Origin of the sequence: Campylobacter rectus (assembly GCF_004803795.1) — a bacterium.
GTDB classification, from domain to species: Bacteria; Campylobacterota; Campylobacteria; order Campylobacterales; family Campylobacteraceae; genus Campylobacter_A; species Campylobacter_A rectus.
This window is the reverse complement of sequence record NZ_CP012543.1, coordinates 170,297-284,826: the sequence shown is the minus strand read 5'-3', so window position 1 is coordinate 284,826 and position 114,530 is coordinate 170,297. Positions and strand designations below refer to the sequence as shown.

Annotated in this window: 112 protein-coding genes and 1 pseudogene; 48 read left to right on the top strand and 65 right to left on the bottom strand. The window is 47.1% G+C overall.

Annotated features, from left to right (window positions below; all coding sequences use genetic code 11):
* Positions 1–39: 39 nt before the first annotated feature.
* The 4 genes from CRECT_RS01465 to selA form a co-directional block, all read right to left on the bottom strand.
* On the bottom strand, positions 40–249 hold the full coding sequence (locus CRECT_RS01465; protein WP_039888462.1) for a twin-arginine translocation signal domain-containing protein: 210 nt from the start codon (positions 247–249) through the stop codon (positions 40–42).
* A gap of 335 nt (positions 250–584) precedes the next feature.
* Positions 585–1,292, bottom strand: coding sequence for a thioredoxin fold domain-containing protein (locus tag CRECT_RS01460; protein ID WP_039888468.1), 708 nt, complete (start codon positions 1,290–1,292; stop codon positions 585–587).
* Between the two features lie 59 nt (positions 1,293–1,351).
* The gene (selB, locus tag CRECT_RS01455) at positions 1,352–3,172 is read right to left on the bottom strand and encodes a selenocysteine-specific translation elongation factor (protein ID WP_002945313.1); all 1,821 of its coding nucleotides are present in this window, start codon (positions 3,170–3,172) and stop codon (positions 1,352–1,354) included.
* The gene (gene selA, locus CRECT_RS01450; protein ID WP_002945302.1) at positions 3,169–4,494 is read right to left on the bottom strand and encodes an L-seryl-tRNA(Sec) selenium transferase; all 1,326 of its coding nucleotides are present in this window, start codon (positions 4,492–4,494) and stop codon (positions 3,169–3,171) included. Before selA ends, selB begins: the two co-directional genes overlap by 4 nt.
* A 162-nt stretch (positions 4,495–4,656) precedes the next feature.
* Between selA and CRECT_RS01445 the strand changes: the two genes are divergently transcribed.
* From CRECT_RS01445 to CRECT_RS01430, 4 genes are all read left to right on the top strand, one after another.
* A complete protein-coding gene (locus tag CRECT_RS01445; RefSeq protein WP_002945303.1) occupies positions 4,657–6,327 on the top strand; it encodes a 4Fe-4S binding protein in 1,671 nt (556 codons plus the stop codon).
* A complete protein-coding gene (locus CRECT_RS01440) occupies positions 6,320–7,039 on the top strand; it encodes a hypothetical protein (RefSeq protein WP_002945283.1) in 720 nt (239 codons plus the stop codon). Before CRECT_RS01445 ends, CRECT_RS01440 begins: the two co-directional genes overlap by 8 nt.
* Before the next feature lie 265 nt (positions 7,040–7,304).
* The gene (locus CRECT_RS01435; protein WP_039888460.1) at positions 7,305–7,679 is read left to right on the top strand and encodes a hypothetical protein; all 375 of its coding nucleotides are present in this window, start codon (positions 7,305–7,307) and stop codon (positions 7,677–7,679) included.
* A 25-nt stretch (positions 7,680–7,704) separates the two neighbouring features.
* On the top strand, positions 7,705–8,592 hold the full coding sequence (locus CRECT_RS01430; RefSeq protein WP_157752397.1) for a hypothetical protein: 888 nt from the start codon (positions 7,705–7,707) through the stop codon (positions 8,590–8,592).
* 1 nt (position 8,593) lies between these two features.
* Here the strand turns inward: CRECT_RS01430 and CRECT_RS01425 are convergent, their stop codons facing one another.
* From CRECT_RS01425 to CRECT_RS01405, 5 genes are all read right to left on the bottom strand, one after another.
* Positions 8,594–8,758, bottom strand: a complete 165-nt coding sequence (locus tag CRECT_RS01425) for a hypothetical protein (protein ID WP_002945297.1) — start codon at positions 8,756–8,758, stop codon at positions 8,594–8,596.
* A gap of 189 nt (positions 8,759–8,947) precedes the next feature.
* The gene (locus CRECT_RS01420; RefSeq protein WP_002945299.1) at positions 8,948–9,646 is read right to left on the bottom strand and encodes an MqnA/MqnD/SBP family protein; all 699 of its coding nucleotides are present in this window, start codon (positions 9,644–9,646) and stop codon (positions 8,948–8,950) included.
* Positions 9,643–9,927 carry a hypothetical protein gene (locus tag CRECT_RS01415; RefSeq protein WP_002945318.1) on the bottom strand — a complete coding sequence of 95 codons (285 nt, stop codon included), beginning with the start codon at positions 9,925–9,927 and terminating at the stop codon, positions 9,643–9,645. The genes CRECT_RS01420 and CRECT_RS01415 overlap by 4 nt, the downstream gene beginning before the upstream one ends.
* A 413-nt stretch (positions 9,928–10,340) precedes the next feature.
* Positions 10,341–10,589, bottom strand: coding sequence for a hypothetical protein (locus CRECT_RS01410; RefSeq protein WP_002945278.1), 249 nt, complete (start codon positions 10,587–10,589; stop codon positions 10,341–10,343).
* A gap of 191 nt (positions 10,590–10,780) precedes the next feature.
* Entirely contained in the window at positions 10,781–11,329 is a 549-nt protein-coding gene (locus CRECT_RS01405) for an NAD(P)H-dependent oxidoreductase (protein ID WP_002945281.1), read from the bottom strand.
* 703 nt (positions 11,330–12,032) lie between these two features.
* Here CRECT_RS01405 and CRECT_RS01400 point away from each other — a divergent pair.
* Positions 12,033–12,200, top strand: a complete 168-nt coding sequence (locus CRECT_RS01400) for a hypothetical protein (RefSeq protein WP_002945270.1) — start codon at positions 12,033–12,035, stop codon at positions 12,198–12,200.
* Between the two features lie 548 nt (positions 12,201–12,748).
* Here CRECT_RS01400 and CRECT_RS01395 read toward each other — a convergent pair.
* The 7 genes from CRECT_RS01395 to gltX all read right to left on the bottom strand — a co-directional run bounded on the left by CRECT_RS01395 (position 12,749) and on the right by gltX (position 18,133).
* Positions 12,749–13,015 (bottom strand): barstar family protein, encoded by a 267-nt coding sequence (locus CRECT_RS01395; RefSeq protein ID WP_002945280.1) that lies wholly within the window; start codon positions 13,013–13,015, stop codon positions 12,749–12,751.
* On the bottom strand, positions 13,012–13,539 hold the full coding sequence (locus tag CRECT_RS01390) for a ribonuclease domain-containing protein (protein ID WP_039888467.1): 528 nt from the start codon (positions 13,537–13,539) through the stop codon (positions 13,012–13,014). Before CRECT_RS01390 ends, CRECT_RS01395 begins: the two co-directional genes overlap by 4 nt.
* A gap of 120 nt (positions 13,540–13,659) precedes the next feature.
* Complete coding sequence (locus CRECT_RS01385) at positions 13,660–14,001, bottom strand: hypothetical protein (protein ID WP_002945306.1); 342 nt, start codon at positions 13,999–14,001, stop codon at positions 13,660–13,662.
* Between the two features lie 3 nt (positions 14,002–14,004).
* Positions 14,005–14,373 (bottom strand): hypothetical protein, encoded by a 369-nt coding sequence (locus CRECT_RS01380; protein ID WP_002945285.1) that lies wholly within the window; start codon positions 14,371–14,373, stop codon positions 14,005–14,007.
* 335 nt (positions 14,374–14,708) lie between these two features.
* A complete protein-coding gene (upp, locus tag CRECT_RS01375) occupies positions 14,709–15,356 on the bottom strand; it encodes a uracil phosphoribosyltransferase (protein WP_002945271.1) in 648 nt (215 codons plus the stop codon).
* A 135-nt stretch (positions 15,357–15,491) separates the two neighbouring features.
* Entirely contained in the window at positions 15,492–16,745 is a 1,254-nt protein-coding gene (locus CRECT_RS01370) for a malic enzyme-like NAD(P)-binding protein (RefSeq protein WP_002945316.1), read from the bottom strand.
* Positions 16,742–18,133 (bottom strand): glutamate--tRNA ligase, encoded by a 1,392-nt coding sequence (gene gltX, locus CRECT_RS01365; protein WP_002945327.1) that lies wholly within the window; start codon positions 18,131–18,133, stop codon positions 16,742–16,744. Before gltX ends, CRECT_RS01370 begins: the two co-directional genes overlap by 4 nt.
* An 87-nt stretch (positions 18,134–18,220) precedes the next feature.
* Here gltX and CRECT_RS01360 point away from each other — a divergent pair, with 87 nt between their 5' ends.
* The 4 genes from CRECT_RS01360 (at position 18,221) to CRECT_RS01345 (ending at position 20,084) form a co-directional block, all read left to right on the top strand.
* Entirely contained in the window at positions 18,221–19,057 is an 837-nt protein-coding gene (locus tag CRECT_RS01360; protein WP_002945279.1) for a peptidylprolyl isomerase, read from the top strand.
* 207 nt (positions 19,058–19,264) lie between these two features.
* Complete coding sequence (locus tag CRECT_RS01355; RefSeq protein WP_002945305.1) at positions 19,265–19,468, top strand: hypothetical protein; 204 nt, start codon at positions 19,265–19,267, stop codon at positions 19,466–19,468.
* Positions 19,469–19,485: 17 nt separating this feature from the next.
* Positions 19,486–19,704, top strand: coding sequence for a hypothetical protein (locus tag CRECT_RS01350; RefSeq protein ID WP_171992659.1), 219 nt, complete (start codon positions 19,486–19,488; stop codon positions 19,702–19,704).
* Positions 19,705–19,787: 83 nt separating this feature from the next.
* Positions 19,788–20,084 carry a DUF3137 domain-containing protein gene (locus CRECT_RS01345; protein ID WP_171992658.1) on the top strand — a complete coding sequence of 99 codons (297 nt, stop codon included), beginning with the start codon at positions 19,788–19,790 and terminating at the stop codon, positions 20,082–20,084.
* A 282-nt stretch (positions 20,085–20,366) separates the two neighbouring features.
* Here CRECT_RS01345 and CRECT_RS01340 read toward each other — a convergent pair whose 3' ends face one another.
* The 13 genes from CRECT_RS01340 to aroQ form a co-directional block, all read right to left on the bottom strand.
* Positions 20,367–20,549 carry a hypothetical protein gene (locus CRECT_RS01340; protein ID WP_157752401.1) on the bottom strand — a complete coding sequence of 61 codons (183 nt, stop codon included), beginning with the start codon at positions 20,547–20,549 and terminating at the stop codon, positions 20,367–20,369.
* A gap of 375 nt (positions 20,550–20,924) precedes the next feature.
* The gene (gene mnmA / locus CRECT_RS01335; protein ID WP_002945962.1) at positions 20,925–21,941 is read right to left on the bottom strand and encodes a tRNA 2-thiouridine(34) synthase MnmA; all 1,017 of its coding nucleotides are present in this window, start codon (positions 21,939–21,941) and stop codon (positions 20,925–20,927) included.
* 574 nt (positions 21,942–22,515) lie between these two features.
* The gene (locus CRECT_RS01330) at positions 22,516–22,755 is read right to left on the bottom strand and encodes a hypothetical protein (RefSeq protein ID WP_124850339.1); all 240 of its coding nucleotides are present in this window, start codon (positions 22,753–22,755) and stop codon (positions 22,516–22,518) included.
* A 295-nt stretch (positions 22,756–23,050) separates the two neighbouring features.
* A complete protein-coding gene (locus CRECT_RS01325) occupies positions 23,051–23,647 on the bottom strand; it encodes an LOG family protein (RefSeq protein ID WP_039888641.1) in 597 nt (198 codons plus the stop codon).
* 453 nt (positions 23,648–24,100) lie between these two features.
* Complete coding sequence (gene fliY / locus CRECT_RS01320) at positions 24,101–24,934, bottom strand: flagellar motor switch protein FliY (protein WP_002945960.1); 834 nt, start codon at positions 24,932–24,934, stop codon at positions 24,101–24,103.
* On the bottom strand, positions 24,927–26,030 hold the full coding sequence (gene fliM / locus CRECT_RS01315; protein ID WP_002945945.1) for a flagellar motor switch protein FliM: 1,104 nt from the start codon (positions 26,028–26,030) through the stop codon (positions 24,927–24,929). Before fliM ends, fliY begins: the two co-directional genes overlap by 8 nt.
* A complete protein-coding gene (locus CRECT_RS01310) occupies positions 26,030–26,725 on the bottom strand; it encodes an RNA polymerase sigma factor FliA (RefSeq protein WP_002945958.1) in 696 nt (231 codons plus the stop codon). The genes fliM and CRECT_RS01310 overlap by 1 nt, the downstream gene beginning before the upstream one ends.
* Positions 26,709–27,062, bottom strand: a complete 354-nt coding sequence (locus CRECT_RS01305) for a hypothetical protein (RefSeq protein ID WP_002945940.1) — start codon at positions 27,060–27,062, stop codon at positions 26,709–26,711. Before CRECT_RS01305 ends, CRECT_RS01310 begins: the two co-directional genes overlap by 17 nt.
* A gap of 15 nt (positions 27,063–27,077) precedes the next feature.
* On the bottom strand, positions 27,078–27,944 hold the full coding sequence (locus tag CRECT_RS01300; protein WP_002945964.1) for a MinD/ParA family protein: 867 nt from the start codon (positions 27,942–27,944) through the stop codon (positions 27,078–27,080).
* On the bottom strand, positions 27,941–29,347 hold the full coding sequence (gene flhF / locus CRECT_RS01295; RefSeq protein ID WP_002945949.1) for a flagellar biosynthesis GTPase FlhF: 1,407 nt from the start codon (positions 29,345–29,347) through the stop codon (positions 27,941–27,943). Before flhF ends, CRECT_RS01300 begins: the two co-directional genes overlap by 4 nt.
* Positions 29,348–29,459: 112 nt before the next feature.
* Positions 29,460–29,960 (bottom strand): 2-amino-4-hydroxy-6-hydroxymethyldihydropteridine diphosphokinase, encoded by a 501-nt coding sequence (folK, locus tag CRECT_RS01290; RefSeq protein ID WP_002945928.1) that lies wholly within the window; start codon positions 29,958–29,960, stop codon positions 29,460–29,462.
* A 142-nt stretch (positions 29,961–30,102) separates the two neighbouring features.
* Positions 30,103–31,128: a M24 family metallopeptidase gene (locus tag CRECT_RS01285; protein ID WP_002945938.1), complete on the bottom strand. Its 1,026-nt coding sequence runs from the start codon at positions 31,126–31,128 to the stop codon at positions 30,103–30,105.
* 12 nt (positions 31,129–31,140) lie between these two features.
* Positions 31,141–31,623, bottom strand: coding sequence for a type II 3-dehydroquinate dehydratase (aroQ, locus tag CRECT_RS01280; protein ID WP_002945929.1), 483 nt, complete (start codon positions 31,621–31,623; stop codon positions 31,141–31,143).
* A 91-nt stretch (positions 31,624–31,714) separates the two neighbouring features.
* Between aroQ and mqnF the strand changes: the two genes are divergently transcribed.
* Together mqnF and sppA are read left to right on the top strand one after the other, a co-directional pair.
* The gene (gene mqnF, locus CRECT_RS01275; RefSeq protein WP_002945939.1) at positions 31,715–32,941 is read left to right on the top strand and encodes an aminofutalosine deaminase family hydrolase; all 1,227 of its coding nucleotides are present in this window, start codon (positions 31,715–31,717) and stop codon (positions 32,939–32,941) included.
* A gap of 165 nt (positions 32,942–33,106) precedes the next feature.
* Complete coding sequence (gene sppA, locus CRECT_RS01270) at positions 33,107–33,973, top strand: signal peptide peptidase SppA (protein ID WP_002945933.1); 867 nt, start codon at positions 33,107–33,109, stop codon at positions 33,971–33,973.
* 1,410 nt (positions 33,974–35,383) lie between these two features.
* On the opposite strand, the gene thiF is transcribed toward sppA, so the two are convergent.
* Both thiF and ribD read right to left on the bottom strand, forming a co-directional pair.
* A complete protein-coding gene (gene thiF, locus CRECT_RS01265; RefSeq protein ID WP_002945925.1) occupies positions 35,384–36,238 on the bottom strand; it encodes a sulfur carrier protein ThiS adenylyltransferase ThiF in 855 nt (284 codons plus the stop codon).
* A gap of 819 nt (positions 36,239–37,057) precedes the next feature.
* Complete coding sequence (ribD, locus tag CRECT_RS01260; RefSeq protein ID WP_002945968.1) at positions 37,058–38,146, bottom strand: bifunctional diaminohydroxyphosphoribosylaminopyrimidine deaminase/5-amino-6-(5-phosphoribosylamino)uracil reductase RibD; 1,089 nt, start codon at positions 38,144–38,146, stop codon at positions 37,058–37,060.
* 165 nt (positions 38,147–38,311) lie between these two features.
* On the opposite strand from ribD, the gene CRECT_RS01255 reads away from it, so the two are divergent.
* The 3 genes from CRECT_RS01255 (at position 38,312) to CRECT_RS01245 (ending at position 39,221) form a co-directional block, all read left to right on the top strand.
* Positions 38,312–38,515, top strand: a complete 204-nt coding sequence (locus tag CRECT_RS01255; protein ID WP_039888643.1) for a hypothetical protein — start codon at positions 38,312–38,314, stop codon at positions 38,513–38,515.
* A 17-nt stretch (positions 38,516–38,532) separates the two neighbouring features.
* A complete protein-coding gene (locus CRECT_RS01250) occupies positions 38,533–38,751 on the top strand; it encodes a hypothetical protein (RefSeq protein WP_171992657.1) in 219 nt (72 codons plus the stop codon).
* Positions 38,752–38,834: 83 nt separating this feature from the next.
* Positions 38,835–39,221 carry a DUF3137 domain-containing protein gene (locus CRECT_RS01245; protein ID WP_171992656.1) on the top strand — a complete coding sequence of 129 codons (387 nt, stop codon included), beginning with the start codon at positions 38,835–38,837 and terminating at the stop codon, positions 39,219–39,221.
* A gap of 252 nt (positions 39,222–39,473) precedes the next feature.
* On the opposite strand, the gene CRECT_RS01240 is transcribed toward CRECT_RS01245, so the two are convergent.
* The 9 genes from CRECT_RS01240 to CRECT_RS01200 form a co-directional block, all read right to left on the bottom strand.
* A complete protein-coding gene (locus CRECT_RS01240; RefSeq protein ID WP_002945533.1) occupies positions 39,474–40,805 on the bottom strand; it encodes an acetyl-CoA carboxylase biotin carboxylase subunit in 1,332 nt (443 codons plus the stop codon).
* On the bottom strand, positions 40,805–41,257 hold the full coding sequence (gene accB, locus CRECT_RS01235; RefSeq protein ID WP_002945509.1) for an acetyl-CoA carboxylase biotin carboxyl carrier protein: 453 nt from the start codon (positions 41,255–41,257) through the stop codon (positions 40,805–40,807). The genes CRECT_RS01240 and accB overlap by 1 nt, the downstream gene beginning before the upstream one ends.
* A 151-nt stretch (positions 41,258–41,408) precedes the next feature.
* On the bottom strand, positions 41,409–41,969 hold the full coding sequence (locus CRECT_RS01230; RefSeq protein ID WP_002945512.1) for a toxin-antitoxin system YwqK family antitoxin: 561 nt from the start codon (positions 41,967–41,969) through the stop codon (positions 41,409–41,411).
* Positions 41,970–41,979: 10 nt separating this feature from the next.
* Positions 41,980–42,585 carry a hypothetical protein gene (locus tag CRECT_RS01225; protein ID WP_124850356.1) on the bottom strand — a complete coding sequence of 202 codons (606 nt, stop codon included), beginning with the start codon at positions 42,583–42,585 and terminating at the stop codon, positions 41,980–41,982.
* Positions 42,586–42,666: 81 nt separating this feature from the next.
* Positions 42,667–43,335 carry a hypothetical protein gene (locus CRECT_RS01220; RefSeq protein ID WP_039888523.1) on the bottom strand — a complete coding sequence of 223 codons (669 nt, stop codon included), beginning with the start codon at positions 43,333–43,335 and terminating at the stop codon, positions 42,667–42,669.
* 115 nt (positions 43,336–43,450) lie between these two features.
* Positions 43,451–44,116, bottom strand: a complete 666-nt coding sequence (locus tag CRECT_RS01215) for a molybdate ABC transporter permease subunit (RefSeq protein ID WP_039888522.1) — start codon at positions 44,114–44,116, stop codon at positions 43,451–43,453.
* Positions 44,117–44,631: 515 nt separating this feature from the next.
* Positions 44,632–44,814: a hypothetical protein gene (locus CRECT_RS01210; protein WP_002945516.1), complete on the bottom strand. Its 183-nt coding sequence runs from the start codon at positions 44,812–44,814 to the stop codon at positions 44,632–44,634.
* 34 nt (positions 44,815–44,848) lie between these two features.
* Positions 44,849–45,550, bottom strand: coding sequence for a molybdate ABC transporter substrate-binding protein (gene modA / locus CRECT_RS01205; RefSeq protein ID WP_002945507.1), 702 nt, complete (start codon positions 45,548–45,550; stop codon positions 44,849–44,851).
* A gap of 247 nt (positions 45,551–45,797) precedes the next feature.
* The gene (locus CRECT_RS01200) at positions 45,798–49,067 is read right to left on the bottom strand and encodes a S8 family serine peptidase (RefSeq protein WP_002945545.1); all 3,270 of its coding nucleotides are present in this window, start codon (positions 49,065–49,067) and stop codon (positions 45,798–45,800) included.
* Between the two features lie 198 nt (positions 49,068–49,265).
* Between CRECT_RS01200 and dcd the strand changes: the two genes are divergently transcribed.
* The 10 genes from dcd to CRECT_RS01150 all read left to right on the top strand — a co-directional run bounded on the left by dcd (position 49,266) and on the right by CRECT_RS01150 (position 58,297).
* The gene (dcd, locus tag CRECT_RS01195) at positions 49,266–49,826 is read left to right on the top strand and encodes a dCTP deaminase (RefSeq protein WP_002945510.1); all 561 of its coding nucleotides are present in this window, start codon (positions 49,266–49,268) and stop codon (positions 49,824–49,826) included.
* Between the two features lie 333 nt (positions 49,827–50,159).
* The gene (gene pseB, locus CRECT_RS01190; RefSeq protein WP_002945541.1) at positions 50,160–51,158 is read left to right on the top strand and encodes a UDP-N-acetylglucosamine 4,6-dehydratase (inverting); all 999 of its coding nucleotides are present in this window, start codon (positions 50,160–50,162) and stop codon (positions 51,156–51,158) included.
* A 199-nt stretch (positions 51,159–51,357) separates the two neighbouring features.
* Positions 51,358–52,488: a UDP-4-amino-4,6-dideoxy-N-acetyl-beta-L-altrosamine transaminase gene (pseC, locus tag CRECT_RS01185; RefSeq protein WP_002945505.1), complete on the top strand. Its 1,131-nt coding sequence runs from the start codon at positions 51,358–51,360 to the stop codon at positions 52,486–52,488.
* Positions 52,489–52,501: 13 nt separating this feature from the next.
* Positions 52,502–53,203, top strand: a complete 702-nt coding sequence (gene pseF / locus CRECT_RS01180) for a pseudaminic acid cytidylyltransferase (protein WP_039888519.1) — start codon at positions 52,502–52,504, stop codon at positions 53,201–53,203.
* Positions 53,204–53,218: 15 nt separating this feature from the next.
* Entirely contained in the window at positions 53,219–53,437 is a 219-nt protein-coding gene (locus CRECT_RS01175; protein ID WP_124850364.1) for a hypothetical protein, read from the top strand.
* Positions 53,434–53,889: a type II toxin-antitoxin system VapC family toxin gene (locus CRECT_RS01170; RefSeq protein ID WP_002945498.1), complete on the top strand. Its 456-nt coding sequence runs from the start codon at positions 53,434–53,436 to the stop codon at positions 53,887–53,889. The genes CRECT_RS01175 and CRECT_RS01170 overlap by 4 nt, the downstream gene beginning before the upstream one ends.
* Positions 53,882–54,739, top strand: coding sequence for a UDP-2,4-diacetamido-2,4,6-trideoxy-beta-L-altropyranose hydrolase (pseG, locus tag CRECT_RS01165; protein ID WP_002945506.1), 858 nt, complete (start codon positions 53,882–53,884; stop codon positions 54,737–54,739). Before CRECT_RS01170 ends, pseG begins: the two co-directional genes overlap by 8 nt.
* The gene (gene pseH, locus CRECT_RS01160; RefSeq protein ID WP_002945544.1) at positions 54,724–55,200 is read left to right on the top strand and encodes a UDP-4-amino-4,6-dideoxy-N-acetyl-beta-L-altrosamine N-acetyltransferase; all 477 of its coding nucleotides are present in this window, start codon (positions 54,724–54,726) and stop codon (positions 55,198–55,200) included. The genes pseG and pseH overlap by 16 nt, the downstream gene beginning before the upstream one ends.
* A gap of 8 nt (positions 55,201–55,208) precedes the next feature.
* Positions 55,209–56,237: a pseudaminic acid synthase gene (gene pseI, locus CRECT_RS01155; RefSeq protein WP_002945537.1), complete on the top strand. Its 1,029-nt coding sequence runs from the start codon at positions 55,209–55,211 to the stop codon at positions 56,235–56,237.
* A complete protein-coding gene (locus tag CRECT_RS01150; protein ID WP_002945543.1) occupies positions 56,237–58,297 on the top strand; it encodes a motility associated factor glycosyltransferase family protein in 2,061 nt (686 codons plus the stop codon). The genes pseI and CRECT_RS01150 overlap by 1 nt, the downstream gene beginning before the upstream one ends.
* A 96-nt stretch (positions 58,298–58,393) precedes the next feature.
* Here CRECT_RS01150 and CRECT_RS01145 read toward each other — a convergent pair whose 3' ends face one another.
* Entirely contained in the window at positions 58,394–59,911 is a 1,518-nt protein-coding gene (locus CRECT_RS01145; RefSeq protein ID WP_002945532.1) for a flagellin B, read from the bottom strand.
* Positions 59,912–60,363: 452 nt separating this feature from the next.
* Here CRECT_RS01145 and CRECT_RS01140 point away from each other — a divergent pair, with 452 nt between their 5' ends.
* The 8 genes from CRECT_RS01140 to CRECT_RS01105 all read left to right on the top strand — a co-directional run bounded on the left by CRECT_RS01140 (position 60,364) and on the right by CRECT_RS01105 (position 69,488).
* A complete protein-coding gene (locus tag CRECT_RS01140) occupies positions 60,364–60,594 on the top strand; it encodes a hypothetical protein (protein WP_002945496.1) in 231 nt (76 codons plus the stop codon).
* Complete coding sequence (locus tag CRECT_RS01135) at positions 60,594–60,863, top strand: type II toxin-antitoxin system YafQ family toxin (RefSeq protein ID WP_002945522.1); 270 nt, start codon at positions 60,594–60,596, stop codon at positions 60,861–60,863. The genes CRECT_RS01140 and CRECT_RS01135 overlap by 1 nt, the downstream gene beginning before the upstream one ends.
* A 62-nt stretch (positions 60,864–60,925) precedes the next feature.
* Positions 60,926–63,034, top strand: coding sequence for a type I DNA topoisomerase (gene topA, locus CRECT_RS01130; RefSeq protein ID WP_002945497.1), 2,109 nt, complete (start codon positions 60,926–60,928; stop codon positions 63,032–63,034).
* A 358-nt stretch (positions 63,035–63,392) separates the two neighbouring features.
* Positions 63,393–64,232 carry a biotin synthase gene (locus tag CRECT_RS01125; protein WP_002945539.1) on the top strand — a complete coding sequence of 280 codons (840 nt, stop codon included), beginning with the start codon at positions 63,393–63,395 and terminating at the stop codon, positions 64,230–64,232.
* A gap of 729 nt (positions 64,233–64,961) precedes the next feature.
* A complete protein-coding gene (locus CRECT_RS01120; RefSeq protein ID WP_002945502.1) occupies positions 64,962–66,125 on the top strand; it encodes a cation:proton antiporter in 1,164 nt (387 codons plus the stop codon).
* Position 66,126: 1 nt separating this feature from the next.
* A complete protein-coding gene (locus CRECT_RS01115) occupies positions 66,127–67,401 on the top strand; it encodes a citrate synthase (protein ID WP_039888516.1) in 1,275 nt (424 codons plus the stop codon).
* A gap of 387 nt (positions 67,402–67,788) precedes the next feature.
* A complete protein-coding gene (locus tag CRECT_RS01110; RefSeq protein ID WP_039888241.1) occupies positions 67,789–68,661 on the top strand; it encodes a 3'(2'),5'-bisphosphate nucleotidase CysQ family protein in 873 nt (290 codons plus the stop codon).
* 281 nt (positions 68,662–68,942) lie between these two features.
* Entirely contained in the window at positions 68,943–69,488 is a 546-nt protein-coding gene (locus CRECT_RS01105; protein WP_004319713.1) for a hypothetical protein, read from the top strand.
* Between the two features lie 159 nt (positions 69,489–69,647).
* Here the strand turns inward: CRECT_RS01105 and tsaD are convergent, their stop codons facing one another.
* The 10 genes from tsaD to CRECT_RS01055 all read right to left on the bottom strand — a co-directional run bounded on the left by tsaD (position 69,648) and on the right by CRECT_RS01055 (position 85,294).
* Positions 69,648–70,646, bottom strand: coding sequence for a tRNA (adenosine(37)-N6)-threonylcarbamoyltransferase complex transferase subunit TsaD (tsaD, locus tag CRECT_RS01100; protein ID WP_039888248.1), 999 nt, complete (start codon positions 70,644–70,646; stop codon positions 69,648–69,650).
* A gap of 695 nt (positions 70,647–71,341) precedes the next feature.
* Complete coding sequence (gene creD, locus CRECT_RS01095) at positions 71,342–72,673, bottom strand: cell envelope integrity protein CreD (RefSeq protein WP_004319781.1); 1,332 nt, start codon at positions 72,671–72,673, stop codon at positions 71,342–71,344.
* Between the two features lie 1,089 nt (positions 72,674–73,762).
* A complete protein-coding gene (locus CRECT_RS01090; RefSeq protein WP_004319798.1) occupies positions 73,763–75,211 on the bottom strand; it encodes a DKNYY domain-containing protein in 1,449 nt (482 codons plus the stop codon).
* 417 nt (positions 75,212–75,628) lie between these two features.
* Positions 75,629–76,864, bottom strand: coding sequence for a uracil-xanthine permease family protein (locus CRECT_RS01085; protein ID WP_004319690.1), 1,236 nt, complete (start codon positions 76,862–76,864; stop codon positions 75,629–75,631).
* Positions 76,865–78,183: 1,319 nt separating this feature from the next.
* A complete protein-coding gene (gene dxr, locus CRECT_RS01080) occupies positions 78,184–79,296 on the bottom strand; it encodes a 1-deoxy-D-xylulose-5-phosphate reductoisomerase (RefSeq protein ID WP_039888239.1) in 1,113 nt (370 codons plus the stop codon).
* Positions 79,290–80,021 carry a phosphatidate cytidylyltransferase gene (locus CRECT_RS01075; RefSeq protein ID WP_004319748.1) on the bottom strand — a complete coding sequence of 244 codons (732 nt, stop codon included), beginning with the start codon at positions 80,019–80,021 and terminating at the stop codon, positions 79,290–79,292. Before CRECT_RS01075 ends, dxr begins: the two co-directional genes overlap by 7 nt.
* A 969-nt stretch (positions 80,022–80,990) precedes the next feature.
* A complete protein-coding gene (locus CRECT_RS01070) occupies positions 80,991–81,275 on the bottom strand; it encodes a hypothetical protein (RefSeq protein ID WP_004319752.1) in 285 nt (94 codons plus the stop codon).
* A gap of 939 nt (positions 81,276–82,214) precedes the next feature.
* Positions 82,215–82,577 carry a hypothetical protein gene (locus tag CRECT_RS01065; protein WP_004319670.1) on the bottom strand — a complete coding sequence of 121 codons (363 nt, stop codon included), beginning with the start codon at positions 82,575–82,577 and terminating at the stop codon, positions 82,215–82,217.
* A 15-nt stretch (positions 82,578–82,592) separates the two neighbouring features.
* Positions 82,593–83,912, bottom strand: coding sequence for an NFACT RNA binding domain-containing protein (locus tag CRECT_RS01060; protein WP_004319701.1), 1,320 nt, complete (start codon positions 83,910–83,912; stop codon positions 82,593–82,595).
* 464 nt (positions 83,913–84,376) lie between these two features.
* On the bottom strand, positions 84,377–85,294 hold the full coding sequence (locus tag CRECT_RS01055) for a GNAT family N-acetyltransferase (RefSeq protein ID WP_004319683.1): 918 nt from the start codon (positions 85,292–85,294) through the stop codon (positions 84,377–84,379).
* 179 nt (positions 85,295–85,473) lie between these two features.
* Between CRECT_RS01055 and leuC the strand changes: the two genes are divergently transcribed.
* A complete protein-coding gene (leuC, locus tag CRECT_RS01050) occupies positions 85,474–86,748 on the top strand; it encodes a 3-isopropylmalate dehydratase large subunit (protein WP_004319759.1) in 1,275 nt (424 codons plus the stop codon).
* Between the two features lie 1,160 nt (positions 86,749–87,908).
* Here the strand turns inward: leuC and CRECT_RS01045 are convergent.
* On the bottom strand, positions 87,909–88,166 hold the full coding sequence (locus tag CRECT_RS01045; protein WP_039888238.1) for a membrane protein: 258 nt from the start codon (positions 88,164–88,166) through the stop codon (positions 87,909–87,911).
* 114 nt (positions 88,167–88,280) lie between these two features.
* On the opposite strand from CRECT_RS01045, the pseudogene CRECT_RS01040 reads away from it, so the two are divergent.
* The 4 genes and pseudogenes from CRECT_RS01040 to CRECT_RS01025 all read left to right on the top strand — a co-directional run.
* Positions 88,281–88,512 (top strand): annotated as a pseudogene (locus tag CRECT_RS01040) (NTP transferase domain-containing protein); the annotation flags it as partial.
* Positions 88,513–88,628: 116 nt separating this feature from the next.
* On the top strand, positions 88,629–89,246 hold the full coding sequence (mobA, locus tag CRECT_RS13060) for a molybdenum cofactor guanylyltransferase (protein WP_227932330.1): 618 nt from the start codon (positions 88,629–88,631) through the stop codon (positions 89,244–89,246).
* On the top strand, positions 89,243–90,982 hold the full coding sequence (locus CRECT_RS01030; RefSeq protein WP_004319785.1) for a phospholipase A: 1,740 nt from the start codon (positions 89,243–89,245) through the stop codon (positions 90,980–90,982). The genes mobA and CRECT_RS01030 overlap by 4 nt, the downstream gene beginning before the upstream one ends.
* A 301-nt stretch (positions 90,983–91,283) precedes the next feature.
* Positions 91,284–91,511: a hypothetical protein gene (locus tag CRECT_RS01025; protein WP_004319776.1), complete on the top strand. Its 228-nt coding sequence runs from the start codon at positions 91,284–91,286 to the stop codon at positions 91,509–91,511.
* Between the two features lie 285 nt (positions 91,512–91,796).
* On the opposite strand, the gene dsbI is transcribed toward CRECT_RS01025, so the two are convergent.
* Positions 91,797–93,311, bottom strand: a complete 1,515-nt coding sequence (dsbI, locus tag CRECT_RS01020) for a disulfide bond formation protein DsbI (protein ID WP_004319693.1) — start codon at positions 93,309–93,311, stop codon at positions 91,797–91,799.
* An 11-nt stretch (positions 93,312–93,322) separates the two neighbouring features.
* On the bottom strand, positions 93,323–93,490 hold the full coding sequence (dba, locus tag CRECT_RS01015; protein WP_004319779.1) for a disulfide bond formation protein Dba: 168 nt from the start codon (positions 93,488–93,490) through the stop codon (positions 93,323–93,325).
* Between the two features lie 285 nt (positions 93,491–93,775).
* Here dba and menA point away from each other — a divergent pair, with 285 nt between their 5' ends.
* Both menA and CRECT_RS01005 read left to right on the top strand, forming a co-directional pair.
* The gene (gene menA / locus CRECT_RS12420; RefSeq protein ID WP_232501111.1) at positions 93,776–94,231 is read left to right on the top strand and encodes a 1,4-dihydroxy-2-naphthoate octaprenyltransferase; all 456 of its coding nucleotides are present in this window, start codon (positions 93,776–93,778) and stop codon (positions 94,229–94,231) included.
* Positions 94,232–95,704: 1,473 nt separating this feature from the next.
* Positions 95,705–96,274: a YceI family protein gene (locus tag CRECT_RS01005; protein WP_004319680.1), complete on the top strand. Its 570-nt coding sequence runs from the start codon at positions 95,705–95,707 to the stop codon at positions 96,272–96,274.
* A gap of 921 nt (positions 96,275–97,195) precedes the next feature.
* Here the strand turns inward: CRECT_RS01005 and CRECT_RS01000 are convergent.
* The 3 genes from CRECT_RS01000 to CRECT_RS00990 all read right to left on the bottom strand — a co-directional run bounded on the left by CRECT_RS01000 (position 97,196) and on the right by CRECT_RS00990 (position 100,690).
* Positions 97,196–97,411, bottom strand: coding sequence for a hypothetical protein (locus CRECT_RS01000; RefSeq protein WP_039888235.1), 216 nt, complete (start codon positions 97,409–97,411; stop codon positions 97,196–97,198).
* Between the two features lie 215 nt (positions 97,412–97,626).
* Positions 97,627–98,769, bottom strand: coding sequence for a glycerate kinase family protein (locus CRECT_RS00995; RefSeq protein WP_004319731.1), 1,143 nt, complete (start codon positions 98,767–98,769; stop codon positions 97,627–97,629).
* Positions 98,770–99,319: 550 nt separating this feature from the next.
* Positions 99,320–100,690, bottom strand: a complete 1,371-nt coding sequence (locus CRECT_RS00990) for a GntP family permease (RefSeq protein ID WP_004319778.1) — start codon at positions 100,688–100,690, stop codon at positions 99,320–99,322.
* A 464-nt stretch (positions 100,691–101,154) separates the two neighbouring features.
* Here CRECT_RS00990 and CRECT_RS00985 point away from each other — a divergent pair, with 464 nt between their 5' ends.
* Both CRECT_RS00985 and CRECT_RS00980 read left to right on the top strand, forming a co-directional pair.
* Entirely contained in the window at positions 101,155–101,973 is an 819-nt protein-coding gene (locus CRECT_RS00985; RefSeq protein ID WP_004319757.1) for a hypothetical protein, read from the top strand.
* A gap of 236 nt (positions 101,974–102,209) precedes the next feature.
* Positions 102,210–102,365, top strand: a complete 156-nt coding sequence (locus CRECT_RS00980; protein WP_004319687.1) for a hypothetical protein — start codon at positions 102,210–102,212, stop codon at positions 102,363–102,365.
* Between the two features lie 49 nt (positions 102,366–102,414).
* Here the strand turns inward: CRECT_RS00980 and CRECT_RS00975 are convergent, their stop codons facing one another.
* From CRECT_RS00975 to CRECT_RS00955, 5 genes are all read right to left on the bottom strand, one after another.
* Positions 102,415–103,155 (bottom strand): AMIN domain-containing protein, encoded by a 741-nt coding sequence (locus CRECT_RS00975; RefSeq protein WP_039888234.1) that lies wholly within the window; start codon positions 103,153–103,155, stop codon positions 102,415–102,417.
* Between the two features lie 35 nt (positions 103,156–103,190).
* Positions 103,191–103,457 carry an FtsB family cell division protein gene (locus CRECT_RS00970; protein WP_004319746.1) on the bottom strand — a complete coding sequence of 89 codons (267 nt, stop codon included), beginning with the start codon at positions 103,455–103,457 and terminating at the stop codon, positions 103,191–103,193.
* Complete coding sequence (gene eno / locus CRECT_RS00965; protein WP_004319704.1) at positions 103,454–104,704, bottom strand: phosphopyruvate hydratase; 1,251 nt, start codon at positions 104,702–104,704, stop codon at positions 103,454–103,456. The genes CRECT_RS00970 and eno overlap by 4 nt, the downstream gene beginning before the upstream one ends.
* 13 nt (positions 104,705–104,717) lie before the next feature.
* Positions 104,718–105,755, bottom strand: a complete 1,038-nt coding sequence (gene recA, locus CRECT_RS00960) for a recombinase RecA (RefSeq protein WP_004319686.1) — start codon at positions 105,753–105,755, stop codon at positions 104,718–104,720.
* Between the two features lie 107 nt (positions 105,756–105,862).
* On the bottom strand, positions 105,863–106,957 hold the full coding sequence (locus CRECT_RS00955) for a DNA adenine methylase (protein ID WP_124850399.1): 1,095 nt from the start codon (positions 106,955–106,957) through the stop codon (positions 105,863–105,865).
* A 114-nt stretch (positions 106,958–107,071) separates the two neighbouring features.
* Here CRECT_RS00955 and CRECT_RS00950 point away from each other — a divergent pair, with 114 nt between their 5' ends.
* The 7 genes from CRECT_RS00950 (at position 107,072) to CRECT_RS12410 (ending at position 110,410) form a co-directional block, all read left to right on the top strand.
* Positions 107,072–107,938: a menaquinone biosynthesis family protein gene (locus CRECT_RS00950; RefSeq protein WP_171992760.1), complete on the top strand. Its 867-nt coding sequence runs from the start codon at positions 107,072–107,074 to the stop codon at positions 107,936–107,938.
* Entirely contained in the window at positions 107,938–108,204 is a 267-nt protein-coding gene (fliQ, locus tag CRECT_RS00945) for a flagellar biosynthesis protein FliQ (RefSeq protein WP_002953589.1), read from the top strand. The genes CRECT_RS00950 and fliQ overlap by 1 nt, the downstream gene beginning before the upstream one ends.
* Entirely contained in the window at positions 108,201–108,986 is a 786-nt protein-coding gene (locus tag CRECT_RS00940) for a UDP-N-acetylmuramate dehydrogenase (protein WP_004319783.1), read from the top strand. Before fliQ ends, CRECT_RS00940 begins: the two co-directional genes overlap by 4 nt.
* 172 nt (positions 108,987–109,158) lie before the next feature.
* On the top strand, positions 109,159–109,560 hold the full coding sequence (locus CRECT_RS00935) for a DUF805 domain-containing protein (protein WP_039888233.1): 402 nt from the start codon (positions 109,159–109,161) through the stop codon (positions 109,558–109,560).
* 367 nt (positions 109,561–109,927) lie between these two features.
* A complete protein-coding gene (locus CRECT_RS12415; RefSeq protein ID WP_227932326.1) occupies positions 109,928–110,053 on the top strand; it encodes an alpha/beta hydrolase fold domain-containing protein in 126 nt (41 codons plus the stop codon).
* Positions 110,040–110,168, top strand: a complete 129-nt coding sequence (locus CRECT_RS12900; RefSeq protein WP_257792183.1) for a hypothetical protein — start codon at positions 110,040–110,042, stop codon at positions 110,166–110,168. Before CRECT_RS12415 ends, CRECT_RS12900 begins: the two co-directional genes overlap by 14 nt.
* A gap of 14 nt (positions 110,169–110,182) precedes the next feature.
* The gene (locus tag CRECT_RS12410) at positions 110,183–110,410 is read left to right on the top strand and encodes a hypothetical protein (RefSeq protein WP_050771497.1); all 228 of its coding nucleotides are present in this window, start codon (positions 110,183–110,185) and stop codon (positions 110,408–110,410) included.
* Between the two features lie 1,155 nt (positions 110,411–111,565).
* On the opposite strand, the gene CRECT_RS00925 is transcribed toward CRECT_RS12410, so the two are convergent.
* From CRECT_RS00925 to CRECT_RS00915, 3 genes are all read right to left on the bottom strand, one after another.
* Entirely contained in the window at positions 111,566–111,805 is a 240-nt protein-coding gene (locus CRECT_RS00925) for a hypothetical protein (RefSeq protein WP_039888231.1), read from the bottom strand.
* A gap of 160 nt (positions 111,806–111,965) precedes the next feature.
* A complete protein-coding gene (locus CRECT_RS00920; RefSeq protein ID WP_004319795.1) occupies positions 111,966–112,418 on the bottom strand; it encodes a hypothetical protein in 453 nt (150 codons plus the stop codon).
* A gap of 186 nt (positions 112,419–112,604) precedes the next feature.
* Positions 112,605–114,122, bottom strand: a complete 1,518-nt coding sequence (locus tag CRECT_RS00915) for a phosphatase PAP2/dual specificity phosphatase family protein (protein ID WP_039888226.1) — start codon at positions 114,120–114,122, stop codon at positions 112,605–112,607.
* Positions 114,123–114,530 lie beyond the last annotated feature (408 nt).

Sequence of the window (114,530 nt, the reverse complement as noted above, 5' to 3'; positions counted from 1 at the left end):
AACGTCTTCCTATGCGCGAATCACTCATAGTTTTCTCCCTTAATAAGCGATCTTATAGTAGTATTCCCACTCTTTGCTTTTTTTGTAAAGCACCTCTTTTTTGTTCGACTTGCCGACAACCACGCCGTTACCGTCGCTAGTAAGCTCGTCGCCGGTCGGTTTCGCGATAGAAGCGGCGGCCAATATAGTCCCGCCTACCGCGCCGACCTTCAGAGATTTTTTAAGGAAATCTCGTCTTGATCCTTGCATTTTTTCTCCTTTTGATCCCAAATTTGAAATTCTTTGAGACGTTTTAAAAAGATATTGTTCAAATTTTGCATATTTCCTATGTCGTAGTACGCCTTACAAGCGCGTATTTTAGGGAGTTTGCATAGTTTGAAATACCACTGTGCAAATTTAGCATATTTTGAGAATAATTAGCGTAAAAATATTGGATTAATTAAAAAACTTAATAAAAAGTTAAGGAAACCTAAAATTTAGCTTAAACTTCGATACTACATATCAAGTTATAAATATATATTTTATGCGAATTTAGGGGTGTTCGGGCCGAATTTCTTAAAATTTAGCCCGAATTTGTCTTAATATTATTTTTGAAGGTCGCTTAAATTTATTATAAAAGGTACGGATCGAACGCCTGCGGCGGAGTATTTTTGTCTTAAATTTTCCATCGCTTTAACATCCGCGTCGCTAACGGCGCCGTTTGCTACTTTGTAATCGTCTGCAAAATATTTTCGTAAAATTTTAATCTTGTCGCTATCGGTTTTCGCGCTAGCGGCGTCTTTATATATCAAAAAGCTCTTTTGCAAAGACGAAACGTCGTGAACCGGAGTTAAGATTAGCTTTACATTGCTTTCTTTTAGCGTCGCTTCGATCTTTTCAAGCTCCAGGCGGCAGTACGGGCACTCGGGATCGGAAAACATCACGATAGTGGGCTTTTTGGAGTCGTTTCCTAGAGTGATGATATTTTCTTTTTGCTCGCTTTTATAGACTTTTGAGATGTTTTTCGCCGCTATTTCCTTTTTTATCTCTTGCATGTAGGCTTTTTGCGCCTTTAGGTCGATGATATCGGGAAAAAGCAAGTCACCTTTAGTAAAAATCACCTCGTCTTGGCTGACTTGACCGTTGCTCAAATTTACCACGACCGCTTCGATGCCGTCAACTACCGGTTTGCGCTCGGCAACGCTTACTTTCACGCCCTCGCCGACCATCTGCGAGTAAAAACCGACTACTTGCTCGTTTGACGCCGCAAACATCGCGCAGGCCGCCATTAGCGACAAAACTATTTTTTTCATTTCATTCCTTTTTAAAAATTTGCGCGGATTATATTTGCTTTTTTTAAACAGATAAAAAATCACGCTTTTAAAACTCGGTCTATGCCGTTTTTTACGATATTTGGATCCAGATCAAGCTGCTCGAGGTAGGCGATTATGTATTTTCTACTCAAATTTAACGCCTCTTTCGCGTTTGTTACATTTACGAATCCTTGCGCGGCGATGATGGCTTTTAGCTTTGCAAGCGCCTCGTTTAGGGCTTTTGACGTTACGAAAAGATTATGCGCGAGCCTCACCACGCGTCCGATACCGGTTAGCTTTTTTAGCGCGTTATCGCCGCTAACTCGGTCTATCTCAAGTTCGTCGTAGATGTTGTAAGGCGCCAGGGGAGCTAAATTTCCGCTTTGCAAAATTTCGTAAATTTTCTCTTCAAGCCTGATTTTTAGCTTGCTCATATCGACGCCCGTTTTGGTATAGACACCGTCGTTTTTGATTATCGCACCCGCGCTTTCTAGCTCGTCAAGCGCCTTTTGAGCGATACTTTCGCTAGCCCATGAGAGCTTTAGGCTGATGCTCGTAGCCGAAAATACCGCAAATTCGTTCTTTTCTATCATAAATTTGACCGCACTTTTTATCCGATCGACCGCGCTTAGATCGTAGATATTTAGCGCTTTTTCATCGACGAATACGTTTGGCGTTTGTTTTGCTATCGCTACGGCCTCCTCGTGATTTAGCCCGAAGCGCTGATAGGCCGAGATGATGCCAAAGCCGTTTTTATGCGTATCTTTTAGCATCGCAAAGGCGCTTACGAAGTCCTTTTTGAGCAGCGCGTTTAAAAACGAAATTTTGCTTGATTTTTTCATCGGTTCGCTCACGGCGTTTAGCGCCCTGCCGCCGCCTATGACGCGACCGTTTGCGATGAGCACGAACGGCTCGTCGAATTTTAAAAACATATCCCTTTCAAATTTAAACGTCGCAAATATTCCGCCCTCCTTTTCGCTGAGAACCAGCGCTTTTGCGGGCGCGGCCTTTGCGCCGACGCAAAACGTCACGCTCTGCCCGTGCGTTAGCTCGCGAGCGAAAACGATCGCGTCTATCTCGCGAAATCCTCTAAAAAAGCCCTTTTTACTAAGCAGTTGGCCTTTTTTTAGATCATTTAGCTCGATTCCAGTCAAATTTAGCGCCACGCGGCTGCTAACTCCCGCGCGCTCGACGAATTTATCGTGGCTCTGCACGCTTCGCACCTGCACCTCTTTGCCCGCATCATAGTTAAACAGCTTCTCGTTTTTGCTCACGCTGCCCTCTATCACGGTGCCCGTGACTACGTTTCCGATACCTTTTAGGCTAAAAACGCGGTCGATGTAGTATCTAAAAACGCCCTCTTGCTCGCGATTAGCCGCCTTTAACGTGAAAAGATAATTTCGCAGTTCGTCGATGCTCGCGCTATCTTTAATGCTAACCGGGAAAATATCTAAAATTTGCAGATTTTTGTAGTTTTGCGCGGCGGCGCAAATTTCGCTTTTTCGCTGCTCTATTAGCTCCGCGCTAGCTAGGTCGCATTTAGTTAGCGCGACAATAAGCGAGCGAACTCCAAGGATATTTAAAACCTCCAAATGCTCCAAAGACTGCGGCATTAGCCCGTCGTTTGCCGCCACGACAAATAGGCACGCGTCAAATCCGTACGCGCCGCTGATCATCGTTTTGATCAAATTTTCATGCCCAGGCACGTCGATAAATGCGATATTTTCGCCGTTTTTGCTCAAATTTGAAAAGCTAAGATCGATCGTGATCCCGCGCTTTTGCTCCTCTTCGAGTCTGTCGCCCTCAAAGCCGTTTAGTTCCTTTATCAGCGCCGTTTTGCCGTGATCGATGTGCCCGGCTGTTCCTATTATTAGGCTCATTTTTCATCCGTTTCGTTGATTTTTTCTATCAAATTTTGCACGTCCGCGTCCAGCACGCTGCGAAGATCGAGCAAAAATTTACCCTCCTCTATGCGCCCGATCACGAGATTTTTCCTAAATTTAGCCTCGTTTTCGTTCGCGTTTCCTTTGACGGCCAGCGCGAGGCTAGGTATGCGTTTGTTTGGCATAGTGCCGCCGCCTACAAATGTCGTAGTGCGCACGATTTCAAGCGGAGTTTTTAGTCGCGAGTTTATGAAATTTGCCGTGTTTTCTAGCTCATCTACGCTTTTATATAGCTGTTTTACCGTCGTAATAAGCCGAAATTCGCGGTTTGCGTAGGCTTTGATACTCTCGGCCAGTAGCGAGATGATCACCTTATCCACGCGCAGCATTCTTAGTAGCTGATTTTTCTTTAGCTTTGCGATGAGCCCCTTTTTGCCTAGGATTATGCCGCACTGCACGGAGCCAAAGAGCTTATCGCCGCTAAAGCTAACGAGCGAGGCCTCTTTTAGATTTTTTAGGTTCGGCTCGTTTCGCTCGAGGCCGTAAGGCAACTCGCCGTAAAATCCGCTGCCAAGATCAAAATAATCAATGAGATTTTGCTCTTTTGCCAGCGCGCTAAGATCCGGCATCGCCGTATCCTCGCTAAAGCCCACGATATCGAAATTTGAGCGATGCACCTTTAAAATCAGTTTCGAGTTTTCGTTTATCGCCTCCTCGTAGTCGTGCAGATTTGTTTTATTGGTCGTGCCCACTTCGCGCAGGATAGCGCCCGAGTTTGCCATAACTTCGGGCACGCGAAAGCTCCCGCCGATCTCGACTAGCTCGCCTCTACTGATGATAGCTTCGCCGCCTTTTGAAAAGGTATTTAGCACCAAAAATACCGCACTTGCGTTGTTGTTTACGACGATGGCGTCCTCAAAGCCAAAAAGCTCCGCGAGCAGCCCGCCCACGTAGTCGTAGCGGTTTGAGCGGCCGCCCTTTTCGACGCTGTACTCTAAATTTGAATACCCCGTAATCACGGGCTGGGCTCGGCGTAAAATTTCGGGATCGATCGCGCTACGGCCGAGGTTTGTGTGGATGATGACGCCGGTTGCGTTTATCAGGCTGCGCAGGCTCAAATTTGACGCCTTTTCGTAGCGAGCGAGCGTATTTTGGACGATCTCGCCTGGCCCGGGGCAGTTTTGCCCGCCTAAAATTTGAGCGCGAAGACTCTCTAGTTCGCACCTAGCGACCTTGGTCAGCAAGCTAATATCAAGCCCGAAAAATCGCTCGTTTTTTATAAATTTATCTATCTGCGGAAGTTTTCGTAGTTCGTTCAAATTCGCTCCTAGTAAATTTGTGTTACCGAGCGCGATTTTAACATAAATTTTGTATAAATCTAATCTTATTAAAAAAAATAAATATAAAAATTCAGAGCCTATTAATGCCTTTAGTATTAAAATGCACTTAATTTTGATAATGCCGAGTGCGGGGAGAAAATCATGAAAGAATTCGGTTTTTATAACGATTTTGACGAGAATTTGATGCTAAACGAGCAGATCGAGATAAACGGCGAAGGCGAGTATCTCGTCTCAAATTCGTCCAAACTAAAATCGAGCATCGTAGCGCCTGAGATAAATTTTTATCTAAAAAACACCGCGGACTCGGTGCTGGATAAGGCCAAAAACACGCTTTTGCTTTATGATGCTAGAGCTAGCGCCTTTGACCTAGCGCGCGACATCGACTACGAAAAGCCCGTCGGCAAAAACATCGTGATCGTTAGCAACGGCGGACGCGAAAATTTGGCGAATTTGCTTAAGGTTAAAGGCTTTAAAACCATCGAGCTGACGCATTTTGAGATCAAATTTATCTACGGCGCCGCAGGCGAGCTAAGCGTGCTAGTACTGCGCCCGGACGGCGAGTTTGAGGTGGACTGCGACTTTTTCCTCGTCGAAAACGCGCGCGAATACATGCTAAAGCAAAGCGGCTGCTACGAGATCGCGGGCAAAAGCGACGACGAGATCGCCGCGCAGCTAGACGCGCAAAGCCCGAAATTTAAATTTAAAAGCCACGTCCACTACGACTCCACGATCTGCCAGTACCATGAGCGCAGACACGAGATCTGCGGCAGGTGCGTCGAGGCGTGTCCTACGGTAGCGATCCTAAAAGAGGACGAGACCAAGCACCTAGTTTTTTCGCACATCGACTGCATAAACTGCGGCGGCTGCGTGAGCGTATGCCCTAGCGGCGCGCTTGACTACTCCGATATGCCGCGAAACTCGTTTGCCCAGATAGCCAAACTCTACCGCGGCAAGATTGCTCTAGTCGTGCCTGCAAAGGCGAATTTAGAAAATCTAAGCGTAAATTTACCAGCAAACGTGCTGCCTTTTGCCATTAGCGGCGAGAGATTTTTGAGCGAGACGCATCTGCTCACGCTACTTCAAGAAAGCGGCGCGCAGGTCGTGATCTACGAGCAAAATATCGGCAAAGGCACCAAAGATGCGGTGGATATTTTAAATCAAATTTACGAGCTTAAATTTAACGAAAAAGCCGTCCTAGTCGCAGAAAACGAAGCCAAACTAAAAAGCGCCCTATCTCAGGCTAAATTTATCGAGGGCTCGCAGCACTCCGTCACCGAGTACGCCCTGCCTAAGCGCGAAATTTTCGCCAGACGCCTAGAGTGGCTTGTGGGCGATCAAAATTTAGGCTCCGTTAGCACCACCGAGCTCATCAGATACGGCCGCGTCGAGATAAATCAAGACACCTGCACGCTATGCCTAAGCTGCGTGGGAGCCTGTAACGTCGCCGCCCTGGTCGCCGATAAAAAGACAAATTCCATCGTCTTTAACCCTAGCGTCTGCACCGCGTGCGGATACTGCGAGCTTAGCTGTGCGGAAAAAGACACGATATTTTTACGCCCGGGCAAGATCGATCTGGAGCCCGGATTTTTCGCATTTAGCGAGCTAGCTAGAGACGAGCTTTTCGCCTGTATCGAGTGCGGCAAGGAGTTTGCGACTAAAAAGGCCGTCGAGAAGATCGCCTCAATCATGGCGCCTAAATTTAACGGCGACAAAGCCAAGCTAAAGACGCTTTATTGCTGCTCGGACTGCAAAGCAAAAGTAATGATAAAAGCGCAAATGGATCAAATGAAAGAAGAGGTTTTAAATGGATAATAACTTAACCAAGGCGCGCGCATATTTTTACGAATTTTTGGCCTATCCGCTGTTTTTTCACGAGCACGGCGGCAAATTTGACCGCTGGCGCGAGCAGCTAGCCTACCTAGCGACTAGTCCCGTTACGCCCCAAAGCGAGGCTGCGTTTGCGAATTTGGCTAAATTTGACTTTGAGAAATTCGCTAGAGAGCAAAACGACGTGCTTTTTGACTTTTCTTACTCCAACATCCCGCTAAACGCCTCCTTTTACGAGGACGGGCGCGACGACGGCGCGGCTAGGCTGCGCGTGATCGAGTGTCTAAAGCTAAGCCCGTACCGCAGAGACAAAGAGGTCTGCAAGGACAGCGAGGACTACGTCGGATTTATATTTTTAGCCACGGCGACCTTTTTGCGCGACGAAGTAGCGGGCGCAGCGAATATCAGCAGCAAGCTATTTACTGACGTTACGAATAAATTTATCGACGAATTTATCAAATTTTTGTCCGCTCACAAAAATGCCGACTTTTTCGCCTCTTATGCAGTTATCTTGCGCGATTTTATCGAGCTTGAGCGCGCGGTGCTAGGCGTGGAAGCTCCTGCGGCGCCGATCGGCGACAGCGCGGCGGTAGCCTCGATGAAAAAAGAGCCGTTTCAAAGCAAGATGCCTACGGCCAAAACAAAACTTCGCTGGGAGGAGTTCTCGCCCGTTATCTCGCAAGAGTTCGACGACTGAGGACTACGCGCTTAAATTTGCTTGCTAGACTCGTGCGGGCAGGCAAATTTAACTTGCCCGAGTCGCCCGAGCGGCCGTTTTCACGTCAAATTTGCGCTTTAAATTTAGCCAGATAAACCCGTCCGTTTTCGGCGCGATTTTTTAGCCTCTTTAACCCGCCCAAATTTACTCCCGCATTTTTCAAATTTCCCTTCCAATTTCACTCAAATTTAACCGCCCTTTGGCTACTATTTCGTAAATTTAGTCATGAGCAAAAGGATCAAATTTGCAAAGCTTTTTTAAATTTATATTCACACTCGCAGCCTTTGCTGCTATCCTCTTTTATCTTTCTTTTTTAGGAGTTAAATTTGGTAAATTTGGATCAGGCTCTATGCCCACGGGTTTTACCGTCACTCCCGATACTAAGATAGATCCAAACTCCGAGCTAGCCAAATACGTAACGCAAGAGGAGATAGACGACTTTGGTTTTAGGTGCGCAGATATCGTTTGCGATAAAGAGAAAAACGCTACGCTAGTACCTTTAAGAGCAGCTCTTGATAGAAAGGATACTGACTTCGTAGTTAAATTTATAAAAGATAACAACCTAACCGCCGACGTTAGCATGAGAGATAAAAGAACCCCGCTGATGAAGCTGCTTTAGAAACGACGTAAATACCTTTAATGCCTTGCTAAATTTAGGAGCCGATATAAGGGTTAAAGATAGATTTGGTCTATCTCCTATGGCTTACGCCATTATGCTAAACTCTGTTGATACAGCTAAGATACTACTAGAAAAAGGGGTTAAATTTGAAGAGGTGGAGTATGTATCGCCGCATACCCATACAAACAGATACTATGATTCTTCCAGATTTGAATCCATAATCATAAACGGCGAGAATAACATAACAATACGCTACAAATACGATCAGGGGCGTCCAGAGACGGATCTAAATAATCCGCAATGCGTAGAGTCGAGCACCAGGTATAAATCAGATCCGTTTAAATACTTAGTAGATAGAAATCTACCCCAAATGGCAGAACTAATGCTAAGCAAGGGGTATAAACCTAAAAAATTTGAAATGGGTATCAGGCTAAAAGGCATAAAAGAAGAAGAGAAAAACAGGCCGTTAGAACAAAGCGGCTGGGCATATCTAGGTAACTACGAAAACTACGAACCTATGCTTGAGGTATTTATAAAATACGACCTACCGAATGCCCCGACTAAGGAGCAACTAAAGGATACATATGAGGAGTGCTACGATAAATACGTGCTTAGCATCATATTAGCTTATAGTATAGACAAAAACGGAACTTATAGCTTAAAATATGAAAATTTAACAAAAAACGTGTTGCAAAAATACTGCTCCGAGAAAAATTCTACCTTTAGCGATGTAAGAACTTTTATCGCTTGGGCAAACGAGTATAAAAAAACGGATGCAATGCAAGACATCTTGTTTTCCGACAAAAAAGATAAGGTAGTATTTGAAAACAACGCAACCGAATATGTAATAAAGCCATACAAGAAACTAACTTCTGATGAAATAAAAAATATAGTTGAAAGCAAATATAGGTGATTTACGTAGATAGTAACCGAAGTAAATCTAGTTCAAGCTCAAATTTGAAGTAAAATAATCTCGTCGTAAAGACGAAGCCAAAATATAAATTCGGCCGAATGAAATTTGAGCTCTCGGCGGGCGTAAAATTAAATTTAAGCGGGCGAAATTTGACGAGATTAGCCATAAATTTGCCCGTAAAATTTCAAATTTGACAGGGTCTTGCTAGCTTCTAAAAAACGCGATCGCCGCTTAGCGAGGTTAAATTTGGCGCTATGCGGCAGATCAAGCTCCAAACTACGGCATTTGAAGCGACCGCAAAAACCGCCCGAGATAAAAGGCAAATTTAAAACGGCGCGTTAGAGTAAATTTGCGCTTACCGCTCGCCTCGCGCCAAAATCTTCGCCGTCCGCCCGTTTTTTCGCACTTCTTTGAAAAATATCCGCAGCGCCTTTTGCTCCTTTGCGCCGATTTCGTAGCTGATAAATTTGAGATACCATTTGATATCGTCCGCGCTGATGCCCCTGGTTTGGGCGTATTTGGCGAGGATGTAGTTTGGGATTTTGACATTTGCTCGCAAAAACTCGCGCGCCAGCCGCTCATACGCGCCGCGCCCCTTCACGCAGGAAAATCGCCCAAAAACAAACGGCAAGCCCGTCCGCTCGCGCCACGCCCGCCCCAGGTCGTAAAACGCCTCCTCGCCCTCCCGCAGATACGCCTTTAGCGCGCGGTCGCCGATGAGTACCTCACCCTCAAGTCCTAGCACTCCTGCTAGCGCGTTTGAGCTCGCAGACGCGGGATCCGGGCACGCGGCGGTGCCCTTTCGCACGAGCACGCTTTTGACGTCGCCCTTAGCTACGATGCCCAGGCTCACCTTTTTGTAGCGTTTTTTGCGGCTTTCGATGCTTGAGATCACGGCGGCGTCGATCCTGCGGCAGCACAGATCGCGGTTTAGTTTGCTAGGCACCCCTTTTTTAAATTCAATAATTTTTTTATCCTGTGAGCTTAGGCGCGAGCGCTTTAAAAATACGTGAAAAGGAAGCAAATTTAGATAATCAATCTTGCCAAAAATCATAAAAACTCCGAATTTATAAGGATTTGCGCCATTTTAAAACGCGACGAAACGAGTAAAATTTGCGCGGCAGAACCCGCATCAAATTTAAAATTTGAACTAAATTTAATAAACCGAATTTGCTCGTTTTTGCGGCGCATTTTTAAGAAAAGCTCGTAAAAAAGCGTTAAATTTTGCGCCCTATTTTTAAATTCGCTTAAATTTAAGCCGACAAATTTAAGCGAATACCCGCTATAAAATTTAAATTTGAGATCAAAATCCGTGCGTAAAATACAAAATCTCATAAATTTAAGCTTTCAAAACATTATAAATATAAACTTGCGGCAAAATCGGACGAGTTTTTGCGAGCTCCGTCCTCGCAAGACAAATTTGTCGAGCGCGAAATTTCCGAACCCGGCCGGCAAATATCGCAAATTTTATCCGCAACGACGCCAAAATTTCAAATCCTCGCAAAACCTTCAAAAAGCAACAACGCGAGGCACCCAAAAGGCGCCGGTCTTGGCCGTCTAAAAGGCGCAAGACTCGCTCTTTTGACAAAAGCGAAAATGCAAAAAATCGGCAAATCACCGAAAGATAGCCGCTCGGCAATCGCTCAAATTCGCGCAAAAATCCGGAAAATAGCATCCCAAATCAGCGCGACTATCCTCGGCGCATTCGCGTTTATAGCGTCTTTTAGGCCGTTTTGCTGCGAGTAAGCTTAAATTTCGCCCGAGGCGAGCTCTCGCGTCGCACACGTCCGTAGGTTCACGCCGCTGCCAGGCTCGTCGTCACAAATGACGGTCGTGATCATTTCGTCTTTCAAAATCGAAATTTTATGCGGTTCGCAAGCCTCGCCGTCAAACGCTCTAAACTCGCGTCGGCTCAAATTTAGCTCGTCTCGCTCTATGCTTCGTTGCCGCGCAAGGCATACGTCAAAGTCAAGCTCGCCAAAGTCCAAGCGGCACATACCAACCGCATCCCGCCGATAAACGGCAGTATGAAACAGTCCTCAAACCATCCAGCGTTTCTCGCCCCAAATCCAAACGATCTTTTTGTCCAGCTGCCGATCGACCGCACAAAAAGCGGCAGCTTCGCAGCGGTCAAATCCTCTCGCTCTCGTAAAATTTAGGCTCGAGGTTACGCCGGCATCTACTCTGCTCAAATTTGGTATTCGTGCTCTTCAAGCTCGTCGTTTAAGAGCCTCGTAAATCTCGCAGCATGCGCCTCTATCGCGCTATCGGGCACTCCGGGCTCCACGCCGCAGCTAGCAAAAATCCGCCCGTAAACGAGCTCGCAAAAGTCCGCGCAGCACTGAAGCGGTAGCAAAATCTCGTTTAGGCTAAATTTGATCGCGCCGTGCTTGGAGTATTCGCCTAGCCCGCCGCCCGCGCTCACGGCGATTTGCAGCTGTTTGCCCGCAATCTTCGCGCCCTGCCCGTAGGCAAAGCCGCGGCTGAGCACGTAGTCGATGTAGGCCTTTAGCATGGAGGGCACGTTAAAGCCCATCATCGGGAACAAAAACACGATGCGATCGGCGCGCAAAAACGCCTCCTGCTCCGCCGCGACGTCGATTTTAAGGGCGTCGGTGCCGTAAAGCCCCTCTAAGTGGCGAACCTCGGCGCCCGCGTTTTTGGCGGCGTTTGCCAGCGCCTTGTTTAGGCGAGAGGCGGCGAAATTTGGATGGGATAAAACTACTAACGTTTTCATTTTGGCTCCTTTTTTGATAAATTTTAGAGCGTTTGCGTTTTCGAGACTTTAAATTTTGGCTTACGAAGTGCAAATTTAGCTCGTAAAAGCGGATTTTCGTCCTTTTAAGTCAAATTCGCACGCTAAAATCAGGCATCGAATTTTACCGAAATCTTAAAATTTCCATTTCAAAACGCAAAAGCCTTATTTTTGAGAAATTATATCATCAAAAGCCTAAAAACGGGTTAAGATAGACGGCAATAGCGCACAAAAAGCAAGCGAGAGTAAGCCGTGCGAAATTCGGCCTTAACTTGCCGGCACAACCGCATAAGAGCGTAAGCCGAATTTTAATTTGAGCAAACTCGTTCGTCCGCGCCGAGCATTAAAATTTTACCCAGGAGGCTCATCCGCGCGCACTCGATGCATTCGTCGCAGCTCTTTGCGGGGACGCAAACGGCTTGATGAAAATACCGATTTTCCTAGCCGTCAAACCGTGCAGCGCTCATAGCGCCCATCTCAAAGAGCGTCGCAACCTTGCCTTGCGCCGCGTCGTATCTCCCCGCGCAGTCCCGCAAAAAACGCGATAAGGTAGCGCTCATCGCTCTCGCGCCGCAGCAGACGGCAACTCCCGTCTTTTAGCCTTTTGCTCGCCCCTCTGCGTAGTTAAGGGCCGCGACGCTACCGCCCGAGCGATTTAGCAAAACAAGCGAAGCGCTAAGAAGCGATGTTTCTTAAAATAAGCGTATCTCGCTCGTTTGACGCGACTAAGCCCGAAAATTTAGACACGCCTTTTTCATATTTCTATGATCTGCGACAAATCCTTGCGCAGGCGGTAAATTTACTATCGGTCACGGCGAAAATGCGCCGTTTGTTCACGACAAAATGCATGTAGCGCACGGCATTTCGCAGCAGTGCGCTCCGACCGCTCCGTAGCGAAGTCGAGTCGGCGCGGGCACGCCCACGTAGGAGCCGGCCGTCTGTGACGCGAAATGCACCCGCATCAAACGGATCCGGCGCGGGAGCTATGCCGCCAAATATGCCGTCTTGAAGTCGCGTTCGCTATAAAATTTCGGTTTGAAGTCGTTTTTATTTAAGGCTTTTTTGAGTATTTGATCTGCGCTTTGCCGTGTTTGGCGCGTAAAATCAAATTTTACCGAGTTTTAAATTAAATCTTTTTGGATTTGCGGGCGAGTTTTGGGCGGTTGAATTTTACTTTACCAAGCCTTGAATTTTTGCGGCGACTCCGACTCAAACGACGAAAAGCGCAAGCAAAACCGGGTCTAAAATCAAATTTCATCAACTCGTCTCGCGCCAAATGCAAGCAAAATTTTACTCGCAGCTCCTGTCTTTTTCGGCTAAATTTTGAAAATTTTAGTTAAATTTGACCGCCTATCGACGGTTAAATTTTAAACTTCGGCGCTTCTAAAACCGTGGTAAATTTTAAGATAAAATCTCAAATTTGACCCGCTCGTTTTCCTCCGCAAGGTCGGTAAAAACGGCGATCAGATCGTCCGCATAACCCCCTAGCGCAGCAAGAGAGGAATGATTTTTTAGTTTGATTTGCGTGGGTTCGTTTATCTCGCCAAGCGCGTCGTAAAGCGCATCGAGATTTTTTATCTCGGGACCTAGGCCGAATTTACACGACAGATACTCAAAAGCCGCCGTTTTCTCGCGCATTTTCTCGCCGTTTAGAGTTATGATTTTCACTGCCGCCTCCGATCAAAAAGTAGATAAAAGTTCTCATAATGATCGGGCGTATAGTAGATCAGCCCGTCGCTAGAAAACACGATACGCTGGGCTCCGCGGCGCCCTCCGCGGTATCCGATATCGCACTCAAACCACTTGCGCCCGTCTGCGCCGGGCAGCTTCTTTTCTCTGTTTGAAAAACGGTCGCCGCCGATGCTCTTTTTATCCGTGACCCGCCACAGATTGCCGCTTTTAGCGTCCCATCCGAGCGCGAGCGCCTCTTTTTTGGTGATAAAATTTCGCGGCAGCTCGCCGAATCTATAAATATACGCCGCAACCTCGTCTTTTGAGGTATAAATGCCGTCTTTTACGACGCTCGCGGTCGGCGCGGCAGCTACATTTTTCTCCGCGCCGCCTCTAAATTCGCTTTGCGGCTGATTTTGACCGGGTGCAGTCAAGCTATCCGGGACGATAAATTTAAACAGCGCCGCTAGTAGCAAAACGGCCAGCGGCAAGATGACGTTTCTAATGAGTTGTTTGTTCAAAAAAGACCTTTTAGTGAAATTTAAAGCGCGCCCCGCTCGGTGAATTTGCCAAGCGGCGACTAACGGCGCCAAAATTCGTGCTTACTTTTGCGCCTGCTTTTTAGCTTACGCTACGCAAATTTAGCCGAGATTTATGCATTCCATATTTATGATATACACAGTGTCGAATTTTACATTATTAAAGGTTTTGCCGCAAAGCATCTCTTTGACGTGACCTTCGTGCATATCGCCCTTTAGATAAAAAGAAAACGTGGTTTTGCGCCCCTCGCTACTTTTACCCGTAACGGTTACGTCCCAAATTTGACTACCGACTTCGTTTTCGCTTTTTAAGATGGGCTTGTAAATTTCGTATTGCCCTTCCAAAAATCTATCGGCAAAAATTTTTGACACGTTTTCATCCGCCGGCAACGCGAAATTAAACGACCTAATACCTAAAGTATTTTTAATTATACTTTTTGCCATTTTTTAGCCTTTATACTCACCGCTAAATTTCAAAAGAATTTTGTCGCATTTTACGTGCATATCGTCTTCGTATCCGCAATCAAACGCTCCGACTACAACCTGTTCTACGTCGCCAAGACCAGCGTTTTGCTTCATATGCGGGACGTTAAACATAGTAGAGACGACGCTGCCGTCCTCGTTTCTTTTGCTTATAACGTAGCTCTTTTTGTTAAAGCCGCTTAAGTTATGCGTAAGCGGCTCGCCGCCGCTATCTATAAGTTCATAGACTACGATTTTGCCTGCTAAAAGCTTTGCAAATTCGACTAAATCCTCATTAGAACCGACGATATTAATGCTTCTTGGTCTAAGGCCTTCAACTTGCTGCTGTATCATTTTAGTCCTTTGCAAATAAAATTTTTACTTATAATTTTAGCGTATTTTATAAAGCCGAAGGTAGATAAATTTAAATGTTCTACTTAAATATAAACCAAAAATTTAACTCAAAATTCGGTAGATCGTAAATTTGAGGCAAAAAATAAGTGGAAATACACGAAATGCTGGGGAAAAGTCGGCTTTTGCCAAAAAATTACACAAGAAAAACGAGCGTCGATATTTTGAGGCGGGTTTGAATGTTGCGACGAAAATTTCATCCCGAGACTAGACATATAGTCTGTCGCAGGGTGAAATTTTCTAGCTCATTCAAAGGCGTTCAAAAGATAACGCTCTATTTACAAGGTATTAAACACGCGGTCTCCCGCATCCCCCAGCCCCGGCACGATGTAGTTTTTCTCGTTTAGTCGCTCGTCGATCGCGGCCGTATATACCTCGACGTCCGGGTAAGCTTCGCTAAATCGCTTTAACCCCTCGGGAGCGGCGATGATGGAGATAAATTTGATCTGTTTTATGCCGTTTTCGCGCAAGAATTTAACCGCGTCGATAGCTGTGCCGCCGGTAGCGAACATCGGATCGATGATGATGGCTAGGCGGTTTTTGGCGTCGCGAGGCAGCTTAGCGTAGAAAAACTCCTCCTGCGCGGTCTTTTCGTTTCGCTGAAAGCCTAAAAAGCCGACGCTCGCATCCGGGATAATCGTAAATACGCTATCTAGCATACCAAGAGCCGCGCGCAAAATCGGGCAAATCATCACCTTGGTCGCAAGCTTTTTAGCCTTAGCCTGGGCGACCGGAGTCTGCACGCTCACGTCGCGTAGCGCCAGATCCCTAGTCGCCTCAAATATCATCAGGTGGCTGATCTCGTCCACGAGCATCCTAAACTGAAACGGCTCGGTGTCTTTATCTCTTAAAATCGCTAGTTTGTGCTCGATGAGCGGGTGAGAGATGAGGCGGATATTGTCCGGAAACCTGCTTGTTTGCGTCATTTTCGCTTCCTTATTTCGTGCGTAAAATTTAACGGGGCGGCTTAGAGTCGCTAAAGCCGCTACCGTTTTAGAGTTTATAAATAATTAAAACATTTCTAGATAGACCCTGCGAAATTTACAAGGCAAACGTAAAATTTAAAATCCTTTTGCGAGCTTTTCGGTATAGGCTTTTACGTCAAAATCCTTCACTCTAGCTACGCCGTCATCGACCGCAGCCTGCGCGACCGCCGGAGCGACCGCCGTTAGGACGCGTTTGTCAAACGGTTTTGGTATGATGTAGTCTTTGCCGAATTTTAGCTCTTTTACGCCAAACGCAGCGCAAACCTCAGCAGGCACTGGTTCTTTGGCCAAATTTGCAAGCGCGCGCGCCGCAGCCATTTTCATATTTTCGGTGATTTTTTTGGCTCTGACGTCAAGCGCTCCGCGGAATATAAACGGAAAGCCAAGGACGTTATTTACTTGGTTCGGATAGTCGCTGCGGCCGGTACCCATCATCACGTCGTTTCGCACGCTAGCGACGTCTTCGGGGAAGATTTCCGGAGTCGGGTTAGCAAGAGCAAAGATGATCGGCTCGTCGTTCATCGACGCGACCATTTCCTTCGTTACGATGCCGGGTTTTGATAGGCCCAGGAACATATCCGCGCCCTTCATCGCGTCCGCTAGCGTTCTATCTGCGGTTTCAAGGGCGAATTCGAGCTTCTCCGGAGTTAGATCGGTGCGGCCTTTGTGGATCACGCCTTTGCTATCGATCATCACGATATTTTTCGCGCCCAGAGCCTTGTACATCTTCGCGCATGCGATGCCGGCCGCGCCCGCGCCGCTAACTACGATTTTGATTTTAGAGATGTCTTTGCCTGAAATCTCCATCGCGTTTATCATACCCGCGCTTGTTATCATCGCCGTGCCGTGCTGATCGTCGTGCATGACCGGAATATCGACTGCTTCTTGTAGCTTGCGCTCGATCTCAAAGCACTTCGGCGCGCGGATATCTTCTAAATTTATACCGCCAAAAGTTGGAGCTAGGGCTTTGCAGATCTCTACGATCTTATCGGGATCATGCTCGTCTAGCTCGATGTCAAAGGCGTCTACGTTTGCAAATTTTTTAAACAAAACCGCCTTACCCTCCATCACGGGCTTACCCGCTACCGCTCCGATATCGCCTAGACCGAGCACGGCTGTACCGTCGGTGATGACGGCTACTAAATTTGCCTTGTTGGTGTATTTGTAGGCTAGCTCGTTATCTGCGTGTATCTCGCGGCATGGTTCGGCGACGCCGGGCGTATACGCCATAGATAGGTCCTTCGCGCTCTCGCAAGGGGTTTTTACGTTTATCTCTATTTTGCCGCCTATGTGGTAGGCGAGCGCCTCTTCTTTAGTTACATGAGTCATTTATTCTCCTTTAAAATATTTCTTATTCGTTTTTTCGTCTCGTCCGCGCCCAAAACCTCAAGCACCTCAAATATCCCCGGGCTTACGCTATTTCCCGTTAGCGCGACGCGAAGCGCCTGAGCTAGGTCTTTTAGCTTTAAGCCGTTTGCTTCTAAAAATTTATCCGTCATCTCCTCGTAGCCTTTGGCGTCTAAATTTTCGCCTAAAATTTCGGCAAATTTAGCCAAATTTTCCTTGCTTTCGGGCGTGATAAATTTAGCATACGCTTTCTCGTCGTATGCGCTTGGAGCGTTTATTATCGTTCTTGCGCTCTGGCTCATCTCGACAAGCGTTTTTGAGCGTTCGCGCAATGAATTTAGCAGCACCTCGCCCTTTGGCATCGCTTTAAAATCTATATCAAATTCAAGCATCTCACGTGCTAGTCTCTCGTAGGGCAGAGTCTTGATATAGTGGGCGTTTAGCCACTCTAGCTTGCTTGCGTTATAGGTGCTTGAGCTCTTGTTTATATCGTGCGGATCGAAGTACTTTAGCATATCATCCATACCGAAAATTTCGTCGTTTCCGTGGCTCCAGCCTAGGCGCACGAGGAAATTTAAAAGAGCTTCCGGCAGATAACCCATGCGCTTATACTCCATCACGTCGGTCGCGCCGTGGCGTTTGCTTAGTTTGCTGCCGTCCTCGCCGTTTATCATCGCGACGTGGTAAAATTTCGGCGCTTTAAAGCCCAGCGCATCGTATAGCACGATTTGTTTTGGGGTATTTGAGAGATGATCGTCGCCGCGGATGACGTCTGTTACGCCCATCAGCGCGTCGTCGATCACGACCGTGAAGTTATACGTCGGCGTGCCGTCGCTGCGCGCGATGATAAAATCATCCAGGATATCCTCGACTCTAAATTTGACCTCGCCTTTGATACCGTCGTCGATCACGATCTCGCCGCTTAGAGGCGCTTTGATACGGATGACGGGCTCGACTCCCGCGGGCGGAGTGCCTGTAAATTCACGGTAGCGATTGTCGTATTTGGGCCTCTCTTTTCTCGCTTCTTGCTCGGCGCGCAGAGCGTCTAGCTCGTCTTTACTCATGTAGCATTTGTAGGCTTTGCCCTCGGCTAGCAGCTTTTGTACATACTCTTTATAAACGTCGAATCTACGCGACTGATACGTCACCTCGCCGTCGTGATCCAGCCCACACCAGGCAAAGGCCTCTTTTATCGCTTGCGTTGCTTCTTCGGAGTTGCGTTTTAGGTCGGTATCTTCGATGCGTAGTAGAAATTTTCCGCCGTTTGCTCTAGCGTATAAGTAGTTATAAAGCGCCGTCCTAAGCCCGCCGATGTGTAGATATCCGGTCGGAGAGGGGGCAAATCTAGTTACTATTTGTGAATTTTGCATTAAATTTTACCTTTATAGCTTGCGCTTAAATTTAAAATGTTATAATGCTCAAATTATATTTACTTTAGACTTAAACAAAGGTTTTATATGTTAAAAAAGATCTCATTCGCCGCGTTTTTTCTCAGTTTTTGTATGGCTAACGCGAGCCAGATCTCAAACGGCATAGCCGTCATCATCGAAAACGAACCCATCACCGTAAACGAAGTGCGAAAAGCCGCCGCGCAGCTGCAAACGAACGAAGCAAACGCGCTAAATTTACTGATCCGCGATAGACTCGAAACCGCGCAGATCAAAAATCTAAAAATCGAAGCCAGCGACTACGAGTTAAATCAAAGGCTGCAAAAGATCGCAAGCGAGAGCGGTATGAGCGCCTCCGATCTACGCTCGGCCGTGCTATCAAAGGGCGGAGATTACGCGCAGTTTAAAGACGACGTCGCAAAAACTATAAAACAAGAAAAACTATATCAAAGCATATTTGCCGACGCTAAAATCAACATTTCAGAAAACGCCGCGAGAGCGTATTTCGAGCAAAATCGCGACCTTTTCGCGCACTTTACCGACGCGAGCGTGACTAGATACGTGGCGTCTTCGGCGCAGCTTTTAGAGGTCGCCAGACACAGCTCCCCGATGAACACCAACCATAACGTGCATATGGACGTGCTGGATCTAAAAAGCGAACAGATCCCGCCTCAGCTACGAACGATATTTCAGCAGACCCCCGACGGCACTTTTACGCAGATTTTCCAGACTCCGGAGGGCTTTGAGATGTTTTACGTAGCGTCTAAAAAGGGTCAAACGATGCCTGAATTTGACGAAGTCAGAGACGAGGCGATGAACGCGCTTTATAAACTCGAGCAAGACCGCGTCATCGGCGAATACTTCAACAAACTCCGCGCCAAAGCTAACGTCAAATATCTACGCTAAACTCAAATTTAAGCGCAAATTTTAAGCCGATTTGATTCGGCTTAACTTCTTTTATTTTCGGTCAAATTTGACCGATTTTTCTTTAAATTTAGCTGCTTGCTCGCCCAAACCCGCACCTTTACGGCGTAAATTTCGCTAAAATTCGCTTGACCGCGAGCGAAAAAGAAATGCAAGCCGTCCGCTGCGTAAATTTAGATAAAGGCAAATTTGAACACAAACAAAGCCATAGTTGCCACCGCAAAAAAGCAAAAAGAGTGTGGATGCGCATTTGCAAAGTATCTGTTTTTAGGGGTTTTGTTTATAGTTATCCTGCCCGTAGGCGGCGGATTTGCCGCAAAGTATCTCTTGGATAGCGACCTTGCTTCGCTATTTTTCATCATTATCTACATCCCGTTTTTCTTGTCACGCTAATGGCTAACAGGGGCCGAGTGATCTATGAGCTGGGGGATTACAAAGCGTTTTACAAAGACGTTTTCGTCCGTGCAGCTATCTGCGAAGTGGGTCCAAATTTTAGCTACGAACCGAATGCCGGCATCAGCCGTAAAGAATTTCGCAGGATCGGCATTTATTCGCCGGATGAATTCACGCCGAAGATCAAATCAGCGGAACGCATAACGGCGTCAAATTTAATCTTAGCGAAGCTATAAGCATACCCAGGGACGCCAAACTAAAACTAGGCGACTCGGCGACGCTAAATTTGCTATCCGCGGTAGTTTTTGTATGGAAGATGATGAAAGATATACAGGCCTTTAGCGGCTCGGTTTTAGTCTGCGAGTTTTACAAGAAATTTAGCGGACAAACTATAGTCGCGAGCCGCACGCTAAATACTAAATTTTTAGGCGAAAAAGAGCGGATGGATGATACTCTTTTTAACGATGAATTTAGAGTTTTTACGGATGATAAAGTAGAGGCAAGATATCTTTTGACGCCCGCTAGCCTTTACGACGGAAAGCAGATCAAAAAGGAAATTTCAGAGCTTTTATCTATCATAGACGAGTTAAATTTGAGCCTTGACATTTTTAAGTAAGAGGTAAATTTGACGGCTTAGCAGGCTTGCGATTACTGAAAATAAAATTAGCATTTTTGCGGGAGGGGGGTGCCGATAAATTTAGGCGTAAATTTACGGTTCAAAGCCTCGCGCGCATAAAACGAATTTCACTTTTTCCCGCTAAATTTATTGTAAATTTGACCGAGCTTCGAGCGTTTTTTACGCGTTTGTAGCTCTTTTAGGAAGTTTTTGTTGCCCCTTTGCGCGGCGGCGACGAACTGAAACGAAGTAATCTTGTACTCGCCCGAAACCCTAAATATCTCAAAAATTTGACGGCCGAATATCTCCCACGGCCGGGCGCCGGGCGCCGTATAAAATATGCGCGTGGTACTCGGCGCTGATGCTTTCCTGCGCGGGCAATAGTTCAAAGTTGCTAAGCGAAGCGTAGGTCTGCGCGTCCTCGAGCAGCTGCTGCCACGACGTCACGAACTCGTCCGCGCTCACTAGCGCGCCGCGCATGCCGTTTAGGCTCGAGTGATCAACGAATACGACGTCGGCGAAGCACTCCGCGCACGCGCTGGGTTTGCTTGCGATCAGCGGCGTTGATCATTTTTATGATGAGTTCCTCGGCGATCTCTTTTGGATTCATCTTGCGTCCTTTGATTATTTTTGTATATTTTAGCGATTTTAGGCTAAATTTGAAGCATGAAAGCAGACCGTAAAATAAAGAAAATTTGAGGATTTTGCGCGGCGGGCGGTAAATTTGACTAGATCTTAAATTTGATCAAACGCAGGCAAATTTGGCCAGCCTCTGCCCGCAAACGCCGATCCAAATTTGACAAATTCGACCGCCCGAAGCGATCAAATTTAAGATAAAATTTACAGTATAAATCCGCTGCCGATAACCAGCTCGCCTCTATAAAATACCGCCAGCTGCCCGCTAGCCACGCCAAATGCGCTCTGTTTTAGCTCGACCTCGGCAGTGCCGCCCTCAAGCACTTTTACGTGCGCGTTTAGTCCGATGCTGCGGTAGCGCACCTTGACGTCGCAGTCAAACTCGCTCTCGTCTATGAACAAATTTAGGCTATTTACCGCGATCTTGCCGCGCTCAAGCTCCTCTTTGGGACCTACGACGATGCGGTTATTTGCCGCGTCGATAGCGAGCACGAAATGCGGCTCGTGCGCCCCAAACACCTCAAATCCGCGCCTCTTGCCGATCGTGTAGTGCATATAGCCGTTGTGCCGCCCGATCACACGCCCCGCGCTATCGACCACGTCGCCCGGCAAGTCGGTCTCGTAGTGTTTGTTTAGCACCTCGATATAGGTATCCTCGACGAAGCAAATCTCGCTGCTCTCGGCCTGCTCGCCGTACTCGCGAAAACTCGGCAGAGATTTTGCCAGCTCTTTTATATCCTTTTTAAATTTGTCCCCGAGCGGGAAAATCATATCGGCGATTATCTCTTTTGGCACCTGCGCGACGAAATAGCTCTGGTCTTTGCTAGGATCGGCGGCGACTCTGATCAGACCGTCTTGAACGCGGATGTAGTGGCCGGTGGCGAGTTTTTCGCAGCCGATACTTTTGGCGAATTTTAACAGCTCGCCGAATTTTATAAAGCGGTTGCAAAGCGCACAGGGATTTGGCGTGCGGCCCTCTTTGTAGGCGCCGACGAAGGGCGTATAGACGTATCTGTCAAACTCGTCTTGCAGATCGATCACGTGATAGTTTATGCCCAGGTACTCGCACGCGCGGGCCACTTTGCCGATGTTTTGCTCGTGATAGCCAGGCTTTTTGTGTAGTTTCATATAGCAGCCCACGACCTCGTAACCCGCCTCCAGCAGCATTTTTGCGCCCATGGTGGAGTCGACGCCGCCGCTCATAGCCATTAAGATTTTCATTTTTCTTTCCTATTGCGAGAGCTTGTCTTTTTAGCACTTTTTACGGGGTTTGAAATTTGCGGTCTGCGGCAGGCTACGCGCCCAGCTCTGACGCAAAAATTTCCGCGCAACGCTTAAATTCGTCTCGCGATTCATCGCTTTGATCTTTTGTAAAAATATTTGCAAATTTACAAATCTCACCTTAGTCCCGCAATAAGACAAATTCGTATAATTGGGTGCGATTATATAAAAAATAGCTTAATGCGCTATAAAATTTGCGCTATAACCGCGAGCCGGGCGGCTATTTAGCTTGTGTATCATAGTTTTTTGACGATTGCTCGGCTCTGTGATTTACGGTAAAACGACGGCGACAAATTTAAAGCCGCAAATTAATGCGGTCAAATTTGATAAATTTGACACGAAAGCGAACAAAACGGGCAAGGGTAAAATTTTATAAATTTTAAAAGTTCGTTCGCGAAAGACAAAGCTCGCGCAAACAGGCTAAAATTTGTAAAATTCGGCTACAAAATACACCAAAAACGCGGGCAAATTTATTTATACGCGCGACGAGTCCGCTTGCGTAAGGCGCCAAAAATTAGCTTGAAGGCGGCGAATTTACCCTATCCAGGCAGCCGTAAAAGCAAGCCGCAAGAGCAAAGCCCGCGACCGTCGCATCAAGCAAGCCTCCGCAAAAAGCGCAAGACGCGGCCAAGACACAAACTAGAAGGCTGCCTTTTTTAGACGCCGTTATTTTGCCGAGTTTTAAATTTTTATATGCGAGGAGCACCATCATCGTGGCCGAACCGCACAGCGCTTCAAAATCGGAAGGCAGCATACCGCAACCAAAAAGCACGTTAAAAAGTCGCAGACAAACAAAGCGGGTGCGGCAAAAACGGGAATTATAAATTTTAAAAGACAGTTTAAGATGATGCGCTTTTAAAAACGCGAAAACACAAATATAAAGACGATTTGCAATAATTAACTTTTTAAAAAGCGCAAAATATAAAATATCAAACGCAACGAGGCCGACGCAAAATTTGATAAATTTAGCGCCGCTTTGGCTTAAAATCAATCTCGAAGCGATCGCGGGCAAAGCCGGCAAAGCCCACCATTCCGTTTTTTGCTCCCGATTAGTTTAAAATCCCCAAAATCTCGTCCCGCACTGCGTTCAGATCGTCGCTGATCGTATAAAGCGACAGATCCTCCTCGCTGACGGCTTTTTCGTGTATCAACGTGGTTTTGATGAAATCATCGAGCTTACCCCAAAACTCGCTTCCGATGAGGAAAATTTTAGCTTTTTTAGCGCCGATTTGCGCGAGCACCAGGATCTCAAACAGCTCGTCAAGCGTCCCAAAGCCGCCCGGAAATACCAAAAACGCTCTCGAGCGCTCGATGAGGGCAAATTTGCGAGCGGATAAATTTGAAAAAACGAAGTTGCTCGTGGCGTATCTGTTTGTCACTTGCTCAAACGGAAGCACGATATTTAGGCCTATCGACGGACTTTTGCCGCTCTCGTACGCTCCTTTATTGGCCGCTTCCATCACGCCCGGCCCTCCGCCGCTAACGACCGCGAAACCGCCGTCTGCAAGCTCCTTTGCAAGGCTAAAAGCCATTTTACAGTATTTGCTGCTCTCATCAAATCTAGCCGAACCGAAAAACGTAACGCTTGGATTTTTATAAGTAGCAAAATCCCTAAATTTGGCCAGATCGTTTAAAATTTCATCCATTATTTCTCTTTTGTTTAGTTTAAACCTGCGCAAGCCGCAAAAAGCGTCAAAATTTAGCTCGTAAGCGCAAAGGCAATAATAGCTAAAATGGATTTAAAAACAAATGACACGCGGATGGCGGCCAAATTTGACGAAACCATTCAAGCAAGGTTTAAATTCGCGAGTTTAATAGGGCGGCTTTAAATTTGCCCGTAAATTTGGCTTGCGCTTTGGGAGGATGGCGATTTTGAGCGAGCGATTTAAATTTGAAAGCCCGACTCGCCTCAAATTTACGCTAAATCGCCGCTTTTGTCGCCTACCGCGTAAAATTTAAGTGCCGGATTTTAAAAATACGGCAGGGCGAGCGGTGCCTGGCAAATTTATGTCGTAAATTCAGCATTCAAATTTAGCTAAAACGCCGTCAAATTTGAGCACGAGCTAAAACGAAGCCGGATTTAATTTCTAAATTTAACCTTATCTAAGCTGCTCGAGACGCTCTTTTTTCGTGCCGATCTGAGTGATCTGGATGCCGAAGTTGCCGTCCACGATGACGACCTCGCCTAGGGCCACGACCTTGTCGCTGATCAAAATTTCAAGCGGGTCGTTTGCGAGCTGATTTAGCTCAATGACCGAGCCTATGTCCATCGTGAGCACGTCTTTTAGCAGCATCCTTTTGGAGCCGATGCGCACGTGAAGCGGCAGGCGCACGTCCATAATGAGCCCGATATTTCGCATCTCCTCGGCGATTAGATCGCTTTTTGCGGTAGCTGCTTGTTGGGCGGACTCTTTTTGATCTTTGTTTAAAAATTTAACTAAGGCAAAATCAAGCACGACGGCGATATGCTCGCTGACGTCTCCGATTTTAACCGAGTAAATGTAAATTTTTTCAAATGCGCTTACGTCTAAATTCGCGCTCTCGTCGAGAAAATTTACCTTCGCGACCTCGAAATTTAGCTTTGGCATACCCTTTTGTGCGCCAAGGCTCGTGGAAAATGCGCCGAGGATATTTGAAAATACCTCTTTTGCGGCGTCCAGCTCGTCCTCGCTTAAATTTTCGTTGCGCGAGATCTCTTCTTCTCCGAGCATCCACTCGCCGATCGCGCTCATTAGCACCGGCGTGGCCACCAGCATCATCTTTGCGGTCACGTCGCCGCCGACGGTCACGTTTGCCACGACTAGAGGCGGCTTGATGCCTTCTTGCTTGGGCGCGTCGTATTCGTTCCTCTCGCCTATTTCAGGCGTTTTGCCCGTTAGTCCCTCGATCGTAGCCTTTACTTCATTTACGAAAATTTTCAAAAAATCATTCATCGTCTTCACCCCCGCCTAATATATTATCCTCATCTTCTTCGTCTTCTTGCTCGTAGCTCATTAGCTTTGCTTTGCGCTCTTCTTCGTACTGCTCTAGGATGTTTTTGATCTCGTCTTTGTCGCTCCTGATGAGCTCTTCTATGCGGATAGATTTTCTAAATCTATGTAGCCCGACCTCGGCCAAAAACACCTCTTTTTTATCGATCGTGACGATAGCTTTGTCGTTTGCCGAGCGGTCAAGGCGCAGTATGTCGCCCTCTTTTAAATTTAAAAACTCATTTACGCTAACGACGCTTTTGCCCAGTATCGCCTCATACAGCACCTCAGCGCGCCCGATCAGCGTTTTTAGCTCTTTGTTTCGGCTCTTTTTCGCGCTCGTTTCGCCAAGCATTATGTCTCGGTTAGCCAGGCGGCTTAGTATCGGCTCGAGGTAGATAACCGGATAGCAGATATTTATCATACCGCTGGAATTTCCTACGATGATCTCCATGACGACCATTATCACGATCTCGTTTTGGCTGACGATTTGCACGACGTTCGGGCTGCTCTCTTTAGCCTCGACGTTTGGATACATATCGGTGATCATCGACCAGCTCTCTTTTAGGCGCTGCATCATCATCCTTAGGATCGCGTCAAGCAAATTTACTTCGATATCGGTTAGCTCTCTGCTAGCCTCAAAGCCCTCGCCGTTGCCGCCCAGCAGGCGATCTATCATCGGAAATGCGATGCTCGGGTTTATCTCCAAAACGCAGTTGCCGTCAAGCGGCTTGATCGAAAAGACGTTAAAGCTAGTCGGACTCGGCAAACTCATCAAAAACTCGCCGTAGGTCATCTGATCCACGCTGTGCAGGCGGATCTCCACGATACTTCTCATAACGCTTGAAATTTGAGAAGCCAAATTTCTCGCGAGCTTGTCGTGTATGCCCTTTATCGCGCGCAGCTGCTCTTTGCTGACGCGGTTTGGGCGTTTAAAATCATAGATTATTACCTGGCGCTGCTCTTCTTTGCCGCCCTCGCCGATCGACTCGCTCGCCTCTTCGTCATCCACGACCTCAAGCAGCGCGTCTATCTCTTCTTGACTTAAAATGTCCGCCATTATTTGCCCTCAAGCTTTTTTCTTATTTTATCCATCAAGCGCTTATGGATCTGCGAGATCCTGCTCTCGGTGATACCCAAAATTTCGCTAATCTCCTTTAGACTGAGCTCCTCGTAATAATAAAGCTGCACGATGAGCTGATCGCGCTCCTCAAATTCGTTTAAAATTTGAGCTATCTTTTCTATCAAGTCCTCTTTTTCGACCTGCTCGAGCGTATTTTCCTCGCTCATTAGCTCCATTTGATCATCGATATTTAAGACGGCGACGACCGCGCTCACGTTTCTTGCTTCGCTTACTTTTTCTACATCGATGCCCAGCTTGCCTGCGATATACGCATCGTCGGGCTCGTGCTCAAATTTATTAAAATACTCATCTACGAGAGTCTCGATAGACTTTACCAAAGTGCGGTCCGAGCGGCTAACCACGTCAAGCCTGCGTAAAAAATCAAGCATCGCACCGTAAACTCGCTTTTGCGCGTAGCCCCAAAACGAGTCGTTTTGCTCTTTGTCGTATTTTCTGGAGAGCTTCACCATCTCCTCAAGCCCTGCTCCGATCAGGTCGCTAACGTCGATATGAGAGGGCAAGCGCTCCTTTAGCCTAAAAGCCATCGCGCGAAGAGCGGGCATATAGGCTAGCACGATGTCGTCTTGCTCCTTTTTTATCGTCTGGGCGTATGGATTAGGCGGCTTTTGCATTACTTTCGTTGCTCTTATTTAACGTTTGTTTTATCAGTATATTTTCGCTGGCGAGCTTGCTTAAGAGATTATCTATTCGCTTTTCCCTAAGGCCTAGTTCGCCGATTAGATAATCGGCCCTTTGCTCGTATAGTTCCTTGTCAAACCGCCTTTTTAACGATGCTTTGACGTCTAAATAATTTATAATAACCACGTGCACCAAAAGATAGAAAAAAAACGTGACTAAAAACGTATAAATCAGCATATCGATCGGGTCGCTCAGCTTTAACGTCGAAAAAGTCACGCCGATGAAAAATCCGCAAACCGTAAAAAACGCTATAAAATTTTCCGCTCTCAAAGTAAAATCCTAAATTTAAAATTGCTCTATTAACCGCCTAAAAAAGCCGCTAAAGCTATTGGTTACGTTTGGATTAAGCACTTTTTGTTCCAATCTATAAAGTAGCTTTGACGCCACCTGCTCAAGCTCCATACTAGCAGCGTCAAATTTACTGTCATCGGTAAAAAGTGTGCGCTGTTTTATGCTGCGAGATACGTTTTTATCCTCGCTGATAGCGCCTAAAAACTCCAAATTTAGCGGATTTTCGATATTTGCCTTGGCCACCTTGCGGATATGTTCAAATATCCTAACCGCCTCCTTTTCGCTCTTTACCATATTAAAAAGCATCGAGATGTTGTCTTTGTTTTTTGAAGTCACTTTTATGACCGCATAAGCGTCGGTGATCGCGGCTGGATCGGGCACGGTGACGACGATAACCTCGTCTGCGGCCTCTAAAAACAAGCGCGTATTTCCGCCGATGCCCGCACCCGTGTCGATGATGATAAAATCAAGCTCGTCAAGGCTCGAGGACTCCTCGAAAAAGCGCTCGTATAAAAATTGGTTGTTAAATTTAAGTATCTCGTCTCCGCTCTCGCCAGGAATCAACGTCAAATTCGGCTTTACCTCGATCAAGATATCTTTTAGCGAGCACTCGCCTTTTAGCACGTGGAGCAAATTTTTACTCATACGCACGTTTAAGATGACGTCTAAATTCGCTAGCCCTATATCCGCGTCAAAAAGCGCGACTTTGTAGCCGTTTCTAGCGAGGATATTTGCCAAATTTGCGCTTATGGTGCTCTTGCCAACGCCGCCTTTGCCGCTGGTTACGGCGATGAAGCGCGTGTTTTTTGCATTTGATTTAGACGCTACTATATCTTTTAATTTCTCGGCTTGAGTGTTCATTTTTTATCCTTATTAAACCCTTGCAAGAGGCAATCGACCAAAAACTCGCTTTTTGCTACCATGATATCATCAGGTACCTCCTGCCCTAAGCAAAAGAAGCTAACGGGTTTATTTATCTCGTAAACTAGCGAAAATACGTTACCGAAAATTTTGGTTTCGTCAAATTTGGTGATGATCAGGGTGTCGATGTCAAGGAAGCTAAAACCGTTGTAAATTTCGAGCATATCATCGATCTTTGAGCCCGCCGAAAGCACCAAATTTACATCTATTTGCGCGTCGCTATGTTTTAAAAACATTTCAAGCCTAGCTAGCTTTTCTTTATCGTACTGCGAGCTGCCCGTGGTGTCTATGAGGATCACTTCGCAGTGATTTAGCTGCTTTAGCGCGTTTTTAAAGTCCTCTACCTCGATAACGTCAAGGATTGGCAGCTTCATCATCTTTGCGTATTGAAACAGCTGCTCGACCGCGCCGATACGGTAGGTATCAAGCGTGATGATACCAGTTTTCGCGCGTCTGCCCTCGCCGTAGGCAAATCTTGCCGCGAGCTTGGCCAGAGTCGTAGTTTTACCAACTCCGGTAGGCCCAACCAGCATCATGATCTTTTGTTTTCTGTTGTCCTCTTCGCTCCTGCACGGAAGCATCTTTCTAAGCAGCGAGCTGAAATATCTCCTCACCGCGGTCGGATTAGCCTTCATCTGAGGCGACATATTTTCCGCGGTTATTTTCATTATCTGCTCTAGGTGTTCTTCTTTCATGCCGCTATTTTTGGCGTCTTTGTAGATGCCGGCAAACTCGGGCGGTATGATTAGGTTGTTTCTGGCGCTCGCTCGTTCTTCCCAGAACATATCGGCTATCATATTTACTTTTTCGCTAAGCATACTTACCTGCCTTGCGACGTCATCGATCTTTTTGTCGTAAATTTGATCCTGACGGCCCGGCGCGGTTTCGATATTTGCTATCTGACTTATTTCTTTTGCGGCTTTTGAGATGTTTAGGAGTATGTCCTCGCCGCTGTTTTGAGCGGTTTTGTAGTTTTGATTCCCCGGCGCGGTTCTTGCGGAATTTTGGGTCAAATTTACCGCCGCTTTGGCGTTTTGCTGCTCGGCTCTAAAAAGCTCGCGCTCGTCTAAAATGATCTTTTGCGGTCTTTCTTCCTTTGGCGTTTGAGCGCGCAAAAACTCCTCGTAGCCCTTTAAATTTTGCTTTTGGGGCTGATTTTTTTTCTGCTCGCTCGCGTCCTCTTCGACGCTGACTAAAATTTCATAAAGCGGCTTTTTGTTTATCGTCTTTGGCTGGATTTGCTTCGTCGTTACCAAGATCGCCCTCTCGCCGCACTGAGCCTGCGCCTTTTTTAGCGCCTCCATACTGCTCTCGCCGGTAAACGTATAAAACTTCGTCGCCAAATCTTCTCCTTCGTTTCTCGCTAAATTTAGCCGCCTCTAGCCCAAATCGTCGCGGCAAAGGCTATGCATTTTTCGTTCCCGCTTCAAATTTAGGCTTTGCAGCCGCTAAATTTTAAAATTTAACTCCGCTTTTACAAACGCGCTTCATCGTCCCAAGCAGCAAAATCACGCTGATTCTGCTTTTTGCGCCCGGATGCGGTAGCGCCAGCCGCGCGTCGTTTCTATTTTGTCCGCTAAAATACAAAATATCTATATCAAGCGTTCTAGGCGCGTTTTTAAAGCTTCGCACGCGTCCGAAACGCCTCTCCAAATTTGCCGTTATTTTTAAAATTTGCCTCGCGGCAAGGCTCGTTTGTACGAGCGTTACGGCGTTCGTAAAATCCGCCTGCTCCTTAAACCCAAACGCCTCGTTTATGAGGAGAGCCGAGTTTTCTACGACGTGAAACCTGCCGTCTCGGCTTAGTTTAAAATGCAGCCGACAAAAGCGCTTTTTCACGTCGCCGATATTGCCGCCGAGCCCCAAAATAACGCTATTTTTAAAGCCCGGTTTAAAATCAAAAACCTTCGGGAAAAAGAGGCATTTGCTAAAGCGCCTCGCCCCCGTTATCTTCATTTCACGGCGTCTTTCATAAATTTGCGCGCGCTAAAATTACGCCCCGATTTCATAGATCCGCGCGTTAAATTTCGGCTAAATTTTTGCGCCGAAATTCTGCTTTCGCCCAAAATTTCGCCATGCGAGTTTAGCTTGCCGGCTTTCATAAAATTTCAGCCCCGTTTTCGCGCACGACCACGACGTCCTCTATGCGCACGCCAAACTCGCCGGGCAGATAGACCCCCGGTTCCACGCTAAAGACCATCCCCTCTTTTAGCACGGTCTCTGCGCGCTTTGAGATAAACGGAAGCTCGTGGATATCGACTCCGACGCCGTGTCCCGTGCTGTGGAAAAACGCTTCGCCAAAGCCCTGAGCAGCGATAAAATCCCTAGCCGCCGCATCTATCTCACGCGCTTTTTTGCCAGGCATAACCGCCGCGATCGCTAGTGCTTGCGCCTCTTTTACGATCTCGTAAATTTCTTGGCGTTTGGCGTTTTTAAAATTTTGCTCCTTGCCGAAGTTAAAATTTTCATCAAAGTACGCCGTGCGCGTCCTATCCGAGCAGTAGCGATTAAATTTAACCCCCGCGTCAAGCAGGAGCAAATCGCCATGCCGTAGCCGCTTTTTGCTCGGCAGAGCGTGCGCCTTCGCGGCATTTTCGTTGATCGCAACGATAGGCGAAAAGCTAAGCGCAAGCTCGCCCTTTTTCTTAAAGATGAGCTCGGCGTTAAAAAACAGCTCCTCTTCGCTCATTCCTTCGCCCTCGGCGCGCACGAACGCGGCAAATTCGTCAAATCTCTGGGCGCCTAGTTGCGCCGCTTGTTTTAAAATTTTTATCTCGTCTTCGGTTTTTACTATGCGCGAAATTTGCGAAAAATTCGCCCGCGCCTTAAATCTTATCCTAAGCCCCTTGCTCAGAGCTTCCCACTCGCCCGCGCTAAAATCGTAGGGGTTGTAGCTAAGCTCCTTTACGCCGGCCTTTCGCAAAAACAGCCGCGCGTCTTTTATCAAATTTCGCTCAACCTCGATCACTTCAGTACCGCAGCAAAGCTCGCGCGCCTCGATGCTATAACGCGCATCGGTGAGGAAAATTTTGCGCCCGCCGAGGCTCAAAAATATCGCGTTGTCGCAGCTATATCCGCACTCGTGAAATACGGCGTTTTCGTCCTTTAGGATAAAATTTTTCAACTTCGCCCTATCTTACTCCGCGTTTTCTCTCGCGGCTTTTAGCGCTTTTATCTGCTCGAAAATTTGCAGCATCGCGATCATAGCCAGGTGATAGCCCACAGGCCCAAAGCCCACGATCTGTCCTGCAGTTACCGGCGCTATGAGGCTTTTTTGGCGGAATTCTTCGCGGCGGTGGATGTTGCTGATATGCACCTCGATGACCGGAAGCCCGACGGCTGCGATAGCGTCGCGGATCGCGATAGAGGTGTGCGTGTAGGCGGCAGGGTTTATGATGATGCCGTCAAATTCGCCGAAGCACTCTTGGATCTTATCCACTAACTCGCCCTCGAAATTGCTCTGAAAAAACTCGATCTCGATGCCGTTTTGTTCGGCAAAAAGCTTCATCTGCGCGTGGATATCCTCCATCTTCATCGAGCCGTAGATATCGGTCTCGCGCGTGCCTAGCATGTTGATATTCGGGCCTTGGATGACCATTAGTTTAGATTTTGTTTCCATTTTTAGCCTTTTAAAAGATTTAAATTTAGCCTTGATTATACATTTTTTAAACTAAATTTTCGCTACAATCACGAAAAATAGGAGCTTAAAAATGATCATCGTTAAACCGAAATTTACAATGCTGTGCGACGAAAATTTCACCGTTTTAGAGGATGCGGCGGTCGCCTTTGATGGGCGTATCCATGCCGTGGGCGAGGCCGAGGAGCTGCGCAAAAGATACGAGGACGCGCAGTTTTTCGAGCACCCGGACGCCGTTTTGGCGCCGGCTTTCATCAACCCGCACGTGCACCTAGAGTTTAGCGCGAACAAGACCAGCCTCGTTTACGGCGATTTTTTAGAGTGGCTAAGCTCGGTTATCGCCTCACGCGGCGCGCTCTCGCAGGCGGCAAACGAGGACGTCATCGCCTCCGCGATAAAAACCATGCAAAGAAGCGGCGTGGCGAGCTTTGGGGCGGTATCGAGCTTTGGCGGGGATTTGGACGCGTGCGCGAACTGCGGCGGGCGAGTCGTGTTTTTTAACGAAATTTTGGGCACTAACGAAGCCGCGCTAGAGCAAAATTTGGCAAATTTTAGCGCCCGATTTGAAGCGTCTCTAGAGCGCAAAAGCCCGCTTTTTACGCCCGCGGTTTCGGTGCATTCGCCCTACTCCACGCATCCTGATTTAGCCGTTGCGGCGATAAATTTAGCCCGCGAGCGGGAGCTGGTCGTCTCGACGCATTTTATGGAGAGCGAGCATGAAAAAAACTGGCTAGAGCAAGGTGCTGGAGGCTTTAAAGAGTGGCTGGGCAAATTTAACCCCGCCGCGCGCCCGCTTTATACGCCAAGCTCGTTTGTAGCGATGTTTGCGGGCGTTCGCACGCTCTTTACGCACTGCGTTTGGGCCGATGATTTTTCGGGCTTTGACCTGGAGCTTCACAGCCTCACGCACTGCGCGGTTTCAAACAGGCTGCTTAGCAAACGCACGCTAAATTTACGCGCCGCGCTGGATGTTGGAGTGAACATAAACATCGGCACGGACGGGCTTAGCTCAAATATGAGCCTAAATTTCCTTGACGAGCTAAGGGCAAATTTGCTTATTCACGCCGATTTTGATCCGCTTGAGCTTGCTAAAATTTTGCTCCTAGCATCGACAAAAAACGCGGCAAAGGCGCTAAATTTGGACGCAGGCGAGATAAAAGAGGGCAAGCTAGCCGACCTCGCGCTATACGGCGGTTTTGCACAGGCAGACGCGGCGCAGCTGCCTCTCATGCTGATCTTGCACGCCAAGGGCTGCGAGCGGCTATTTGTGGGCGGCGCAGAGATAAATTTAAACGATTGAGACAAATTTGCGGTTTTAGACCTTGGCACGGAAAAATAAAAATGCCAAATTTAAGCTCAAATTTGGCGCCCAACCCCTCAAAACCCGCATGCTAGCTAAATTTATAAATTTAAATGGTAAAATGTCGCCTAAATTTTACGAAAACGATAAATTTAAAGGAAAAAAATGGGATTTTTAAGGTTTATTTTCGCGCCGATCGTGGCGGTTTTTAAGTTTATAAACACGTATTTTAAGACGATGATCTTCTTGCTGCTCGTGTTTTTGATCTTTTTTAGCGACAAGGAAGGCGGCGTAAATCCGCCAAATCTCGCCCAGATCAACCTCACGGGCGCGATCATAGACGCGCACAAGGCGCTAGAGGAGATAGATAGCGCGAGCAAGGACGAGGCCATCAAGGGCGTATTGCTTTATATCGACAGTCCCGGCGGCGCTTTAGCGCCTAGCGTAGAGCTCTACACGGCGGTCAAAAATCTGCGCGCTAAAAAGCCCGTGATCGCATACGCGGGCGGATCGATGGCGAGCGGAAGCTACTACGCGGGCGTGAGCGCGGATAAGATACTGGCAAACCCGGGCGCTTTCATCGGCTCGATCGGCGTGATAATGCAAGGCGCCGATCTTAGCGAACTGGCGGCCAAAATAGGCGTCTCGCAGCAAATCGTCAAAGCGGGCGAGTATAAAGAGGCGGGGACGTTTCTGCGCCCGTGGAGCGAGGTCGAGAAGCGCCAGCTGCAGAGCCTCGTAAATGCCAGCTACGCGATGTTCGTCTCAGACGTAGCGACGGCCAGGAAGCTTGATGTAACTAAGCGCGACGAGTGGGCGAACGCGCGGGTGTTTCTCGCTCGCGATGCGGCCAAGCTCGGGCTCATCGACGAAGTGAGCGATTATTTTTCGGCTAAACGCGAACTAGAGCGTATGAGCGGCGTGGCAAACCCGGTCTGGAAACAAAAGCCCGCGTTTGAGAAGTTTCTCGACAAGGTCGCGGGCGAGAGCGCCAAAAGTCTCGTAAATCTTTTTATGCCGACGGTTCGGTGATCGGCAAAATTCGGGCTTTTGCGCCGACGCCGAGCTTATGCGAATTTGCGGTTTTTGGATTTAGTCGGCGAGTCGAGACCGCGTGAATTTTATTTGCGGTTTATGAGAGGTCGAATTTGGGCTTTGAGGAGCGTTTGGGCGCATTATTTCTTTACGGTTTTAGGGTTTTTCATAACTCAAACGACTTTTGAGCAAAGAGTTAAATCAAGGCTTTGATCGCGCAACTCGCTGCTAGCCGAGTCGTCCGCCGGATTTTGAGCGACAAAAAGGCTAAATTTCGACCCGTTATAAATTTGCGGCGCGATTTGCATCTAAACGCAGATTTTTGCGGCTTTAGTTTGCGAGATCGGAACGGGATTTTGTCAAATTTTGCGGCGAAATTCGGACGAAATTTTTGTCGCTGTGTCCGTCAAATTTAGAGTTTTAATTTTGCAAATCCCGCGCCCGATACTTAAAAGCCGATTTGCAGGCCAAATTTAACCCTCTTTCGCCTTTTGTAAATTTAACTAAACGACAACCGTCAAATTTTACCGCCGCCAAAGATACAAACCCGCATACGACCGGACTAAACCGAATTTGAATAAATTCAAGCTGCAAACGCCTTAAAATCGGGTGTATAATCATAAAATGCCGCTTACATCAAAGCCTATGTTTAAGAAATTTTTCGGCAAAAATCCTGAAAAAATGCTAAAAATTTTATAAATTTTCCTCTGCCGACGGTTTGCCAAGACGGCGAGACCGTGCTTAAAGCGTTGCTGCCAAACCCGCGCATTTTTTGGATCGATGAGAAACGAGGCAGGTTTGATAAATGTCCGAATTTAAGCTTTGGCTAAAGCGCCTGCCGGTTTGCGAGCAACAAAGAGAAAGCCAAATTCGGCGGTAAATTTACGGCGGGTTTTGCAAAATACGGACGCAGATTTCGGATTTTAGCTAGCGGCGTAAATTTAAGATAAATAAACTTATGCTTCGGCTCGCGACAATAAAATAAAATTCGTCAAATTTTACCGCCGCAAAGAGCGCAAATCCATAAAAATGCAGCATGGCTAAAGTCAAAATTTAACGCCAAAAACGCAAATGACAAATCCGACTGCGGCAAAATTTACGAACTTACGGCGAGCGCCAAAGCCGAATTTGAGCAAATTTTAAACCTCAAACGCGCTAAATTTGAGTGCGTAATCTTGCAAATTTACCTCCGTCGCGCTAGGCAAAAACAGCAGAATATAAAAATTTATGGCGGGCAAGGGTGCGCGATTCCCTGTCCGCATCCATTAAATCACGCTTTAAAGATTTCCCTGCAAAGCCGCAAGCGCGGGAGAGCCAAAGCCTCGCCGGCTTCTCTTGTGCGCAGTTAGGCAGGCGGCGTTTGGCCCAGCGTCAAAACTCCGAGCCGCGCACCCGCCGAATCAAAATCTAAACCTCCTCAAGTCCCATCAAAAGCCTGATAGCGAGGTTTGCCTGATGATTGGCGCAGATCGCCACGCGCGCGGCCATAAGCCCCTGTCCTACGCCTGCGGCATTTTGCAGATCGCCGCACAGATAGACGTTTCGCGCAAATTTGACCGTTTTTATGAGATTTGAGCTAAAGTGCCCCGCCATGCCCGACGCGCCGACGATCTTTTTGTCCCGCAGGCTCGCGCCCGCCTCATTTACCATCATCGCCTTGCCCGCGACGTTATCAAACGCCTCGCAGATGACGCTACACGGCGCGAAAATCTCGGCGACGTTGGCAGCAGTTAGCGTAATGTCGTGCGTCTCAACCTCGACGAAGGGATTTACCTCGGCGATGAGCTCTTTTAGCGCGTCCGTCTTTTTCATACCGATGTGGCGGACGAAGTACTGCTGGCGGTTTAGGTTGCTAGGCTCCACGACGTCAAAGTCGGCCAGCACGAGCTTGGCGACTCCCGTGCGTGCTAGACTTAGCGCGATATTTGAGCCAAGACCGCCAAGTCCCGCCACGCCCACGCAGCCGCTAGCTAGAGCCGCGTTTAGCTCGGGGCTGTTTCTGGAGGCGATCATAGCTTTTAGCACTTCTCGCCCCGGCATCGCGCCGCGCCTGATAAACACGACGTTTGAGCTATCTTTTATCTCTAAATTTTCCTTCGTCGCAAAGCCGTCTAGGATAAAGATATCGGGCTCACTCGCGTTAAATTTAGCTAGAAATTTATAAATCTCGCCGTTTTCGTCGCCCAGAGCCTCGTTTTTTAGCTCCTCCATCGTGTTTGCCGCGACCCGAAATTTCGCTCCGTTTAGCGTTATCTCCTTCATTTTTCTCCTTTAAATTTACAAAATCATAGCGAATTTTATAAAATGTTTCGTTAAAGAGTAGCGTAGCCGCATTTTTAACCATTTGCGTTAAATTTGCCGCATCGCAAAAACGCAAACACTAAATTTATCTTAAATTTTAGCTTTTGTCGTTTGCTTTTTATAAAAGACAAACGTAACTATCGACGAAAGAAAGAACAAACACCGCAATAAAACTCAAGCCGACTCGCGTGATTTGACGCAAGCGCTATCGCGCAGGCAAAAGCCAGAAATCCGCTAAGCCGCAATGCCGAAAATAGTTTTTAAGCGGCGACATAACGGCCTTGTCGCATTATTTTTTGATATCCTCGTAACTCTTTCGGCGATTTTCGGCTATAGTTTGAGATGGTTTCATCGGGTTTGTTTGGGTATATGCCCCGCCTAATATATCGTCAATTTCAAACGCCAAATCAGTCAGCCGTTCGCGCCTTTTAGCAGATAGCGCCCCCGAAAAATTTATCTTTTGAATGCCGATGCCTATTTTTTTGCATATCTATAAGCCTATCAAACAATGCACTATTTTCGCTTCTTTTGAAAAAATCGGGACCATTTAACTCAAAATCGCTACTTGCGACGTATCCGCATCTTTGTAAAAATCGCCTAAGTAAAATCAAGGCTTGAGCTATGCTTTTTAAAACTGCTCCTTTTTAGCTGCAGCCACCTGCGCCTGCGTCATCTTTTTTCGCTCCAAGGCTTTGGCTTAAATAAATCCCAAATCCGCCGCCAAGGCTTTTACTAAAACTCAATCGCATATAAAATAGTAGGTCTTTTTAGAGAGCAAATTTATAAACTTCGCTCAATCCTATACCACCCGTAAACGTCGCCGTCAAGTTCGCCGTGAAATAGCGGTTTGAGTTTTAAATTTAGCCTTACCGTGGGTGCGTCCAAAAGCTCGCTCGAGCGGTAGAGCAGCAGCCATTTTACGCGTTCGTCTAGGGCTTTTAGCGCGTTTTCGCCGCCCTCAAACATCGTTAAACGCGGCACGAAAGCTTCATTTATATCGCTTGTTACGCGCACGCTCCTGCCCTCCACGCCAAAAAGCGGTATAGACGCGTCAAACTCCCGCTCGCGCGAGTAGATTATTACGTTTGGATTTTTGCCGTCCTCTATCAGCCTGGTATCGAGCCTCGGGCGGTCGGCGCGGACGGTGGCGCCGCCGATAACTAGCAGCTCGGCCGCGCTACGCAGGCGGTGAGAGTGGGTGCGGCTGGCTAGATTTGAGATGATTTTGCTCTGCGCGGTGCCGACTGCGACGCCGTTTGCGCTAAGGGCAAGCTTGAAAAAGCTAAAATTCCCCCTCTGCCACGCTAGAAATGGCTCTATTAGCTCGTCCGCCCCCTGCCTTAGCACGTCAAATTTGACCGCTACGCCGCCGCTTTGCAGGATATGCGCGCCGCCGCTTGCTACGGCGTTTTCGTCACCTCTAGCGATGACGACTTCGGCAAATTTTAGCAGTCTTAAAAGCTCGGCGCATGGCGGAGTTTTGCCGCGGTGAGCGCAGGGCTCGAGCGTCACGTAGGCCTTGGCGCCTTTTAGCAGATCGCCGTGATTTTGCAGGATGTATTCATACGTGAAATTTGGCTCCAAGTCCGCATTTGTAAGCTCTGCGACGCTTTCAAATTTGATGCCCAAAGCCGCGTTATACTCGCGCAAAAAATCGTGCAAAAACGCCTCGCTTTTTTTACAGAGCGCCAAAAGAACTGCGCTTGGCTCGGCGTGTAAAAAGCCCGCTCTTTTATGCGCGGCAACTGAAAGCAACCTGCCGCCAGCATCTAAAACCACGCAACCGACGGCGGGATTTGGATAAGTTAAAATTTGAAACTCCCAAGCCTTTTTGATCGCCAAAGACATGTAAAATTCGTCGTTTATCATCGCTTTTGCCTAGTTAAATTTAAGGTATTATACTAAAATTTGCGCGGCTAGGTTTTTTAAAATTTGACGCCACGATTTTGCCAGCTAGCCCGCCCAAACCCTCACCTTTACGACGTAAATTTCGCTAAAATTTGATCCAAACATAAAACTCTAAAAAAGGCAAATTTGAACATAAACGAAGCGATAGAGGCAACCGCAAAAAAGCAAAAAGAGTGTGGATGCGCATTTGCAAAGTATCTGTTTTTAGGGGTTTTGTTTATAGCTGTCCTGCCCGTAGGCGGCGGATTTGCCGTATGGTATCTTTTTGAAAATCGCCTTGCCTCACTATTTTTCATCATTATCTATATTCCGTTTTTTTCATTGTGCTAATGACTAACAGGGGCCGAGTGATCTATGGGCTGAGAGATTACAAAGAGTTTTATAAAGACATTTTCGTCCGTGCAGCTATCTGCGAAGTGGGTCCAAATTTTAGCTACGAACCGAATGCCGGCATCAGCCGTAAAGAATTTCGCAGGATCGGCATTTATTCGCCGGATGAATTCACGCCGAAGATCAAATCAGCGGAACGCATAACGGCGTCAAATTTAATCTTAGCGAAGCTATAAGCATACCCAGGGACGCCAAACTAAAACTAGGCGACTCGGCGACGCTAAATTTGCTATCCGCGGTAGTTTTTGTATGGAAGATGATGAAAGATATACAGGCCTTTAGCGGCTCGGTTTTAGTCTGCGAGTTTTACAAGAAATTTAGCGGACAAACTATAGTCGCGAGCCGCACGCTAAATACTAAATTTTTAGGCGAAAAAGAGCGGATGGATGATACTCTTTTTAACGATGAATTTAGAGTTTTTACGGATGATAAAGTAGAGGCAAGATATCTTTTGACGCCTGCGTTTATGGCGCATTTGAGAGAGTTAAAGATAAAATTTGCAGGAGATATGGGAGTAAGCGCTGCGTTTATGGATGATAAATTTTATCTATTTTTAATCGGAGCGGAAAATAGATTTGAGACGACGCTCTTTTCAATACCGCCGAACTTAGAAGACGCAAAACAGATCAAAAAGGAAATTTCATAGCTTTTACCCATAATAGACGAGTTAAATTTAATCCTTGATATTTTTAAATAAAGGCAAATTTAACGGTTTAGAGGACTTGCGATTACTGAAAATAAAATTAGTGTTTTTGCGGGGGGGGGTGCCGATAAATTTAGATTTAAATTTTATCTGCGAGCGGGTTTTAAATAATAAAAATTTGAAGTTAAAATTTATATACGCCAAAGCAAATTTAAACTCGCTTCGGCGCGCAATAGCCTCGCCCTAGCCGCAAATTTAGCGACGAGAGAGGTAGTTGGTATCATAGTTGTTGTTGATAAAGTCTTTGTTCTCCATCATCGCGATGTGAAAGTCGCGCGTGGTCTTGATGCCGCCGATGATGAGCTGCTCGAGCGTCACCTTCATCTTGTGGATGGCTCTGTTTCTATCGGTGTCCCAGACGATGAGCTTGCCGATCATACTGTCGTAGTACGGTGGGATCGAGTAGTCCTGATAGATGTGGCTATCCATACGCACGTTTCGGCCGCCGGGGCAGACGTATTTTGTTATCTTGCCTGGACTTGGCGTAAACGTATTTGGATCCTCGGCCGTGATGCGGCACTCGATGGCGTGGCCTTTTAGCGTGATGCTTTCTTGCGGCGGTAGCGCCTCGCCCTGGGCTACTTTTATCATTAGCTCGATTATATCCAGGCCGCTTACCATTTCGCTCACGCAGTGCTCGACTTGTAGGCGCGTATTCATCTCGATGAAGTAGAAATTTAGATCCTTATCGACCAAAAACTCAAACGTTCCCGCTCCCTCGTAGTCGATAGCTTTTGCCGCACGGATCGCCGTTTCGTGCAGTCTGGCGCGAGTGTCGTCGTCTAGCAGGATCGCAGGACTCTCCTCGATCAGCTTTTGGTGGCGGCGCTGCATAGAGCAGTCGCGCTCGCCGATATGCAGGACGTTACCGTGGCTGTCGCCGATGATCTGAACCTCGATGTGGCGCGGATTTAGGATGTATTTTTCCATATACATAGTTCCGTCGCCAAACGCGCTCATCGCTTCGCTCTCCGCCGACCAAAACGCCTTTTCTATATCCTCTTCGCACTCGACCACGCGCATACCTCGTCCGCCTCCGCCGGCTGCGGCTTTTAGGATGACAGGATAGCCGATCTGCTTAGCTAGCTCTTTTGCGGCCTTAGTGTCGGCTACGGCGCCGTCAGAGCCCGGGATCACGGGCACGCCCGCTCGCTGCATCATCTGCTTTGCTTTACTTTTGTCGCTCATCAGCGCCATCGCAGCTACGCTAGGTCCTATAAATTTTAGCTTGTGATGCGAGCAAATTTCTACGAAATTTTGATTTTCGCTGAGAAATCCATAGCCCGGAAATATCGCGTCGGCTTCGCTGATTTCAGCCGCGCTGATTATGGCCGGGATATTTAGGTAGCTGTCGCTTGAGCGCTCCTTACCGATGCAGATCGCCACGTCGGCATATCTGACGTAAAGCGCGTCTTTGTCGGCGGTCGAATAGACGACGACGGCTTCTTTGCCCATTTCTTTTATCGTTCGCAGAGCTCGCAGCGCGATTTCGCCGCGATTTGCGATTAAAATTCTTTTTATTTCCATCAATTTTTCTCCACGCCAAATAGCGGCAAACCAAACTCCACGGGCTGACCGTCGGAAACGAGCAGCTCGCTGATCTGACAGTCAAATTCGGCCTCGATCTCGTTCATTATCTTCATCGCTTCGATGATGCCTACCACATCGCCCTTTCTCACGCGCTGACCGACTTTAACAAACGGTGCGGCGCCCGGGCTGGGAGCGGCGTAAAAAGTGCCCACCATAGGCGATTTTATGCTGTCTTTAGGGGAATTAGCAGGAGCTTTGACTTCTGAGTTTACCACAACGTTTACCGGAGTCGGAGTCGGGGCGGGAGCTTGGACGACGGGCTTTGGCAGCTCGCAGCAGTCGGCGAATTTTTCTAGCTCGACCTCAAAATCCCCGCTTTTTACTTTTATGCGGTTCATATCCATCTCGTTAAAAAACTCGATCAGCTCTTTTATGTCTTCTTTTTTCATAGAAATTTCTCCTAAATAGTAAAAGTTCAAAACTTCTTATTGTAGCAAAAAATTGATAAATTTGGGCATTTTTCGGGTTTTTAGTTAGTTTGAAAATATGGTTTAATCGTAAAGCCAAGTCGAGCTCCACGATTAAATTTAACCAAAATTGCTAGAATAGAAAATTTTGCTCGCAAAGTCTTGCTATTCGAAATACATCAGGGTGCATTTCCCACGCAGCAGCTGGCACAGCCACATTATTGTTGGCACATTTGCCACCCAATGGCCTGCCATCTTTAAAATCAAGCTTTAAGATTAGTTTACCATTTTCTTTATACACTTTTGTTTCTCCGTCAAAAAAGCCATCAATAGTATTTATTTCAGACCTTATCTTGCCATTGGCATAAAAAGTTTTACTTATCCCATCTATTAGTTTGCCATTTTTGTAAAAAATAGAGTAGAGCAGCTGTCCATTTTCATAAAATTCTTTTTGCTCACCGTTAGATATATCATCCTCGACAGTATCCATAAATTTAAGCTTTCCCGTGCTTGGATAGTACTCTTTTACGATACCGTTTATTTTGTTATTTTTATACGGAGTTTCTTTTACCAGGACTTTACCCTGATACTCTTTTATGACACAGCCCTGCATTTTATCCAGCTTGGTTTCGCAAATTTTATCATTTGAACTCGCAACCATCAGCGCAACAGCCAAAAGTATTATTCTTTTCATTTTTTACCCCCTACTTGTTTGTCTCATATTTAAAATCACCGCCATCAGTGCTTATGACGATCTCTAGCACATCGTTAAATGAACAACCAAGCTCTATATCAAATCTCTCTCCAAAATTTTTCACTACGGGAAGTTTATTCTCATATATTTCTCGAGCTTCGTCCGTTAAGCTATCTAGGTATGCTTCCGTTTTTTTATCGTTTTTACGAACACCAGGCTTTGCCATCACGCTATTGCCATCTTTTGTATATAAATACAACACAAATTTATGATCATCCAAAAAGACGGGATATTTATCAGAAAAAAACGAACGATTTTGTTCTTCTTTTGTAGCTATCTTTGCGTTTTCAGGATATTTATCGGCATAAGCCTTCGCTTTTTCATAATCTACCCCACCATACTTCTCAATAGGACAGTTGCCCCTATTTACTATGATATCATTGATTTTGGTATCATTGTCAGTAGAGACAATAGAAAGTACATTTACCATCATATCCATCATATTTTTCGATTGTTTAAGGCTTATCTTTGGCGCTTCGACGGCATAAAGCCCGCCTGTTCCTAAAAGCAAACCTCCTACTATTGCAGCCTTACATAAAATTTTAGTATTTTTCATTTTTTCATCCTTATTTTTATTTTTTGCTTGCATTTCTTATCGGTAAAAATAAATTTATGATTTTTTATTCACTCCTTGCCTTTAAGATTTTAGTATCTTGCTTATCATGTCTATTGCGAGAGAGGCTAGATTGCTATGCTTATTTGCAAATTCTAAAAATTTACCCAGCTTTTGCTTTGGCGTTAGAGATTTTAGCATGAGCCTATCTTGCAACGATTTGTCTTTTATCTCATTTTGAACAATATGCTTTATAATCTCCTCATCCTCGAAAAGCAGTGCAAATACCGCAGTTAGCTTTATCTTTAAAAGCTCATCGTTAAAGCTGAAATCAGCACTCTGCCCCATCTCTTTTAATCTTCGTAAAATTTCTCTTTTTTCTACAGGGTTTTCAACAGATATTGTTATAGTTGCGGTTTTGCTATCAGATTCAATGTTTTGTAAATTTTCTTTTATCTTTTTTAAAACATTGCTTAGAATATTTGGATTGTTTGTATCTCCGTATCTTAGATGAGCGTTTAATCTTAAGGTTTTTACGCGATTTTCGCTTATTTTTAGTAAATTTGAGATTTCGTAGTTGCTTTTCTCACCCAAATACCTAGACAACAAATGAAAAACCAATATGTCTATTTCACTTTTACTCATTGCTCCAAAGCTAAGCGCGAGGTAGCTTTGGAGAAATCTTTCTGCAAAGTCGCAATTTGGATCATCTTTGATATTTTTAAGCAAACTATTTATTGAAATTTCGTTCATATTTTTTCCTAAATTCATCTAGAATATAGGAATTATATATATATATATATATCAATTTGCTTAAATTTTATTTTAAAGGTTAAATTTGTATTTCATTCTGTTTAAAGTAGAAAATTTAACAGCTCTTTTTAGCTCGCTCGAGAAAATTTATAAACCCGAAAAGCACCAAGCTAAGCACGACCAAAATCAAGCTTAAAATGAGCGCGCGCTCATTCTCTCCGTCATAAACGGCGTTGTAGATCGCTAGCGAAACGGTATCGGTTTTGCCCACGATGTTGCCGCCTAGCATCAGCGTGATGCCGACCTCGCCAAGCCCGCGAGCCAGAGCCAAAACGAGCGCCGAAACGACGCTTTTAAAGACGTTTGGTATAAGGATAAAAAGCGCGATTTCCAGGCGATTTTTGCCTAGACTTTGGCCTGCTTCGATTAGGCTTTTAGGCAGGCTTTCAAGCGCGCTTTGAACGGGCTTTACAAACAGCGGCAAACCCGCTAAAAACGAAGCGATAACGAGGGCTGAAAAGCTAAAGACGATCTGCAAATTTAGCGCCTTACCGAGAGCGCCGTTTCGTCCCAAAATATAAAGCAGCAAAAATCCCGTGGCAATGGGCGGAAAAATGAGCGGAAACATCACGGCCGCTTCCAAAAGAGCCTTAAATCTGCCGCGATAAAACGCCAAGAAATAAGCCGCGCCAAGCCCTAAAAATAGTAGCAATACAAAGGTAATGGCAAGCGTTTTGGCACTTAAAAGCAAGGGGTGAACAAGCCACGAGAGTTCTTGCAAATTTTTTCCTTTTTACGTTAAATTTTACTTTTTGTTTGGGTTTGGAGAAATTCCGTAAGCAAAATTTTGATATTTAGCTAAATTCGGCGCCCGATTTATAGCGAAATTTTGATAAATTTATGGACGCGAACAGCCGGCGGGATTTTAAAATTCGGCTTAAATTTTAAACTCGCTCAAATCATCTACGCCTAGAGCCGAAATTTGTTAAAAACCGATTTTTAAACTCATAAAACCGGAGCCGATAAATTTATTGTCGGTGCCAAATTTGACCTAAATTTTCGCCTGTAAATTTAAGACTAAATTTTACGCTCCCTCCGCTGTAATTTTCTTAAAATTTACCGAGCCGAGCGGGCAAATTTAGCCGCTTGGCAAATCGCCGATTTTACCGATCAGAGCGTAAAATTTGATAGGTTTCGTCCGCAAAATCCGAATTTGCACTTCTTTAAATTTTGACTGCTTTGCGCGGTAAATTTAAACGGTTTTACCGTGTCGGTTTTTAAATTTACCGCCTAATCTCAGATCTTAAATTTAGCGGATAAAACGCAAATTTTACGCTCCGCTTGCCGTGCGAACCCAAAAATAGCCGCACCTAACGGCAAACCGAGCTTTGCGGCTACTTCAAGTTTTTCGCCCGCCAGCGCAAATTTACCGCCAAATTCGGCAGCGAATTTGGACGCGTCGCCGACCGCCAAATCCAAATTTGACCATACTAACGCGCCCGCCGAATTTAAATCACTTCAGTCCGAATTTAGTGAAAATTTCTTTTGAGCGAGGAGTTTTTAACTCGTCTAAAAATTTAGCGCAAGCCTCGTTGCCCTCGCACGCCGGAAGTTTCGCCGCCGAGATGAAAACAGGGCTGTAAAGCGCCTCATCGATATAAATCATACTACCGAACTCACCCGCTCTGGCCACGGCTTCGGTCGAGTTGATAAATCCCGCATCCACCTCGCCGTTTATGACGTAGGCTACGACTTGCGGCACGCCTGCGACGGGTAGAATTTTAGACCCGAGATCCGCCTCAAGCCCCGAGTTTTTCAAAAACTCCGTCGTCCTCACGCCGTAAATCGCTTTTTTGGCGTCCGGCATCGCGATTTTGGCGAGATTTTTTAGCTCGCCGGCATCTTTTATCTGCTTGCCCTTTGGCGTGACCAGCACGAGAGCGCCCTTGCCGATGCGCTCGTAAGCTTTGATCTCAAGATCCGTTTTTTTCAAAAACGCCTCGTCGCCCACGATCACCGCCATCTTGCCCTCTTTGGCTTGGATGGTTATTTGTCCTAAATTTGCAAAGGCGCCCTCGATCTGCACGCCCTCTTTTTTGAGATTTTCTATCACTTCGCTGACCGGCTTTTTGTATCCGCCGCCCGCACCCACGAGCAAATTTTCACCACAAAAGGCGATCGCGGCCGCGAGAGAAACGAGTAATAATTTTTTCATAAAATTCTCCTTGAAAATAAAATTTAGTAATTTTATGAAATATATTCTTATATATGTATAAAATACCCGAGCGAAATATAACATTAAAAGAAGTAAAATAATAATTTATAAGCCGCATTTCAAAGACAAAATTTGCTCCTTTCAAAAATGCGGCAAATTTGTAAAAACAAGTCAAATTTAACCTGTCGCGAGCCAAATAAATTTAGCTCGCTATTGATTAAATTTGCGCCGTTAATCCGCAAAATCGTTAAAACGCCCAACTAAACTTAGCATTTACGCCGTTTGATTTTACGTTGCTGCCGTATGCTCCTACGTAGCCAAGACCTATTCTAAAGTTTTTAGTAAATGCAGCCTCTATACCGAGCTCGGTAGTGGCTATATCTTTTAGCTTTTCGCCCTTTAGTTTAGTTGCGCCAAGGCCGGTTACGTTCATATGAGCGCTCGGGGTTTTATCGCCGAAGAAGCGGTTGTAGGCCACATCGGCTTTTGCGACTAGACTTATGCCGTCCATACTAAATGCGATGCTAGGTTTTACGCCCAAACTCGCGATTTGCAGGTCTCTATCCTCATTTTTAATCTGCACTAAAGAATTTGCCACATCGTCATTTTTGGCGCGGATATAGGTTAGCCCCGCATAAGGCTCTAAGCTAAAGCCGTTTTCATAGCTTAGTCCCGCGTAGGCGATCTGCGCATATGCGCTGATAACGGACGCGTCGGCGTCTTTATACTCGTAAGCCAAAGGAGCGTATGAGCTAACGACTCTTTTTTCTTGATCAAATTTCGAGTAGATAGCGCCTAGGCTGATTTTGATAGGATCAAGCCCTATATCGCCGTAGATACCAGCATGCGCGTCTTTGCTTTTGACCGCTTTGCTATCGCCTAGCTTGTGATTAGTTCTGCCAAGCCCTACGAATACTCCCGCTTTCGAGCTATCGCCCGCTAGAAAATCAACGCCTACTAAATTCGTAAATGCGTTCGTGCCCAGTCTGCCGCCGGCGTTGCTACCCGAAGTCACTCTGCTAGCGCCGCTAAGTAGCCAAAGCTCGACTCCGGCGCCGATATCGGCTCTTTTAGCTCCGTTTTTGTTTTTAACCGAATTTGCTAGCATAAACGAGTCTATAGCGGAGTTGTTTTGCGCTTTGAAGTCCAAATCATTTGAAAAGGCGCTAAAGTAGGCCGCCGCTACGCTATGAGTAGCTCCTAGCATAGATGAATATATAGCGCTACCCGGATTTGCCTCGACTAATCTCGCAAACGACTTCTCGGCGCTAGTAGAAGCTACCTCCTCCATACTTTTGCCTTTTTGTAAAGAAAGAGCTAAATTTGAGTTAGTCGTAGCTTCTTTAGTTGTTTTAAAAAACGCGTAGCTATCCTCGACGTTGGCTAAATTTGCCCCCGTGAAGCTTCCGCTCGCGCTTACGGTTTTCTTTAGATTCGGATTTGCCGCCAAATTTGCAAGCTCGGCGCTTGATAACATCGCAGCCTTCAATAAAGAGCCCTCTTTAAAGGTTAAATTTAGATTATGAGCGCCGTCGTTAATTACAAATGAGCCGCCTTTGTTTATAGTAGCATTAACTTGCGTAGCATCGCTTGTCTTGGTCGTACTCACGAAACCGCCGGCGCTTGGGGTTTTGTAAGTAATAGCGTTTAAAACCTCAAATTCGCCGCCCTTATGGACGTTTACGCTTCTTGAAGATGAGATTGATTGATTTAGGGCCGAGATTTTACCGCCGTATATATTGACCGCTCCGGTAAAGCTATTATCTCCGGCGAGAGTCAAAGCGCCGTCTCCTCTTTTAGTTAGCGAGCCTTCATAGCCCTCCGCCGCTCTTGCGGCTCTAGCCTGCTGCCTTGCGGTTTCAAAGGTCATCTCGGCCTTTTCTTCCGCGCTCAAATTCGGCTTAGCGTTAAGAACCGCTTTCCTAGCCGCCCAAGCCGCAGCGTCGCTATCATCCTCGGTTTTTCTAAATTTAATGGCGACGTCTGAAATGTTATTTGTCCAGATATCGTTTTGATTCATCGTAACGTCGAAGTTTCCTAAAAACTGCCCCGGACCGAACATCGCCTTGCCTAGGTCAAGTATACCCCAACCCCAAACCTTACTAGGCACGCCCTCTCCGTCGCTACCCCAACGCTCGAGCATACCGCCGGAGCCATGACCTGCTCTTAGCGTCCTTTGTCGAGCCGTAGTAAGCATCGTGTCACGAACCTGCGCCGCACTCATATACGGATAGCGCTGAAATATGACTCCGAGTGCGCCGCTTACGTGCGGAGCGGCCATAGACGTGCCGCCCCAGCTGGCATATGAAGCTTGTTTGGTTTTCAGATCGACGGTTGAGGAATAAACTTCCGCAGCCGGTGCAGCGATCGTCCACCATTTGGAATTTCCTGCGAGATTAAACCGCTGCGCATCGCTTACTTGGCCGGATCTGTTACTACCGTTAGGATAGCCCGCAGTGCCGTTTTGTCCCGTAACGTTTATCCAATATTTCTCCGCATCGGGCCTGAAATACGGCAATGCCGCACGCGTAAAAGATTCAGCCATAAAGCTTCTGTTGCCGGCTGTAAATACTTGAATGACCCGTCTTTTAACGGCTACCTCATAAGCGGCGTCTATAAAGCTTTTTTCACCGCTCGTAACAAACTGATAGTAGGCTTTTTTGGCTGCATTTATATCTTTTAGATACATATGATCTTTTGCGTTATTGGTCTCGGTAACGCCGTTAGTATCCCTAATGTCGGTATTATATTCGTCTATATGTCTTAAACCATAAGACGGTTTATATCCGGTCGCGCCTTTAAAAGCCGAATTTACTTTTCTGTTTGAGCCCCAGCTATTGTTTATCACTTTCGCGCCGGCATCCGCTAACGCCTCGTAACCTTTAAGAAAAAAATTATAATCTTGATTAGGGCCGTAAGTCATACCGTCGTTGCCGCCGGTATTTGCGGAGTATAGCTGTGCTTTAAACGCTACGCCGTGCATACCGCTGCCGTCTCTGCTAGCGGCCATAGTGCCGCCCACGTGAGTGCCGTGACTATCGTTTACGCCGGCTACCCACCGCCCGTCTATATCAAATTTATCGCCCTTTTTAAATTCGCCCTTATTTGTTTCGTCGTATTCGCTACTAGAGCCTGCTTTAAAGGGCGAATTTCCATACGCGGTATCAGGATACATCATACCGTTTTTACTATATGTTCCGCTACTTTTTACGACGTGGATCCTGCCGTCTTGAAACTCCGGATGGCTCAAAAGCACGCCCGAATCCATAACGCCTATCTTCACGCCGCTGCCGTTAAAGCCTAGCGCGTAAGCCGTGGAGGCGTTCATAGAGACTAGACCCCAGTCTTTTTTATACTCCGCACTCTCCCAACTGGATGTGTTTCCGGATACGCCGACCTCGGTGTAAGCGTAAGCTCCGCTCGTCGCCAGTAGCAGGCAAGTTAGCGCCGAGAGAGGCAAATTTGAGCCCTTGTTACTGCGTAAATTTACAAATTTACGCGGCATAATTAAATACATTGTTTTTCCTTTCATTTAAAAGAATTAAAAAAATGCATTATTATACTTAGCTTTAATTTAAAGATTAATTATAAAAAATAAGAAAATCTGCTAACCGAGCGTTCGAATTTGACCAAAATTTTAATATAAAATAGCGCTCAAATTTTACGTAAATTTAAAATATGTTATAATCGCGTAAATTTAAAATAAAGGTAAAAAATGGGGCTGAAATCTGACAGCTGGATACGCAAAATGTCGCACGAAAAGGCGATGATAGTGCCGTTTGCCGAGGAGCAAGTCGGACGCGGCGTGGTGAGCTACGGAGTGTCCAGCTACGGCTACGATATCCGCGTGGGCGACGAGTTTAAAATCTTTACGAATATCGGCGGCACCGTGGTCGATCCAAAAAATTTCGACGAAAAAAACGTGGTGGACTTTAAAGGCGACGTGTGTATCGTTCCGCCCAATTCATTCGCTCTAGCGCGCACGATCGAGTATTTTAATATGCCGGGTAACGTGCTAGCCATCTGTCTAGGCAAAAGCACCTACGCTCGCTGCGGTATCATCGTAAACGTCACGCCTTTTGAGCCCGGATTTAAAGGGCACATCACGATCGAAATCTCAAATACGACGCCGCTGCCGGCTAAAATCTACGCGAACGAAGGCATCGCGCAGGTGCTGTTTATCGAGGGCGACGAGCCGTGTGAAGTGACGTATGCGGACAAGGGAGGAAAGTATCAGGCGCAGGAGGGGATAACCCTGCCTAGGATTTTGAAATAAAAGCTTGTCTTTTGAGTGCTTTTTGCGGAGCTGGCTAAAATTTAGCTCGGCGGACTACTTGTCCAGCCTACGCTAAATTTTATCTGCGCAACCCCAAAAATCATCTCAAAATACTACGCTCCAATTAAATTTAACGAGCTAAAATTTGAATAAAATTTAAGGCACGGTTTTTGCTCCGACTGCATAAAATTTAAATAAACGGCGAACTGTTTTTATTTTTTACTTAGCTTTACTGCGTTCGCTACCGTCGCTTAGCTTGCGACCGCAACTGAAGCCAAAGAAGCGAGCAACAAAGTATAAAATCAAAAGACAAGCCGCGAAAGGCAAAAATAAATGTTTAACGGAAAATCCATTCTCATCACCGGCGGCACCGGGTCATTCGGCAAAAAATACACCGAAATTTTACTCTCCAAATTTAAACCAAAAAGGCTAGTTATCTACTCTCGCGACGAGCTCAAACAGTACGAGATGGCGCAGGTTTTTAAAGACCCGGCGATGCGATTTTTCATCGGCGACGTGCGCGACGAAAAGCGCCTCATGACCGCGATGAACGGCATCGACTACGTGATACACGCAGCGGCCATGAAGCACGTGCCAATCGCGGAATACAACCCGATGGAGTGCATCAAAACCAACATCAACGGCGCACAAAACGTCATCGACGCGGCGCTAGAGTGCGGCGTGAGCAAGGTCATCGCGCTCTCGACCGACAAGGCGTGCAACCCGGTAAATTTATACGGCGCGACCAAGCTTGCCAGCGATAAGTTATTTGTCGCGGCAAACAACATCGCGGGTAGCAAAAAAACGCGATTTAGCGTCGTTCGCTACGGCAACGTCGTGGGTTCGCGCGGCTCGGTCGTACCGCTGTTTAAGAAGCTAATCGCGGAAGGCGCGAAGGAGCTGCCGATCACGCACGCGGATATGACGCGGTTTTGGATCACGCTTGAGCAAGGCGTAAATTTCGTACTTAAAAATTTCGAGCGCATGAAAGGCGGCGAAATTTTCATCCCAAAAATCCCGTCGATGACGATGATCGAGCTTGCTCGCTCCATGGCGCCGCAACTTGGCGTAAAAATAATCGGCATCCGCCCTGGCGAAAAGATGCACGAGGTCATGGTCGGCAAGGACGACGCGCACCTAACGTACGAGTTTGACGACCACTACGTGATCAGCCCGTCGATCAAATTTACGAGCAAAGACGACGACTTTAGCACAAACGCGCTGGGCGAAAAAGGGCATCTCGTGGAAGAAAATTTCGAGTATAGCTCAGATAAAAATAAAATTTGGCTAGATAAAGACGGGCTTTTGGAGATGATCGAGGCTAGTAAATAGTTTGGCCGAAATTTATAAAATTTGAGCCGAAATCTGAAATTTTAGAAAAGCAAGGCAAAGTATTTTTTGCTTAGACGAGGTAAATTTAAAATTTGCGAGGGAGCGTATATAAAATACGTGACCGAGAAAATTTTAAATTTAACGACGTATAGCAGAAAAAGACAAGCCTCAATAAAGACAAGCCGAAAAAAGGACAAAAATGATACCCTACAGCAGACAACAAATCACCGACTCCGACATAGCTGCCGTCGTGAGCGCCCTAAAAGACGATATCCTAACAGGAGGCGACAAGGTCGGCGAATTTGAGCAAGCGATCGCAAAATACGTCGGCGTAAAGCACGTCGTTGCGATGAACTCGGCGACGAGCGCACTTCACGTCGCATATCTTGCGCTAGGCGTGCGAGAGGGCGACGAGGTCGTAACGACTCCCATTACGTTTGCGGCGACGGCAAATGCGGCGCTAATGGCGGGAGCGGAGGTTAAATTCGCGCCCGTTAAATTTGATGGAAATATCGACGAAAACGCGCTAGCAAGCCTCATCACGCCTAAAACCAAAGTCATAACGGCGGTTGATTTTGGCGGCAATCCCGTAAATTTAGACGCCATCCTAAAACTAGCCCGCGAGCGCGGCATAAAGGTGCTTGACGACGCTTCGCATGCGCTGGGTAGCGGGCTAAGCGGCGTCAAAGTCGGCGCAAAAGCGGACGTTAGCATTTTTAGCTTTCACCCCGTTAAGCCGCTAACGACGTTTGAGGGCGGCGCCCTAGCTACTAACGACGACGAGATCGCACGCCTAGCACGCCTCTACCGCTCGCACGGCATAGCCAAAAAACGCCTCTGGGACAGCGACCAGACGGTGCTTGGCTACAACTACCGCTTGCCCGACGTCGCCTGCGCGCTAGGACTAAATCAGCTAAAAAGGCTAGACGAAACCATCGCGGTGCGCGAGAAAATCGCTAAATTTTACGACGAAAAATTTGAGAAAAACCCGTATTTTAGTACCATCAAGTTACCTGACGGCGTCGTTAGTTCGCGCCACCTCTACCCTATCTTGCTATTTCGCCAGTTCTGGTGCGCCAAAGAGGACATCTTTGCCGCCCTTCACGCGCGCGGCATCGGCGTGCAGGTACACTACAAGCCGACTTATAAATTTAGCTTTTACCGCGAGCGCTACGGTGATATCTGGGTTCCTAGCGCCGAGGATTTTTACGCCGCCGAGCTTAGCATCCCGTGCCATCAGTGTATGAGTCTAGAGGACGCAAATTTCGTCGCGGACGCGCTTTTTGAGGTTTTAAAGAGCTTTGACACGCCGCAAGGCTGCAGGGTTTAGGGCGGTAAATTTGATGAGAGATAACCAAAACCGCGCCCTTTGCGTCATCCCGGCTCGCGGCGGCAGCAAGCGCATACCGCGCAAAAACGTTAAAGATTTTTTAGGCAAGCCGCTGATAGCTTACAGCATCGAGGCGGCGCTAAATTCTGGCGTTTTTGAGTGCGTGATAGTGAGCACCGACGACACTGAGATAGCGAATGTCGCAGTAAAATTCGGCGCTCAAGTCCCGTTTATGAGAGACGCCTCGCTAAGCGACGACTACGCCACGAGCAGCGACGCAGTAGCGGACGCGGCGACGAGGCTGGGCGAAAAATACCCCCACGTTTGCTGCCTATACGCGACCGCGCCGCTTATCACGGGAGAAATTTTACGCGAGGCATACGGCAAATTTGAGGAAGCGGAGTGCGAGTTTTTATTTTCCGCGACCGAGTTTAGCTTTCCTATCCAGCGCGCGATCAGGCTTGGCGAGGACGGCGCCGTAAATATGTTTTACCCGCAGTTTGCGCTAACTCGCTCGCAGGATTTAGAGCGAGCTTATCACGATGCGGGCGCGTTTTATTTCGGCAGGCGCGAGGCGTGGCTAGAGAAAAAACCGATCTTTGCGCCGCACTCAAGAGCGTTTTTACTACCGCGAAATTTAGTCTGCGACATCGACACACCGGAGGATTTTGAGTTTGCGCAGAAGCTTTACCGGATAAATTATGATAAAATCTAGCCCAAGGAGGCAAAAATGCGGGCTCTGAATAAATTTTATTTTGAAATCTATGATCAAGATGCTCTTTTGGCGATTAATGACTTTATGAAAAAATTTAATGTAAAAAATCAAGCGCTCAAGCATAAAAACATACAAAAAAAACAAAGTATTTTGGATTATGCCGGTATTTTTAACGGAGAATTATCAGGAGTCGATGCAAAAAAAATCAGAAAAGACGCGGCCGATAAAATATGAAAAAAGTTTATATAGACGCTAATATTTTTATTGATTTTTTGGACGAACAACGAGCAATGAATGATATAAATTTGCATGAAAAAGCTGTAAGTCTTTTCAAAAATCTAATCTCTAAAAATATAAAAATAATAACTAGCGAAGACATAATCACTACCGCCATATACGCCCTAAGACAAAATAAAAAAGCTTTAAAAATTCTAGCCGACTTTTTGTCAGAAATAAAAAATTTATCCGACTTCGCGGTCGTGCCATTTGGATACGAAACAATAACTAACGCGGCTGAATTTTACATAATGAACGGCGGCGATTTTGAGGATATTTTACAATACTTTTGCGCTATGCAAAATGATTGCCGAGTGATTTACTCAAACGATAAAAATTTTCCCGAGATCGATATCCCGATCAAAAGAACAAACCCAAATTTAAACGACTTTAGCCCAAAAAATGCTTGATAAAATTTTATACTTTAAAACCCTCATCCGCGCAGATAGCGGCTCTAAAATCGGGCACGGACACGTTAGGCGAGATCTCATTTTGGCGAAAAATTTTAAAGACGTCAGCTTTGCTTGCATCGACCTACCGGGCAGCCTAACAGGCGAGATACCCTGCCCCGTTTTTACGCTAAAAAGCGCGGATATAAATGAACTGGTAAATTTGATAAAAGAGCATAAATTTGAGCTTCTTATAATCGATCATTACGGCATTAGCGCGGCGGACGAAAAGCTAATCAAAGAACAAACGAACGTTAAAATTTTATGCTTTGACGACAACTACAAAGAGCATTTTTGCGACTACTTACTAAACGTAAATATCTACGCCCAGCCCCAAAAATACGTAAATCTAGTACCCGCAAACTGCGAGCTGGTTTTTTCGCCGCTAGTTAGGAGCGAGTTTTACGACGAAGCAAAAATCAAACGCGAAAAAAAATTCGACTGCTTCATCGCGCTAGGCGGCACGGACGCGCTAAATTTGACCGCCAAAATCGCCTCAAATTTGCTCGCTAAAAACAAAAAAGTAGCCGCTATCACGACGAGTGCGAACGCAAATTTGGCAAATTTGCAAAATTTGGCGGATAGCGAGTCAAATTTTAGCCTTTTTATAAACTCAAACGAGGTCGCGCGATTGATGAACGAGAGCGAAATTTTAGTGATTTCGGCTAGCTCGCTCGTAAACGAAGCGCTGGTTTTGGGCGCGAAATTTAAAGCCGTGCGCGTCGCGGATAATCAAAACGAGATGGCGCAGTGGCTAGCGGCAAACGGGCGCGAGATCTACGAGGCGGACGAGATATGCTTGAACTTATAAATTTCACCGATCTAACTGACGAGCAAATTTTGATGATTTTGCGTTGGCGAAACGACGAGCGAGTCGCGAAATACATGAAAAACAAAAGCGTGAGCGAGCAAGAGCATAGAAACTTTATCTCAAATTTAAAAAACGACGAAACGAAAAGATATTTTTTAGTAAAAGAGGATAGCGACTATATCGGCGTGATCGATTTCGTGGATATCGCGGCGGACTCGTGCGAATTCGGCATTTACGCAAATCCGGGGCTAAAAGGCAAAGGCAAAATCCTAATGCAAACAATCGCAGAATACGCCGCCAAAACGCTTAAAGTCGGCGAGCTAAAATCGTGCGCCTACAACGAAAACGAAAAAGCGATCGCGCTATACCGCAAATTCGGCTTTGAAATTTACGGGCGCGACGAGCAAATGAGCTATATGTCGCTATCTTTACGCAAACTTGATATAATGGCTAAAAGTTAGGAAAATTTATGAAAATAGCAAATTTCGACACAAGCGAAAAGGTCTTTATCATCGCCGAGCTCTCGGCAAATCACTCGGGCAGTTTGCAAACGGCGCTTGATACGATAAAAGCGGCTAAGCGCGCGGGAGCCGACGCCATAAAGCTACAAACATACACGCCAGATAGCCTCACGTTAGATTCGCGCAGCGAGGATTTTATGATAAAAGGCGGACTGTGGGAGGGAGCGAATTTATATGAGCTCTACAAGCAAGCTCTGACGCCGCGAGAGTGGCACGAGCAGCTTTTTGCTGCGGCAAAGGACGAAGGGCTCATCTGCTTTTCAAGCCCGTTTTGCAGAGACGATGCTGATTTTTTAGAGAAATTTAACCCGCCCGCTTACAAGATAGCAAGCTTTGAGGTAACGGACTATGATTTCGTGCGGTACGTCGCGCTCAAAGGCAAACCAATCATAATCTCCACAGGCATCGCGACCGAGCAAGAAATCACCGACGTCGTGCAAATTTGCAAAGATGCTGGAAACGAGCGGATCGCGCTTTTAAAATGCACGTCAAGCTACCCTGCTCCGCTTGACGGGATGAATCTACGCACGATCGCCGGTATGAAACGAAAATTCGGCGTAGAGGTCGGCTTTTCAGACCATACGCTAGGTATCGTGGCGCCCGTAGTGGCCGTGAGTCTGGGCGCTCGTATCGTAGAAAAGCACTTTATCCTAGATAAAAGCGTTCGCAGCGTCGATGAGGCTTTTAGCTTGGACGAGCGGGAATTTAGCGAAATGGTAAAAGCCGTGCGAGACGCCGAAGCGCTGCTTGGAAAAGTAACCTACGAGCTAGACGAAAAAGCCGTACAAAATCGCCGCTTTTCCCGCTCGCTTTATGCCTGCGCGGATATCAAAGAGGGCGAAATCTTTAGCGAAAAAAACGTAAGAAGCGTACGCCCGGGATACGGCTTGCACCCTAAATTTTTACCGGGGCTACTAGGCAAAAAAGCAAAAAGAGAGATAAAATTTAGCGAAAAAATCGCAAAGGAGGATATATAATGACGAAGAAAAAAGAGGATAAATGTCTAAAGCCGCACGGTCTGCAAAAAAAAGGCGGCAAAGAAGATCAAGCGCTCAAAAACGAGCTTGGCGAAAGCGTCGCAAGTATCGCAAATCCTATTTTCAAAAAAAATCTCCAAGCGCTTTTTCAGCAAGATGAAATTTTAGCCGCGCGCCTTTGGGGAATGGAAGGGATGAAAGGCTACGATGTCTTTATCGGCAAAGACCCCATCGATATAAATATCATAAACAACAAAACGCTAAAATACGTCTATGAAAATCCCGTAAAGGACGTGAAAGAAGCGCTAGAAAATATCGAAAAGGAGTATAAGCGATATCCGATTATGTATTTTTACGGTCTTGGCAACGGCATTTTTTATAAAGCTTTGCTAAAAAACGAAACGCATCAAAAAATCGTCGTCGTGGAACCGGAAGTCGAAATAATCTATGCGGTGTTAAATTTAGTCGATTTATCGCAAGAACTACTGAGCGAAAGGCTTATTATATTTTTTTCGGAATTCACCACATATTCGCAGTTTTACTATATAGTATCAAAACCAGAATTTACGCCTTACGCAAAAACTTACAATCTACACGTTCACACCCGTTTTTATGACGATTTTAACGATGATCTTATTAAGATAAATAAAAATTTTGCAAAAGCCGTATCGCAAACCGTTATAGTTCACGGCAATAGTATAGACGATATGCTAATAGGCATCAAACACCATATAGAGCATATACCGGAGATGGTGAGCAACTATTGCTACACAAAACTTATAAAAAAACGCCATAAATTAATAGACACGGCGATAGTCGTCTCGACGGGGCCCAGCCTTGATAAGCAGCTTGATACGCTTAAAAAATTTGCCCCTTACGTTACGGTTATCAGCCTTGATGCATCTTACCCCATACTGTTAAAACACGGAATAAAGCCTGATTATGTGACTTCGATCGAGCGAGTAGAGGCGACTGCTAGCTTTTTTAAACATAAAAATAAAAAATTTGATGAAAATATTTATTTTATCGTAGCCTCATTAACGCACGGACAAACGGTTAAAAATATTTTACCGCGCAGACTGGTTCTTACTATGCGTCCGCATCAAGGAGAAATGGCGTTTAATATGCCTAAATACGGTTATCTGGGGGCGGGTCACTCTACGGCAAACCAAGCATATCAGCTCGCTTACGTATTAGGACATAAAAATATCGTTCTTATAGGGCAAGATTTGGCCTTTGCTCCGGACGGCAAATCTCATGCGACCGGACACGCGTTCGCTCAAGCCGACGAATATCTCTATACGGTAGCTTACGGCGGCGAAGGCGAAGTGCGGACGACATACGTTTGGGATAAATTTAAAAATCAATTCGAATCCGATATCGAACACTCAAATAAAAAAGACGTAATAACTTATAATTGCACCGAAGGAGGGGCAAGGATACTGGGCTGTATAGAAAAACCGTTTTTAGAAACGATGCAAGAGCTTTGTAAGGACAAAAAGACAAAAAGCTTGCCAAATATAGAAAAAAATGATAAAAAGATTTCAAACAAAGATCTGATGGTTGCTTATAAATATATAGTAAAAAAAATAGGTATGCAAACGATGGCTAAGGAAAAAATAGAAAAAGTATTCTTAGAAATCGTACCGAAGATAGATGACATTATGAGACTTAGAGATAGCGATAAAATCACTGAAAATTTACTAAACGACCTTTTAAAAATTACTGACAAAATAGATAAAACAAAAAACTTTTTAGTCCAAAAGAGATTTAAAAGCTCGGTAGAAAATATCTTGCAGATGGCCGTTTATTATCAAGAGCTTGAGCTTGCTAAAATTTCAGTAGCTCCAAGCGATACAGTGATGCAAAAAGTAAATAAATTAGTCGAGTGGATAGAAATGCATAAATATTGGCTATTTTCTGCTGCCGGCGGATTAAATGCGGAAATAGAAGTAACCAGAAAAGCTTCTAAAAATTTAGTCAAAGAGCTTAAAAAACGCGGCTTGATAACTAAAGATGAGATAGGTAAAGCAAAAGAGGATTTTACCCTAAGTATATAAAAAATTTGGATAAATTTAAAAACCCCAAACCGACCGAAAGCCGATTTGGGGTTTAGTTTTACGTATCTATAAACGCACTAAGATTTAAATTTTCAACTACTGTAATAATCTTAGGACATTCTGCTGAACAGAGTTGGCTTGGCTCATAGCGTAACTTCCCGATTGTGCTAAGATGTTAAATTTAGAGAAGTTTGCGCTCTCCGCCGCAAAATCAACGTCTCTGATTTGAGATTCGGCTGATTTTACGTTTACTTGAGTAACCGTGATGTTATTTACGGTCGCTACTAGCTGATTTTGCACGGAACCTAGGTCGGAGCGGATCTGATCAAGGGTCTTTTGCGCAGATTCTGCGATATCCATTACGGCCATCGCGCCTCTTAGCGTCATAACGCCCGCCGATTGAGCTACAGACAAAACTTTAGACATTCTTTGAAAGCCCATAGCCGTAGCCAACTCTTTATCTATCTGCCCGCGTATCTCTCTCATAGATACTGATTTTTGCGCACCGCCATCAGTACTAAAATTACCACCTTTTGAAAATTTACCAGAGACAAATTTGCTTCCGCTCATTTTTATGTCTCTACCGTCAAGGCGGACTAAATTAAGTCTTCCTACAAGTCCGAATGAAAGTTTGCTTTTTGTATTAGAAAAGATTCCGCTCTTTCCAGTTACTTGTATGGCTCTACCATCTCGGCTTGTAAGAACCATTCTGCCCTCGGTATTTACGGAGGCTTCTACACCAGTTTGATCTTTTACTTTGTTGATAGCATTTACCAAAGCACCGTTACTATCTCCTTCCTTGATCTCAAGATCCCCTATTTTAACTCCATTTATAGTTAAGCTACTAGCATTCCCCGCAGCTATGGCCTTGCTCGCTATCCACGTAACGTCGTAAGTAGCCCTAACGCCGGTTTTATCTGAGACCTTGTTGATATTTTTAACCAGATCGCCTAGACCCTGTCCAAGTCCCGTTCCTATTTTAGACTTAGCGATAGTGACATCGTTTACGCCGTCGACGTTTAGAAATTTAAAATCAAGACTAATCGTAGTTTTTGATCCTGCAGCAGATAATGTCATCAGAGCCGAGCTCTCAAACCTAGTTAGACCGATCTTATCCGACGTTGTAGCGCCGATAGAAGCTTTAACGGTCTGATTTGAGTAAGCGCCGATTTGGAACTCTTTGTTAGAAAATGTTCCGTTTAGTAGCTGCTGACCGTTGAAAGAAGTCGTGTTACCGATATTATCCAGCTCTTCCATTAAGCGAACGATATCTGCTTGTAGTGCTTGACGAGAATCTGTTGTTTGACCGTCTTGGGCGCTTTGAGTAGCTTTCATCTTGATGGTATCGAGGATTTTTAGCTGCTCGTCCATAGCCTTGTCCGCTACTTGGATGATGCCGATAGCGTCGTTACCATTTGCGATAGCTTGACCAAGGGCGCTAGCTTGAGAGCGAAGGCTATCGGCGATCGATAGACCCGAAGCATCGTCTGCTGCTGTTTGGATCCTCAAACCCGAGCTAAGTTTGCCCAAAGAAAGAGAAAGGTTGCGGTTGTTGCTAACTGCGTTAGCGTGAGTGTTGAGTGCGTTTATGTTCGTGTTAATACGAAAACTCATTGTAAATCCTTTTAAATTTTAGTTACGACTTCTTGTCGCACGAAAACTATATCGGACGAAACCAAAAAAACTTTAGAGGTAAAATGGAAAAATTTTCGATTTTTTAAAATGTATCCAGTAGGCGCGAATTTTAGGGAATTGGAGATGAAATAAATTTACTTAGGTGTAAAATTTAGCGTGTTTTGAATGCCGAAGGGGTAAAATCTTAGTCCGCCGCAATCGCTTACGGCGGGTCTTGGCTAATGAGCCTTGACTACGATTATACAAAGTAGTATAATTACGACTAAGATTTTGAGTGGCATTAAAATCACCTCCAATCCGAGGCAAATTTAAGCCCGAGGCTATCACCCTCCGGCTTAACCTCGGATGTAATTATACTAAAAAATATCCCCTTTTTCTTTTTCCGCCGAAATTTTTGCTACAATTACTTCAAAACAACAAAAGGTAAGATAATGATGATAGTTATACCAAATGCCGACAAAAAGCTCATAAATATCCTAAAAGCGCTAAACTCTATGAGAACAAAGCCGTATGAAATAATCAAACAAGACAAAATATATACGCAAGATTTTATAGAAAGTATCAAAAAAAGCGAGCAGGAATTCGGTACTCACGTAAAAAATGGAACTTTAAAGACTTTTAAAACGGCAAACGAGGCATTTAAGGATGCAGGCCTGGCGTAATGTATGAGATTTTTCTCTCAAGCGAATTTAAAAAAGACGCTAAAAAACTAAGCAAAAACGATTTAAATCTCGTGGGCGAAATTTTAGACAGACTTGCAAGCGGTGAGAAACTGGAGCCAAAGCACAAAGATCATCCTCTGGTAGGAAATTTCAAGGGATGCAGAGAGTGTCACATAAAACCTGATTTGCTTTTAGTGTATAAAAAAGTCGATGAAATTTTAGTTATAAATGCTTTGCGAATAAGCAATCATAGCAAAATTTTCAAATAATTTTTTAACTTTAAAATATTTTTTTGCTACAATTACCCCAAATTTTAAAAAAGGCTGTATTAATGAAAAGCTTAATCATCGTGGAATCGCCCGCAAAAGCCAAAACGATAAAAAATTTCCTCGGAACCGACTACGACGTCATCGCATCAAAAGGCCACATCCGCGACCTGCCGAAAAGCACATTTGGCATCAAGATCGAGGGCGAAAATTTTACGCCCGAATACAAAATAAGCGCCGATCACTCCGCAATCGTAAAAGAGATAAAAGAGCTAGCCAAAAACGCCGACCAAATCTACCTCGCAACCGATGAGGACCGCGAAGGAGAGGCTATCGCATACCACATCGCCGAAGCCATCGGCAAAAAGCCAGAGAGCCTGCCTCGCATCGTGTTTCACGAGATCACCAAAAGCGCCATAGAGGCTGCGCTAAAAAACCCGCGCACTATAAATATGGATAGCGTAAACGCGCAGCAAGCCCGCCGCCTGCTAGACCGTATCGTGGGCTACAAGCTCTCGCCGCTGTTAAATTTAAAAATCCAAAAGGGGCTAAGTGCGGGACGCGTGCAAAGCGCCGCTCTAAAAATCATCGTAGACCGCGAGCGCGAGATTCGCGACTTTAAACCGATCGAATATCACAGCATCGACGCGGTTTTCAAAAAAGACCTTGACGCCGAGCTGGTTAAATTTGAAGCGCAAAAGATAGAAAAACTAACGATAACAAACGGCGATAGAGCTAAATTTATCGTGGAAAATCTAAAAAGCGATAAATTTAGCGTCCGCGAGATCGAAGCCAAAGAGCGCAAAACCGAGCCCGCTCCGCCGTTTATGACCTCGACGCTACAGCAAAGCGCGAGCAACCGCCTAGGCTTTAGCCCGAAAAAAACGATGATGATCGCGCAAAATTTATACGAGGGCGTGCAGACGCATCAAGGCTTTATGGGCGCGATAACGTATATGAGAACGGACAGCCTAAATCTCGCAAAAGAAGCCGTCGCAGCCGCACGCGAGACGATCGAGAAAGAGTACGGCGAGCCCTACCTGCCCGCCAAGGCTAAAATTTACGCAACCAAAAGCAAAGGCGCGCAAGAAGCCCACGAGGCGATCCGCCCGACAAACCTCAGCTTCACTCCCGCTATCGCCGCGCAATATCTAGAAAAAGACGCATTGCGCCTCTACACACTCATCTACAACCGCTTTTTGGCCTGCCAGATGAGCGCTAGCATTAGCCAGACGCAAAACGTATTCGTCGCGGGAGCAAAAGGCGAGTTTAAAATAAGCGGCCGCAAGGTGCTATTTGACGGATTTTACCGCGTTTACGGCGATATGGATAAGGATAAAATTTTGCCCGATTTAAAAATCGGCGACGAAATGAGCCTACAAAGCATCAAAAGCTCGCAGCACTTCACCGAGCCGCCGTCTCGCTACTCGGAGGCAGGGCTCGTTAAAAAGCTAGAAAGCCTAGGCATCGGGCGCCCTAGCACCTACGCGCCGACCATCTCGCTGCTAACCTCTCGCGACTACGTCAAAGTCGAGAAAAAGCAGCTCGTGCCAAACGAGATCGCCTTTACGATGATGGGCGTTTTGGAGGAGCATTTTAGCGATATAGTAGATAGCGAATTTACCTCAAATATGGAAGAAAAGCTCGACCACGTCGCCGAAGACAAAGCCGACTGGCAAAAGCTTTTGAGCGATTTTTATTATCCGTTTATGGATAAAATCTCAGCCGGCAAAACAGGCATAAAAAGCCAAAAAGTCGCCACTCCGATCGGAGAAAAATGCCCGGAGTGCGGCGGCGAACTGCTACTGCGAAAAGGACGCTATGGCGAGTTTATCGCGTGCGGAAATTTCCCTAAGTGCAAATACTCGCGCAATATCGCCAAGGCTGATCAAGGCGCGCAGGAAGGCGAAGCTGCGGCAAAGCCGAAAAAAGAGCTCAAAAAGATCGACGTACCGTGTCCAAAATGCGGCGGCGACATCGTCGAGCGCATCAGCCGCAGGGGTAAATTTTACGGCTGCGCAAACTACCCTAAATGCGACTTCGTCTCAAACTACGAGCCGGTCGCCGAAAAATGCGACGAATGCGGCGGCGATATGATCAAAAAAGAGCTCAAAAAAGGGACGTTTCACGAGTGCGTGAAGTGTAAGAAAAAGGTACAAATCGGAGATTTGTAAATTTTGTTTGTTTGAATAATTTTTAAAATTTTACTCGTTTTAAATACGATTTTTTAAAACCCAAAAGCTAAATTTTTAAAATTTTACTCGCTCAAAGCAGTTACCTACCAAATTTCGGCTTCGCTATCGCTTAGCACGAAATTTGGAGGCGAAAGCTTTTCGGTCGTAAATTTTAAAAATTCTTGAGAATTAAATTTGCAAAATTTGAATGCAAAACAACAAGGCGAAGTATTTTTGTTCTAGACGAGGCGGATTTAAATTTTACGACGGGAGCTACCTCGTCGGTAGTGACCGAGTAAAATTTAAATCCAACGAAGTATAAAGGGAAAAGACAAGCCGCTAAAAAAGGAATAATCTAATGAAAACCATCATGTTGTGTGCTATTTGCTCGGTGAGCTCCGGTAACTGCTCCGAGGACTGCGGCTACTGCACGCAAAGCGCCGGCACAAATGCCGGTATCGAAAAATACAAAATGAAAACCGCCGAGCAAGTAGTCGCCGAGGCTAAGATCGCGGCGGCGAACCACGCGCTTGGCTTTTGTCTAGTTACCAGCGGCGCAAGACTCACGGACAAAAAGACCGAGGAGATCGCCCGCCTCGCGCGCGCCGTAAACAAAGAAGTCCCAAGCCTCATGCTAATCGCTTGCAACGGTATGGCGACGCTACCGCAGCTAAAAGAGCTAAAAAGCGCGGGCGTGTTTAGCTACAACCACAACCTCGAGACATCGCGCGAGTTTTTTCCGCAAATTTGCTCGACGCATAGCTGGGATGAGCGCTGGCAGACTAACATCGACGCCAAAGAAGCGGGGCTAATGCTCTGCACGGGCGGCATTTACGGCCTTGGCGAGAGCGAGGCCGACCGCGCGAGCCTGCAAGCTAGCCTAAAAGAGCTTGATCCATTTTCTAGCCCGATAAATTTCTTTATCCCAAACGACGCGCTACGCGTCAAACGGCCGCCTATGACAGCGGACGAGGCGCTAAAAATCATCGACAACACCGTCCGCGCGCTACCTAACGCTCGCGTGATGATAGCAGGCGGTCGCGAGAAAATTTTAGGCGAACGCCAATACGAAATCTTCGATCACGGCGTCTCCGCCGTCGTCATCGGCGACTACCTCACGACCAAGGGCGAGGTCGCCAGCCGCGATATCGCCGAGTTTAAGGCGCGCGGATTTAGCTTCGCTACGCTTTGCCACTGACGTAAATTTGGCGAGCAAACGCCAAATTTAGCCCGATTTTTAAACGTATTTTGTCATTTTGGGTTTTTGCCATTTAAACACCGCGATTTGCTGAAATTCTAAATTTTACCCGCCGAGACCCACCTCTCGAAAACGCTAAATTTGTATTGGTTAAATTTGGTGTTCAAGCCAAGCTTCTTTGCGCAAAAAACAACCGTTTGAAGTTGTTTTTCCCCTTGTTGTAAAGGGGGTGGGGGCTTGAATTACACCCTGCTCTACTTCACGCTTTGCGTTCGCAGCGTTTTAAGAAGCGATTGTAAGGTAAAGCCGAATCAAAAGAGCCCCTTTTTCCCTTTCTTTGGGAGAGGAAGGGGATTCTACTTACGAAGCGTGACCCCTTCCTCTCCCAAACCCTCTCTAACCCCACTGCACGTTAGAGGTGGCGCCATAGCTTTGCTAACGCAAAGCGTCGCAAATTTAAATCAAATTTGACATTTTCAAGGTACGGGTCTCGGCGACCCAAATTTACAAATTTGACTTCAAATTTGAACATAAAACGATAAGGCGAAGTATTTTGAGATGAATTTGAATGTTGTGCAGAAATTTTAAGTCAAGGCTAGACAAGTAGTCTGCCGCAGACTTAAAATTTCAAACTCATTCAAAGACGCTCAAAAGACGAGCCGAAGCAAGTCAAATTTATCAAAGAATAAAAAACCTTAGGCTATAATCCCCCATTTACAAAGGACTTTCTTGCAGGCAAACGGGCTAAATATCCTCATCGCGCTAGCTTTTATCATCTTTACGTCGCCGTATTTTTCTAAAATTTTACGCATTCCTATCGCGCCCGTGGAGATTATTTTGGGCTCGCTGGCGGGGTATTTCGGCTTTATCGGGCACAACGAAATGTTTAAAATCGTTAGCGAAGTCGGGTTTTTCTACCTCATGTTTTTAGCGGGCACGGAGGTCGATCTCAAGTTATTTTTCACGATAGATAAAAAGATCCTAAAAACGGGCGTCATCTATCTGGCGCTACTCTACTTGCTCTCGACGCTGCTGACGTTTTCGTTTGATCTAAACCGCCTTTTTATCCTCATCGTGCCGCTGATGGCCGTAGGTATGATATTTACGCTATTTAAGGAGTACGGCAAAAACGAGGAGTGGCTAAACATCGGCATGCTTATCGCCTCGATCGGCGAGGTCGTGAGCATCACGCTGCTAACCTTCGTCGGCGCGTATATGAAATTTGGCGCCGGTAGCGAGCTGGCGTTTTCGATCATATATCTTAGCGGATTTTTAGCCGCGGCGGTGATCGGATATAAGGCGCTAAACGTGCTGTTTTGGTGGTATCCGCAGCTACGCGTCATCCTGATGCCCCACTACGACAACTCCGAAAAAGACATCCGCCTATGTATGGCGCTGTTTTTCGGCATCATCGCGCTTATGCTTTATCTAAATTTAGAAATAGCGTTCGGCGCGTTTGTGGCGGGGACCTTTATCGCGACGTTTTTCGATCACAAAAAAGACCTCCCGCATAAGCTTGCTAGCTTCGGTTTCGGCTTTTTAGTACCGACCTTTTTTGTGCATATCGGCTCTACGTTTAAGCTTAGCGCCTTTATGATAGACGGAGTCGTGCGCGACGCGGCGCTGATAACGGGCGTTATGATAGGCTTTAGACTAGCAGCCGGCACAGTGTTTTTAAACATCCTAGGGCTAAAAAACACCGTCCTTTTCGCGCTCTCGCACTCGATGCCGCTAACGCTTCTCATCGCCGTTGCTACCATAGCCTACAAATCAGGCGGCATAAATGAAAATTTTTACTTCTCTTTCATACTAGCGAGCCTAACTCAGGCTATAATAGTCACGATAAGTATTAAAATTTTAATGAGCGTAAAATCAAATTTACAAAGGAGCTAAGATGAGCGATACGGTTACGCTAACCGACAACAGAAACGGCAAAAGCTACGACTTCCCGATACTTCGCGGCACGATGGGGCCCGACGTCATCGATATCTCGACCTTTTTTAGCGATACGGGGATGTTTACGTTTGACCGCGGCTACACCTCGACGGCGATGTGCAAGAGCACGATAACCTACATAGACGGACTAAAAGGCGAGCTGATGTACCGCGGCTACGACATCGCCTACCTCGCAGAAAACAAGACATTTATCGACGTGGCGTATCTGCTGCTAAACAGAGAGCTACCAAACGAACAGCAATACGATGCCTTTAAACTCGAGCTTAAAAAGCGCAGCTTCATCCACGAGGGTATGATGAAGCTCTTTGACGCATTTCCGGACAAGGCGCACCCGATGGCGATCCTGCAGGCGGCGGTCTCGGCACTCTCGGCATTTTACTCCGATCACCTAAATATGGACAAGCCCGAGGAGTATCACGAAATGGCGATGCGAATAATCGCCAAGATCCCGACCATAGCGGCGTTTTCTTATAGATTTTCGCGCGGACTGCCGATCATTTATCCAAATTTGGACCGCGGCTTTACGGAAAATTTCCTCTATATGATGAGGAGCTACCCGTATGAGCACGTAAATTTGCGCCCGATCGAGGTCAAGGCGCTTGATACGGTCTTTATGCTGCACGCCGACCACGAGCAAAACGCCTCTACGACGACCGTGCGCACGGTAGGCTCGACGCACGCGCACCCGTATGCGTGTATCGCCGCGGGTATCGGAGCGCTTTGGGGCTGGGCTCACGGCGGTGCCAACGAAGGCGTCATCCGCCAGCTAGAGCAGATCGGCTCAGTCGAAAACGTCGATAAATACATCGCCCGCGCCAAAGATAAAAACGATCCGTTTAGACTGCTGGGATTTGGCCACCGCGTGTATAAAAACTTCGACCCGCGCGCTAAAGTGCTAAAAAAGATGCGCGACCGCCTGATGAACGAGATCGGCATCAACTCCAAGCTCATCGAGATCGCCAACCGTATCGAGGAGATCGCGCTAAACGACGAGTATTTCGTCTCACGCAACCTCTACCCGAACGTCGATTTTCACTCCGGGCTCATCCTGAAGGCGCTAGGAATTCCAAACGATATGTTCGCGGTTATTTTCGTCATCGGCAGGATACCGGGCTGGATCAGCCAGTGGATAGAGCTAAAAGAGCAGGAGAGTATAAAGATCGTGAGGCCGAGGCAGCTATACGTCGGAGAGACGAACAGAACGCCGAAATAATTTTAAATTTGGCGGCTTGTCTCGCGAGCGTCTTTAACGGAGCTAGCAAAAATTTAGCTCGATAGACTACTTGTCTTATCTTCGCTAAATTTTTACGTCGCTTCTGCTCGCAGTTGCGACCGCAAAGGAAGCAAAGCCCTTAAATCCATCTCGCGATACTTCGCCTTGTCGTTTTTGTGTTAAAATTTGAAGTCAAATTTATAAATTTTAACTCTATCAAAATTTACGAAACTTGCGACGCTTTGCGCGAGCAAAGCAATGTCGCCACTTCTCACGTCGTAGGGGTTGGGGGATTGTTAAGGGGGAAGGGAGCGACTTCGTAATTCAAGCCCCTTCCCCCTTAACAAGAAAATCAAAATATTAAAAATGCAGCAAAAAGAAACAAAAATGCAAAATTTAAACGAATTATTGTGTCTAGCCAAGCTTGCGGCCGTAAAAGCAGGCGACGAGATAATGAAATTTTACGCCCACAAGGGCTTTGACGACGAGATTTTAGCAGCTCGTTCGACTTTACCAGAAAGTGCACGCAGCCAAAACTGCCGGGATTTCGAGGTAAATTTAAAAACCGATCATTCGCCAGTAACCTCGGCCGATCTCGCGGCAAACGCTGCGATATTTGAAACGCTAAAAAGCTCACAGATCCAAATTTGCTCGGAGGAAAAGATTTTGGGCGAGTCCGCGCGGATGTTTTGGCTCATCGATCCGCTAGACGGCACGAAGGATTTTATCGAGGGTAGCGGCGAGTTTTGCGTCTGCATCGCGCTCATAGAGGACGGACGCCCGGTTCTTGGCGTTATTTACGTGCCCGTTACCGGCGAAATTTATAGCGCGGCAAAAGGCGAACGAACGCAAAAAGAGCTTTATAAAAACGGCGCGTTTATCCCGCAAATTTTAGCCGCAAGAGAGTATGCGCCGCAAACGATAATCAGCGGCAAACGCGGCAAAAACGTAACGGCCGGCAAGCTCGCGACCGCCCTAAACTTTGACATCGCGCGGCTAAGCTCGGCGATCAAATACTGCCGCATCGCCGAAAATCTCGCGGGCGCCTATATGCGCTACTCGCCAAGCTCTATCTGGGACAATGCCGCTGGCGAGATGATCGCTGCGGGCACGGGCGCAAAGATGATCGATCTAGCGACGCTTAAAGCCCCGATCTACGACGAAGCCTCGCTAAAAAATAACAAATTTATCGTCATCGCAAAGGATTTTCTAGCCCGCGAGGTTGAAATTTTACGAGCGATAAGAGAGCTAAATTTATAAATAAAAAAGAGCAAATCGTCACCCGAAAATACTCTTATTTTAGGCGTCGTCTTGCAAATTTGGACGGCTCGTTCAAATAAAATTTGACGATAAAAATATCAGCAAATTTAAAATGAACTGCAAGATAAATTCAATATTTCTACGCTCAGCACGCAAAGATCAAGAGTAACGCTAAATTTATGGCCCCCCATTAGATGAGAGTCGATAAATTCACTCAAAATTTAGATAAAATAACAGTCAAATTTTCAAGCCTTAAATCGCCAAACGTTTAAAGGAAATCATTGTTAAAGATCATAAAATCAGCCCTTAGCATCATTTTTCAGGCCAGAATTTTATTTGTCCTTTTTTACTTTTGCGCTTTTGTTACATGTGCGCCTATAGCGTTGATTTTGGGCGTGGACGAGAGCCGGATAACGCTATCTGCCATATTTCATCCGCTTACGATATTATCGTGCGCGATGCTAGCTATCTACATTGGCTTTAAGGTCTCTTTATATAAAAATCACGGAACGGACGGCAAAACGGATGCCGTATTTTTTGTCGCTTTGAGTTGGGTGTTTTTTATGCTGTTTTGCTTGGCGGCGCTTCTTGCGGCGGTTTTCTTTATAGATGATGCCAGAGGTATACCGCCGCGAACTTTTTTTATGATGCTTTTAGCTCTAGCGATTTTTGCGGCGTGGCGCACGCTTAAGAGCTCGGAATACAAATTAAGCGTATTTTACGAGCGAAAAGCGGGCACAAAAATAAACATAGACAAAATCTCAATTTATTCGGTTTTGGCGTTTGCGGCGGTTGTCGCGATACTGTTTTTAGTGAAACAATTTTAAGATTCTATAAATTTAGCGCTTTTAGCTCATAGCGCCAAATTTAGATTTACCGTGTCTTATACCCCATCGCTCGCTCGCAACAGGACCACAAAAAGCTAAATTTGACGATACAAGTCGCCGCATTTGAGCCAAAAAACAAATTTCAGCCAAATACCGAATCTAAATCCTCGTTAGCTCGCTTCTAGGACTTGCCTGCAGATCAAGCCCCGCAAACTCGCTGCGCAGGTATTTTTCGCGTCCCGCGCGAGCGATCATCACGGCATTATCGGAGCAAAACTCCAGCGGCGCACAGATGAGCTCGCAGCCGTGCTTCTCGCACAGAGCCTGCAAGCGGGAGCGCAGATTTAGATTCGCGCTTGCTCCGCCCACGACGCCGAAACGCTCAAATTTACGCTGGGCAAATATCTTTTCTAGCTTGTTTAAGATATGCTTACAGGCGGTATTTTCAAAGGCGAAGCAGATATCCGCGATCTCCTGAGCGCCGAGATTTGCGCTTGCGGCGAGCTTTTCGGTTTCGACGCGGACCTGATTTTTTAGCCCCGAAAAGCTATACGCCGTGCGTGCGTCGCCAAGTAGCGGCACGGTAAATTTAAACTTCTCGCGCCCACTCTGTGCCGCCTTTTCGACCGCTACGCCGCCCGGATACCCAAGCCCCAGCATCTTTGCGACCTTATCAAAGCTCTCGCCGAAGCTATCGTCCATCGTGGCAGCCAGCACGCCGACAGCCCCGTCCGCGCCGATATCTAGCACCATCGTGTGCCCGCCGCTAACCAGCAGCACGCCCGCAGGCAGCCGCGCCTCCTGCGACAAAAATAGCGAATACACGTGCCCCGCGAGATGATTTACGGCAATTAGCGGCACGCGCAGCGACGAGGCGAGCGCCTTTGCCATCGCGACGCCGCCCACTAGGCTCACGGAGAGCCCGGGCTCATTCGTGACGGCGACGGCTTTTACGCGGGGCAGTTCTGCTTTGATCTGCTCTAAAATTTTAGGCAGCGCGGCGGTGTGAAGCCTGGCGGCAAGCTCCGGTACCACCCCGCCAAATGCGCAGTGCTCGGCATCTTGCGAGATTTTTTTGTGAAATTTTAGCTCAAGCGTTTCTATATCGAGCAGCGCTACCGAGCTGTCGTCGCAGCTGCTTTCTATGCCCAAAATCAGCCCGCCAGCGCCGCTATTTTGTAAATTTTCGCTCATTTTGTAAATTTTCCTTTTTTAGCGCATTTTACCGCTTTTTGCTTTCGCGGTTATAAATTCGGCCGGCTTCCTAGCAAAGGCGGCAAAATACGCGCGCAAATCGCTTGCCGTAAATTTGCAACGGACCTGATTTTGAATAAATTTGAATCCAAATTTGACGCACCGAGACCCGTATCTTGACGGTGCCAAATTTGGTTTGGTTAAATTTAGCGTTATAAATTAGGATTTTTGCACGAATCAATCTTTCTTGTTAAGGGGGAAGGGGCTTAAATTACGCTCTGCTAGCAGTTGCGAAGCGTAGCTGAAGCAAAAGAGCTGCCTTTTTCTTTTCTTTGGGAGAGGAAGGGGTTTCTACTTACGAAGCGTCGCCCCTTCCTCTCCCAAGCCCTCTCTAACCCCACTGCACGTTCAAGGGGTGCGAATGCGCTGTCGCGTCGCACGTTTTTTAGTTTAACATTTTTGCGGTGCGGGTCTCGGTGACTCAAATTTGAAAATTTAATCAAATTTGACTTCGAATTTGAGCGTAAAACGATAAGGCGAAGTATCGTGAGATGATTTTTGGGGTTTTGAAGTTAAAATTTGACGAAGATAAGGCATATAGCCTATCGAGTCAAATTTTAACGAAATCCGCAAAAAGCGCTCGCGAGACAAGCCGCAAATTATTTAAAATTTAGCCCGTTTTCGTACCAATCTATCTTCCTGGTTAGATACATCACCAGAGCTATCACCGCAAATATCATCACGCTGCCCATCAAAAGCGCGTAGTCCTCGGACTGCAAGATACCGTAGAGCAAGCAGTAGCTAACCGCGTGTACGAGCGCGATAAATACGCCCCATTTGTGCGCCCGAAAGATTGCCGAGCCGTAGAAAAGTATCGTCGCGCACACGGCTGCGGCCGCGATGAGGTAGCTGGCTAGGAAGCTGATATGTTCGGAAAACGAGAGTACGAGCAGGTAAAACAGCACGTCGGCGGCCCCGATGAGTAGATACTGGATCGGGTGGATGCGGACGCGGCTGTAAATTTCGCACAAAAATATCGCCAAAAACGGCACCGCTAGAAACAAGATCGCGTATGTCACGCAGCGCGCGATGAGCGAGTAGTTGTTTATGGGGCTGATGAAGCTAGCCTCGACGCCCTCGAACCTCATCTCGCGTCCGCTGTCTATGATCCACGCCTGCGGGACGCTGGTGCTAAGGCCCGAGATCTCCCACTGCGCGTTAAAGCCGCTGCTCGTAACTTCGCGCGATTTAGGCAGCCAGCCGCCGCTAAAAGACGGCGAGCTCCACGAGGATTTTACGTCAAATTTATTATCCTGCCCCACAGGAACGAAGCTCGCGCTCTGCCCGCCTTGCATAGATAGCGCGCCCGCTAGCTCAAAGCCGCCGTTTGCTAAATTTGCGGGTAGCTTGTAGTGGACGCTTTGGGCAAAGGGCGAGTATTTAGGCGGCGCAAAAGACTGCGCGAGATCCTGTCCGTTCGCTTTTAGCGCGGGAAATGCGGTAAAGGTCTTTTTGCTGCCTACGCCCAAAATCAGCGTCGCCTCGCCTAGCAAAACGTCGCTTTCCTCGATATTTAGCTGCTCGAAATTTAGCGGCGCAAATTTCGCCCTCAGCGCGACTTCGCCGTTAAAAACGGGCACGCTAAATATACCGCGCTTTAGATACTGCGGATCTAGCCGGGTCGATAGCTCATAAGACTGCGGCGCTATCATGATCTGCTCGGTTGTCTGCGATACCGCCGCTACGCCGTTTTCGTTGTAGATCGCCGCTTGCTTTTTATACGGAACCGAGATCAAAACGCCCTCGATCCTAAGCGTACCGCCGACGGGTTGCATGATGGACTCCTCGGCGGTGCGCTTGACGTAGGCGCGATCAGAGACCATCGAGCTGATGAAACCTAGCGGGATAAGCAGCAGCAAAAGCAGGACGAAAATAATGACGGGCTTCGTCCAAAATCCGCCCCTCACGCTGTTTATGATTTTGTTTTCCATCGGATTTCCTTTTGATTTTTTTCACTGCAATTTTAACTAGAAATCGTAATAAATCGGTAAAAAAGGCCGTAAATTTAGAATAATTTTAAAAATTTGCGCGGCGAGGCGGGCAAATTTGGCGGATGGGGCGATTGCCCTTGATTACGAATTTAAACGGCGAGAAGTTTTAGCGCTAAATTTAGGCAAGAGCGGTAAAACCGAAACAAATTTTACCGCAATACGAGTCGAATTCGCTCCACTGTTACTAAAATTTACGATGCCCGCAAAAATGTCAAATTTAAATAAAATTTGCGCGTTTTAGCGTATAAATGCGGTAAATCCTAAACCGCGCCGCTCCCAAACAAACAATCAAAACAAAAGGCATAATTACGACATTTGAAATCAAGATAGCCGATAGTATGAATTTTGCAGGATTTTCTCGGCACCCGTGCGAAAATAATAAAAAAGCGCAGGAAAGACGAGCGAGGCGATACTTAGCGGCACTCTGCGCCTCCTAAAGCGCTTACCTTCGTATCGCTCGCGAGCCGTGTCGCAGGGGGAAATTTGATCAAAACAAATATAGCCGCCGCAAAAAGCAAATGCAGTAAAAATATCTCATACCTCTTAGCGCGTTAAACCTAAGTCCGATATAGCAAAATACAAGCAAAAACGGATGAGCGTAAATATCGGTCGCAACATACGCGCAAACCCCGATATATACGCAAGCCAGAGGCAAAATATATCTGAGCTTTTAAATTTCGTTATTTTTCTTTATATGCTTTCGCGAAAAATCACGTATCGCACGAGCCGCATAATGCGCAAAAAACTACAACTACGAAGCCGATCGTTTCAAACGGCGCAAATTAATTTACTCGCGCCGATTTGCATTTTCAAAGCTAAGCGCCTAAATCTCGCGCTCGAATTTGCAATCGCAGCGCCCATAAATTTGCCGCATTGCCATGCTAACAACCGCAACACTATCTTAAATTTACTGCTCCGCCGTGCCGTCTCTCTCTTAAAATTTACCTTCTGTAGCCAAGGGTGCGCTGGATAACGTGATATCGGTATTTTTGTCTCGCTCTAAATTTACCTTCCGTAGCGCCGCTAAATTTAACCGCGTCGCAAGCTACGCTTTTTAAGATAGCTATAAACCCAAGCTCCGAGCAACAAAACCGCCGCGAGGCAATACATATAAAAGGCCGCGCCGTTTTCATACTCCACGTCCTGCGCGGTAAAGATGGGCTGCGACATCTCTGGGTTTCGCGCCGCCTCGTCCGCGATCTGCGCCATCACCTCATCATCATGCACGTCAAGCGTGATCTTTCGCAGCTCGATGACATTCGTCCGCTTATCCAGATGCCTGCCGCTGCGACCCGTGACGTAAACGCTATGCGAGTAAAAATTTAGATAATAAAATCCCGCATCGTCCTTAAAAAGCCTTTCCGAGATCTGCCGCACGGCGCCTTTAAACGGATTATCGCCCGCCCTTTTTAGCGCGCTTAGCCGGCTGCCGTCTGCGCCAAATTTATAATACACGTACCAAAACGCGTCTTTGAGCCAGCCCTCGGCGCCGCTACCGCGCGGTCGATTTAAAATTTTATCCTTGCTTAGATAAAATATGCCGTTTTTGCTCGCAAACAGCATGTATTCTTGATGTCCGCTCTGAAAATTTAGCGGCGTATATGGCTCGTTTGCGTGATCAAATCTCTCGCCGTTCATCAGCACCGCGCCCGCCTTCGGATCGTAAAGAAACTCTATGCCGGCGTTTGACTCCACGAGATACATCCGCTCGCTAGGCGTGAAATTTAGCCTCTCGCCGTCCGCATAAACGCTGCGTCCGTCGCTTAGCCACCGATCGACCGGGCGAAAGTGCGCGGGCGAATCAGAGCCGTCTTCGTATACCGTTTTTAGCCTTATCTGCTTTAAATTTTTTACGTCGGCACCCGCTAAAATTTTACCCTCGTAAAATACCCGCTCGCCGTCCGTGGCGACGTAAGGGCTCTCCGTCAGCGGCGAGATAGGCGCGCTAGTATCAAGTCTCGCGTAGGGGTAGTTGTACTCCTGCGGCCATTTGGAGAGCCCAAACGCATGGAAAAATACTTTGTAAATGTAGCTTATCGCGCCGCCCGTGCGCTGCGTGACGTCCGAGCAGAAGTAGCTAACGCGTCCGTCGCTGTAGTAGCGAGAGCCGATCTTTTGCGTGCGCGCTGGATCCAGCCCCAACATCTTGCGAGCGCCGCAAAATACGCTACTAGTGTCCATGCCGACGTTTGTGTAGGAGTATCTGCCGGTATCAAGCGCGCGAAAGCTCGCCGCGTCCGCGCCGCCCTCTAGCTCGTAAGGAGCGAGGTTCCAAGAGCGTAGATAAATTTTGCCGCCGATGTTGTAGTAATCACTGCGGCCGATCCTTTGCGCGTCCGCAGGCAGCTCGCGCGAGCGGTCATATACCGATAGCTCATAGATAAAAACGAGTGAGACGAAGAGCGGCACGAAAAGTACCGCAAAGAGCAGCTTTAGCGCCTTTTTATCAAACCTGCTTAAATTATCTGCCTTTTTCATAAGGCAATTATATATCTTGCTAGTTTAAAACGTTAGAAATTTGGAAGCGTTTGCGGGGGAAATTTTAAAATTTAGGCTGAGTTTTGACAAGGCTATACGAACGTTAAATTTAGATATTTCGCGGTCAAATTTACACCAAAATACGGAGCAAATTTAACCAAAAATCACACATATCCGCGCAGGAAAATTTAAGCAAGGCGAGCGAAAAACTCGCCCGAATTCGACGCCGAAAAGCCGCAGGTAAATTTGCCAAACTTCATCAAATTGACGGCAAAGTCTAGGCTCAATTTACCCGCACCTGCGCGAAACGACGCAAGCTCCGCGCAAATTTAACCTCGCTTTCACTCAAATTAAATCAAAACAAAATTCCCCGAAAATGCCCAGCCTTAGCTCGCCCTGTTTCTGCGCGAATTTAACTTAGTACCCCTCAAAATGCTTGGTCTTCGGTAGCACCAAATTTAGCGTGATGCCGATGAGCGCGCCAAGTCCCACGCCGCTAAAGCTCATCGCGCCAAAATCCAGCACCATGCCGCCAATCGCACACACAAAGATAAGCGCGACGATGATCATATTGCGCGGCTCGGCCAGATCCACGCCGTTTTTGATCAGGGTCTCCATACCCACGCTAGCGATGATACCGAAAAGCAGCAGCATAATGCCGCCGATGACGGGAGCGGGGATCGTGGAGAGCGCGGCACCGAGCTTGCCCACGAAAGCTAGCAGTATCGCCGCAAGCGCAGCAAAGGTCATAATGGCGGGATTATAAGCCTTCGTGATGCTAACCGCACCCGTGACCTCGGAGTAAGTGGTGTTCGGCGGTCCGCCGAAACAGCCCGCCAGCGATGTCGCAAGCCCATCGCCTAGCAGAGTGTTTTTAAGCCCCGGATTTTTTAGGAAATTTTCCTTCGTGACGTTGCTGATCGCAAGCATATCGCCGATATGCTCGATCGCGGGCGCGATGGCGATAGGCACCATGTAGATCACCGCTTCAAGCTTAAAAACCGGCGCGGTAAAGCTTGGCAGCGCAAACCACGGCGCGGACAAAATCGGCGTAAAATCCACGATCCCGACAAACAGCGACACGCAGTATCCGGCCGCGATGCCGCAAAGTATCGGCACGAGGCGCAGCATGCCTCGCCCGAACATCATAACGACGATGACCGTCGCAAGCGATACGAGCGCGATAGAAAGCGATTGCGCCTGCGTATAGGGCACCCCCTTGCCCATGACCATATTTACGGCCGCGGGCGAGAGGATGAGGCCGATCGTCATAATGACGGGTCCGACGACTACGGGCGGTAAAATTTTATGCAAAAACCCCTCGCCCCTAAGCCTAACGAGCAAGCTCAGAGCCACGTAAAACAGCCCTGCCGCGATCACTCCGCCCATTGTCGCGGCGATGCCCCACTCTTTGACGCCAAAGCTTAGCGGCGCGATGAACGCGAAGCTACTAGCCAGAAAAATCGGCGGGATATTTTTGCGCGTGACGAGCTGAAACATCAGCGTGCCGACACCTGCCGTAAATAGCGCCACGGACGTGTCAAGCCCCGTCAAAATCGGCACTAGCACGAGCGCGCCAAACGCCACGAATAAAAACTGTACGCCGACGAGAGCGTCGCGTAGCCTGAGATTGTAGCCTTCGTATTTTTCCATATTCTCCTCTTTTTATCTTTGCAGCTTATTTTTTGACTCTTGAAATTTACGGCATTTGTCTTGTTTTGCAGCCAAATTTAAACACAAAGCGATTTTAAAATTCGTGAAATTATAACATATCGGCGACGATTACGGCGACGAAAAAGTGTCGTTTTAAGCAAATTTTTCGAGCAAATTTTAAATTTACTCGCCGAGACCTGCACCCTGAAAATGCTAAATTTGGGTTGGTTAAATTTAGCGTTTTAAATTAGAGTTTTTGCGCAATTTAATCTTTCTGTTAAGGGGGAAGGGGCTTGAATTACGCTCTGCTTTGCAGCTCTCAAAGAGAGTGTGTCTTAACAGTAGCAAACGAAGTGCAGCTAAGCACAAGGCGAGCATAGCGGTCTCTTCTTGCTTGCAAGCTGCTTTGGCAGAGCGCAGCGACGGTAGCCAACGCAGTGAAGCGAAGCAAAAGTGCTCCCTTTTATATCTACCTTTCTCTTTTCTTCGGGAGAGGAAGGGGTTCTACTTACGAAGCGTCGCCCCTTCCTCTCCCAAACCCTCTCCAATCCCACTGCACGTGAGAAGTGGCGACATAGCTTTGCTAACGCAAAGCGTCGCGAGTTTTTAGTTAAAATTTGAGTGTAACAAATTTACATTTTCAGGGTGCAGGTCTCGGTGAGTAAAATTTGAAGTCAAAATTTGCAAATTTGATTAAATTTGACTTCAAATTTAAGCGTAAAATGATAAGGCGAAGTATTTTTTCTTTAGACGAGGCGGAAACGACGGAGGCAAGGGAGCGGACTAGTCGTCCGTGACCGAAGCCGACCGAGTTGCTTTCTGCTTGCAGCTGCGAGACAAATCCGGCCTCTTCTTGCTTGCAAGCTGCTTTAACAGAGTGAAGCTAAAGTAGAGCGCCCTTTTCCTTTGCGTCGTGCTATGCACTCACCTTGTGCTTAGCTGCACTTCGTTTGCTACTGTTAAGACACACTCTCTTTGAGAGCTGCTGCAAGCAGACCCTCTCCCGTCTGCTTGCAGCTGCTAGCGCAGCGACGCAGAAACCCCCACCTACCCCACTGCACGTGAGAGGTGGCGACATAGCTTTGCTGACGCAAAGCGTCGCGGGTTTAAATTTGGCATTTTCAGGGTGCGGGTCTCGGCGGGTAAAATTTGAAGCCGGAAGCTATAAATTTAACTTCAAATTTGAACATAAAACGATAAGGCGAAGTATCGCGAGATGATTTTCCGAGTTTTGAAGCAAAATTAAGCGTGCGCTAGGCATCTAGCCTGCGGAGCGAAAATTTTGCGAAATCTCGGAAAAGCACTCGCGAAACAAGCCGCTATTTAAGCGACTTTTCCGCCCACTTCCTTACTTCTAAATCCACTTCAAAGATCCCACTCTCGCTCTCTATCTTCTCGTTTTCAAACCTCTTTGCCGCAGCCAAAACCGTTCGCGAAATGTCCAAAAATCCGCACTCGCCGCGCAAAAATTTATACACCGCGACTTCGTTTGCGGCATTTATCGCAACGCCAAGATCCGGGTTTTGCAAAGCTTGGTCTTTTAGCGAAAAGATAGGATATTTTTTCAAATTTATCTCGCCAAATTTTATATTTTTCAATGTTTTTAGGTCCAAATTCGGCACGATTTGCCTGTTTTTCGCATCGGCCGCGCTCAAATTTAACACCCCGTCCTTACCCAAAACCGCATGCGCGATGGCTAAAATCATATCGGTTTTAGATAGATGCGCCGTAGTCGAGCCGTCAGCAAACTCCACCAGCGCGTGCACCGTGGACGTGCGCTCGATGAGTGCCTCGATATCCCGCACGCCGTAGAGCCAAAAGGCCTCCAGCACCTCAAAAAGCTTGTTCGCCATCGTCGCGCTGTCGATCGTGATTTTTGCGCCCATGCTCCAGTTGGGATGCTTTAGCGCATCTGCGGCGCGGGCGTCTTTTAGGGATTTTAGCGGTGTTTTATAAAAAGCGCCGCCCGAGGCCGTGATGACTAGCCTAGCGACCGGGGTTTTGTTGGCGAGCAAGAATTTTAGCCCGAAATGCTCGCTATCTATCGGATTTATCGAGCCCCTATCTAAAAATTTGCCGCCCACGACGAGGCTTTCTTTGTTGGCAAGCGCTAGCTTTTTGCCCAGCTTTTGCGCCGTCAGGCTCGGAGCCAGTCCCACAAAGCCCACTAGAGAGTTTACGACGCGCTCGCTCTCGCACTCTTTTAGCATATCGCAGATGCCCTGCGCGCCTGCAAAAACGCGCTTGTGTTTTACGAATTTAGCAAATTTGGGCTCGGCGATGCAGACGCATTTAGGCTTAAATTCGGCGATTTGCTCGTTTAAAAGCTCGTAGTTTGACGCGCAGCTCAGCGCTTCGACGCTAAGGCCGAATTTACGGGCTAGATTTAGGGTATTCGTCCCGATCGAGCCCGTCGAGCCCAGCACTACCACGATAGCGTCCAGAGCATCGCGGCAACGCCGAAAAGATAGCCGTCGACGCGGTCAAGCATACCGCCGTGGCCGGGCAGCAGCGTGCCGCTATCTTTGACGCCGGCTCGGCGCTTTAAGTAGCTCTCGAAAAGATCGCCCCAAACGCCGAAAACCGCAACCAAAAACGCCGTGATGAGGCTATGCCAAAAGCTATCGGTCAGCACCCAGCCAAAGCCCGCGCCAAAGACTGTAGCCACGGCGATACCGCCTGCGACGCCTTCCCAGGTTTTGTTCGGCGAAGTCTCGCTAAAGGCGCGTTTGCCGCAAAATTTACCGACGAAAAACGCACCGCTATCGCACGCCACGACCGTTAAAATCAGCCACGCCAAGTAGCCCACGCCATACTGCGAATAAAGCATCCAGATGAGAAAAATCGGCGTCATCGGATACAAAAACGGCAGAGCGGGCGTTAGATTTTCGCTCTTAAAGTGCGCGAGAAAACTAACCACGAGCAAAACCGCTAAAATAGCGATAAACACGGGGTTTGAAAAGGGCGTAAGCAGGTAAAAAATAACCGCTACGAGAGCAAGGGAGCTTTCTTGTAGGCCGTAGAGCTTCCCGGCTTCGCCAAAGGCCGTGTAAAGCACGAAGCCTAAAATGGCGAAATTTAACATATAACTATCGACGAAAAAGATGACCAAAACCGCCGCAAATAGCGCGACGCCGGTGATTATACGCGTTTTCATGATTTTTCCTTTTTTGAGTAAAGATTGTATAAAATTTTCGCTTAAAAGCGCTAAATTCGGCGCAAATTTTAGCCTATTTGCTTGAATCGGACCGGTAAATTTGACCGACCCGTATTAAATTTAGCTTCGATGAACCAAAAGGCAAATTTGACGAGCTTAAAGCGTATTTTTTAAAAGGATGTAAATTTGACGAGCTTGCGCCGTGTTTCGCTCCCGGTAGGCAGGCGATTTAGCAAGCCATTAAAATACGAAAAATCGGCAGCAAATTTGACGACTCGGAGCCGGCTTTGCTTTCGCCGAGCACAAATTTAGCAAACTCGCCAAATCTCGCTCCGATAAAGCAAATTTGATGCATTCGCGCCAAATCTTTTTATGCGGCAGCAAATTTTACGGCTTTGCGCCGAATTTCGCTTTTGACCGAAACGAGCGGTAAATTTGGGATTATTGCGCTAAGTTTTGCTAAACATGGCAGCAAAATCGTGCACGGATTTGATAGACTTGACTAAATTTAACCTTGATGAACCGAGCGAAATTTGACGATTTTGCGCTAAATTTTGCCGAACGCGACGGTAAATTTAGAGCAAATTTAACGGCTTCGCGCCGAATTTTACTTTCGCTCAAAAAAACGGACTAATTTTATAGCGGGTCAAAATTTGCCTCGCGCCCTCGGTCGTAAGCATTACCGACTAGCGCTCGGCGCGTGCGGGTATGCGATCCGCGCATGTCTCTCTTTTTCATTGCGACGACCGCCCTCCGGGTGCTAAATTTCGCTCGGCAAACGGCGTCCTTTTTTGCTTCGCCTTGCATTTTGCGCTCGCAGCCCGGCAAAAGCAGCCGTAACGGCGCCTGAAATTTTCGCGCTTTTTGCCTAAATTTATGCGCTAGCACGGGCTTTGTCGCGAGATATCGGACGCGCTCATCTCGCTTAAATTTATCCGCCTCTTCGCACCCGGATTTACTCGCCTCACCCTACGCAAATTCGCCCGAGCCGCCACGCGCAAAGCCGTCTGCCTCGCTATGCGCAAAATCAAGGACCCTCGACTCGCCCGGCCCTTTTGTGAAATACCCGCGCCAACTGTCCGATCCGCCTGCCGCAAGCTCGAATTTATCCAAATCAAAGCCCGACTTTAAGCGGAATTTGACATTAAAATTTGCATCCGCAAAACCGGCTCGTTCGCGCCCTCTTCGCTTTTTTGCCCGCTTTACCCGCGCGGATGCGGTATCGGCTTCTCGCTGCACCTGCTCATAGGGCAAGCTTTAGCGATGATTTTAAGCTCGCAACCGCTCAAATTTAAGCTGTAAATTTGACCCGAGCGCGCAAAAAAAGAAATTTAACTCATCCTGCTTAAAAATCGCCGCGTAGCCCTTTAAGCGCTTTTGCGCACCCGTCCACGCCTCAAACCCTAAAAAGCGCGTCGCCGTGACTGCATTTTATCGCCGTTCGTGCCGCCTAACGCAGTAAAGTCGCCGTATTTTAGCACGCCTTTTTATGCTTCAAAATGAGCGCAATATCCGCGGCGTTAAATTTATAAATCTCCTGTAAATCCCAAAACTACGAGCGTGAGGCCGCCGTCCTCAAAGACTGCGGCGCGGGTAAAATCACAAAAAGCGCGTCGGCTAGCTGCTCGCCGCTTGCTAGCAAGGATTTTAAGCTTGCTTTTGCGAGTCGTTACCGCCTGCGTAAATACGCCCTCGCTGCCCTTAATTAGGATGTTTTGCTAAATCACGCAGCCTGTTTTGCAACAAAATTCGCCATAAAATTTTCCCTGATTTCGCCAAAACGGCGGGCGGATAAATTTGCTACGAAAGGTAAGTCAAATTTGCGTCGCCGTTTGTAAAAATGCGTAAAATTTAACAGGCAAAAGCTCAAATTTGCCCTGCCGGTCAGTATTTGCATCCTATCTCAAAAACTCGGCTAAAATTTGCATCCCAGGAACGATAAATTTTGATTGAGAGACTTTAGCGGCACAGAAAACGTTAGCGTGTTTTAGGGGGGGGGTTCCTCTACTTGCAGCCGGGAGCGCGGCGAATCAAAAAGGCTTTATATCTTGGTCGCAAAAACTAGCTTTTGCTTCGTGCGTCGCACCGGCAACTACGAGTAGTTAGTTTGCAAAGCGCCAAAAAGCAAGCCCAATTAACGTCAAATTTAACCGCCTCGCGGCGAGCCGGTCAGCCAAATTTAAGTCCGCAAGCTTAAATTTTAAGATCAAGATGCTGAAAAAGCGGCGACGCCTGCGGGAAGTCGTTAGCCGCGACGTGCTCCTCGGAACTTTCTCCGTCCTCATTCTCGGAGTCTGCGTTTTCGCCCTTTTGCTCCGAGGCGAGCTCGCCTTGCTCCTGCCTGCCCTTTTGCTTTTCGTGCTCGTTTTCGGGATCGATTTTGTAGGTTTCCTCGGTCGGTCGCACCTCGGAGACCTCTTGTTTTTCGTCGCTTGCCAGCGATGCGGCGGCGAGATTTTGCAGGTCAAATCTATTTTGGACGTCGGCGACCTTGCTTGAGACCATATTTACGTTTTGATTGATAAAAATCGTGTTGCCAAGGGGTGTTACAGCCATTTTCGCCTCCTGTTTTTAGTCATGCTTCGTTAGTAATATCGTCTTAAAATTAATATAATTTACATTTGCGCCGCTCGTAATTTTGACGTTGTTACGTTTGGTAAAATCAACCTCGTACGTCCCGCCGCCTTTGACGCTAAAATTTACGCAAATTTTCGCCGCAAACCTCAAAATTTCCTCGCTGGGAGCGCTTTTTGCGGTTTTGATGATGACGTGCGCGGACGGCAGGTCTTTTAGGTGCATCCAGACGTCGTCTTTTTTCGAGTTTTTTAGCAGCCAGACGTTGCCTTTTTCGTTGCGTCCGATGCTGATTTTATAACCCTCGACATAAAAATCCTCGACGTTTTGATTTTGCTCTTTTTGCTTTGCGGCGCGGGCTTTTTTAGGCGCTAGGATCTCTAGCTCTTCGGCGCTTCCCGCTTCATTTACGAGCGTTTGTAAATTTGATAAAAACTCCAGCTTTTCGGTCAAATTTTGCCGCTCGATGATTAGACCCGCCGCCTTTTGCTTTAGCCTTTTTGCTTTGGCAAACATCGCATTTGCGGCGATTTTAGGACTATCATCCAGCACGAGACGCACCTCGCCTCGCTCGAAATCATTTAGCGTTACCTCGCGCTCGTAGTCCTTTAACGCGTGTAAATTTGATAGAATTAACCCCGCGTTTTTGCTTAAAATTTCGCTCTGCGCATTTAGATCCGCTTCGTTTTCAAGGCCCGATAAAATTTCGCTTAAATTTTGCATTTTGCGCTCTATCGCGGCCGATTTTACGGCGCGCAGATTTTCTAGCTTTGCGTTATTTACGCGCTTAAATTCCTCGCTAAAATACCGCTCAAAGTCCGTTATCGGCGGTGTCTCTCGCTCTTTTATCATAGCCGGCGGCAGCTCAAGCAGCTCGCGCCCCGGTTTTATCACGCGAAAATTATTGTCTATATGGCGCAAAGCCTCGACTATGACGCCTTTTTCGTCCGTGATGATCGCATTGGTAAAACGCCCCGTAAACTCCAAAAACAGGCTCGAAGCCAGGCTCTTATACGAGCCTTGGAATTCGCACTCCAGCTTTAAAATTCTATTTCCCTCGGGCACGCTTAAATTTAAAATTTTAGCTCCCCAGAACCTCTTTTTAAGCGCGACGTCAAAGGGCGCTTTGTACTCTTTGACGTTTAGAAAACCCTGATTTGCGTAGATCGCGGAGTCAGATTTGCTAAGGTCGAAAAATAGCTCAAGCTCGCCGTCAAACTGGATAAATATCGCCATATCGCCCGCGCGCCTGATTGCGGTTATTTTTTTAAATTTGCCTAGAAAAGATTGTATTTGTTTTAAATTTGCGTATTTCATCGGCTAATTATAAAATTTTAAAATTTTAGCTAGCTTAAAAATACGACTAAAAAATAGAAAATGGCCATAATCTATAAATGCGTTTTAGTAGCCCTGTCATCAAAAATAACTATTTCTCAAAGTGCTAAATTTAAGCTCTTTTTGCAAGCGTCTTTTCCAGTTCATTGCTCAAATTTTGCCTTTGCTAGCCTCCGTTTTTTGACGCTAAGCATATTTTTTATGCTAAATGCGAGCTTAAAACAAGGTTATTTGAAGTAAAATTCGTAAATTAAATCTTACCGCGTTAAAGCAGTCCTCAAAGCCTTCTTTTATATATTTTTGACTTAGCCTCGCAGCGATATACCGGGCTTGAGTGATGAGCTTGGTATGCGTAAATCACCGGCTTTAAGGAGAAAATTTGAACCGAAATTTAAACCCCTTAAAGCATTTGTAAAGACTGCTAGAGATGTTTTGCATCACCGGCTTTATTTACGTTTTCGCCAGCACACGGTGAAATTTTCCGTATTTTGGTTAAAACCGAATTTTTCTAAAAACGGCACTCCGTCTTTGTTTTTGCCGATCGGCGTGATAGCCCAAGTCGTGGTGTGGGCGAATTTTTTATTAAACGCATCCATCAAAGCCGTGCCGATGCCCTTTCGCTGATACTCTTTATGCACCATAATGCCGTAAAGCCGGGACGTAAAGGCGTTGTCTCTATCGCTAAATGCGTCTAAAACGCCGACGGTTTTTTCGCCGATTTTGGCGGTAGCGACGTAGTCGAAATTTCGAAACATATCATAATGGCTCCAAAGCGGCGCGGCATCAATGTATTTTTGCTCCGTCCAGCCGATACTTAGTTGGATTTCGTCGATGTCTCGCGGGTTAAAATTCGCGCTGTTTTCTAGGATAACGAGACCTTGCGGCAGCTCTTTTTTAGGCTTTTTGGTTATCTCATAGGACAAAGGATCGATCCTTCGCTTTCTCCAGCAAGTGGTAAAATTCGGCGTTTCGTTAAAGCCAAATTTTTCCAGAAAAGCCACCCCGTCTCTACTTTGAGTAATCGGCGTGATAGCCCAGGTTGTGGTGTGGGCGAATTTTTTATTAAAAGCGTTCATAAGCGCTCTGCCGACGCCCTTTTTTTGATAATCTTTATGCACCATAATGATGGAAAGATAGGATGTCGCGAAGTTATCCCTATCGGCAAATGCTTCCAGTACGCCGACGGTTTTTTCGCCGATTTTGGCGGTAGCGAAGTAGTCGCAGTTTCTAAACATATCATAGTGACTCCAAAGCGGTGCGGCATCGATGTATTTTTGCTCAGTCCAGCCGATACTTAGTTGGATTTCGTCGATATCTCGCGGGTTAAAATTCGCGCTGTTTTCCAAGATAACTAAATTTTCCATCTGCTCTCCTTTAAAAATGTCTGCGAATTTTAGTCCAAAAACGCTTGAAAATATCTTACGTCTTGATAAGCATTGTCAATACGCGTCGCGCTCGCTCCAGCATAATGAGAAATTTTATGATTTTTCGCTAAAATCGCTAAATTTTAAAAACGCGCGGCATCCGCAAAAAAGGAAAATTTATGCAAAACTCAAAGCAAACCATCACCGAAAAGATTTTCAGCGAGCACGTAGGACGCGAGGTTTTCGCGGGCGAGATCATCGAAAGCGACATCGACATGGTCATCGGCAACGACATCACGACTCCGATCTCCATCAAGCAGTTTGAGCGAAGCGGCGCGACGAAGCTCGCCAACCCGGACGGCTTTAGCGTCGTGATGGACCACTACATCCCCGCCAAAGACATCCTAAGCGCCAACCAAGCCAAAATCAGCCGCGATTTTGCGTATAAGCACGATTTGAAAAATTATTTCGACGAGAAGGATATGGGCATCGAGCACGCGCTACTTCCTGAAAAAGGCCTCGTGGTACCTGGCGACGTCATCATCGGCGCCGATAGCCACACCTGTACGCACGGCGCTCTGGGAGCCTTTGCCACGGGCATGGGCAGCACCGACCTAGCCTACGCGATGATAACGGGCAAAAACTGGTTTAAAGTGCCTCCGACTATCAAAGTGATCTTTCGCGGCAAACTTGACCGCCACGTCTACGGCAAGGACCTCATCCTAGAGATCATCCGCCACATCGGCGTGGACGGCGCGCTGTATAAGGCGCTGGAATTTACGGGCGAGACAATAGAGAACCTTGACATGGACGGGCGTTTTTCGATGTGTAACATGGCGATCGAGGCCGGCGGCAAAAGCGGCATCATCGCGGTCGATGAAACTACGAAAGAGTTTTTAAAAGGTAAAAATTTACGCGCCGAGCCGAAGCTGCACTACTCCGACGAGGGCGCAAACTACGAGCAAATTTTGCAGATCGACGTTAGCAAGCTCGATCCCGTGATCGCCTATCCTTTTTTGCCAAGCAACGGCAAGAGCGTGCGCGAGGCGGTGAAAGACGACATCGCTATCGATCAGGCCTTTATCGGCAGCTGCACGAACGGCAGACTCTCGGATCTGCGCATCGCGGCTGAAATCCTAAAAGGCCGCAAAGTAGCGCGCAAAACCCGCCTCATCATCACGCCGGCGACACAAAAAATCGCCCTGCAAGCGCAAAAAGAGGGGCTGATGGATATATTTGCCGAGGCTGGCGCAGTCGTGAGCAACCCAACCTGCGGCGCATGCCTGGGCGGATATATGGGGATTTTGGGCGTTGGGGAGCGCTGCGTAAGCACGACAAATAGAAACTTCGTCGGCCGTATGGGCGATCGCACGAGCGAGGTGTATCTGGCAAACTCGGCCGTAGCAGCGGCGAGTGCCGTCGTAGGTAAAATTGCCGATCCGCGCGATCTTTAAAATTTGACGGCTTGTCTTTTTTCTTTATACATCGTTAGAAACTCGGTCGGCTTCGGTCACGGACGACTAGTCCGCTCCCTCGCCTCCGTCGTTTCCGCCTCGTCTAAAGAAAAAATACTTCGCCTTATCGTTTTACGCTCAAATTTGAAGTAAAATTTGCAAATTTGAGTCTCCGAGATCCGCATCGCGAAAACGTAAATTTGAATACGCAGCTCGTTAGCGCCAAATTTAACCTGCACGCAGTGCAGCAACTTCTCACGTGCAGTGGGGTTGGAGAGGGCTTGGGAGAGGAAGGGGCGACGCTTCGTAAGTAGGTCTGCTCGCAGTTACGAGCCGCAGGCGAAGTAAAGCCCTTTCCTCTCCCAAAAGAAAAGAAAAGAAAAGCCAATTGATCCACTAAAGAACTTTTTACTCTGTTAGTACTTGTAGCTATAAAACAGTGCAGAAAATTTGCATTCAAATTTGAGTCGCCGAGACCCTCACCTTGAAAATGTAAATTCGTTACACTCAAATTTAACTAAAAATCCGCGACGCTTTGCGTCAGCAAAGCTATGTCGCCACCTCTCACGTGCAGTGGGGTAGGTGGGGGTTTCTGCGTCGCTGCGCTAGCAGCTGCAAGCAGACGGGGGCGGGTCTGCTTTGCAGTTGCGAGGCAAAGCCGAAGCAAAGAAAGGCGACGCTCTACTTTAGCTTCACTACGTTCGCTACCGTCGCCCTACGGGCTTGAGACCGCTTCGCTCGTAGCTGTAAACAGAGCGTAAGTAGGTCTGCTTGCAGTTACGAGCCGCAGGCGAAGTAAAGCCCCTTCCGCCTCCCAAGAAAAAAAGAAAAGTAGATACAAAAGGGAGCTCTTTTGCTTAGCTTCACTGCATTCGCTACCGTTGCTACACTCGCAACTGCTTCCCCAAAAGCTGCGAATGCAAAGCATGAAGCAGAGCAGAGCACAATTCAAGTCCCTCTCTTAACAAAAAAATCAAGATATTAAAATACAGCAAAAAGAAGCCAAAAATTCAAATTTATGACTCTTTGCGTCGGCAAAACGATTCAGAAAATTTTACATTCAAATTTGAAGTTAAATTTGTAAATTTGAGCCACTGAAACTAGCATCAAAAAATAAAATTTAACTTCGCCGTATCGGCAAATTTAGCGGTCTTTATCCTTTAAAACGCCGTTATCGTCGCCAAAAGTCCGAAAATTATTTCCGGTAAATTCGCAGCCGCTAGCGGGTAGTCCCTTTTGACTTTTAGCAGGTCGTAGCTAGTCCAGATCGTGTAGTTTATCGCTGCGGCCAGAGGCTGGATAAAAGGCGTCTTGTTGCCCTCAAGGTTGCCCATTATCTGCGGGATGTAGGAAATATACATAATGACCGATAGGCGCGTGCCTATCCAACCTAAAATTTGCAAATTTTTCTCGCTCATTTTCTCTCCTTTAAAATCCGCATTATACTATTTTTGGGGCGCGGCGGGTGCATTTTGGTAAATCAAAGCCGTTTTTAGCTAAAGTTAGCCTTATAATTTTGCTTAAGGAAAAAAATGAAAACCTGCGTCATCTTAGCCGGAGGCAAAAGCTCGCGAATGGGCCGCGACAAAACATTGCTGCCTTTTGGCGGATTTGCGACGCTCACGCACTACGGAGCGCATAAATTCGGGCGGATTTTCGAGCGCGTATTCGTTAGCTCCAAATTTGAAAAGTTTGACCCGCCCCTACCGCTCATCAAAGACGCCGACGCAAAGGAAATTTCGCAGTTAAATTTAGCTCGCGCATACGAAAAAAAAGTAAATTTGCAAGATTGCGGCGCGGATATTTTTTCAAAGCAAAAGCCGAATTTAACCAAGAGCGAAGCGGATAAAAGCGCGCTCAAAAACAGCGATGCGGAGCCGATGCGCGCTCAAATTTCAAAAAAGCCGTCGCCTGACGATAATGCGGGCAAAACGCCGAATTTTTCACATTGCGACAATGATACGGCGCAATCGCAAGCTCGAATTTTATCGCAAAATATTTCAAATTTGATTTCAAAAAACGACAGCGCGCTCGTTTCGGATTTGGAGCAAAGCGGACAAGAAAATAAAATTTTATCGCCGCAAAATTTACCTGCCTCGCAAATCGCAAACGAGCGAGCAAATTTGAGCGTAGAGCCCTTTTCTCCGATGCTGGCTCTTTACAGTATCCTTAGAAATTTTAAAAACGAAAGCGTCTTTATCGTCCCGGCCGATATGCCGTTTGTTAGCGAAGAGTGCGTGCGCGAGCTATATAAATTTGCCGGCGAATACGATATGGTTATCGCCGCAGACGATTCGCACGCGCACTCGCTTTGCGGGTTTTTCAGCGCAAATTTAGCGGACGCGGCGGGCGAGCTTTTTGCCGCGGGCGAGCACAAGATCGGGCTTTTGCGCAGCCGTTGCCGCTGCAAGATCGTAAAATTCGTGCACGCAGACGAATTTTTCAACATCAACTATCCAAGCGACTATGAACGAGCTTTAAAAGAAGGGAAAATATGAGAATTTTTATCATTTTAATAGCGATTTTGATAAATTTGGTCGTGGCAAGCGAGGCGAGCGCCGCAGAGCAAATAGCGCGGAATTTAACAAGCGCCAAAGAAAGTGAGCTTGACCGAATTTCGCAAATTTTAGCAACCAAGCCGAGCGAGCAAAGCGCGTTTTTGGCGCAAGAAAATAAGCCAAATGGCACGCAAAATCAAACGGATGCGAACCTTGCCCGGCAGACTCAAGGCCACGGCGCTATGCAAAACGAAACGCAAATTTTGACCGCCGCCTCGACCGCGTATAAAAATTTTAAAGACGCTACAAACGAGAAATTACCGCCAAATTCGACGCTGCAAAATGTCGCTTTAAACAAGCGACTCGCGCAGATGCCGCAAGATGAAAACGCCGCGCAAACCGCTCGAATTTTAGCGGCCAATTCAAACGCAAAAGCCGAATTTGAGCTGCAAGACGGCAAGCAAACCTCGGTGCAAAATGCTACAAAAAACGATCAAAAAACTTCGAATTTAACGAGCTACAAAAGTGCTGCGATTAGCCGGATCGCACAAAATTCAGCAGCAAAAATCGACGAGCGACATAAGCAAATTTTAGCGGCAAATCCGAGCAAACAAGCTGAGAAAAATTTAGCGCGTTATGACGAAAAAGCCGAGCGAAATTTAGCAAGCGAGCAAAACTCCCAAGTCACGCCAAGCGCGGCAACGACAACCGAATACTTAGCCCGAGCGCCTGCAAATTCGGCGATAAATTCGGTCGCCGAAACGACCGTCAAAGACGAAGCCAAACGCCTCTACGAAGCCGCCGTAAAGCTCGAGCACGAAGGCGATAAAACAAGAGCCTTGCAGCTTTATAAACTGGCGGCTAAAAAAGCGATATTTACGGACGAGGACGGCGAAACGGCCGCGATGGAGCGCTACGTGATCGCGCCCTCAGATAGCGTAGCGGACGCGCCCGTAGAGGAGCGAAAGATCGCCGTCAAAGAGCGCGCGGGAGCAAAATTTGAAAGCGGCGAGGCATACGACGTGGACGAAATTTTAGGCCTAAAAATGCACCACCTAAACTACCTCCTGCCCGCGACCTACACGCTTAATCGCTTCGAAGATAGGCGCCGATTCGAGACCGCTTTTCAGATCAGCTTGCAAAAGCCGCTGTTTTACGACGTGTTTGATATGAACGAAACGATCTCGGCCGGCTACTCGCAAAGCTCGTGGTGGCAGACGGCTAAGGCCTCGACGCCGTTTCGCGAGACCAACTACCGTCCCGAGATATTCGTGACCTTTCCGACGAGATTTGAGGCGATATCTAGCCTTGACTACCTGCGTGCGGGACTTTTGCACGAGAGTAACGGCCAGGGCGGCGAGAAGTCGCGCTCATGGAACCGCGTCTATCTCGAGGCCAAATTTTACGCCGGCAGCCTCGTCGTGATCCCGCGAGCATGGGCGCGCATCCCCGAAAAAAGCGCGGACGACGACAACCCGGATATCGAAAAATACCTCGGCAACATAGACGTAAATTTCGCCCTGCCCTACCGCGGTCATATCTTTACGGCGATGGTGCGAAACAACCTGCATTTTGATAAAACCAACCGCGGCGCGGGCGAGCTTGGGTGGCTGTTTCCGTTTGGCAAGAGCGGCGTCTACGGCTACGTGAAGTACTTCACAGGATACGGCGAGAGCCTCATCGACTACAACCGCCACACCGATAAAATCGGCATCGGCTTTGCGATTTTGAAGTGATTTGCGAAGCTTGGTTAAATTTGCGCACCCGACGGCCGGGCGTTTTTGTCGGCTTAAATTTTATTTTTGACAAGCCGAGCCTTAAATTTAGGCGCAAATTCGGATTGACCGAGTTTGATTTACGGTTTAAACTTCAAGCTCGGCGCACTTTTATACTCGCTAAATTTACGCCGGGCATAACCCTGACCGCGATGATACCGAGCGCAGACGAGCTTGATACGCGGGCGGCAGATTTAAATTTACGCCCGTTTCGCGCTAACGGCGCCAAACGAACGGCAGGGGACCGGCTCTGCAAATTTAAATGACTTTTTTAAGGATTTTAACCCGCGCATTTTCTATGAGCTTTTGTATGATAAATAACTGCACGGTAGAGATCATACCGGCTAGCGCAGACGCTACGGCGCTGCTTTCGCCTTGCAGCCTCGCGCTAAGCGTTTTGGCGCTGGACGGCGCGTCGATATACGCAGCGATCGCCGGATTAGCTTCGGCTAAATACCGCTTATTTCATCTGCTTTTAGCTATTTTTTAGCGGAGTATGCGCGGCTTTTTATAGGCGGTTGGCGGATTTGGCCGAGTCGCCGATTTTTCATAGACCTATTTTCGCTAACGGCTATGATGTTTATTTCGGTGCCTATTTTCGGAGCGACTATTTGCACGCGAGATTTGCCGTTCAGGCTACTGGGATATTTTTGGCCAGGCGGTTTGCGTCATAATAATAGCCCGCAAGTTAGGGAGTTTGAGTTAAATTTATAACGGCGACGGAGCGACCCGTCGTATAAAAATCGCTCCGAAATGCTTAAATTTACAACCAAATTTAGTTTAGCCGATAAAGCGTATTTTTGCCGTCCTGATAGGATAAAATATTCATCGCTCCGTCTTTAAAGAATATGCTTCTAGCGTTTGTTATCTCGCTCGGATAAGCAAGCGTCTTTACGATCTCCTCGGTTTTTGGATTGATGATCGCGATAACGTTGTGATTTTTGCTAAGCGCGTAGAGAAAGCCGTCTTTATAAGTCATCGACGTGACGTAAAGATCGCCTAGGCTCTTGCCCTCTTTGAGCGCGGCTTTTGGCGTAAATTCGCCCGAAAGCGTGCGGTCGCTCAATAAAATTTTAGAGATGACGAACTTTTGCGCGTCTTTGTTGTTAGGCACGGTGGCTAGGTAGCAGTACGTCCCGTCGGTAGCGATGCTTGCTACGTGGTGAAATTTAGCTCTGACGGTGTCGATCCTGCTGCGCCCGAGCCCTTTGCCCTGCCCTTCAAATTTATCGTTACCGCGCACGAAATCGGCGTATTGAAGCGCTTCGTCCGCGTTAGGGTTTTTGGCAAATCTCAAAAGCGTCTTGTTTGAGCCCATGAGCATGTATTTATCGCCCATAAACGGGATCACGCCGATGATCGGATCGACCGTCGCCGAAAAGTACGGATCGATCTCAAAATCGCTCGTAACTTTAAAATTTTCATCCATGAAAAACACTTCCCACTTCGAGCTAGCGACGAATTCGCCGTTTATGAAATCAAGAGAATTTATAGGCTTAGCAAAGCTTATATCGTTCTTTGAGGCGATGCTTAGATTTTCATCGACCGCCAAAGGAGCGTTGGTCGGGTCGTTGTCAAATTTCACACCTAGCTTCTCTCCAGCCGGAGCAAAGGCGTAATCAGGCGCGGCGACGTCTCTTTTGCCCAAAAACGACACCCTTTTCCAGTGATTTTTATAGCCGCTATCGTCCCAGATGATGTATTTCGGATCAAGCGTAAAGCGCACCGGATCGCCCTGTCCGTAATAAGGCGGGATGCCCGTGCTAACGAAAGCTTGAAATACGTTTGAGGCGATTATAAATGCGCAAACGATAAAGGCCGCGCGAGTAAAAGAGCCGAATTTTCTAATCGTATCGCCGCCCATCTCCTCTTCAAGCGCGCTAAATTTGGGCGCAAAGAAAAATATAGCCCCAAGCAGCACTACCACCGCCCAAAACACCACCTCTGCCCAAAAATAAGTATGGATACCGAAAACCGCGAGCCCAAAGCCCTGATCGAGATCTCTGTGCGCGTGGATACCGAAGTGCGCAAAGGACTGCCATAGTCCAAATCCAGTCATCACTAGCAGCATAGCTAAGTATTTAGCCTTTAGCCCGTATCTAACGATAAAAAGAGCCATCACGCCGATAAAAATCATAGCCTCGCGCTGCCCCCAGCACAACGTGCACGGGCTATCTTTTAGCACGTAGCCGAAAATCAGGTTTGCTATACCTACCGGCAAAAGGATGATCAAAAATCCCGCCAAGCACATAAGTGCATAGAAAAATTTTGCTTTTTTGATTTCGTTCATACCGCGGCTCCTTATAGGTTTATCGCCGTGAGCAGATTGCCCGACTTGTGCCCTACATACAGATACGCCATAAACAGCCATGCAACCACGACCAAACCGAATGCGATCTTTTCTTTTTGCGGTTTGGCTATGATGATTATCACGGCCACCAAAACTAATAAAAGCTGTAAGAATTCCATCTTTTCTCCTTATCGGTAATATTTACGAGGTTAATTTTATCCCAAAAAAACTTAAAATAATTATTAATTTTATAATTTAAATCATCTTAGCAAAGCCGCAAATGACAAATACTCCAAGCCCCAAACTAGCGTCAAATTTATATTATTTTTTGCATTCAGGCGCTAAATTTGAGCTCAAATTTGCCGTAAAATTCGGCGCCAAAAATCAAAAAAGGCAAAATAATAACCGCAAAAGCTCTTTATGCATCCGCTCGCTTTAGATCGCTACTGCTTAGCATTTCTGGCGTGATACTCGGTAGCGGCGCAGTTTGGGACACAGGCGCGTTTAGAGCGGATATTTTCGCGCTGGCGCTGCTTACGACGCTGCCGTTTCAGGTACTAAGCGACTACGCCAACGACTACGGCGACGCGGTAAAGGGCACCGACGACGATGGCAGACTAGGGCCGCGTCGCGCTATCCAAACGGGACAGATGAGTGCCGCCGAGATGAAGCGCGTCATCGTCGCTACGGCGCTGCTTTCGCCTTGCAGCCTCGCGCTAAGCGTTTTGGCGCTGGACGGCGCATCGATATACGCAGCGATCCGCTACGCCGTGGGCGCCGACGCATACGGATACCTGGGGCTTGGCGACATTTTCGTGTTTTTGTTTTTCGGACTTTTGAGCATGCCGGGCTCGTATTTTTATACGCGTGCTCGCTCGATGCGGCACTGCTGCTGCCGGCATGCGCGTGCAGGATGCTAAGCACCGCGGTGCTAAATCTCAACAACATGCGCGATATCCAAAACGACGCGCTCAAGGGTAAGCGCACGATCCTCGTGCGTATCGGACTGCGCCGGCTAAGCGCTATCACTTCGCACTGATCGCGGGCGGAGCGGGGCTAATGCTCTGCTACTCGTTTTTGCGCGGCGAGCCGGGCAAAAAATTACTTTACATAGCGAGCTTTGCGCCGCTTACTTGGCACCTATTTTCCGTCTTACGAGTGCGAGAGTGTCGCGATTTCGACGGGCGGCTAAAGGTCGTGGCGCTCAGCACGTTTGCGATGTCGGCGCTGTTTTTCGTCGGGGAAATTTTAGGCTAAATTCGGCTTGACGGCGATTTTACCGTTTTGTATGTGCGGATTTGGGCGAGCAAGCGTTGTTTGATCTGCGAGGCGTTTGCGTGCGCAAATCGTCCCAAGCCAAAGTCGCTCGTAAATTTTAAAAATTTGAGCTTTAAATTTACAAATTTTACGGCCGCGTCACGGACTTTAGGAAAAGCCTTTACGAAAACAGCCCTGACTCGCGCGGAAAATTAGCAAGCGAAATTCCGCTTTAATTTAGCGAATTTTAACATACGACTTGCATACGAACGCTAAATTTAAGAAACTTATATTTGAAATTTAACCGCGTCCTCAAGCGGTGTTGCAAATTTATCGCCGATTTTTAAACGCTATTTTTGCAAAAAGCGAAGCATAAAAAATACCGTCGAATTTATTGTATCAAATTTTAAATTTTGCTTAAAAGATAAAACAGTCTAAGCAAATTTTGTCATCGACATGCCGAAAATCAAAACTCGAGATTATGCAAATTTACCTCCTTTTTATGCATATCGTTGGCGGATAGCAACCCAAACGCTTGCGGATTTTAAGGCGCGCAAAAGTAAAAGTTGGCAAAAAATACCCGAATTTAAAATCCAAAGTAGCGTTTTGAAGCGAAAATTTGAGCAAATTTTGCCGAAAATTCCGCATTTTTGTGATTTTGTCAAATTTACGCATGCCGGTAGAGCCGACTTTCCCGAACGCAAAAACTCATCTTGTCATTTTCGCAAGCAAAAACGAGCTAGGCAGCGGACTCCGCGATAACGGACGCGCTTTACCGACCTTGCAAACCAGACGTTTTCATTTAGGAGCAAAATTGATAAACAAGCTAAATTTTGTCCGTTTAAATTTAAAATCTAGCTTATCTGGCTAAATTTGATGCGTTTTAAACGGTGCAGTCTGGTTTCACCGATCCTTCGTGCAAACAGCTTGGCTTGCGACATATCCGCAGAAACCAACCCCGCACCCCGCCCTCGCTTCTGCACCGCCCGCATAAGCAAAGCCATACCGCACGCCATAAATACGGCTCAAAATCGGCCAAATCCTCGCTCCAAACTCAAATTTCGTTTAAAATATTACAAAAAAGCTATATATTTACTTTTTTTAAATAAACTTGCGAAAAATCACAAGGAGAAAAAATGAAAAATTTAATCAAATTTTCGCTAGCCGCAGCGCTCGCAGCGAGTTTTGCAAATGCTACGGTTTATGAGGCGGACGCCGTTCATAGCAACGTCGGCTTTAAAATCAAGCACCTAAGCATATCAAAAGTCAGCGGAAATTTCGGCAAATTTGACGCCGTGATCGACTACAACAAGGACGCCAAAGAACTCAAAGCGCTCGAGGCCACCATCCAGACCGCCTCGATAAATACGCAAAACGAAAAACGCGACGCACACCTGCAAGGCGCCAATTTCTTCGATGCGGCGAAATTTGACAAAATCACCTACAAAATGGTCAAATTTGAAAAAGAAAGCGATACCGAGGGCAAGGTCGTGGGCACGCTCACGATGCACGGCATCACTAAACCCGTGGTGCTAAAATTCGAGCTTGGCGGCTTCACGACGGATCAAAGCGGCAAGGAAAAAATCGGCTTTAGTCTAGAGGGCGAAACTAGGCGCAAGCTCTTTGAGATCGGGATGGATACCTCCGAGGCCGCGCTATCTGACAAGGTCGAGCTAGAGATCGAAGTCGAAGCTAAAGAAAAATAAGCCCGAAATAAGCCCGTTCCTCGGGCTTTGGCTTGCATTTTTGTTAAATTTGACCGATTTTGGCTAACGGCTCTTGAGTTTTATTAAATTTAATAAACCAAACAGCATACGTCATAGGCGCAAAACCCGCCCGCCGAAAACTCGAACGCAAAATTTGATTTTATTTTGGATTTTTCCGCCGCAAATTTTACCGAGCTTGCTACCTAGGTCAAATTTGACGGGCATTGTTTATTTAAATTCTCTTTGCTTAAATTTAAGCTAAATTTGATACCTATGCTTGTTAAAATACAGCGAAAATATTTCAAACTATGACGTTTTGGCGAAATAAATTTGCAAGCTCGTAGCAACAAGCGCGCCAAAGCGCCTCGCCGAATTTAAATAAAATCCGTAAAATGCAAAAAATCGCACCGCAAAGGTGCGGGTTTGGCAACCGAATAAAGTAAAATCCGGCACTCAAAACACGGATAAGACCGTCTCGCTTCGTCAAATTTTACCCGCAAATTCTAAATCCGAAAAGACAAATTTTAAAGCCTCGGCTTTATGCCGCACAAATTTTAAGCGCAAATAAAGCAATATCGCGGACGCGGCGGACGCGCGAGTAAAAATTTCAAAATACTTCGCAAAACTTCGGGGCTAAGCGAATTTGCAATAGCGCCGAATCGGCCGACAAGCCTCGAAAAAGCTAAATTGATCAAAAAACTAGAGAAATTTAGCCGTCAAAAACGAGCTCGGACTCGAAAGCATACATATAAATCCGCCTAAAGCGCCGCAATTCCCCACAAACGACCGGCAAATTTAAACCGCTCTAACCGCAAAAGACGCCAAACCGTCTAGGCCTGGACCGAGCACGTCTAGCGCTGACTCGCTAAAAGTCTGAAGCGACCGGCAAATGTCGATACCGGCATCAAACGACCGGCAAATTTAAACCGCTCTAACCGCAAAAGACGCCAAACCGTCTAGGCCTGGACCGAGCACGTCTAGCGCTGACTCGCTAAAAGTCTGAAGCGACCGGCAAATGTCGATACCGGCGTCAAGCGGCCGAGTAAATTTAAGCCGCCTTAGCCGCCCGAAAACGACGCCGAGAATCTTGTCAAATTTAACCGTCCAAGCATCAAAGCCCACAAATGCCTGCCGCATTCACATAGCCGGCGTAATTTTACGATTTACTCATCCGTCCTACCAAATCGCCGTATCCGCCGAATCGGTAGGGAAATCGCGGCAAGACAAAAACGAGCAAACCCCGCGAGGCATCCTCTCTAGCTCGCAAAAACGCGCCGAGCGGCTAAGCAAAACGAAGTCAAGCGGGCAAGTCGGCAAATTCGCCCGCCGAACCGTCATAACAAAGCGTAAATTTACCCCTTGCGTCCCAGCAAATATAGCCTCAAGGCCTGCTGGGCGGTCATTTTTAGGTTGCGCGTCGCGGTTTGCTTCTCCATCGCCTCCTCCAGGCTCACGGGCTCGTTTAATACGCTAAAAAACGCATCGATACCGTTTTCGTTACAGCTGCCGGCGCACGGCGTCACGCTACCTGCTAGCGCGATGACGGGCTTGCCGTATTTTTTGGCGATCTTCGCTACTCCGGTCGGGGTCTTGCCCATCGAGCTTTGAAAGTCCAGTCGCCCCTCGCCGGTGATGATTAGATCGGCGTTTTTTATATCCTCTTCGATGCCGATCTCCTCCATGATGATGTCGATGCCGGGCTTTAGTTTGGCGTTTAGGTAGCTAACGAACCCGTACCCCAGCCCGCCTGCCGCGCCCGCGCCCTTAAAGTTCCAAAATTCGCTTGAAAAGTGCTCGCTCGTCGCACTCGCAAAGCTAATGAGCCCGGCGTCCAGATCCTTTACCATCTGCTCGTCCGCGCCCTTTTGCGGGCCGTAGACGTAGGCCGCGCCGTTTTTGCCAAAGAGCGGGTTATCCACGTCGCAAGCGATGAGAAACTCGCACTCTTTGAGCTCTGGCGCTACGTTTTTGGTTGAAATTTTGGTGATTTTGATGAGATTTTCGCCTTTGCCTTCAAGCAACTCGCCGTTTTCGTCAAAAAACTCGTATCCCAGCGCGCTTAGCATACCCGTGCCCGCGTCATTCGTCGCGCTGCCACCGATGCCCACGATAAATTTACGCGCGCCCTTGCCGATCGCATGTAAAATCATCTGCCCAAAGCCGTAAGTGCTCGTTTTCATCGGGTTTCGGCGCTCTTTTTCTACTAGCATGAGCCCGCTGGAAGACGCCATCTCCAGGATACCCAGCTCGCCTGCTAGCGCGTATCTGGCAGGGATCTTTTCGCCGAGAGGATTTTGCACGATGACGTCGATAAATTCGCCCTCTAGCGCATCCGCTAGCGCCTCCACGCTACCCTCGCCGCCGTCTGCGATAGGCTTAACCGTTACCTCGCTGGTCTCGCCGGCCAAAGCTTCGATACCCTCTTTTACGGCGTTGCCGGCTTCGAGGGAGCTGAGAGAGCCCTTAAATGAGTCGATTGCTATTAGTATTTTCATCTGTTTTTCCTTTTTTGTTAGCGGTTCGTCTTTTTCCTTTATACTTCGTTAGAAATTTCGCCGAAGCTCGGTTACATACTACTTGTATGCGCCCTCGCTCGGCTCATTTCCACCTCGTCTCCTCGTAGCAAAGTTTAGCTTCACTGCGTTCGCTACTGCAAGCAGAGCGTTACGAGCGCTTGCGCGAAGTAAAAAGAAAAAATACTTCACCTTAAATTTTACGGTCTGATTTTATCAAATTTAGTTTAAAATCGCGAGCCGAATTTGGCTTCATTACAAATTTAAAAACGTGCTGCGCGATAGCGCTATCGCACCCCTTGAACGTGCAGTGGGGATGGTGGGGGTTTCTGCGTCGCTGCGCTAGCAGCTGCAAGCAGACGGGGGCGGGTCTGCATCTAGCAGTTGCGAGTGCGTAGCACGACGCAAAGGAAGGCGACGCTTCGTAAGTAGAATCCCCTTCCGCCACCCAAGAAAAAAGAAAAGCTTAAAGCTAAAATTTACCATTCTATCGCACTACAAGAGCAAAATTGACCCAAATCTGCCGTCAAATTTACAATAAAATCAGCGACGCCACCCAAACCGTAGCCATGCCTACGATGCCCATTATAAAGGTAAGCATCGTCTGGGTCTTGTAGCCCTGATCGGGCGACATCTTGCTAAAGTTCGTAACGACCCAGAAATAGCTGTCGTTAGCGTGCGAAACCGTCATCGCGCCCGCAGCTATCGCCATTACCGTTAGTGCCGCGCCCATCTCGCTCGCGAGCCCGAGCGCGCTCATCATCGAGCTGCTATCGGTGAAAAGCCCCATGATAGATGCCGTCGTCGTAAGCGCCACAGTCGAGCTGCCCTGAGCGGTCTTGATGATAGCAGAGATAACAAACGGGAAAAATATGCCCACGGTGCCGATGAGGTGGGCATTTGCTTTCATAAACTCGACGAATCCCGCTTTGGCAATGACGTTGCCAAGCACCCCGCCCGCAGCCGTGATGAAAAGGATCGGTCCCACGATCTTTAGCGTTTCGTTGGTCATAAGGTTAAATTCGCCCAGCTTGCCCGTTTGAGCCAGCAAAATAACGGCAAATAGTACGCCCACGCCGAGCGCGATGATCGGGTTGCCCATAAATAAAAAGAAATTCGCAAACATACCTTTTAGCTTTAGTATCGAGACGACCGAACCTAGAGCCATCAGCAAAATCGGCATAAAAATAGGCGCCAAGCTCAAAAACGCGCAAGGCAGCTTGCCGTGCTCTTTGATGATCTCGTCGTAGCTCTTGCCGACCTCCGTTAGATCCTCTTTTAGGCTCACTTTTGCGCCGATAGTTTTGGCAAAAAGATAGCCCGCGATGAGAACCGGTATCGAAACTACCGCGCCCACGGCGATGACTAGCAGCAAGTTGTGCCCCACGCCCACGAGTCCGGCGGCCGCTATCGGACCCGGAGTCGGCGGTATAAATACGTGCGAGGTGTATAGGCCACAAGAGAGCGCGACAGCCATAGCTACGGGGTTGGCGCCGATCTTTTCCTTTATCGCGCGGCGGATCGGATCTAGCACCACAAAGCCGCTATCGCAAAAGACCGGGATACCCACGATCCAACCCATGATGAGCATGGCTAGCTCGGGGCGCTTGTCGCCTACGCATCGCACGACCATATCGGCCAGCTTTAGCGCCGCGCCCGTCTTTTCCAGCGCCATACCGATGAGCGCGCCCAGGATGATGACGATGCCTATGCTTTTAAATATCCCGCTAAATCCCTCTCCGATGATCGCGGGAACCTTGACCAGGTCGATGCCCGCGACGATGGCTAGAGCGAGCGAGACGAGCATAATCGCTATAAAGGGGTGAACCCCGAACTTAGAAATCAGCACGATCATAATAGCGACCGCGACGACGAAGCAGACGATGAGAGCAATACCGCTCATAACAGCTCCTTTCGGATAAAATTTTTGCTTAGAGCAATATTACCGAAATTTGTTTTTAAAATATCTAAACTAGATTTGAAATTTTAGTTTCATTTTATATAGCAAAGGCCGAATTTGACGACTGATTACTTTTGCGGTAAATGTGCGGACAGCTTTGCCGCGGTTAAATTTTGTTTTGAATTTAGGTTCAAATTTGGAGCAAATTTATCACAAAAAATAACTTGCGAGGTTAAATTTACGATATTCAAAATCGTGAGACAAGCGTCATATTTAACGGCTAGCACTTCCCGAAGTTCAAATTTAACTCCGCCTTAAGCCTTACGACATTATTATTTTATCAATGATTTGCAAAAGATGCGAAGCGGTCAAATTTAAAGCAGTTGCGGGTTTTATTGACCCGCATATTTTAGGCGCGAGGCAAAACGTACCGTCTCTGTTTTGCCGACAACTAAAAAGGATACGCTATGGGCATGATAATCTTACTTTTTTACGTTATTCCTTATATGGCGGTTAGCGCCATAGTGATGGTCATCACCGTAAAATACACTAATAAAATTTGGATCAGAGGCATAGTAGCGGCCGCGCTATTTTTGATCCCGACCTACGACATCATCATTACAAATATTCTTGGAGTGTATTACTGCGCTACCGTTCCAAAAGCTTTTATAAAGGAGACGGTAGAATATCCTGAAAGTATTTATTTTGAGGATAATGTTTTTAACGGCTTTAACGAGCAAGATATAGAAAATATGATGAATAATTATCTTGACGGCATTCATCTAAAAACTTTGGCTTTAAATTTACCCGACGGAAACGTAGCCATATATCATTACGAGAAAAATCAAGATGAATACGACAAAATAGTAAAAGAGGTCAAGCAAGAGCTGGGAGATAAGACGTCGCACTATGATGATATCAGAGCTAGAATCATAAAAATAATCGACTCAAATAAAATCATAACTACGAAAGACAAGATGCCTAAGATGAACTATGCCGTCCTATATGACAAGGTAAATTTAAATCGGTTCGCTTCTAAATACTTTCACTCGGACACAATGAGAATCATAGACAATAAAACAAATGAAACTATTGCTTTTCAACAGAGATACTTTATGTTTAAGAGGTTAACCGATTATAGTGCTGGCGGCTATAGCGGAAAGTATATATGTGATGATAAAAGAATTTCTTTAGTTATGAACACTTTTCCAAAAATGGATTTAAATATAGGATACGTGTTACTAAATTTTGATGCGAGATTTAAAAATTACTTTAAAGGAGAGTAAAATGAGAGTAGAAGAGCAAAATATTACGCTCGCTACAAAAGACTCAAGAAACGCCACAAGCAGACGATTAAATTTAACATCCAACTCTCGACTCGAAATTTATTTGGCAAAGCCGAGTCGATAAATTTAATTGACAAATTTAGCAAACAAGCCGTACTTATCCGCCAAAAGATAAAGTCCTAAAAACAAAGCGGCGTATAAAACTGTTTTAAATATTTTTAGCAAGGCGTGCAAATTTGATCCTTTTTGCTTCGTTAAATTTGAGTGAATTTGGGAACGTGGGATTTGAAAATGCGGGGAAATTTAAATCAAGGCAAATTCGGCTAAATTTAAAAGCCGAATTTAAAAAACAAGAGCGGCAAAGGCTCAAATTTAACCCTCGCCGCAAGTAAATATCAGGCTAAATTTGCACGCCGAAAAATAGGCGCGCAAAAAGCAAATTTACCTCGATAGCTTTAGCAAATACCCGTCCTGCGTCTTTTCGATCGCGTGTTTGTAGCTGCCGTCAAGATCGAAAACTACGCGGTAAAATTTACCGTGCGAACCAAAAAGCGCCGTTTTGAACGCGCCGCAGTCAAGCTCGTCTTTTCTCGTATTGGCGTCCGTTTGCGAGGCAAAGTCGATCACGACTTTGGTGCCTTTGCTTATCGAGTAGTCCTTTAGCTTTTCGTCGGTCGTGAAGATTTTTATTTGCATCGGATATATCTCGAATTTCGTCTGCTTATAGGTGATTTGCTTTTGAGGCCCCGTCTTTTCAAGCGGCTTTATGACGATATCTTTTAGCGGCTCTTGCGCGGTCATATTGAGCTCGGTAGGCTTTGGCGCGGCGCTCTCTACGGCTTTTGGCTCCTCTTTAGTGACCGAGACGTCGGACTTTGGTGCGACTACGGGGACGGCGATCTTGTCTATCGAAAACTCGTCCTGCCACGAGATGCTTTTGTTTATATCAACGGTCTTTTCCTTGATGCTGCCGTCGATGCTTTTGTATTTTAGCGTGACGGAGATGAAGTTTCTAGAGTCGGCGGGAAATTTGAAATTTTGCTTCTCAAAAGGCGGCAAATTTTCCACGACGTTGCTACTAGCCATACTTGCGTTTATGTCGCTTGACGGCGCGAAAGGATTTTCTCTGCCCAAAGCCAGCCCGCAAACCAGCGCCAAAAGCCAAATTTTACCTATTTTCATAACTCCCCCGTTTTTTAAAATTTATCCGATTTAACTTATTCATCGCCGGGCTCAAGCTCTTTTAGCTCGAAATACGCCTTTTGCAGCTGGGCGTTTTGTTTTTTGAGCGTTTCGACGTCGCACTTTAACTGGACTTTTTGCTCTTGCAGGCTTAGCATCACGTCTAACGAGCGCTTGCCGAAGATTATATTGCCCACGTAAATGCCAAAACACACCACGCAAAGCGTGATAAGTGCAAATCTAAAAAAAAGCCTAAGATCAAACGGCTTTTTCTCAACGCGTTCGTCTAAGGCTTCGCTCAAATTTGATTTCCCAAAAACTCGTCCGTCTCGCGCTCGATCTCAAGCAGGCGGTTGTATTTGGCGTTGCGTTCACTTCTTGAGGTCGCGCCCGTTTTGATTTGGCCCGTATTCATCGCGACGGCGAAGTCCGCGATAAAGCTATCCTCGCTCTCGCCGCTTCTGTGGCTCATCACGCAGCGGTAGCCTTTGCGCTGAGCTAGACGGATCGTCTGCATAGTTTGGCTAACCGTGCCGATTTGATTTGGTTTTATTAGGATCGCGTTGCCTACGCCTTTGGCGATGCCTTCGCGTAAAATTTTCTCGTTCGTTACAAATAGATCGTCGCCCACGAGTTGCACTTTGGAGCCAAGCCTGCTCGTTAGCTTCGCCCAGCCCGCCCAGTCGTCCTCGCTTAGGCCGTCTTCGATCGAAAATATCGGGTACTTCTCGCAAAGCTGCGCGTATCGCTCTATCAGCTCTTCGCTGCTAAATTCCTTGCCCTCTAGCTTGTATTTGCCGTTTTCGTACAGCTCGCTAGCTGCGACATCTAGGGCTAGTTTGATCTGCTCGCCTGCCTTGTAGCCCGCTTTTTCGATAGCTTGCATGATGAGTTTGATCGGCTCTTCGTTATCGTTTAAATTCGGCGCAAATCCGCCCTCGTCGCCCACGGCCGTGCTGTGACCGGCCGCGTTTAGAAGGCCTTTTAGCGTGTGGTAAATTTCAGTCGCCACTCGCAAAGCATCGCTAAATTTATCAAATCCAAACGGCATAATCATAAATTCTTGAAAATCCACGCTATTGTTCGCGTGCGCGCCGCCGTTAATGATATTAAACATCGGCACGGGCAGTACGCTAGCGTTTGCGCCGCCAAGGTAGCGATACAAAGGCACGTCAAGGCTTTTAGCCGCCGCGCGCGCTACCGCCATAGATACGCCAAGCACCGCATTTGCGCCCAAATTTGAGTAGTTATCGGTGCCGTCAAGCTCTCTCATTTCGTCATCAAGCGCCTTTTGATCAAACGCATCCAGTCCGATCACGGCTTCGGCGATCTGCGAATTTACGTTTTCTACCGCCTTTAGCACGCCCTTGCCGCAGTATCTTTCGTCTTTATCGCGAAGCTCCAGCGCCTCGCGTTTGCCCGTGCTTGCGCCGCTTGGGACTATCGCGCTTGCTACGGTGCCGTCGCTTAGAGCCACGGTTGCTTTCACCGTCGGGTTGCCGCGGCTATCTAGCACCTCTATCGCGGTTACGTCTTCTATAAATACCATTTCTTATCCTTCATTAGTCGTTATCTTCTTCGGTATCTTTGCCTGCATTATTGATAATATGTTCAATACCCATCGAGCTCTTTATCGCTGAAACTATTTCAGATACTATTTCGGGATGTTCTTTTAAAAACGCTTTAGAATTTTCCTTGCCCTGCCCTAGTTTCGTCTCTTTGTAGCTAAACCATGCACCGCTTTTATCCACGATATCAAGGCTTACGCCATAGTCGATGATCTCGCCTTCGTGGCTCACTCCCTCGCCGAACATTATATCAAATTCCGCTACTTTAAATGGGGGCGCGACCTTGTTTTTCACGACTTTGACCTTCGTGCGGTTGCCGATAGGCTCGTCGTTTTGCTTTAGCGTAGCGATTTTTCGCACGTCTAGGCGCACTGAAGCGTAAAATTTAAGCGCGTTGCCGCCGGTCGTCGTTTCAGGAGTGCCGTAACCCATCGCGCCGATTTTCATACGAATTTGGTTGATAAAGATCACGGTCGTGTTCATCTTGTGCACGACGCCCGCGAGCTTACGCAGCGCTTGGCTCATCAGGCGCGCTTGCAGGCCTACGTGCTGATCGCCCATATCGCCCTCGATTTCGCTTTTTGGCGTGAGCGCCGCGACGCTATCTACGACGATAAGATCGATCGCGCCGCTTCTGGCTAAATTCTCCACGATCTCAAGCGCCTGCTCGCCGAAGTCCGGCTGGCTGACATAGAGATTGTCCGTATCTACGCCCAAATTTGACGCGTATTTGACGTCTAGCGCATGCTCGGCATCCACGAATGCGCACGTTCCGCCCGCTTTTTGACACTCGGCGATGATATGAAGCGTGAGCGTCGTCTTTCCCGAGCTCTCCGGGCCATAGATTTCAATTATCCTGCCTTTTGGTATGCCGCCGACGCCAAGAGCCAAGTCAAGTCCGAGTGAGCCCGTAGATACCGCATCTATGGGCTCTATCTCCACATCGCCAAGACGCACGATAGAGCCTTTGCCAAATACCTTATCGATCTGTTTTAGCGCGAGATCAAGCGCTTTTTTCTTATCCGCTTCCATAATTCACCTTAAAATAAATTCGTCTGATTTTATCAAATTTGAGATGAATTTTTGATTATTCGCGCAAATTTGAGACGGGTTTGAGCGCGGCCAAATTTGCTCCAAATTTACGCCTTTTTTAAAACGTAAAGCAGCTCGCTCACGTGCGTCGGACGACTGGCTAGATTTCTGCTACCGCGAAAGGCGTTGTATTTTTTCTCCAAAATTTGCACTTCGCCCAGCCTTGCTAAATTTTCGCTAAATTCCTCGCGCGCGATGAAGCCCTCGGAGTTAAACGAGATGAGCACGAATTTAGCTTTTAGCTTTGAGATTAGCTCGAAAAATGCCGGCGCGGCGGCTGATTTTTGATTAAAAACCGAGCGGTTCCAGCCCCTAGCGATACCAGAAACCCGCGAGATTTCGCTCGGACGCTCGTAGCTAGCGATCAAATTTAACATAAAGTAGTTCGAGCCGTAGGGGTGCTGGTTATAAGGCGGATCAAGATAGACCAGATCAAGCGGCGGAAGCTCGGCGGCAAGCTCATTTGCGTCTCGCCTTTGCACATCAAATTTGACGTTAAAATTTGAAAAAACGGGCTTAAGCAGGCTGATATCTGCCGTGATGCGAGATAGCGCGTGTTTGCCGCGTCCGCCAAACTGCCCCAGGCCGTCCTTGTTTTTGTGAAAGCCCTTAAAAATGCCGCTGGTATTGGCGTGCACGCTAGCCGAATACAGCAACGGAGCGACGAAAAAAACGCGCAGATCCCGCGGCACTAGCGCCTCGATCATCTGGCGCGCGGTGTCTATATAGGCGGCGTTTTTTTTCGTGTAAAAGACGCGGTCTTGGGCTGAGATATTTGCTTCGTCTTTTGGCGCGTAAAGCTCGCAGATAAAGCCTTCCTGCAAATTTGAGCCGATTTGGCGAGTTAATTTTTCATGCCAAAAATCAAGCTCTTTTTTAAACTCCGCGTCCGCATTTGCGAGGTAGCATTCATTTGTTACGCGGCTATAAAGCTCCAGGTCGTTTGCGACGATGAAATTTGCGTGGGATTTTAAAAACCGCGACACGATGCCGCTACCGCTAAAAAGGTCGCAGCAGCTTAGTTTTTCTTTGCCAAGCGCGTGTTTTGCGATATTTACGCCTTGTTCGATGAAGCCTAAAAGCGAGCGTTTGTTGCCTAGATAAGTTAAAATTTGCTCTTTTAAATACGCCTGATTTTCCATATTTTTCTTTATAAATTCCGCATTTTTATGGCGATTGTAGCAAAAATTTACTATAATTTCGCAATTTAGCCGCGCGCGAAATTTAAAGCGGAGCAAAAAGGATAAAATTTGAAGATTTTTAAGCATATAAACGTCGCCCACTCGCCGGATGCGGACGATATTTTTATGTATAAGGCGATTGATTTCGGTTGGGTGAGCTCCAAAAATCTAAAATTTAGCGCCGCCGCGCTTGATATCCAGACGCTAAACGACGAGGCGCTAAAGGGCACGTATGAGGCCACGGCGATTAGCTTCGCGCTATATCCGCTCATCTGCGACGAATACGCGCTTTTGCGCACGGCGGTGAGCTTCGGCGAGGGCTACGGCCCAAAGCTAGTTAAGAAAAAGGGCGCGGTTTTAAAGCGAAATTTCAAGGTCGCGCTCAGCGGCAAACACACGACAAACGCCCTGCTTTTTCGCATTGCATACCCGCAGGCACGCATAGTTTATAAAAACTTCCTCGAAATCGAGAGCGCGGTCTTGAGCGGCGAAGTGGACGCGGGCGTTCTGATACATGAGAGTATTTTGGACTTTTCGGACGAGCTTTGCGTGGAGCGCGAGATCTGGGATATCTGGAGCGAGCTAGCGGGCGAAAATCTGCCGCTGCCGCTGGGCGGTATGGCGGTTCGCCGCAGCCTACCGATAACGGATGCCATAGAGTGCGAGCGCGTGCTAACGGAGGGTGTGCGTATCGCCACCGCGCATAAGCCCTTTTTGTCGCACATGCTAATAGAGAGAAATCTCATCCGCGTCGATAAAGAAAAGCTAAAAACCTACCTAAATCTCTACGCAAACGACAGCTCCGTCTCGATGAACGAAACGCAGCTAAAGGCGGTAAATAGGCTCTTTGCGCTCGGTTATGAGCGCGGATTTTATCCGCTGCCTATCGATGCCAAAAACTACCTCGTACCTGCCGAGTACAACGATATAAGGTTTAGCTAATGCAATCAACGCTCATAGAACTCGGTATCGAAACCTTTAAGATCGCGCTTTATCTAAGCTTCCCGATGCTGCTGGCGGGCCTGTCGGCGGGCCTTATCATCAGTATATTCCAGGCTACGACGCAGATAAACGAGATGACGCTAAGCTTCGTGCCAAAGATCATCCTCGTCGTCGTCGTGATTATATTTTTGATGCCGTGGATGGTCTCGATGATGGTCGATTTCACGACGCGTATGATAGAGTTTATCCCGAATTTCGTGCAATGACGCAGCTTATAGACTTTTCTAAATTTAGCTCGGTGCGAGTGGGCGGTGTGCACGAGGTGGCGGTACTAGAGAGCATAGAGGACGTGCTAAAGCCGGGATTTGCCGGGCGCATGATGATAGGCGGCGCGAACAACCTACTAGTCTCGCCAAATCCGCCCGCGATGATGATGCTAGGCGGAGCGTTTGATTATATAAATTTAAGCGGCGACGTGCTTGGTATCGGCGCTGCGACGAAGTCGGGCAAAATTTATAACTTCACCAAAAAGCACAATATCGGCGGATTTGAGTTTTTGCAAAATATCCCCGGCACGCTAGGCGGGCTAATAAAAATGAACGCAGGGCTTTGCGGCGTTAGTATCAGCGATGATCTGCTCGCCGTGCGGCTGGGACGCGGCCGGGTAGAGCGTGAGAGGATAAATTTTAGCTACCGCAAAAGCGGGATCGAGGGGCCGATTTTCGGCGCCGAGTTTAAAATCTCGCGCGAATTCGACGCAGCGCTCGCCGCCGATTTTGCCGCTAAACGCGCAAATCAACCAAAGGGCGCTAGCTTTGGCAGCTGTTTCGTAAATCCGCCAGGCGACTACGCGGGCAGACTGATCGAAGCAGTGGGACTTAAAGGCTACGCGATAGGCGGGGCTAAATTTAGCCAGCAGCACGCAAATTTCATCGTAAATTTTAACGCCGCGACCTTTGCGGACGTGACCGGGCTCATAAATTTGGCCCGCGAGCGCGTTTTGGAGCAGTTTGGCACCGAGCTAAAAACCGAGGTCGTGATACTCTAGACCTAGACTTACTAGAATATTACAAAAACATCATTTAACTAAAAACGGTTTTTGATTAAATTAAGCACACCTAAATTTCTGCTTCGTTTAACCCGTAAAATGTTTATTCTTAAGCAAATATTTCTATTTATTTTTATACAATAGAGGTTTTTTTAAAATAAAGGATAAAACAATGACTTTCACCGAATCGGTAAAAAGTTGCCTTAGCGGCTACGCAAAGTTTGAAGGCAGAGCATCTAGATCGGAGTACTGGTGGTTTGGAGTCTTTAATTTTCTGATAGATATAGTTGCGATTTGCATAGACATAAGTGCATCAACCATATACGAAAAATCAGAGCTTGTTTCTACGCTTGTAGCTTTAGCCTTTTTATTACCCAACCTTGCAGTCTGCGTTAGAAGACTGCACGACCTAAATAAAAGCGGTTGGTGGGTGCTGCTCTTTTTTATTCCAATCATTGGTCCAATTGTTTTAATTATATGGTTTGTTATGCGCGGTACGGTAGGAACGAATAATTTCGGCGAAGACCCTATTCCCGAAAGTAATTTAAATAATCATCAAACAACAGGAGAATAACGAGGTATCCGTTCGCGAGCGCGTTTTGGAAAAATTCAGCATAGAGCTAAAAACCGAGGTCGTGATACTCTAAAAAAGAGAAAACATAAAAATCGGCAGTCCTGGCGCTAGCTACGGTAGCATGTCGTCTCTGGGTGCGCAAGGCCTAAAAGATCGCAAAACGCGCAGGTTATCGACGTCGCCGTCCTGCGAGCCGAGCTCATCTCAAACCTCGTCTACGCCCGCCTATCTACGGCTACAAAAACAAAGCGCTAGAAATGGACGCGATAAAGCCCGTGGTCAAAGAGCCGTTGCCTGCGGTGCTTTTCGCGCCGGGCGGAGGTTTCATCTCGTCAAATAAAACAAATTTCTCCAACCTCGCGCAGATATAGCTCAGGCGGGCTACATAGTCGCAGCCATAAAGTACCGCACGGCTCCGGAGGTTAAATTCCCGGATCCGCTCATCGACGTAAAATCTGCGGTAAGATTTTTGCGAACAAATGCGGATAGATAGGCATCGACCCCCTCCCGCAAAGATCGCCGTCATAGGCGATTTCGCAGGCGGATACCCGGCTGCGATGACGGGCGCGACAAACGGCGTCAAGGAATTTGACCAAAGCAAAATCTAGGCCAGAGTAGCGACGTGCTCGCGGTTATCGATATCTACGGCCTCTCCGATCTCGCTAAAATCGGGCACGGCTACGCCAAAGAGCTCGAAGAAGAACACTACTCTGCATCCGCTCCCGAGGTGCTATGGCTAAACGGCATAGCGACGAACTCGCGCACGAGCGGTGACGCGCTAAAATACCCCGAACGAACCGCCAAAGCCAACCCGATCAACTACGTCTTGGCCGCCGCTCCGCCGTTTTGATCATGGTCGGCGACCAGGCAAACGCGTCTTGCCCAACCAATCAGAGCTTATGCGCAAAGTTTTATCGCAAAAGAGCGCAGACTCGAAACTCATCGTCGTAAAGGGCGCCGATCGCGGCGAACCGCAGTAGGCGCAGAAGCAAGTCTCGGATATTTTGTCCGATTTTTAGATAAAAATTTGAAAGGGAAAGGGTAAAATTTCGCTCTAAATTTAAGTAAATTTCAGCAAATTTAGCAGACCTGCGAGCCTTGCGGGCAAAATTTACGTTTTCAAATTTTACTTTGCATACTTGTTAGTTTTCTCGGGCATACGGCCAGGACCGGTAAATTTACGTTTTATAAGCTCGTCAAATTTGCTTTTACGGCGCCGACGCGATACAAATTTAGCTTGCGATTAAAGCGCAAATTTACCGTTTCGCAAAACAAATTTAGCCGTCTTTATACCGCCTAGCTCCGGCTCTTTTTATAAATTCATAGCGCAAACGCCGCGACCTTGCTTTTTGATTTACATCTTGCGATAGCCGCGACGAAAATCGCCGTAGGTCAAATTTAACGGACGTTCCCGCCCGAATAAGCCATAATCCCAAAAAGAACGAAATTAGCGAAACGGGACTTGGCGGCAATTTGCGTTTTTTGTATCGCGCCTAGATACTTTGTTTTCAGCACTACGGCGAAATTTTACGCTTTTATAAAATTTGCCGCCCGTCTTTATCTCTAAAATCCTAATTTTAATCTTACTCCCGCCGCACTTGCCTGCATTTATTCTTTTACATCGCGTTTTGCTCGCTTTGCTTTAGATCCGATTGCAGTTGCGCCGCCAAAAACCTCGACTTCGTCGCCAAGCTGTCGGTTTTATCGGCAAAATCTCGTTTTTGATTCCGTTTGGAGCGCCTCAGCGGAGCTTTTAGTACCGTTTGACGCTAGAGCGCTCTTATATGCGCGCTTTTTGCATTTTTGCCGATCGCAAACCAAAAAGACGAATTTTTACGTTTTATTTTTCGTCTAGCGATTCTGAAGTTACTTTGCGGGCCTGTTACGGCGCTGGCGGCGAGAGGTTTTTTAGCCTTTACTCGACCTGCGCCGAGATTTTGCTCGTATTTTGCATTTGTTTTGATTTTTTGTGCCTATGCTTAGCAAAATCAAACGCAAAAACAATTTAAGCAAGGCCGAAAAACGCGTCGAAAACGTCTTTAGGCGGCTCGCAAATTCGCCCGACAAAGAAGAAGCGCGCCACAAGCAAACCCTGTCCGCATAGATTTAGAGCGTAGCCGCGAAGTCTGCTAGCAAATTTGTCTCGCGTGCTATTTTTGCGGTATTTGCTTGCAAATTTCGAGCTTTTTGGCACATCAAATTTGACTGCTAAATTTGCCCGTAAATACCTAAAAATGCTCGCCAAAGTCGTGCAAAGGCTTCATATCGTCAAAAACAAGCGCACAAATTTCTACTTCAGTCGCCAAAACTCCGCTAAAAAATTGCCGACAACGAAAAACGGTTAAATTTGCCAAAACGGCTGCACGACTCTTGATATTTCGTAGCCGCTTAAACCATCCGCAAATTTAACTCGGATAACAACCCGCCAAAGCCGCAGCGGCGACAACGATAGTAAGCGCGGCCGTTAGTTTATATAGCCGCAAAGCTCCCGCGCAGCGACTTTTCATATCGCGGATTTTAGGCGGCTTGCTAGCCAAATTTAGCTCCGTAAGCGCCGCGTCAAATTTACCGCACCCCAGCCTCCCCTCCGCAAAATCTCTAAAAATCAGCGTATCAAAATGCAGCCTAACGTGCAGATAAAATAGCCCCGCAAAAGCCGCTAAAAAGCCCGAAATCACGGCAAAATTCGTAAAAATCGTAAGGCAGACGGCTAGCTGGAGCAAATTTAACAAGAAAAATAGCCTATGCGTCGCTAAAAGTCTAGCCGCAACCAGCGCCAAGGCTCTATCATCCGTCCTTTGGCGGCATTCTCGCTCCCCACCTTGCGCCGCTATTTTGCTTTGCTCCGCATTCGTCATTTTCCCTCCTTATTTTGGGCGTTTGCCTTTGGTTAAATTCCCGTTTGTTTTCGCCGAGAATTTTGCCATGCCGCTTGTTTCCAGCCTGCAGATTTTTTAAATTTGATCCCTCAAACCGGACTTGATCAAATTTAGCCTGCGTCTATTTCGCGCTTAAATTTGCCGGTCTTTACTCCGCTTTCAAATTTAGCTGGTGCGGACGGCCATCTGCTCTATCAGCTCACGCAGCGAGCTAGAGACTGCGATCTTTTCGCGGCGAGATTTTAGCAAATTTAGCGCCTCGTCAAAGCCCAGTCCCTCGTAAATCACTAGCCAAGCAAGCAGCACCGACGCGCTCCTGCCGTAGCCCAGCGCGCAGCAGACCAGCACCTTTTTATCGTTTGCTTCGGCAACTCGTTCGTTTGAGTTTGCAAGAGTTTGCTCCATCTCGGCGATCTTGCTTTTGTTTGCCGCGCCGCACGTTTGCAAATTTACCCGCGAGCCCGCTTGCCTGTGAAATTTCAAATTTTGCTCGTTCGCGTAGCCGTTTGCTTCGGCGCTAAAATTTGATCCTAACTTTGCCACACTTTGTAATAAATTTTCGCCGCTGCTAAAAGCCATTTTCACAAGTCGCTCAAGCTCGTCCGCGCCGCGTTTTAGCTCGTCTACGCTCGGCGTTATCATATCTAGCATAGGTAGGCTCGCGTAAATTTGCGCGCCGCCAGGCCGCTCAAACTCGGCCGCACAGTCTAGCACCGCGTCAAATTTACCCGCCTGCTTAACCGAGCCCAGATACAGCCCTGGCAAAATCTCGTCTGAAAGCCAGCGTCCGCGCAGCCAAAAAAGCGCATTTAGCCGCGCTACGCAAAGATAGGGAAGAAGCAAAGCTTTAGCCGCGGCGGCGTGACGGCCTTGCCCGTTTTTAGCAAAAACTCCCGCACCAAAAAACGCGTAACCGCAAGCAACCAGCGCGAAACTAAGGCTCGCCCACGATAGCCACAGTATCCACGCGCCCCAAATTTTAGCTCCCACGATCGCCGCAAAAAGCGTCAAAAACGCGAGTCCCAGATATAGCGCCGCCCATTTGTAGCGCGCGGCCTCCCTAGCTATGGCAAAACTAAGCGGCGCGCCCTCTAGCGGGCGAATCAGGAGCACAAGGCAGCCCGCAGCCAGCCCCGTCGGAATGTCGATAAAATGGTGCTGATACGTGGTCAGCACGCTAAGGCCGATGAGCGCAAACCACGCCGCAAGCGCCGCTTTAAGCCAAACCGCGCGCGCCTTGCGAAGGTAAAATGCGCCCACGACGACGCAAAGTATGATGTGCAGCGATGGGGCTTGATTAAACGGGAGGTCAAAGGCGGCAAGGCTCGAGAACAAAAAGCCGCTAAAGCCCGAAACTGCGGGCTTGTCCCACGACATTTGCAGAGGAAAAGCGATAAAAAACAGCGTCGCGATCATCTGAGCGACTAGCAGCTGTATAACGTAGCGCGCGAGCTCCCCGGCGTCACGGCAGAGGAAAAATCCAAGCGCGTAGAGCAAATTTAGCGACCAATACGGCACGATGCTCCACGCCCAAAACGGTAGCGCGCGCTCCCACGCGAAATAAATCTCGAGCACGTTTGCGCGGGCGGCGGAGAGGGCGTTCGTGGCGCCGTAGCTAGCGTAAAATATCGCGGCAACTACGACTAGCGCGATAAGCTGCGATAAAAACGGTTTTGTTTTCATTTTTGCCTTTTTTGCTAATTCTATCAAATTTTAGCGGATTTGCGCTTTTACGGCTTAATCGGTTCCGAGATCGCTCGCTTGACGTAAATTTGTAAATTTTACTTGCCGATACCCGCACCTTTAAGGTGCTAAATTTGAATTAGTCAAATTTAGTTAGATTCTTTTCGTAAAAACAACCGTTTAAGGTTGTTTTTTACTTTGTTGTAAAGGGGGTGGGGGCTTAAATTACGCTCTGCCAGCAGTTGCGAAGCGTAGCTGAAGCAAAAGAGCTCCCTTTTGTATCCGCCTTTCTCTTTTCTTCGGGAGAGGAAGGGGGTACTACTTACGAAGCGTCGCCTTCCTTTGCGTCGTGCTACGCACTCGCAACTGCCGAAGGCAGACCCTCTCCCTTCCTGCTTGCAGCTGCTA

What these genes read in the sequence shown, in the direction of transcription:
- topA (WP_002945497.1), top strand. Translation starts at nt 60,926, where the DNA reads ATGAAAAGCTTAATCATCGTGGAATCGCCCGCAAAAGCCAAAACGATA.
- CRECT_RS01370 (WP_002945316.1), bottom strand. Translation starts at nt 16,745, where the DNA reads ATGACTCATGTAACTAAAGAAGAGGCGCTCGCCTACCACATAGGCGGC.
- CRECT_RS01420 (WP_002945299.1), bottom strand. Translation starts at nt 9,646, where the DNA reads ATGATTTTTGGCAAGATTGATTATCTAAATTTGCTTCCTTTTCACGTA.
- thiF (WP_002945925.1), bottom strand. Translation starts at nt 36,238, where the DNA reads ATGAAGGAGATAACGCTAAACGGAGCGAAATTTCGGGTCGCGGCAAAC.
- CRECT_RS01230 (WP_002945512.1), bottom strand. Translation starts at nt 41,969, where the DNA reads ATGAAAAGAATAATACTTTTGGCTGTTGCGCTGATGGTTGCGAGTTCA.
- CRECT_RS01045 (WP_039888238.1), bottom strand. Translation starts at nt 88,166, where the DNA reads ATGAGCGAGAAAAATTTGCAAATTTTAGGTTGGATAGGCACGCGCCTA.
- CRECT_RS01085 (WP_004319690.1), bottom strand. Translation starts at nt 76,864, where the DNA reads ATGGAAAAATACGAAGGCTACAATCTCAGGCTACGCGACGCTCTCGTC.
- CRECT_RS01200 (WP_002945545.1), bottom strand. Translation starts at nt 49,067, where the DNA reads ATGTATTTAATTATGCCGCGTAAATTTGTAAATTTACGCAGTAACAAG.
- CRECT_RS01465 (WP_039888462.1), bottom strand. Translation starts at nt 249, where the DNA reads ATGCAAGGATCAAGACGAGATTTCCTTAAAAAATCTCTGAAGGTCGGC.
- CRECT_RS00975 (WP_039888234.1), bottom strand. Translation starts at nt 103,155, where the DNA reads ATGAAAATAGGTAAAATTTGGCTTTTGGCGCTGGTTTGCGGGCTGGCT.
- CRECT_RS01410 (WP_002945278.1), bottom strand. Translation starts at nt 10,589, where the DNA reads ATGTGCCGCTTGGACTTTGGCGAGCTTGACTTTGACGTATGCCTTGCG.
- CRECT_RS01225 (WP_124850356.1), bottom strand. Translation starts at nt 42,585, where the DNA reads ATGAAAAATACTAAAATTTTATGTAAGGCTGCAATAGTAGGAGGTTTG.
- CRECT_RS01000 (WP_039888235.1), bottom strand. Translation starts at nt 97,411, where the DNA reads ATGCGGCAGGCATTTGTGGGCTTTGATGCTTGGACGGTTAAATTTGAC.
- CRECT_RS01060 (WP_004319701.1), bottom strand. Translation starts at nt 83,912, where the DNA reads ATGAAATACGCAAATTTAAAACAAATACAATCTTTTCTAGGCAAATTT.
- CRECT_RS00955 (WP_124850399.1), bottom strand. Translation starts at nt 106,957, where the DNA reads ATGGAAAATCAGGCGTATTTAAAAGAGCAAATTTTAACTTATCTAGGC.
- CRECT_RS01115 (WP_039888516.1), top strand. Translation starts at nt 66,127, where the DNA reads ATGAGCGATACGGTTACGCTAACCGACAACAGAAACGGCAAAAGCTAC.
- CRECT_RS01245 (WP_171992656.1), top strand. Translation starts at nt 38,835, where the DNA reads ATGAAAGATATACAGGCCTTTAGCGGCTCGGTTTTAGTCTGCGAGTTT.
- CRECT_RS01400 (WP_002945270.1), top strand. Translation starts at nt 12,033, where the DNA reads ATGTTTCTTAAAATAAGCGTATCTCGCTCGTTTGACGCGACTAAGCCC.
- CRECT_RS01330 (WP_124850339.1), bottom strand. Translation starts at nt 22,755, where the DNA reads ATGCTGCCTTCCGATTTTGAAGCGCTGTGCGGTTCGGCCACGATGATG.
- CRECT_RS12900 (WP_257792183.1), top strand. Translation starts at nt 110,040, where the DNA reads ATGCGGATAGATAGGCATCGACCCCCTCCCGCAAAGATCGCCGTCATA.
- gltX (WP_002945327.1), bottom strand. Translation starts at nt 18,133, where the DNA reads ATGCAAAATTCACAAATAGTAACTAGATTTGCCCCCTCTCCGACCGGA.
- CRECT_RS01325 (WP_039888641.1), bottom strand. Translation starts at nt 23,647, where the DNA reads ATGGATGAAATTTTAAACGATCTGGCCAAATTTAGGGATTTTGCTACT.
- pseG (WP_002945506.1), top strand. Translation starts at nt 53,882, where the DNA reads ATGCTTGATAAAATTTTATACTTTAAAACCCTCATCCGCGCAGATAGC.
- CRECT_RS01220 (WP_039888523.1), bottom strand. Translation starts at nt 43,335, where the DNA reads ATGAACGAAATTTCAATAAATAGTTTGCTTAAAAATATCAAAGATGAT.
- CRECT_RS01065 (WP_004319670.1), bottom strand. Translation starts at nt 82,577, where the DNA reads ATGGCTGTAACACCCCTTGGCAACACGATTTTTATCAATCAAAACGTA.
- dcd (WP_002945510.1), top strand. Translation starts at nt 49,266, where the DNA reads ATGGGGCTGAAATCTGACAGCTGGATACGCAAAATGTCGCACGAAAAG.
- CRECT_RS01055 (WP_004319683.1), bottom strand. Translation starts at nt 85,294, where the DNA reads ATGGAAAATTTAGTTATCTTGGAAAACAGCGCGAATTTTAACCCGCGA.
- CRECT_RS00935 (WP_039888233.1), top strand. Translation starts at nt 109,159, where the DNA reads ATGACTTTCACCGAATCGGTAAAAAGTTGCCTTAGCGGCTACGCAAAG.
- CRECT_RS01090 (WP_004319798.1), bottom strand. Translation starts at nt 75,211, where the DNA reads ATGAAAAAGGCAGATAATTTAAGCAGGTTTGATAAAAAGGCGCTAAAG.
- mqnF (WP_002945939.1), top strand. Translation starts at nt 31,715, where the DNA reads ATGATCATCGTTAAACCGAAATTTACAATGCTGTGCGACGAAAATTTC.
- selB (WP_002945313.1), bottom strand. Translation starts at nt 3,172, where the DNA reads ATGAGCCTAATAATAGGAACAGCCGGGCACATCGATCACGGCAAAACG.
- CRECT_RS00995 (WP_004319731.1), bottom strand. Translation starts at nt 98,769, where the DNA reads ATGAAAATACTAATAGCAATCGACTCATTTAAGGGCTCTCTCAGCTCC.
- CRECT_RS01445 (WP_002945303.1), top strand. Translation starts at nt 4,657, where the DNA reads ATGAAAGAATTCGGTTTTTATAACGATTTTGACGAGAATTTGATGCTA.
- CRECT_RS01360 (WP_002945279.1), top strand. Translation starts at nt 18,221, where the DNA reads ATGTTAAAAAAGATCTCATTCGCCGCGTTTTTTCTCAGTTTTTGTATG.
- CRECT_RS01125 (WP_002945539.1), top strand. Translation starts at nt 63,393, where the DNA reads ATGAAAACCATCATGTTGTGTGCTATTTGCTCGGTGAGCTCCGGTAAC.
- CRECT_RS00940 (WP_004319783.1), top strand. Translation starts at nt 108,201, where the DNA reads ATGACGCAGCTTATAGACTTTTCTAAATTTAGCTCGGTGCGAGTGGGC.
- CRECT_RS01030 (WP_004319785.1), top strand. Translation starts at nt 89,243, where the DNA reads ATGAGAATTTTTATCATTTTAATAGCGATTTTGATAAATTTGGTCGTG.
- ribD (WP_002945968.1), bottom strand. Translation starts at nt 38,146, where the DNA reads ATGATAAACGACGAATTTTACATGTCTTTGGCGATCAAAAAGGCTTGG.
- CRECT_RS00920 (WP_004319795.1), bottom strand. Translation starts at nt 112,418, where the DNA reads ATGACGAATGCGGAGCAAAGCAAAATAGCGGCGCAAGGTGGGGAGCGA.
- CRECT_RS01425 (WP_002945297.1), bottom strand. Translation starts at nt 8,758, where the DNA reads ATGGCTAATCTCGTCAAATTTCGCCCGCTTAAATTTAATTTTACGCCC.
- recA (WP_004319686.1), bottom strand. Translation starts at nt 105,755, where the DNA reads ATGGAAGCGGATAAGAAAAAAGCGCTTGATCTCGCGCTAAAACAGATC.
- pseF (WP_039888519.1), top strand. Translation starts at nt 52,502, where the DNA reads ATGAGAGATAACCAAAACCGCGCCCTTTGCGTCATCCCGGCTCGCGGC.
- CRECT_RS01345 (WP_171992658.1), top strand. Translation starts at nt 19,788, where the DNA reads ATGAAAGATATACAGGCCTTTAGCGGCTCGGTTTTAGTCTGCGAGTTT.
- CRECT_RS01385 (WP_002945306.1), bottom strand. Translation starts at nt 14,001, where the DNA reads ATGGCAAAAAGTATAATTAAAAATACTTTAGGTATTAGGTCGTTTAAT.
- CRECT_RS01150 (WP_002945543.1), top strand. Translation starts at nt 56,237, where the DNA reads ATGACGAAGAAAAAAGAGGATAAATGTCTAAAGCCGCACGGTCTGCAA.
- CRECT_RS01110 (WP_039888241.1), top strand. Translation starts at nt 67,789, where the DNA reads ATGCAAAATTTAAACGAATTATTGTGTCTAGCCAAGCTTGCGGCCGTA.
- CRECT_RS01170 (WP_002945498.1), top strand. Translation starts at nt 53,434, where the DNA reads ATGAAAAAAGTTTATATAGACGCTAATATTTTTATTGATTTTTTGGAC.
- CRECT_RS01415 (WP_002945318.1), bottom strand. Translation starts at nt 9,927, where the DNA reads ATGAGATTTTGTATTTTACGCACGGATTTTGATCTCAAATTTAAATTT.
- CRECT_RS01005 (WP_004319680.1), top strand. Translation starts at nt 95,705, where the DNA reads ATGAAAAATTTAATCAAATTTTCGCTAGCCGCAGCGCTCGCAGCGAGT.
- pseB (WP_002945541.1), top strand. Translation starts at nt 50,160, where the DNA reads ATGTTTAACGGAAAATCCATTCTCATCACCGGCGGCACCGGGTCATTC.
- CRECT_RS01175 (WP_124850364.1), top strand. Translation starts at nt 53,219, where the DNA reads ATGCGGGCTCTGAATAAATTTTATTTTGAAATCTATGATCAAGATGCT.
- CRECT_RS01300 (WP_002945964.1), bottom strand. Translation starts at nt 27,944, where the DNA reads ATGAACACTCAAGCCGAGAAATTAAAAGATATAGTAGCGTCTAAATCA.
- CRECT_RS01025 (WP_004319776.1), top strand. Translation starts at nt 91,284, where the DNA reads ATGACTTTTTTAAGGATTTTAACCCGCGCATTTTCTATGAGCTTTTGT.
- folK (WP_002945928.1), bottom strand. Translation starts at nt 29,960, where the DNA reads ATGAAGATAACGGGGGCGAGGCGCTTTAGCAAATGCCTCTTTTTCCCG.
- upp (WP_002945271.1), bottom strand. Translation starts at nt 15,356, where the DNA reads ATGACGCAAACAAGCAGGTTTCCGGACAATATCCGCCTCATCTCTCAC.
- CRECT_RS01310 (WP_002945958.1), bottom strand. Translation starts at nt 26,725, where the DNA reads ATGCAAAAGCCGCCTAATCCATACGCCCAGACGATAAAAAAGGAGCAA.
- CRECT_RS01240 (WP_002945533.1), bottom strand. Translation starts at nt 40,805, where the DNA reads ATGGAAATAAAAAGAATTTTAATCGCAAATCGCGGCGAAATCGCGCTG.
- pseH (WP_002945544.1), top strand. Translation starts at nt 54,724, where the DNA reads ATGCTTGAACTTATAAATTTCACCGATCTAACTGACGAGCAAATTTTG.
- dba (WP_004319779.1), bottom strand. Translation starts at nt 93,490, where the DNA reads ATGGAATTCTTACAGCTTTTATTAGTTTTGGTGGCCGTGATAATCATC.
- CRECT_RS00990 (WP_004319778.1), bottom strand. Translation starts at nt 100,690, where the DNA reads ATGAGCGGTATTGCTCTCATCGTCTGCTTCGTCGTCGCGGTCGCTATT.
- accB (WP_002945509.1), bottom strand. Translation starts at nt 41,257, where the DNA reads ATGAAAAAAGAAGACATAAAAGAGCTGATCGAGTTTTTTAACGAGATG.
- fliY (WP_002945960.1), bottom strand. Translation starts at nt 24,934, where the DNA reads ATGAATGATTTTTTGAAAATTTTCGTAAATGAAGTAAAGGCTACGATC.
- fliQ (WP_002953589.1), top strand. Translation starts at nt 107,938, where the DNA reads ATGCAATCAACGCTCATAGAACTCGGTATCGAAACCTTTAAGATCGCG.
- creD (WP_004319781.1), bottom strand. Translation starts at nt 72,673, where the DNA reads ATGGAAAACAAAATCATAAACAGCGTGAGGGGCGGATTTTGGACGAAG.
- mobA (WP_227932330.1), top strand. Translation starts at nt 88,629, where the DNA reads ATGCGCGCTCAAATTTCAAAAAAGCCGTCGCCTGACGATAATGCGGGC.
- CRECT_RS01075 (WP_004319748.1), bottom strand. Translation starts at nt 80,021, where the DNA reads ATGAAAACGCGTATAATCACCGGCGTCGCGCTATTTGCGGCGGTTTTG.
- CRECT_RS01460 (WP_039888468.1), bottom strand. Translation starts at nt 1,292, where the DNA reads ATGAAAAAAATAGTTTTGTCGCTAATGGCGGCCTGCGCGATGTTTGCG.
- sppA (WP_002945933.1), top strand. Translation starts at nt 33,107, where the DNA reads ATGGGATTTTTAAGGTTTATTTTCGCGCCGATCGTGGCGGTTTTTAAG.
- CRECT_RS01140 (WP_002945496.1), top strand. Translation starts at nt 60,364, where the DNA reads ATGATGATAGTTATACCAAATGCCGACAAAAAGCTCATAAATATCCTA.
- mnmA (WP_002945962.1), bottom strand. Translation starts at nt 21,941, where the DNA reads ATGAAAATCTTAATGGCTATGAGCGGCGGCGTCGACTCCACCATGGGC.
- CRECT_RS01145 (WP_002945532.1), bottom strand. Translation starts at nt 59,911, where the DNA reads ATGAGTTTTCGTATTAACACGAACATAAACGCACTCAACACTCACGCT.
- aroQ (WP_002945929.1), bottom strand. Translation starts at nt 31,623, where the DNA reads ATGGAAACAAAATCTAAACTAATGGTCATCCAAGGCCCGAATATCAAC.
- eno (WP_004319704.1), bottom strand. Translation starts at nt 104,704, where the DNA reads ATGGTATTTATAGAAGACGTAACCGCGATAGAGGTGCTAGATAGCCGC.
- pseI (WP_002945537.1), top strand. Translation starts at nt 55,209, where the DNA reads ATGAAAATAGCAAATTTCGACACAAGCGAAAAGGTCTTTATCATCGCC.
- CRECT_RS01135 (WP_002945522.1), top strand. Translation starts at nt 60,594, where the DNA reads ATGTATGAGATTTTTCTCTCAAGCGAATTTAAAAAAGACGCTAAAAAA.
- CRECT_RS01380 (WP_002945285.1), bottom strand. Translation starts at nt 14,373, where the DNA reads ATGATACAGCAGCAAGTTGAAGGCCTTAGACCAAGAAGCATTAATATC.
- CRECT_RS00985 (WP_004319757.1), top strand. Translation starts at nt 101,155, where the DNA reads ATGGGCATGATAATCTTACTTTTTTACGTTATTCCTTATATGGCGGTT.
- CRECT_RS01405 (WP_002945281.1), bottom strand. Translation starts at nt 11,329, where the DNA reads ATGAAAACGTTAGTAGTTTTATCCCATCCAAATTTCGCCGCCTCTCGC.
- CRECT_RS01440 (WP_002945283.1), top strand. Translation starts at nt 6,320, where the DNA reads ATGGATAATAACTTAACCAAGGCGCGCGCATATTTTTACGAATTTTTG.
- modA (WP_002945507.1), bottom strand. Translation starts at nt 45,550, where the DNA reads ATGAAAAAATTATTACTCGTTTCTCTCGCGGCCGCGATCGCCTTTTGT.
- pseC (WP_002945505.1), top strand. Translation starts at nt 51,358, where the DNA reads ATGATACCCTACAGCAGACAACAAATCACCGACTCCGACATAGCTGCC.
- dsbI (WP_004319693.1), bottom strand. Translation starts at nt 93,311, where the DNA reads ATGAACGAAATCAAAAAAGCAAAATTTTTCTATGCACTTATGTGCTTG.
- CRECT_RS00915 (WP_039888226.1), bottom strand. Translation starts at nt 114,122, where the DNA reads ATGAAAACAAAACCGTTTTTATCGCAGCTTATCGCGCTAGTCGTAGTT.
- fliM (WP_002945945.1), bottom strand. Translation starts at nt 26,030, where the DNA reads ATGGCGGACATTTTAAGTCAAGAAGAGATAGACGCGCTGCTTGAGGTC.
- leuC (WP_004319759.1), top strand. Translation starts at nt 85,474, where the DNA reads ATGCAAAACTCAAAGCAAACCATCACCGAAAAGATTTTCAGCGAGCAC.